103 protein-coding genes and 2 pseudogenes (2 of these 105 running past the window's edge) are annotated in these 115,343 nt (G+C 70.8%); 55 read left to right on the top strand and 50 right to left on the bottom strand.

The genetic code is table 11. The features are described 5' to 3' along the window. From ABT061_RS14220 to ABT061_RS14235, 4 genes are all read left to right on the top strand, one after another. A protein-coding gene (locus ABT061_RS14220; protein ID WP_350916400.1) for a DUF5691 domain-containing protein crosses the window boundary here: on the top strand, positions 1–888 show its 3' portion. It extends 528 nt beyond the left edge of the window; only the last 888 of its 1,416 coding nucleotides appear in the window; its start codon lies off the left edge, out of view; it ends in the stop codon at positions 886–888. Further along, positions 885–1,952 (top strand): ATP-binding protein, encoded by a 1,068-nt coding sequence (locus ABT061_RS14225; protein WP_343980120.1) that lies wholly within the window; start codon positions 885–887, stop codon positions 1,950–1,952. The genes ABT061_RS14220 and ABT061_RS14225 overlap by 4 nt, the downstream gene beginning before the upstream one ends. A gap of 252 nt (positions 1,953–2,204) precedes the next feature. Next, on the top strand, positions 2,205–4,730 hold the full coding sequence (locus ABT061_RS14230; RefSeq protein WP_350916404.1) for a DUF5682 family protein: 2,526 nt from the start codon (positions 2,205–2,207) through the stop codon (positions 4,728–4,730). Beyond that, entirely contained in the window at positions 4,723–5,877 is a 1,155-nt protein-coding gene (locus ABT061_RS14235) for a VWA domain-containing protein (protein ID WP_350916407.1), read from the top strand. Before ABT061_RS14230 ends, ABT061_RS14235 begins: the two co-directional genes overlap by 8 nt. Positions 5,878–6,087: 210 nt before the next feature. On the opposite strand, the gene nhaA is transcribed toward ABT061_RS14235, so the two are convergent. Then, positions 6,088–7,404 (bottom strand): Na+/H+ antiporter NhaA, encoded by a 1,317-nt coding sequence (gene nhaA / locus ABT061_RS14240; RefSeq protein ID WP_350916410.1) that lies wholly within the window; start codon positions 7,402–7,404, stop codon positions 6,088–6,090. A gap of 153 nt (positions 7,405–7,557) precedes the next feature. Further along, positions 7,558–9,015 carry an MFS transporter gene (locus ABT061_RS14245; protein WP_350916413.1) on the bottom strand — a complete coding sequence of 486 codons (1,458 nt, stop codon included), beginning with the start codon at positions 9,013–9,015 and terminating at the stop codon, positions 7,558–7,560. A 169-nt stretch (positions 9,016–9,184) separates the two neighbouring features. On the opposite strand from ABT061_RS14245, the gene ABT061_RS14250 reads away from it, so the two are divergent. From ABT061_RS14250 to ABT061_RS14260, 3 genes are all read left to right on the top strand, one after another. Beyond that, a complete protein-coding gene (locus tag ABT061_RS14250; RefSeq protein WP_350916416.1) occupies positions 9,185–9,922 on the top strand; it encodes a TetR/AcrR family transcriptional regulator in 738 nt (245 codons plus the stop codon). A gap of 48 nt (positions 9,923–9,970) precedes the next feature. Beyond that, positions 9,971–11,341 carry an MFS transporter gene (locus ABT061_RS14255; RefSeq protein ID WP_350916419.1) on the top strand — a complete coding sequence of 457 codons (1,371 nt, stop codon included), beginning with the start codon at positions 9,971–9,973 and terminating at the stop codon, positions 11,339–11,341. A 234-nt stretch (positions 11,342–11,575) separates the two neighbouring features. Further along, positions 11,576–12,589 carry an enolase C-terminal domain-like protein gene (locus ABT061_RS14260; RefSeq protein ID WP_350916422.1) on the top strand — a complete coding sequence of 338 codons (1,014 nt, stop codon included), beginning with the start codon at positions 11,576–11,578 and terminating at the stop codon, positions 12,587–12,589. Positions 12,590–12,613: 24 nt separating this feature from the next. Here ABT061_RS14260 and ABT061_RS14265 read toward each other — a convergent pair whose 3' ends face one another. Both ABT061_RS14265 and ABT061_RS14270 read right to left on the bottom strand, forming a co-directional pair. Beyond that, positions 12,614–14,071, bottom strand: a complete 1,458-nt coding sequence (locus tag ABT061_RS14265; protein WP_350916425.1) for an LCP family protein — start codon at positions 14,069–14,071, stop codon at positions 12,614–12,616. 202 nt (positions 14,072–14,273) lie between these two features. Continuing rightward, positions 14,274–15,791 (bottom strand): alpha/beta hydrolase family protein, encoded by a 1,518-nt coding sequence (locus tag ABT061_RS14270; RefSeq protein WP_350916428.1) that lies wholly within the window; start codon positions 15,789–15,791, stop codon positions 14,274–14,276. Between the two features lie 141 nt (positions 15,792–15,932). On the opposite strand from ABT061_RS14270, the gene ABT061_RS14275 reads away from it, so the two are divergent. From ABT061_RS14275 to ABT061_RS14290, 4 genes are all read left to right on the top strand, one after another. Then, complete coding sequence (locus ABT061_RS14275) at positions 15,933–17,060, top strand: exonuclease SbcCD subunit D (RefSeq protein ID WP_350916431.1); 1,128 nt, start codon at positions 15,933–15,935, stop codon at positions 17,058–17,060. Next, a complete protein-coding gene (locus ABT061_RS14280) occupies positions 17,061–21,074 on the top strand; it encodes an AAA family ATPase (protein ID WP_350916434.1) in 4,014 nt (1,337 codons plus the stop codon). It abuts the gene before it with no gap. 214 nt (positions 21,075–21,288) lie between these two features. Further along, positions 21,289–21,510 (top strand): IclR family transcriptional regulator, encoded by a 222-nt coding sequence (locus ABT061_RS14285; RefSeq protein ID WP_350916437.1) that lies wholly within the window; start codon positions 21,289–21,291, stop codon positions 21,508–21,510. A 13-nt stretch (positions 21,511–21,523) separates the two neighbouring features. Further along, entirely contained in the window at positions 21,524–22,726 is a 1,203-nt protein-coding gene (locus ABT061_RS14290) for a CaiB/BaiF CoA transferase family protein (RefSeq protein WP_350916440.1), read from the top strand. Positions 22,727–23,100: 374 nt separating this feature from the next. Here ABT061_RS14290 and ABT061_RS14295 read toward each other — a convergent pair whose 3' ends face one another. Continuing rightward, a complete protein-coding gene (locus ABT061_RS14295; protein ID WP_350916442.1) occupies positions 23,101–23,691 on the bottom strand; it encodes a TetR/AcrR family transcriptional regulator in 591 nt (196 codons plus the stop codon). 99 nt (positions 23,692–23,790) lie between these two features. Between ABT061_RS14295 and ABT061_RS14300 the strand changes: the two genes are divergently transcribed. Next, positions 23,791–24,675, top strand: coding sequence for an NmrA/HSCARG family protein (locus ABT061_RS14300; RefSeq protein WP_350916444.1), 885 nt, complete (start codon positions 23,791–23,793; stop codon positions 24,673–24,675). Between the two features lie 46 nt (positions 24,676–24,721). Here ABT061_RS14300 and ABT061_RS14305 read toward each other — a convergent pair whose 3' ends face one another. After that, a complete protein-coding gene (locus ABT061_RS14305) occupies positions 24,722–25,177 on the bottom strand; it encodes a GNAT family N-acetyltransferase (protein ID WP_350916447.1) in 456 nt (151 codons plus the stop codon). A gap of 271 nt (positions 25,178–25,448) precedes the next feature. Here ABT061_RS14305 and ABT061_RS14310 point away from each other — a divergent pair, with 271 nt between their 5' ends. The 6 genes from ABT061_RS14310 (at position 25,449) to ABT061_RS14335 (ending at position 31,077) form a co-directional block, all read left to right on the top strand. After that, on the top strand, positions 25,449–26,999 hold the full coding sequence (locus ABT061_RS14310) for an ABC transporter substrate-binding protein (protein WP_350916450.1): 1,551 nt from the start codon (positions 25,449–25,451) through the stop codon (positions 26,997–26,999). Continuing rightward, positions 26,996–27,976: an ABC transporter permease gene (locus ABT061_RS14315; protein ID WP_350916453.1), complete on the top strand. Its 981-nt coding sequence runs from the start codon at positions 26,996–26,998 to the stop codon at positions 27,974–27,976. The genes ABT061_RS14310 and ABT061_RS14315 overlap by 4 nt, the downstream gene beginning before the upstream one ends. Beyond that, on the top strand, positions 27,977–28,789 hold the full coding sequence (locus ABT061_RS14320; protein ID WP_350916456.1) for an ABC transporter permease: 813 nt from the start codon (positions 27,977–27,979) through the stop codon (positions 28,787–28,789). Next, positions 28,786–29,733 carry an ABC transporter ATP-binding protein gene (locus ABT061_RS14325; RefSeq protein WP_350916459.1) on the top strand — a complete coding sequence of 316 codons (948 nt, stop codon included), beginning with the start codon at positions 28,786–28,788 and terminating at the stop codon, positions 29,731–29,733. The genes ABT061_RS14320 and ABT061_RS14325 overlap by 4 nt, the downstream gene beginning before the upstream one ends. After that, positions 29,726–30,385: an ABC transporter ATP-binding protein gene (locus ABT061_RS14330; RefSeq protein WP_350916462.1), complete on the top strand. Its 660-nt coding sequence runs from the start codon at positions 29,726–29,728 to the stop codon at positions 30,383–30,385. Before ABT061_RS14325 ends, ABT061_RS14330 begins: the two co-directional genes overlap by 8 nt. A 218-nt stretch (positions 30,386–30,603) precedes the next feature. Further along, positions 30,604–31,077: a hemerythrin domain-containing protein gene (locus tag ABT061_RS14335; RefSeq protein ID WP_350916465.1), complete on the top strand. Its 474-nt coding sequence runs from the start codon at positions 30,604–30,606 to the stop codon at positions 31,075–31,077. Between the two features lie 133 nt (positions 31,078–31,210). Here ABT061_RS14335 and ABT061_RS14340 read toward each other — a convergent pair. Further along, positions 31,211–31,327: pseudogene (locus tag ABT061_RS14340) on the bottom strand (IS5/IS1182 family transposase); the annotation flags it as partial. 28 nt (positions 31,328–31,355) lie between these two features. After that, on the bottom strand, positions 31,356–32,291 hold the full coding sequence (sigJ, locus tag ABT061_RS14345; protein ID WP_350916468.1) for an RNA polymerase sigma factor SigJ: 936 nt from the start codon (positions 32,289–32,291) through the stop codon (positions 31,356–31,358). 145 nt (positions 32,292–32,436) lie between these two features. On the opposite strand from sigJ, the gene wrbA reads away from it, so the two are divergent. After that, complete coding sequence (gene wrbA / locus ABT061_RS14350) at positions 32,437–33,045, top strand: NAD(P)H:quinone oxidoreductase (RefSeq protein WP_350916471.1); 609 nt, start codon at positions 32,437–32,439, stop codon at positions 33,043–33,045. A 96-nt stretch (positions 33,046–33,141) separates the two neighbouring features. Here the strand turns inward: wrbA and ABT061_RS14355 are convergent, their stop codons facing one another. Further along, on the bottom strand, positions 33,142–33,795 hold the full coding sequence (locus ABT061_RS14355) for a TetR/AcrR family transcriptional regulator (protein WP_350916474.1): 654 nt from the start codon (positions 33,793–33,795) through the stop codon (positions 33,142–33,144). 87 nt (positions 33,796–33,882) lie between these two features. Between ABT061_RS14355 and ABT061_RS14360 the strand changes: the two genes are divergently transcribed. Together ABT061_RS14360 and ABT061_RS14365 are read left to right on the top strand one after the other, a co-directional pair. Continuing rightward, positions 33,883–34,236 (top strand): hypothetical protein, encoded by a 354-nt coding sequence (locus ABT061_RS14360; RefSeq protein ID WP_350916477.1) that lies wholly within the window; start codon positions 33,883–33,885, stop codon positions 34,234–34,236. 57 nt (positions 34,237–34,293) lie between these two features. Next, a complete protein-coding gene (locus ABT061_RS14365) occupies positions 34,294–35,205 on the top strand; it encodes a LysR family transcriptional regulator (protein ID WP_350916480.1) in 912 nt (303 codons plus the stop codon). Between the two features lie 152 nt (positions 35,206–35,357). Here ABT061_RS14365 and ABT061_RS14370 read toward each other — a convergent pair whose 3' ends face one another. Genes ABT061_RS14370 through ABT061_RS14390 form a run of 5 tightly spaced genes read right to left on the bottom strand, consistent with a single transcriptional unit; the run spans position 35,358 to position 40,384 of the window. Next, complete coding sequence (locus ABT061_RS14370; protein WP_350916483.1) at positions 35,358–36,167, bottom strand: serine hydrolase; 810 nt, start codon at positions 36,165–36,167, stop codon at positions 35,358–35,360. 53 nt (positions 36,168–36,220) lie between these two features. After that, positions 36,221–37,828 carry an N-acyl-D-amino-acid deacylase family protein gene (locus ABT061_RS14375; protein WP_350916486.1) on the bottom strand — a complete coding sequence of 536 codons (1,608 nt, stop codon included), beginning with the start codon at positions 37,826–37,828 and terminating at the stop codon, positions 36,221–36,223. After that, positions 37,825–38,589 carry an amino acid ABC transporter ATP-binding protein gene (locus tag ABT061_RS14380; RefSeq protein ID WP_350916489.1) on the bottom strand — a complete coding sequence of 255 codons (765 nt, stop codon included), beginning with the start codon at positions 38,587–38,589 and terminating at the stop codon, positions 37,825–37,827. Before ABT061_RS14380 ends, ABT061_RS14375 begins: the two co-directional genes overlap by 4 nt. Then, on the bottom strand, positions 38,589–39,509 hold the full coding sequence (locus tag ABT061_RS14385; protein ID WP_350916492.1) for an amino acid ABC transporter permease: 921 nt from the start codon (positions 39,507–39,509) through the stop codon (positions 38,589–38,591). Before ABT061_RS14385 ends, ABT061_RS14380 begins: the two co-directional genes overlap by 1 nt. Then, the gene (locus tag ABT061_RS14390) at positions 39,500–40,384 is read right to left on the bottom strand and encodes an ABC transporter substrate-binding protein (protein ID WP_350916496.1); all 885 of its coding nucleotides are present in this window, start codon (positions 40,382–40,384) and stop codon (positions 39,500–39,502) included. Before ABT061_RS14390 ends, ABT061_RS14385 begins: the two co-directional genes overlap by 10 nt. A 144-nt stretch (positions 40,385–40,528) precedes the next feature. Between ABT061_RS14390 and lysA the strand changes: the two genes are divergently transcribed. Then, complete coding sequence (gene lysA / locus ABT061_RS14395; RefSeq protein ID WP_350916499.1) at positions 40,529–41,812, top strand: diaminopimelate decarboxylase; 1,284 nt, start codon at positions 40,529–40,531, stop codon at positions 41,810–41,812. A gap of 115 nt (positions 41,813–41,927) precedes the next feature. Here lysA and ABT061_RS14400 read toward each other — a convergent pair whose 3' ends face one another. Beyond that, entirely contained in the window at positions 41,928–42,443 is a 516-nt protein-coding gene (locus ABT061_RS14400) for a MarR family winged helix-turn-helix transcriptional regulator (protein ID WP_350916502.1), read from the bottom strand. Between the two features lie 39 nt (positions 42,444–42,482). Here ABT061_RS14400 and ABT061_RS14405 point away from each other — a divergent pair, with 39 nt between their 5' ends. Further along, complete coding sequence (locus ABT061_RS14405; RefSeq protein WP_350916505.1) at positions 42,483–43,409, top strand: EamA family transporter; 927 nt, start codon at positions 42,483–42,485, stop codon at positions 43,407–43,409. 71 nt (positions 43,410–43,480) lie between these two features. On the opposite strand, the gene ABT061_RS14410 is transcribed toward ABT061_RS14405, so the two are convergent. After that, positions 43,481–44,482, bottom strand: coding sequence for a phosphotransferase enzyme family protein (locus tag ABT061_RS14410; RefSeq protein WP_350916508.1), 1,002 nt, complete (start codon positions 44,480–44,482; stop codon positions 43,481–43,483). Positions 44,483–44,641: 159 nt separating this feature from the next. After that, positions 44,642–44,899 (bottom strand): hypothetical protein, encoded by a 258-nt coding sequence (locus ABT061_RS14415; RefSeq protein ID WP_350916511.1) that lies wholly within the window; start codon positions 44,897–44,899, stop codon positions 44,642–44,644. Positions 44,900–45,436: 537 nt separating this feature from the next. Here ABT061_RS14415 and ABT061_RS14420 point away from each other — a divergent pair. Continuing rightward, on the top strand, positions 45,437–47,341 hold the full coding sequence (locus tag ABT061_RS14420) for a hypothetical protein (protein WP_350916514.1): 1,905 nt from the start codon (positions 45,437–45,439) through the stop codon (positions 47,339–47,341). A gap of 505 nt (positions 47,342–47,846) precedes the next feature. Here ABT061_RS14420 and ABT061_RS14425 read toward each other — a convergent pair. Then, positions 47,847–48,905, bottom strand: coding sequence for a WD40 repeat domain-containing protein (locus ABT061_RS14425; RefSeq protein WP_350916883.1), 1,059 nt, complete (start codon positions 48,903–48,905; stop codon positions 47,847–47,849). Further along, positions 48,882–49,085, bottom strand: a pseudogene (locus ABT061_RS14430) (DNA-directed RNA polymerase subunit alpha C-terminal domain-containing protein); the annotation flags it as partial. The gene ABT061_RS14425 and the pseudogene ABT061_RS14430, both read right to left, overlap by 24 nt. A gap of 595 nt (positions 49,086–49,680) precedes the next feature. Between ABT061_RS14430 and ABT061_RS14435 the strand changes: the two are divergent. From ABT061_RS14435 to ABT061_RS14480, 10 genes are all read left to right on the top strand, one after another. Next, positions 49,681–50,253: an NAD(P)H-dependent oxidoreductase gene (locus ABT061_RS14435; RefSeq protein ID WP_350916517.1), complete on the top strand. Its 573-nt coding sequence runs from the start codon at positions 49,681–49,683 to the stop codon at positions 50,251–50,253. Between the two features lie 72 nt (positions 50,254–50,325). Then, a complete protein-coding gene (locus tag ABT061_RS14440) occupies positions 50,326–51,969 on the top strand; it encodes an ABC transporter substrate-binding protein (RefSeq protein WP_350916520.1) in 1,644 nt (547 codons plus the stop codon). Positions 51,970–51,971: 2 nt separating this feature from the next. Beyond that, the gene (locus ABT061_RS14445) at positions 51,972–52,919 is read left to right on the top strand and encodes an ABC transporter permease (RefSeq protein ID WP_350916523.1); all 948 of its coding nucleotides are present in this window, start codon (positions 51,972–51,974) and stop codon (positions 52,917–52,919) included. 11 nt (positions 52,920–52,930) lie between these two features. Continuing rightward, a complete protein-coding gene (locus tag ABT061_RS14450) occupies positions 52,931–53,899 on the top strand; it encodes an ABC transporter permease (protein ID WP_350916526.1) in 969 nt (322 codons plus the stop codon). Next, a complete protein-coding gene (locus ABT061_RS14455) occupies positions 53,896–55,788 on the top strand; it encodes a dipeptide ABC transporter ATP-binding protein (RefSeq protein WP_350916529.1) in 1,893 nt (630 codons plus the stop codon). The genes ABT061_RS14450 and ABT061_RS14455 overlap by 4 nt, the downstream gene beginning before the upstream one ends. Next, positions 55,782–56,969: an acyl-CoA dehydrogenase family protein gene (locus ABT061_RS14460; RefSeq protein ID WP_350916532.1), complete on the top strand. Its 1,188-nt coding sequence runs from the start codon at positions 55,782–55,784 to the stop codon at positions 56,967–56,969. Before ABT061_RS14455 ends, ABT061_RS14460 begins: the two co-directional genes overlap by 7 nt. Next, on the top strand, positions 56,966–58,309 hold the full coding sequence (locus ABT061_RS14465) for an LLM class flavin-dependent oxidoreductase (RefSeq protein WP_350916535.1): 1,344 nt from the start codon (positions 56,966–56,968) through the stop codon (positions 58,307–58,309). The genes ABT061_RS14460 and ABT061_RS14465 overlap by 4 nt, the downstream gene beginning before the upstream one ends. Positions 58,310–58,319: 10 nt before the next feature. Beyond that, on the top strand, positions 58,320–58,697 hold the full coding sequence (locus tag ABT061_RS14470) for a rhodanese-like domain-containing protein (protein WP_350916538.1): 378 nt from the start codon (positions 58,320–58,322) through the stop codon (positions 58,695–58,697). 50 nt (positions 58,698–58,747) lie between these two features. Continuing rightward, positions 58,748–59,248 carry an RrF2 family transcriptional regulator gene (locus tag ABT061_RS14475; protein WP_350916541.1) on the top strand — a complete coding sequence of 167 codons (501 nt, stop codon included), beginning with the start codon at positions 58,748–58,750 and terminating at the stop codon, positions 59,246–59,248. 86 nt (positions 59,249–59,334) lie between these two features. Continuing rightward, positions 59,335–60,174, top strand: coding sequence for a sulfurtransferase (locus ABT061_RS14480; protein ID WP_350916544.1), 840 nt, complete (start codon positions 59,335–59,337; stop codon positions 60,172–60,174). An 81-nt stretch (positions 60,175–60,255) separates the two neighbouring features. Here the strand turns inward: ABT061_RS14480 and ABT061_RS14485 are convergent, their stop codons facing one another. After that, on the bottom strand, positions 60,256–60,894 hold the full coding sequence (locus tag ABT061_RS14485; protein WP_350916547.1) for a TetR family transcriptional regulator: 639 nt from the start codon (positions 60,892–60,894) through the stop codon (positions 60,256–60,258). A 201-nt stretch (positions 60,895–61,095) separates the two neighbouring features. Then, positions 61,096–61,506, bottom strand: a complete 411-nt coding sequence (locus tag ABT061_RS14490) for a YybH family protein (RefSeq protein WP_350916550.1) — start codon at positions 61,504–61,506, stop codon at positions 61,096–61,098. Between the two features lie 313 nt (positions 61,507–61,819). On the opposite strand from ABT061_RS14490, the gene ABT061_RS14495 reads away from it, so the two are divergent. The 3 genes from ABT061_RS14495 (at position 61,820) to ABT061_RS14505 (ending at position 65,166) form a co-directional block, all read left to right on the top strand. Continuing rightward, positions 61,820–62,536 carry an alpha/beta hydrolase gene (locus ABT061_RS14495; RefSeq protein WP_350916553.1) on the top strand — a complete coding sequence of 239 codons (717 nt, stop codon included), beginning with the start codon at positions 61,820–61,822 and terminating at the stop codon, positions 62,534–62,536. Positions 62,537–62,638: 102 nt separating this feature from the next. After that, a complete protein-coding gene (locus tag ABT061_RS14500) occupies positions 62,639–64,291 on the top strand; it encodes an AMP-binding protein (protein ID WP_350916556.1) in 1,653 nt (550 codons plus the stop codon). Positions 64,292–64,437: 146 nt separating this feature from the next. Continuing rightward, the gene (locus ABT061_RS14505; protein ID WP_350916558.1) at positions 64,438–65,166 is read left to right on the top strand and encodes an EthD domain-containing protein; all 729 of its coding nucleotides are present in this window, start codon (positions 64,438–64,440) and stop codon (positions 65,164–65,166) included. 186 nt (positions 65,167–65,352) lie between these two features. On the opposite strand, the gene ABT061_RS14510 is transcribed toward ABT061_RS14505, so the two are convergent. Both ABT061_RS14510 and ABT061_RS14515 read right to left on the bottom strand, forming a co-directional pair. Further along, positions 65,353–66,309, bottom strand: coding sequence for a hypothetical protein (locus ABT061_RS14510; RefSeq protein WP_350916561.1), 957 nt, complete (start codon positions 66,307–66,309; stop codon positions 65,353–65,355). Continuing rightward, the gene (locus ABT061_RS14515; protein ID WP_350916564.1) at positions 66,309–68,039 is read right to left on the bottom strand and encodes a thiamine pyrophosphate-binding protein; all 1,731 of its coding nucleotides are present in this window, start codon (positions 68,037–68,039) and stop codon (positions 66,309–66,311) included. The genes ABT061_RS14510 and ABT061_RS14515 overlap by 1 nt, the downstream gene beginning before the upstream one ends. Before the next feature lie 708 nt (positions 68,040–68,747). Between ABT061_RS14515 and ABT061_RS14520 the strand changes: the two genes are divergently transcribed. Continuing rightward, positions 68,748–70,340 carry an MDR family MFS transporter gene (locus ABT061_RS14520; protein WP_350916567.1) on the top strand — a complete coding sequence of 531 codons (1,593 nt, stop codon included), beginning with the start codon at positions 68,748–68,750 and terminating at the stop codon, positions 70,338–70,340. A gap of 46 nt (positions 70,341–70,386) precedes the next feature. On the opposite strand, the gene fumC is transcribed toward ABT061_RS14520, so the two are convergent. Then, a complete protein-coding gene (gene fumC / locus ABT061_RS14525) occupies positions 70,387–71,871 on the bottom strand; it encodes a class II fumarate hydratase (RefSeq protein WP_350916570.1) in 1,485 nt (494 codons plus the stop codon). Positions 71,872–71,873: 2 nt separating this feature from the next. Beyond that, positions 71,874–73,613, bottom strand: coding sequence for an NAD-dependent malic enzyme (locus ABT061_RS14530; protein WP_350916573.1), 1,740 nt, complete (start codon positions 73,611–73,613; stop codon positions 71,874–71,876). 459 nt (positions 73,614–74,072) lie between these two features. On the opposite strand from ABT061_RS14530, the gene ABT061_RS14535 reads away from it, so the two are divergent. After that, positions 74,073–74,210 (top strand): hypothetical protein, encoded by a 138-nt coding sequence (locus ABT061_RS14535; protein ID WP_350916577.1) that lies wholly within the window; start codon positions 74,073–74,075, stop codon positions 74,208–74,210. Positions 74,211–74,451: 241 nt separating this feature from the next. Here ABT061_RS14535 and ABT061_RS14545 read toward each other — a convergent pair whose 3' ends face one another. Further along, complete coding sequence (locus ABT061_RS14545; RefSeq protein WP_350916580.1) at positions 74,452–75,414, bottom strand: GntR family transcriptional regulator; 963 nt, start codon at positions 75,412–75,414, stop codon at positions 74,452–74,454. Between the two features lie 136 nt (positions 75,415–75,550). Between ABT061_RS14545 and ABT061_RS14550 the strand changes: the two genes are divergently transcribed. From ABT061_RS14550 to ABT061_RS14570, 5 genes are all read left to right on the top strand, one after another. Then, a complete protein-coding gene (locus ABT061_RS14550) occupies positions 75,551–76,162 on the top strand; it encodes a GNAT family N-acetyltransferase (protein ID WP_350916583.1) in 612 nt (203 codons plus the stop codon). Further along, positions 76,132–77,085 (top strand): alpha/beta fold hydrolase, encoded by a 954-nt coding sequence (locus tag ABT061_RS14555; protein ID WP_350916586.1) that lies wholly within the window; start codon positions 76,132–76,134, stop codon positions 77,083–77,085. The genes ABT061_RS14550 and ABT061_RS14555 overlap by 31 nt, the downstream gene beginning before the upstream one ends. Before the next feature lie 450 nt (positions 77,086–77,535). Continuing rightward, positions 77,536–78,657, top strand: a complete 1,122-nt coding sequence (locus ABT061_RS14560) for a hypothetical protein (protein WP_350916589.1) — start codon at positions 77,536–77,538, stop codon at positions 78,655–78,657. Between the two features lie 194 nt (positions 78,658–78,851). Beyond that, entirely contained in the window at positions 78,852–80,105 is a 1,254-nt protein-coding gene (locus tag ABT061_RS14565) for an MFS transporter (protein WP_350916593.1), read from the top strand. Then, the gene (locus tag ABT061_RS14570) at positions 80,089–80,964 is read left to right on the top strand and encodes a MerR family transcriptional regulator (RefSeq protein WP_350916596.1); all 876 of its coding nucleotides are present in this window, start codon (positions 80,089–80,091) and stop codon (positions 80,962–80,964) included. Before ABT061_RS14565 ends, ABT061_RS14570 begins: the two co-directional genes overlap by 17 nt. Positions 80,965–80,979: 15 nt before the next feature. Here the strand turns inward: ABT061_RS14570 and ABT061_RS14575 are convergent, their stop codons facing one another. Further along, positions 80,980–81,168: a hypothetical protein gene (locus ABT061_RS14575; protein WP_350916599.1), complete on the bottom strand. Its 189-nt coding sequence runs from the start codon at positions 81,166–81,168 to the stop codon at positions 80,980–80,982. A gap of 266 nt (positions 81,169–81,434) precedes the next feature. Continuing rightward, a complete protein-coding gene (locus tag ABT061_RS14580) occupies positions 81,435–83,144 on the bottom strand; it encodes an AMP-binding protein (protein WP_350916602.1) in 1,710 nt (569 codons plus the stop codon). A gap of 277 nt (positions 83,145–83,421) precedes the next feature. On the opposite strand from ABT061_RS14580, the gene ABT061_RS14585 reads away from it, so the two are divergent. Next, positions 83,422–84,237 (top strand): helix-turn-helix transcriptional regulator, encoded by an 816-nt coding sequence (locus tag ABT061_RS14585; RefSeq protein ID WP_350916605.1) that lies wholly within the window; start codon positions 83,422–83,424, stop codon positions 84,235–84,237. 23 nt (positions 84,238–84,260) lie between these two features. Here ABT061_RS14585 and ABT061_RS14590 read toward each other — a convergent pair whose 3' ends face one another. Continuing rightward, a complete protein-coding gene (locus ABT061_RS14590) occupies positions 84,261–85,148 on the bottom strand; it encodes a LysR family transcriptional regulator (RefSeq protein ID WP_350916608.1) in 888 nt (295 codons plus the stop codon). Positions 85,149–85,158: 10 nt separating this feature from the next. Here ABT061_RS14590 and ABT061_RS14595 point away from each other — a divergent pair, with 10 nt between their 5' ends. Continuing rightward, positions 85,159–85,761 carry an SDR family NAD(P)-dependent oxidoreductase gene (locus ABT061_RS14595; RefSeq protein WP_350916611.1) on the top strand — a complete coding sequence of 201 codons (603 nt, stop codon included), beginning with the start codon at positions 85,159–85,161 and terminating at the stop codon, positions 85,759–85,761. A 261-nt stretch (positions 85,762–86,022) separates the two neighbouring features. Here the strand turns inward: ABT061_RS14595 and ABT061_RS14600 are convergent, their stop codons facing one another. The 11 genes from ABT061_RS14600 to ABT061_RS14650 form a co-directional block, all read right to left on the bottom strand. Continuing rightward, positions 86,023–86,421: a LuxR C-terminal-related transcriptional regulator gene (locus ABT061_RS14600; RefSeq protein ID WP_350916614.1), complete on the bottom strand. Its 399-nt coding sequence runs from the start codon at positions 86,419–86,421 to the stop codon at positions 86,023–86,025. Positions 86,422–86,435: 14 nt separating this feature from the next. Further along, on the bottom strand, positions 86,436–86,558 hold the full coding sequence (locus tag ABT061_RS14605; RefSeq protein WP_350916617.1) for a hypothetical protein: 123 nt from the start codon (positions 86,556–86,558) through the stop codon (positions 86,436–86,438). A gap of 65 nt (positions 86,559–86,623) precedes the next feature. Next, positions 86,624–87,964 (bottom strand): alkaline phosphatase family protein, encoded by a 1,341-nt coding sequence (locus tag ABT061_RS14610; RefSeq protein WP_350916619.1) that lies wholly within the window; start codon positions 87,962–87,964, stop codon positions 86,624–86,626. After that, positions 87,964–89,076, bottom strand: coding sequence for a metabolite traffic protein EboE (gene eboE / locus ABT061_RS14615; protein WP_350916622.1), 1,113 nt, complete (start codon positions 89,074–89,076; stop codon positions 87,964–87,966). The genes ABT061_RS14610 and eboE overlap by 1 nt, the downstream gene beginning before the upstream one ends. A gap of 5 nt (positions 89,077–89,081) precedes the next feature. Then, positions 89,082–89,951 carry a TatD family hydrolase gene (locus ABT061_RS14620; protein ID WP_350916625.1) on the bottom strand — a complete coding sequence of 290 codons (870 nt, stop codon included), beginning with the start codon at positions 89,949–89,951 and terminating at the stop codon, positions 89,082–89,084. Beyond that, positions 89,951–90,451: an EboA domain-containing protein gene (locus ABT061_RS14625; RefSeq protein WP_350916628.1), complete on the bottom strand. Its 501-nt coding sequence runs from the start codon at positions 90,449–90,451 to the stop codon at positions 89,951–89,953. Before ABT061_RS14625 ends, ABT061_RS14620 begins: the two co-directional genes overlap by 1 nt. Then, on the bottom strand, positions 90,396–91,268 hold the full coding sequence (locus tag ABT061_RS14630) for a sugar phosphate isomerase/epimerase family protein (RefSeq protein ID WP_350916631.1): 873 nt from the start codon (positions 91,266–91,268) through the stop codon (positions 90,396–90,398). Before ABT061_RS14630 ends, ABT061_RS14625 begins: the two co-directional genes overlap by 56 nt. Further along, positions 91,265–92,194, bottom strand: a complete 930-nt coding sequence (locus ABT061_RS14635) for an SCO3242 family prenyltransferase (protein ID WP_350916633.1) — start codon at positions 92,192–92,194, stop codon at positions 91,265–91,267. Before ABT061_RS14635 ends, ABT061_RS14630 begins: the two co-directional genes overlap by 4 nt. Next, positions 92,191–93,330, bottom strand: a complete 1,140-nt coding sequence (locus ABT061_RS14640; RefSeq protein ID WP_350916636.1) for an inositol-3-phosphate synthase — start codon at positions 93,328–93,330, stop codon at positions 92,191–92,193. The genes ABT061_RS14635 and ABT061_RS14640 overlap by 4 nt, the downstream gene beginning before the upstream one ends. Positions 93,331–93,439: 109 nt before the next feature. Further along, positions 93,440–93,724: an ROK family protein gene (locus ABT061_RS14645; RefSeq protein ID WP_502991442.1), complete on the bottom strand. Its 285-nt coding sequence runs from the start codon at positions 93,722–93,724 to the stop codon at positions 93,440–93,442. Between the two features lie 12 nt (positions 93,725–93,736). Next, complete coding sequence (locus ABT061_RS14650; protein ID WP_350916641.1) at positions 93,737–94,528, bottom strand: carboxypeptidase-like regulatory domain-containing protein; 792 nt, start codon at positions 94,526–94,528, stop codon at positions 93,737–93,739. A 207-nt stretch (positions 94,529–94,735) separates the two neighbouring features. Here ABT061_RS14650 and ABT061_RS14655 point away from each other — a divergent pair, with 207 nt between their 5' ends. Both ABT061_RS14655 and ABT061_RS14660 read left to right on the top strand, forming a co-directional pair. After that, the gene (locus ABT061_RS14655; protein WP_350916644.1) at positions 94,736–95,545 is read left to right on the top strand and encodes a DUF3050 domain-containing protein; all 810 of its coding nucleotides are present in this window, start codon (positions 94,736–94,738) and stop codon (positions 95,543–95,545) included. 105 nt (positions 95,546–95,650) lie between these two features. Continuing rightward, positions 95,651–96,469, top strand: a complete 819-nt coding sequence (locus ABT061_RS14660; protein WP_350916647.1) for an alanyl-tRNA editing protein — start codon at positions 95,651–95,653, stop codon at positions 96,467–96,469. 127 nt (positions 96,470–96,596) lie between these two features. Here ABT061_RS14660 and ABT061_RS14665 read toward each other — a convergent pair whose 3' ends face one another. The 3 genes from ABT061_RS14665 to ABT061_RS14675 form a co-directional block, all read right to left on the bottom strand. Then, on the bottom strand, positions 96,597–99,893 hold the full coding sequence (locus ABT061_RS14665) for a coiled-coil domain-containing protein (RefSeq protein ID WP_350916650.1): 3,297 nt from the start codon (positions 99,891–99,893) through the stop codon (positions 96,597–96,599). A 107-nt stretch (positions 99,894–100,000) separates the two neighbouring features. After that, positions 100,001–101,446 carry a hypothetical protein gene (locus tag ABT061_RS14670; protein ID WP_350916653.1) on the bottom strand — a complete coding sequence of 482 codons (1,446 nt, stop codon included), beginning with the start codon at positions 101,444–101,446 and terminating at the stop codon, positions 100,001–100,003. Beyond that, positions 101,436–102,653 carry a hypothetical protein gene (locus ABT061_RS14675; RefSeq protein ID WP_350916656.1) on the bottom strand — a complete coding sequence of 406 codons (1,218 nt, stop codon included), beginning with the start codon at positions 102,651–102,653 and terminating at the stop codon, positions 101,436–101,438. The genes ABT061_RS14670 and ABT061_RS14675 overlap by 11 nt, the downstream gene beginning before the upstream one ends. A gap of 236 nt (positions 102,654–102,889) precedes the next feature. On the opposite strand from ABT061_RS14675, the gene ABT061_RS14680 reads away from it, so the two are divergent. Next, positions 102,890–103,744, top strand: coding sequence for a helix-turn-helix domain-containing protein (locus ABT061_RS14680; RefSeq protein ID WP_350916659.1), 855 nt, complete (start codon positions 102,890–102,892; stop codon positions 103,742–103,744). Between the two features lie 60 nt (positions 103,745–103,804). Next, entirely contained in the window at positions 103,805–104,185 is a 381-nt protein-coding gene (locus ABT061_RS14685; RefSeq protein ID WP_350916662.1) for a hypothetical protein, read from the top strand. Positions 104,186–104,203: 18 nt separating this feature from the next. Here ABT061_RS14685 and ABT061_RS14690 read toward each other — a convergent pair whose 3' ends face one another. Next, on the bottom strand, positions 104,204–104,362 hold the full coding sequence (locus tag ABT061_RS14690) for a hypothetical protein (protein WP_350916665.1): 159 nt from the start codon (positions 104,360–104,362) through the stop codon (positions 104,204–104,206). A 387-nt stretch (positions 104,363–104,749) separates the two neighbouring features. On the opposite strand from ABT061_RS14690, the gene ABT061_RS14695 reads away from it, so the two are divergent. Further along, positions 104,750–105,406, top strand: a complete 657-nt coding sequence (locus ABT061_RS14695; RefSeq protein WP_350916668.1) for a response regulator transcription factor — start codon at positions 104,750–104,752, stop codon at positions 105,404–105,406. Here the strand turns inward: ABT061_RS14695 and ABT061_RS14700 are convergent. Together ABT061_RS14700 and ABT061_RS14705 are read right to left on the bottom strand one after the other, a co-directional pair. After that, positions 105,403–106,353: a hypothetical protein gene (locus ABT061_RS14700; RefSeq protein ID WP_350916671.1), complete on the bottom strand. Its 951-nt coding sequence runs from the start codon at positions 106,351–106,353 to the stop codon at positions 105,403–105,405. The genes ABT061_RS14695 and ABT061_RS14700 overlap by 4 nt on opposite strands. 49 nt (positions 106,354–106,402) lie before the next feature. After that, complete coding sequence (locus ABT061_RS14705; protein WP_350916674.1) at positions 106,403–107,185, bottom strand: MerR family transcriptional regulator; 783 nt, start codon at positions 107,183–107,185, stop codon at positions 106,403–106,405. A gap of 195 nt (positions 107,186–107,380) precedes the next feature. Between ABT061_RS14705 and ABT061_RS14710 the strand changes: the two genes are divergently transcribed. Beyond that, on the top strand, positions 107,381–107,791 hold the full coding sequence (locus ABT061_RS14710) for an SgcJ/EcaC family oxidoreductase (protein ID WP_350916676.1): 411 nt from the start codon (positions 107,381–107,383) through the stop codon (positions 107,789–107,791). A 115-nt stretch (positions 107,792–107,906) separates the two neighbouring features. On the opposite strand, the gene ABT061_RS14715 is transcribed toward ABT061_RS14710, so the two are convergent. Together ABT061_RS14715 and ABT061_RS14720 are read right to left on the bottom strand one after the other, a co-directional pair. Beyond that, on the bottom strand, positions 107,907–110,210 hold the full coding sequence (locus tag ABT061_RS14715; protein WP_350916679.1) for an ABC transporter permease: 2,304 nt from the start codon (positions 110,208–110,210) through the stop codon (positions 107,907–107,909). Positions 110,211–110,319: 109 nt separating this feature from the next. Further along, positions 110,320–111,018, bottom strand: coding sequence for an ABC transporter ATP-binding protein (locus tag ABT061_RS14720; RefSeq protein WP_350916682.1), 699 nt, complete (start codon positions 111,016–111,018; stop codon positions 110,320–110,322). A gap of 146 nt (positions 111,019–111,164) precedes the next feature. Between ABT061_RS14720 and ABT061_RS14725 the strand changes: the two genes are divergently transcribed. Both ABT061_RS14725 and ABT061_RS14730 read left to right on the top strand, forming a co-directional pair. Continuing rightward, positions 111,165–112,091, top strand: a complete 927-nt coding sequence (locus ABT061_RS14725; protein ID WP_350916685.1) for a sensor histidine kinase — start codon at positions 111,165–111,167, stop codon at positions 112,089–112,091. Continuing rightward, the gene (locus tag ABT061_RS14730; protein WP_350916688.1) at positions 112,088–112,795 is read left to right on the top strand and encodes a response regulator; all 708 of its coding nucleotides are present in this window, start codon (positions 112,088–112,090) and stop codon (positions 112,793–112,795) included. Before ABT061_RS14725 ends, ABT061_RS14730 begins: the two co-directional genes overlap by 4 nt. A gap of 342 nt (positions 112,796–113,137) precedes the next feature. On the opposite strand, the gene ABT061_RS14735 is transcribed toward ABT061_RS14730, so the two are convergent. Next, on the bottom strand, positions 113,138–113,527 hold the full coding sequence (locus ABT061_RS14735; protein ID WP_350916690.1) for a winged helix-turn-helix transcriptional regulator: 390 nt from the start codon (positions 113,525–113,527) through the stop codon (positions 113,138–113,140). Positions 113,528–113,645: 118 nt separating this feature from the next. On the opposite strand from ABT061_RS14735, the gene ABT061_RS14740 reads away from it, so the two are divergent. Then, a complete protein-coding gene (locus tag ABT061_RS14740) occupies positions 113,646–114,023 on the top strand; it encodes a VOC family protein (protein WP_350916693.1) in 378 nt (125 codons plus the stop codon). Between the two features lie 231 nt (positions 114,024–114,254). On the opposite strand, the gene ABT061_RS14745 is transcribed toward ABT061_RS14740, so the two are convergent. Then, positions 114,255–115,343, bottom strand: partial view of a macrolide family glycosyltransferase gene (locus ABT061_RS14745; RefSeq protein ID WP_350916695.1) — the 3' portion only. It continues 87 nt past the right edge of the window; only the last 1,089 of its 1,176 coding nucleotides appear in the window; its start codon lies beyond the right edge, outside the window; its stop codon occupies positions 114,255–114,257.

Below are 115,343 nucleotides of genomic sequence, written 5' to 3' on the forward strand. Positions count from 1 at the left end.
GGCGAGTTGCGGGCGGCCGATCCGGCGAGGGCCAGGGAACTGCTCGCCGCCACCTGGGAGAAGGAGAGTCCCGATGACAGGGCGGCGTTCCTGGAGGCTCTCACCACGGGGTTGTCGCTTGAGGACGAGCCGTTCCTGGAGTCCGCGCTCGACGACCGCCGCCGCGAGGTCCGCCACCAGGCGGCCGACCTGCTCACCCGGCTCCCCGGATCGCGCCTGGCCCTGCGCATGGCGGAGCGCGTCGCCCGGTATGTCACCGTCGCCGGCGGTGAGATCCACGTCGACCCGCCGGTGGCCTGCGACAGCGCCATGGAGCGCGACGGCATCCGGGCGAAGGCGCCCCGGGGGACGGGCGAGCGGGGCTGGTGGCTGCAGCAGGCCGTGGCCCGCACCCCGCTGGGCGTCTGGCCCCGGCTGCTCGGCCGGTCGCCCGGGGAGCTGGTCCGCATGAAGATCGTCGACTGGAACCGCGAGGTCATGGCCGGTTGGGTCAGGGCCGCCGTTCTCCAGGGTGACCCGGAGTGGGCGCTGGAGCTCTTCGCCTGGGACCCGATCGCCGACCTGCTGGCCGCGCTGCCCCGCGACAGGCAGGAGATCGTCGCGGCCGACTTCGTACGGCGGCACGGCCTGGACGGCCAACTGATCATGGTTCTCGGCGGGGCCGCGGCCCCGTGGGGTCCGGCCCTGGCCACGGCGGTCCTCCAGAAGATCATCGATGTGTCCGGCACCCAGCCGTGGAACCTCGGCGAGCTGACCAAGCTCGCCGGTGAGCGCATCGATCCGGCACTGCACGACATGGCCGGTCGGCTCTCAGCGGAGCCGTCCATCCAGGAGGTAGCCGCCCTCCTGCGTTTCCGTGACGACATGTTGAAGGAGCTCACACAGTGACAACGGTTCTGCGGGCCCACGCCGAAGACCAGTACGCCGAGGAACTGGCGGTCCTGGCCAAGGGCGACGACCGGGTCCGCCCGCCGGGCTGGAAACTGTCGCCCTGGGCGGTGACCACCTACATCCTCGGTGACGGCGACCAGATCACCCCCAAGTACATCGGGCCGCGGCGCATCGTCGAGGTGGCCGTGGCGACACTCGCCACCGACCGCGCGCTGCTGCTGCTCGGCGTGCCCGGCACCGCCAAGACCTGGCTCTCGGAGCACCTGGCCGCCGCGATCAGCGGTGACTCCACACTCCTCGTGCAGGGCACGGCGGGCACCGCGGAGGAGGCCATCCGCTACGGCTGGAACTACGCCAGGCTGCTGGCCGAGGGGCCGTCCATGGAGGCGCTCACGCCGAGCCCGGTGATGCGGGCGATGGCCGAGGGGCGGCTGGCCCGGGTGGAGGAGCTGACCCGGATGCCCTCCGACGTCCAGGACGCGCTGATCACCGTGCTGTCGGAGAAGACGCTGCCGATTCCCGAGCTCAACCGGGAGGTGCAGGCCGAGCGCGGTTTCAACATCATCGCCACCGCCAACGACCGTGACCGCGGCGTCAACGACCTGTCGAGCGCACTGCGCCGCCGGTTCAACACGGTCGTGCTGCCGGTGCCCGCCACCGCCGAGGAGGAGGTGGACATCGTCTCCCGCAGGGTCGGCCAGCTCGGCCGCTCCCTGGAGCTGCCCGAGACCCTCACCGGGCTGGAGGAGATCCGCCGCGTCGTCACGGTCTTCCGGGAGCTGCGCACCGGCGTCACCGAGGACGGCCGCACCAAGGTCAAGTCCCCCAGCGGCACGCTCAGCACCGCCGAGGCCATCTCCGTCCTCACCAACGGCATCGCGCTGGCCGCGCACTTCGGCGACGGGGTGCTCCGCCCCTCCGACGTGGCCGCAGGCATCGCCGGCGCGGTGATCCAGGACCCGGTCTCCGACCGCGTCGTCTGGCGCGAGTACCTGGAGACCGTGGTGCGCGAGCGCCAGGACTGGCGCGACTTCTACCGGGCCTGCCGTGACGCGGGCTGAGGCGGTGATCCCCGGGAGGGGGCCGCTCCCGATCTCCGTCCCAGGCTCCGGTCCCGTATCGGGTGGCACACCGGTGATCAGGCCGCGCGGTCGCCATCGCGCCATGCCGCCGGTCGGTGAGGCGACTTCCTCGCCTGGCCTCGGTCCCGTATCGGGTGGCACGCCCGCGGCCACCCCGCGCGGTCGCCATCGCGTCACGTCGCCGGTGCCACCGGCCGGTGAGACGGCTTCCTCGCCGGTCAGGGGGCAACGATGAGTGTGTCCGTGCTGGGGATCCGGCACCACGGACCCGGGTCGGCGCGGTCCCTGTGCGACGAGCTTGACCGCCTCAAGCCGGACATCGTGCTCATCGAGGGCCCACCCGAGGCGGACGAGCTGGTCGAGCTGGCCCGTGACCCCGACCTCCAGCCGCCGGTGGCGCTCCTCGCCCACGTGCCGGGCGAGCCGTCCACCGCCGCGTTCTGGCCGTTCGCGGTGTTCTCCCCCGAGTGGCAGGCGCTCCGCCACGCCGTCGGGGCGGGCATCCCGGTCCGCTTCTGCGACCTGCCGGCCGCGCACAGCCTCGCCTCCCGCCCCGGCGCGACCGGCGACGCCGAGCCGCGGTCAGGAGAGGAGCCGGACACGGGTGTTCCCGGCTTCCATCGTGAGACGGCGGATGACGCCGTACAGGTCGATCCGATCGGGGCCCTCGCCCGCGCCGCCGGATACGACGACCCGGAGCGGTGGTGGGAGGACGCCGTCGAGCACCGCGGCGACACCCCGTTCCACATGATCGCCCAGGCCGTGGAGGCGGTCCGCGAGGGACACGTCGCCGACGGGTACGAGGCGCGGCGCGAGGCCTTCATGCGGCGCACGATCCGCAGGGCGATCCGGGACGGCTTCGAGCGGATCGCCGTGGTCTGCGGAGCCTGGCACGTCCCCGCGCTGGCGGGCACGGCGGGTGCGGGAGCGCCCTGGGGAGCCGGGCTGCCCACCGTGAAGGCCGACGACGCGCTGCTCAGAGGGCTGCCCAAGGTCAGGGCCGAGATCACCTGGGTGCCGTGGACGTACGGGCGGCTGGCCTCCTGGAGCGGGTACGGCGCGGGTGTGACCTCCCCCGGCTGGTACCACCATCTGTTCGCCTCCCCGGACCGCCCCGTCGAACGGTGGCTGACCGGGGCGGCCGGGGTGCTCCGGGAGGAGGACCTGCCGGTCTCCTCCGCCCACGTCATCGAGGCGGTCCGGCTCGCCGAAGGCCTGGCCGTGCTCAGGGGACGGCCCCTGGCCGGGCTGGCGGAGGTCACCGAGGCGGTCAGGGCGGTGCTGTGCGAGGGCGACGACCTGCCGGTGGAGCTGATCCAGCGGCGCATGGTCGTGGGGGAGCGGCTCGGCCAGGTGCCGGACAGCACCCCGATGGTCCCCCTCCAGCGCCACCTGCGCGAGGAGCAGCGGCGGGTGAGGCTCAAGCCCGAGGCGCTCGACCGTGAGTACGACCTCGACCTGCGCAAACCTCTCGACCTGGAGCGCAGCAGGCTGCTGCACAGGCTCCGCCTGCTCGGCGTCGGCTGGGGCACTCCCCAGGAGAGCCGGAGCAAGGGCACCTTCCGCGAGTCGTGGTCGCTCACCTGGCGGCCCGAGTTCGACATCGACCTGATCGAGGCGAGTTCCTGGGGCACGACCGTCCCGGCCGCGGCCGCCGCCCGCGTCCGCGACCTCGCCGACGGGGGCGGGACCCCCGGCTCGGGGATGCCGGGCCGGGGAGGCGGTGCGTCCGGGACCGGGGGGCCGTCCGGCGGCGGGGCGCCCGGAGGCGTCACGCTGGCCGGGCTCACCGGCCTGGTGGAGCACTGCCTGCTCGCCGACCTGCCGGAGGCGCTGCCGCACGTGCTCGACGCCCTGTCGGCGCGGGCCGCGCTCGACGGCGACGTCACGCACCTGATGGCGGCGCTCCCGGCGATGGTCCGCGCCCAGCGATACGGCGACGTGCGCGGCACCCCCGCCACCGGCCTGACCGCCATCGCCTGGGCGATGCTCACCAGGATCTGCGTCGGCCTCGGTGGCGCCGTCACCGGCCTCGACGACGACGCCGCCCGTGACCTGATCCGTCACATCGACGCCGTTCACACCGCCGTCTCCCTGCTCGAAGCCGTGCCCGCCGGTCCTGGCGTCTTCGGTGATTCACGGGAGACGGGGGCTCAGGGTGATCCGGGCGCATCCGCCGGTTCCGCGGGCCTGGACGGTCCGGAGGGCGCGAAGGAGGCGAGGAGCACCGGAGCCTCGGGAGGCGCTGCCCGCCCCGAGGAGGAGTCTCCGCAGGGACGGTGGCTGGTGGCGTTGCGCGGGGCTTCCGGCCGCAGTGACCTGCACGGGCTCATCGAGGGCCGGCTCACCAGGATCCTGCTGGACGCGGCCGACCTCGACACGGCCGAGGCGGGCCGTCGGATGTCGCTGGCGATGTCGGCGGGGCACCCGCCGGCCAGGGCGGCGTCCTGGATCGAGGGGTTCCTTTCCGGGGGCGGGCTGCTGCTCGTCCACGACTCCCGGCTGCTCGGGCTGGTCGACGAGTGGCTCACCGGACTCGCCCCGGAGACCTTCGTCGACGTGCTGCCCCTGCTCCGCAGGACGTTCGGTGCCTTCGCCGCGCCTGAGCGGCGTTCGATCGGCTCGCGCGTCCGCTCTCTCGGCTCCGGCGGTGCGGATCGGGCACCGGACGCGGAGGAGTTCGACGAGGAACGCGCGGCGGCGGCCGTGCGGACCGTGCTGGCGATTCTGGGAAGGACGGGGAGCAGCGATGGATGAGCGGTTGCGCCGCTGGCGGATGGTCCTGGGCGGTGACGCCGATGGCACCGGGTGCTCGCTCGCCGGAACCGACGCCCAGATGGACGGGGCACTGGCCGCGCTGTACGACGGCGCCGGTGCGGGGGCGGCCGAGCGGAGCGGTGGCCTGGGCGCCTCCGCGCCCAGGGTGGCGCGCTGGCTGGGCGACATCCGGTCCTACTTCCCCTCGACCGTCGTCCAGGTCATGCAGAAGGACGCCGTCGAGCGGCTGAACCTGACCCGGCTGCTGATGGAGCCGGAGATGCTGGAGGCCGTCGAGCCGGACGTGCACATGGTCGGCACCCTGCTGTCGCTCAACCGGGTGATGCCGGAGAAGGCGCGGGAGTCGGCCAGGGCGCTGGTCGGCAAGGTCGTCTCCGAGTTGGAGCGGCGGCTGGTTCAGAAGACGAAGGCCGCCGTGACCGGCGCCCTGGACCGCTCGGCCAGGACCCACCGGCCCAGGCGGGTCGCCGACATCGACTGGGATCGCACGATCCGCGCCAACCTGAGGAACTACCTGCCGGAGCGCAACACCGTGATCCCGTCCAGGCTGGTCGGATACGGCAGGAGGCAGCGGGCGGTCCAGCGAGAGGTGGTGCTCTGCATCGACCAGAGCGGATCGATGGCCGCCTCCGTCGTCTACTCCAGTGTGTTCGGCGCGGTGCTCGCCTCGATGCGCTCGCTGAAGACCTCGCTGGTCGTCTTCGACACGGCGGTCGTCGACCTCACCGACCAGCTCCACGACCCGGTCGAGCTGCTGTTCGGCACCCAGCTCGGCGGCGGCACCGACATCAACCGGGCCATCGCCTACTGCCAGGGCCTCATCACCCGCCCCAACGATTCGATCTTCATCCTGATCAGCGACCTCTACGAGGGCGGCGTGCGGCAGGAGATGCTCCGCAGGGTCGCCCAGATGACCGCGGCGGGCGTCCAGGTGATCGTGCTGCTCGCGCTCTCCGACGAGGGCGCGCCCTTCTACGACCACGACAACGCCGCGGCGCTCGCGGCCATGGGGGTGCCCGCCTTCGCCTGCACCCCCGACGCCTTTCCCGACCTGATGGCCGCGGCGATCGAGCGCCGCGACATCGGCCAGTGGGCCGAGCGCCGGCTGGAGCGCACCGCCACCTGATCCCGTCCTGGTGAAGGAGGCAAGGCCACGGGGGCCCACCTTCTCCAGGACGTCAGGGGCCGAACTCGGACCGAAGGCGGCACCTCGACCCGGTGACGGATCAGCCGCCGTCGTGGGCGGGGCCGGTCACGCGGCCCTCTCGGAGGGTTCTCCTCCCGGCGGCACGTCGAGTCACGGTTCTCCGCCGTGCTCAGCAGGCTTCCCGGCCTCTCAGGAACGTCTCTGGTAGACGTCGGGGATGCCGTCGTGGTCGCGGTCGACGGTTTCGGCCTCGTGGATGCGCCGGTAGACGCGGTTGCGCAGGCGAAGGATCACCGTCGCGGCCAGCGCCGCGACCAGGGAGCCGGTCAGGACCGCCACCTTGACGTGGGCGTCACGCTCGCTGCCGGCGCCGAAGGCCAACTCCCCGATGAGCAGGGAGACGGTGAATCCGATACCGGCCAGGATGGCCAGCCCGGCCACGTCCACCCAGGCCAGCCCCTCGTCCAGGTGGGCGTGGGTGAAGCGGGCCACCAGCCAGGTCGCGAGCATGATCCCAATGGGCTTGCCCGCCACGAGGCCCACGACCACGCCCACCGCGACCGGGTCGCTCAGGGCGCCGGCCAGACCGCTCAGGCCGCCGAGGCTCACCCCGGCCGACATGAACGCGAACACCGGCACGGCCACCCCGGCCGAGATCGGCCGCAGGCGGTGTTCGAAGTGCTCGGCCAGGCCGGGCCCGGCCTCCGGGCCACCGGCGCGCTCGCCGCGCAGGACCGGCACGGTGAAGGCCAGCAGCACGCCGGCGACGGTGGCGTGTACGCCCGAGGCGTGCATCAGCGCCCAGGTGGCGGCGGCCAGTGGCAGCAGCAGCCACCAGGCGCGTACCCGGCGCTGTACCAGCATGGCGAAGACCGCCAGTGGCAGCAGCGCGCCCAGCAGCGGCAGCACCGACAGGTGCTCGGTGTAGAAGAGGGCGATGATGATGATGGCCACCAGGTCGTCGACCACGGCCAGGGTGAGCAGGAAGGTGCGCAGCGCGGTGGGGAGATACCGGCCGATGACCGCGAGCACGGCCAGGGCGAACGCGATGTCGGTGGCCGTCGGGATCGCCCAGCCCCGCGCCGCGCCGGAACCGGCACCGGAGCCGAGGGTGAGCAGCAGGTACAGCACGGCCGGGACGATCACCCCGCCGAGTGCGGCCGCGACCGGCACCGCGGCCCGCCGCACCTGGCGCAGGTCACCGGCGACGAACTCGCGCTTCAGCTCCAGGCCGGCCACGAAGAAGAAGATCGCCAGCAGCCCGTCGGCGGCCCAGGTCGCCAGGCTCAGGTCCAGGTGCAGCGCCGCCGGGCCGATCCTGAAGGCACGCAGCGCCTCGTAGGCGCCCGACCACGGGGAGTTCGCCCAGATCATGGCGGCCACCGCACCGGCCAGCAGCAGCGCTCCGCCGACGGTCTCCTCGCGGAGGATGCCGGCGATGCGACGGGCCTCGGGCCACGAGCCCAGGCCGAGCAGGCGGGACGTGCCAGGCGGGGTCTTGGTCATCAGCGCTCCGTTTTCGGGGTCGGGTCAGCCACTGCCGACCAGACTTCCCGGCGCACCACCGGCCACTGTACCCGCGGGGAGATCGGTTCTCCCCGCGGGGGTGCCGCCGCCCGTTCCCATGGCATACCGGCAGGCCACGGGAATGGGCGCGGGTCAGTGCGCGCTGTCCTGCTCGTCCCGGGCTCGCAGGGGGAGCAGGAAGGCGGCGACGAAGGTGGCGACGAGCAGGCCCACCGAGACCCAGATCGTCAGGAGCATCGAGTCCTCGAAGCTCCAGTCCCGCTTGAGCAGGCCGAAGAAGAGCGTCCCGATCGCGGCCGCGCCCAGCGTGCCGCCGAGTTGCTGGACGGCGGTGAGGGTTCCGGAGGCCGAGCCGGTCTCGTGGGGCTCCACCCCGGCCAGCACGATGTCGAAGAACGGTGCCATGATCAGGCTCATCCCGATACCGGTGACCAGCAGGGCGGGGGCGAGCTGCCAGGGGGTGACGCCCATGCCCGCGACGTTCAGGGTGAGGGCGACCCCCGTGACGCCCCCGGCCATCACGACCGTGCCGATGTGGATCAGTCTGCGGCCCACCTTCCGGGCCAGCCCCGAGGCGTTGACGAGGATGAATCCGACCAGCGTGCCGATGGCGTTCGGCAGGCCGGCGAGGCCCGCCTTCAGCGGGCCGTAGCCCAGGGCGATCTGGGTGTAGAGCCCGAACACCAGGGAGAAGCCGACCATCCCGGTGAAGAAGACGAGGCCGGTGACCAGGCCGCCGGCGAAGGCGCGCTTGCGGAACAGGCTCATCACGACCAGCGGGGCGCCGCCGGCGAGCTCCTTGCGGGACTGGTGGAGGCAGAAGAGGGCGAAGACCGGGATCGAGACGGCCATCATCACGAAGGTCCACCCGGGCCAGTCGAGGTCGCGTCCCTGGACCAGGGGGAAGACCAGTAGGAATGAGGCGGCCGAGACGAGCCCCATCCCGGTCAGATCCAGACGTGAGGCACCTGAGGGCTGTGACGCGGGCAGATAGCGTAGCCCGCCGAGCAGGGCGAACAGGCCGACCGGCAGGTTGATCAGAAAGATCATGCGCCATCCGGTGCCGAAGAAGTCGCCGTCGACGAGCCAGCCCGACAGGACCGGTCCGGCGACCGTGGACAGCGCTATGACCGGGCCGAACGCGCCGAACGCGGCGGCCAGTTCCTTGGGCGGGAAGACCTCCCTGATCACGCCGAGGCCCTGCGGCACCATCACCGCGCCGGACAGGCCCTGCAGCACCCGCGCGACGATCAGCATCTCCGGTGAGACGGCCAGCCCGCAGAGCAGCGAGCACAGGGTGAAGCCGAGTGCGCCGACGGTGAACATGCGCCTGCGCCCGTAGAGGTCGCCGAGGCGGCCCCCGGTGATGAGACCCACGGCCATCGCCATGGTGTATCCGGCGCTGAGCCACTGGATCATGCTCGACGAACCGTCCAGGTCCTTCTGGATGGACGGCGCCGCGATGGTTGTGATCATCGCGTCCATCAGGTCCATCACCTCGGCGGTGAGGACCACGCAGAGGGCGACCCAGCGCCACCGGTACGGCTCCGCGCCGGTGGGTGAGGGTCCGGTCTCGACCGTATGGGTCATGGGGGGCTCCGATCGGAGGTCGAATGACTGACGAACATCGTTCGTCTTGTACGAACATGGTTTTATAAGCGAACAGTGTTTGCGTCAAGTACATTGTTCGTTGAACGAATGATGTTCGTGGTAAGTACGGTGTTCGCGAACGCGATTCGTCGCGGTATAGGATCGGCGGGTGACCGAGATCCCCGCCCCGCCGTGGCGCAAGACCCGCAAGGCGAGTGCCCCGCGAACCGTCCTGAGCAGGGATCTCATCGTCGCCACCGGGCTGCGCCTCGTCGACGCCGAGGGGCTGGACGCGCTGAGCATGCGCCGCGTCGCCCAGGAGCTCGACACCGGTCCCGCCTCGCTCTACGCCCATGTGGCGAACAAGGAGGAACTGCTTGAGCTGATCTACGACGAGGTCATGAGTGAGATCCGGGTGCCCGAGCCCGATCCCGAGCGCTGGCTTGAGCAGATCAGGGAACTGGTCATGCAGGCCTTCCTGGTGTTCAGGGCCCACGCCGACATCGCCAAGGTCGGCCTGGCCACCATCCCGACCGGCCCCAACGGGCTGCGGGTGGCCGAGGGACAGCTGGCCATCATGCTCGCGGGCGGGGTGCCGCCCAAGGCCGCCGCCATGATGATCGACCGTCTCGGCCTGTACGTCTGCTCGGACGCCTACGAGGGCTCTCTCTATGTCAACCGGCAGCGCGGCAGCGGCAAGGAACTGGGGGAGTTCATGAGCGAGTTCTTCGGCCAGATCGCCACGTTCTACCGGGGCCTGCCCGCCGACCGGTTCCCCAACCTCGTCGCCCGGATCGACGACCTGATGGACGCCAACGGCACGGAGCGGTTCGAGTTCGGGCTCGACCTGCTGCTGGGAGGTCTGGTCTCGCACATCCGAGACGCCGGTCCTACGACCAAGGACTGACACGGAAGCCCGATGCCAGGGGCGGGGCGCCGGGCGTACCGTCGGCCCATGATTACCATGACGGGCGAAAAGCGTGCTGCCGGGATATTCGCCCCGCGGCACCGTGCCCTGACCGTCGGGATGGTGGCGCTCATCTCCCTGGTCGCCTTCGAGTACCTGGCGGTGGCCACCGCCATGCCGGTCGTGGCCGACGAGTTGGACGGTCACGCGCTGTACGGGCTGGCGTTCAGCGGGGCGATGGCGGCCGGGGTGATCGCGACGGTGCTGGGTGGGCGATGGGGCGACGTCAGGGGGCCGATGGCGCCGCTCTGGGCCGGCGTGGCGCTCTTCGCCGCGGGGCTGGTCGTGGCCGGGGCGGCGCCGACGATGGACGTGTTCGTCGTGGGCCGTTTCGTGCAGGGCTTCGGCGGAGGCGTCTTCCAGGTCGCGATGTACGTGCTGGTCTCGCGGGTCTACCCGGCAGAGACGCACCCCCGGGTGTTCTCGATCTTCGCGACGGCCTGGGTGGTGCCCTCCATGGTCGGGCCGGTGATCACCGGCCTCGTGGTGGAGTACGCGGGCTGGCGCTGGGTCTTCATCGGCGTGACGGTGCTCCTCCTTCCCGCGATGTTGCTGCTCTGGCGCGGGCTGGCCGCCGCGCCCATGTCGGACCGGCCGCAGACCGGTCCGCGCTCCTCGATCGCGCGACGGCTGGGCTGGGCGGTGCTCGTCGCGGTCGGCGCGGCACTGATGCAGTACGGGGGCGCGGCGCGCGGCGCCGGGTTCGTCCTGCTCGTCGTCGGTCTGGCCACGCTGGTCGCGGCGCTGCCCCGGCTGCTCCCCGAGGGAACCCTGCGCGCGGCCAGGGGCCTGCCCTCGGTGATCTCACTGCGGGGCATCGCGGCGGGCGCGGCCATCGGCGGGGAGGCGTTCCTGCCGCTGATGCTCAACCAGGAGCGCGGCCTGTCGCTGACCATGGCCGGGCTCACCCTGACCGGTGGCGCGCTGAGCTGGTCGTTCGGCTCGTGGGTCGTGGGCCGCCGGAGTTTCGACCGGGCACTGGTGCTGCGCTGCGGCTCGGCGCTGATCGCCGCGGGACTCGTGCTGATGGGCCTGACGGTCTTCGCCGTCGTCCCGGTCGCCACCGCCTTCCTCGGGGAGATCGTCCTGGGGCTCGGCATGGGCATCGTGTACCCGACGCTGTCGGTACTCGTCCTGGAGTTGTCACCCCCGGGGGAGGAGGGGGAGAACAGCGCGTCGCTGGGAGTCGCGGAGTCGGTGTACACGGTCGTCTCCGTCGCGGTCGCCGGCGCGCTCCTGGCGGCACTGGGCGCCTCGGCCGTCGCCTACCTGCTCTGTTTCGGGCTGGCGGCGTTGATGGCGACCACCGGAATCCTGGTCGGCGCCCGGGTCAGAGCCGACGCCTCTGTCCGGGGCTGAGCTCTTCCTGGGGCGCCCCCTTACCCGACCTGAGTTCTCTCCACGCCGAAAGCGCCGGAAATATCGGAAAAACTGGACCAAAACCCACCCTCACAAGCGGGAGGCATTCGCGGGCCGCCGTGGCACCATGGAAGAACGCCGTTCCCGGTGGTGTTGAGGGGAGTCCCGCCTTCGGGCGGGATTCGTGTTTTAGGAGCTTGAATTTCCCGGGTTCGGAGAGGTCAAGGAGGGGTCATGCCGCGTGTCCGTGAGCTTGAGGTGTTCCGGCTGGTCCTGCCGTACGGCAGGCGGCCGGAGAGCATCCTCGTCCGGCTCACCGACTACGGGGGCATGACCGGGTGGGGCGAGGTCGTCGACGCCGACCCCAAGACCTGGGTCGCGCTGGAGGAGGGGCTCGCGCAGGCGCTGATCGGCGTCGACTGGGAGCACCCCGACGAACTCGGCGCCGTCCCCGGCGGATCCGCCGCCGACATGGCCTGCTGGGACCTGTGGGCGAGGATGCGCGGAGTGCCGCTGGCCCACGCGCTGGGCGGTACCCGTACCTCCCTCATGGCCACCGTCAGGATCGGCGCCGACCGCAACCTGGAGAGCCTGGTCGCCCGGGTGAACCGGCATGTCTGCGCCGGGTACGCCCACGTCACCCTGGACGTCCATCCCGGCTGGGACATCGAGCCGCTGCGCGCCGTCCGCCAGGCGTACCCCGCGCTGGGCATCAGCGTGGACGCTCGTGGCGCCTACCGCGACGTCGCCGCCCTTGAGGCGCTGGACGCCTACACGCTCTCCGCCATCGAACGCCCCTTCGCCGGTCCCGCCGGCCTGGCCGACCACGCCGACCTGCAGCAGCGCGTCGCCGCCCCGGTCCTGCTCGAGGTCGCCTCGGCCGCGGAACTGGGCGAGGCGATCGCCGCGAGGGCGGGCAGGGCGCTGCTGCTCCGCCCATCGGCCCTGGGCTCCCTGCGCGAGGTGCGGCGGGTGCACGATCGTGCGGTGCGCGCCGGATGGGAGATCGCCTGCGCCGGAGGCCGGGGCACCGGGCTGGCCCGCGCGGCCACCGTCGCCGCCGCCAGCCTGCCCGGCTGCACCCTGCCCTGCGACGTGGCCGAACCGCCGCGCAGCGCGCAGATCGTCGACCCGCCGGTCGGCGCCTCCGGCGGCGTGGTGGCCGTGCCACTCACCCAGCCGGGCCTGGGCCACCGCATCGACGAGGCCCGCGTCCGCCGCCTGGCCAAGGAGTCGTACTCGGCCTAGCGCGACGTTCCCGGCCGGCCCTGCTCAGCCGCAGCCTTCGGTGATGCCCTTGGGAGCGGTCGGGTCCGGCTTCGCCGTGGTGCTCGCCCTGGGGAGGGGCGTGCGGGAGGTCGTGGCCTGGGGGGTGGCCGTGGGGGCCGCGGTGGCGGTGAGGGGACGCCTGGTGACGGCCGAGGAGTGCAGGGCCTTCGCGGTGACCGTGCGGATCTTGCTCCAGTCGGGGTAGCCGGTGTTGATCAGCGGCGGGACGAACTGGACGCTGGTCACCTTCGCGTTCTTGACCTTCAGCGCCAGCGGGACCAGGTGCTCCAGCATCGGGCGAGGGATATCGGTCCGCAGCAGTTCCTTGGTGGCCAGCGCGACCTGATTGAACCGCGACAGCACGGTCGCCGGGTCCGCCTGGGAGAGCAGGGCGCCCAGCACGCACCGCTGGCGCCCCATCCGGGTGTAGTCGTCGCTGTTGGTGCGCGAGCGGGCGAACCACATCGCGTCGGCGCCGCGCAGCTTGCGGGTACCCGCCTTGACCAGGCCCTCGTCGTACTTGCCGAAGACCACGTCCTGGGGCACGGTCACCGTCACCCCGCCGATCGCGTCGATCAGCCGGGCGAAGCCCCACATGTTGGCCAGGGCATACCAGTCGATCTTCAGGCCCAGCGTGTAGCCGACCGTGTCGATGAGCGTCTTCGCTCCCTGCTTCTTGCGGCCCCCGAAGATCTCCGGGTGCGCGTCGGCGTACTCCCAGACGGCGAAGAGCAGGTCCTCGCGCGAGCCGTCCGGGTTGGCCGGGAGCCTGAATCCGTCGGGGAAGCGCCTCGCCATGGGGGAGCCGGGGACGAAGCGGACGTTCTCCAGGTTGCGCGGCAGGCTCAGCAGCACGGTGTTGCCGGTTTTGACGTCCACGCTGGCCACGTTGATGCTGTCGGTCCGCACGCCCACCCGGTGGGTGTCGGAGTCCCCGCCGAGCAGCAGGATGTTCACCCGGTCGCGGCTCGCCCACGGGTCGTCCTCGCCACCCCCGCCGCCGGTGGGGCGTGAAGTGGACGGGGCACTGAAGACGTCGTCCAGTGCCGACTGCGAGACCGCCGCGTACTGCCCGAGGAGGCCGAACGGCAGCAGTACGGCCACCGCGAGCGTTCCCGCCAGGACCCCGGCGACCGCCTGCCCGGCACCGGGCAGCGTGCCGGGGTTCATCACCACGAACGAGTGCACGACCAGGACGAACCAGGCGACGCCGAGCGCCAGGGAGACCACCGTGACGCCGGTCAGCCAGGAGGAGGAGACCAACTGCCCGGCGAGGTCACCGAGGTCGGAGGTGAGCGCGACCCAGAGCAGGGCCAGCAGCAGCGCCGCGTACGCGCACAGCAGCGCCAGCCCGGTCCTTCGCCATCCGGCGCGCAGATGCGCGGCGCCCGGGGCGATGGCGGCCAGCGCCGTCCAGCCGATGACCGCACCGACGCCGGGCGGCTTTGATCTGTCCCGCAATTGCTCCCCGTTTCCTTGCGCTCGACTCGGACTTGACCGCCGCAGGGAGATGGTAGGGGGGCGAAACCAGGTCGCGGGCGACAAGTCGGTGAACAACTCGGGAAGCTGACGAGGCTTTATCCTGTGATTTCGACCGTCCCTGACCTTCCGGGTCTCGCCGGCGGGTCAGGATGCGAGAGATGCCGCGCCGGCGATCAGGACATCACCAGGGGAAGGCGAACAGGCCGTAGTAGGCCGCGGCCACCAGGAGCAGGGCGGTGCCGCCGAGCACCCCGGCGATCGCGAAACTCTGCGGACGGGAGGGCTCCCAGCCCTCCCGCAACCCCGCGACGACGGCCGCCACGCCCGTGACCTCCTGCAGCAGCATCAGCAGCGCCAGGATCCTGATGACCAGCCACCCGGTGAGCACCGCGGGCCACGCCCCGGCCTGGTTGACCGAGAACAGCACGAGCAGCGTGATGAACGCCACCACCGAGACGAGCAGCCCGGCCCCGGTCCACGCCATCCGGCGGAACCGCCGCCGGACCGGCGGCCAGATCCGGGCGTTGGCCTCCGCGGCGGGTGACCGGCCGCGGAGCCGCACCACCATCTCGGCCACCGGGCCGACCACGTAGCCGACCGCGGCCAGGCAGAGCGTCAGCCCGATGACGGTCCCCCCGGCGTACCAGGGAGCCGCGGGAACGTCGCTGGCCTCCAGGCGCTGGATCGGCGTGGCGCCGGCGATGCGCACCGCGGGTCTGGCCGTGCCGGGCAGGCCCAGGACCCAGTTGGCCAGCGTCTGCAGGTAGCCGGGCGCGAACGGGCCGCCGTGCACGCGCATGCCGTGGTCGGCGCGGTCGAGGTAGCGGATGGTGTAGTCGCTGTTGCCGCCCTCGGCGAGCGCGCCGGTCAACGCCATGCTGCTCTCCACGAACGGGATCGAGGGATCGCGCGTGCCGTACAGGGCCAGGACCGGTTGCCGCATCCCGCGCAGCGCGGGCAGGCCGTCGTAGCGCAGGAAGTTCATGTCGACGGCGCCCATGGCGCGGGTGAGCAGCTCGCGTACCCCGCTGGGCGCGTACAGCCGTTCGAGCTGCTCGCCCAGTGCCCAGGTCACCTGCCGCATGGGGGAGACGTTGGGTGCCGACACCAGCACGGTGAACCCGACGGCGCTGCTCCTGGTGGCGGCGATGGGCACCACCCAGCTGCCCTCGCTCACCCCCCAGAGCCCCGCTCTGGCCGGGTCGACGTCGTCGCGGACGAGCAGCTCCTCCAGAACGAGCAGGGCGTCGCGGGCGAGCAGGCCGAAGTCACGGTTGCGAAAGTCGTAGCCCACGGTCCGCTTGTCGTAGACGAGGGTGACGATCCCGGCCCTGGCCAGCCACTCGGCCTGGGTCGTGAACTCTCCCCTGACCCCGGGCCCGGCCCCCTGCACGAAGACCAGCGCCGGGTGGCGTCCGGGGGCGACCGGCGCGCGGATCGTCGCCTCGAGCGGTGTACCGTCCTCGGCCGTGACGGTGACGTCCTGCGTGGTGATCTGCCTGGTCGCGGCGACCGGCCTGACCTCGTCCGGCGGCTGGGGAGGAAGGGTCTGGAAGACCGGATCGGCGCGCAGCGGGGTCGGGTCGAACGGCGGCGGCAGGGTGTAGCCAACCGTCGCGAGAACCACGAGGATCAGGCCGGAGGCGACGCTCAGAACGCCACGGCCGGCCTGGTTACCGATCCGATCCCCGATCGTCACTCGCCTCCGTGATCGTCGTTTCCCGGTATCGTTCCCTCCGATCTTCAAGCGTACTCATGGACGAAAACCCTGAGCGGGACGGGCGATCCGAGTGATGTGAGTGGCCACATTTGTCGCTGAGTCCTGTTAGCTTCGTGCGACATGCGGGTGCTGCACACATCGGACTGGCACCTGGGCCGCTCGTTCCACCGGGAGAGTCTCCTGGCCGCCCAGGGTGCCTTCGTCGACCACCTGATCGAGACCGTCAGATCGGAGCGGATCGACGTGGTCGCGGTCTCCGGTGACGTCTACGACCGGGCGCTGCCCTCGGTCGACGCGGTCGAGTTGTGCAACCAGGCGCTGCGGCGACTGGTCGACACCGGGGCGCGCACCGTGCTGATCAGCGGTAACCACGACTCGGCACGCCGTCTCGGCTTCGGCGCGCACCTCATCGACGCGGCAGGCGTCCACCTGCGCACCGACCCCGAGCGGGTCGGCGAGCCGGTCGTCGTCGACGGCGTCGCCTTCTACGGCATCCCCTATCTGGAGCCCGAACTGGTGCGCGCCCCCTGGGAGCTGCCCGAGCGCACCCACACCGCCGCGATCGGGCACGCCATGTCCCTGATCCGCGCCGACCTCACCCGGCGCGGACCTCGGGCGGTGGTCCTCGCCCACGCGTTCGTGACCGGGGGACGGGGCAGTGACAGCGAGCGCGACATCAGCGTGGGAGGCGTCGCGCACGTCCCGGTGTCCGCCTTCGACGGTGTCGACTACGTGGCGCTCGGCCATCTGCACGGTCGCCAGCGGATGAGCGAGACCGTCCGCTACTCCGGCTCCCCGATCGCCTACTCCTTCTCCGAGGCCGGCCAGGTGAAGGGGTCCTGGCTGGTCGACATCGGCCCCGGCGGGTACGAGCGCGCGGAGTTCGCCGAGGCTCCGGTGCCCAGGCCGGTCAGCCGGCTCACCGGCCGCATCGACGACCTGCTGGCCGCACCCGAGCACGCCCGCCACGAGGACCACTGGCTCCAGGTGACGCTCGTCGACCGGATCCGGCCCAAGGGCGCGATGGAGCGGCTCAGGTCCCGCTTCCCGCACACGCTCGCGCTGTCCTTCGAACCCGAGGGCGGGGTCGGTGAGACCGTCACCCGGCCCAGGGTGGCCGGGCGCCCCGAGATCGAGGTCGCCCTCGACTTCGTCCGCGAGGTGCGCGGCGAGGCCGCCGACCCCGCCGAGACCGAACTGCTGCACAGGGCCGTCGAGGCCTCCCGCGCGAAGGAGGCGATGGCGTAGATGCGCCCGCACCGTCTGTGGATCACCGCCTTCGGCTCCTTCCCCGGTGAGGAGCAGGTCGACTTCGACGCCCTCGCCGAGGCGGGGCTCTTCCTGATCCACGGCCCCACGGGGGCGGGCAAGACCACGGTGCTCGACGCGCTCTGCTACGCCCTGTACGGCAGGGTTCCGGGCAGGCGCGACAGCGCCAAGAGCCTGCGCTGCGACCACGCGCCCCCGGGACGTGGGCCCAGCGTGGCACTGGAGGTCACGATCAGGGGGCGCCGGCTGAAGATCACCCGGTCGCCCGGCTGGCAGCGCCCCAAGCTCAGGGGCACCGGCACGACCAGGGAGAACGAGAAGGCACTGCTCCAGGAGTTCGCCCCCTCGGGGGAGTGGGTGGGGCTGACCAACCGGGTCGACGAGGCGGGGGAGTTCATCGGCACCCTGCTCGGCATGAACGCCGAGCAGTTCCTCCAGGTCGCGATGTTGCCCCAGGGGGATTTCGCGAAGTTCCTCCGTGCGGACGGAGAGGACCGGCGCAAGGTCCTGGAGCGCCTCTTCTCGGTGAAGGTCTACGCCACCGCCGAGTCCTGGCTCGTCGACCGGCGCACCGAGGCGTTCCGCGAGCAGCAGGCCCTCCGCAAGGAGGTCGACTTCGCGGTGAAACGCCTTGAGGAAGCCGCGGGGTCCGCGCTCTCGGCCGCGCTGGCCGAGACCTCGGCGGAGGCCACGGCGGAGGTCTCGGCGGAGGTCTCGGTGGAGGATGACCCACTGGGATGGGCCCACGCGGTCGAGGAACTCGCGGCACGGGAGGTCACGCGGCTGAGCGGTGTGGGCCTTGGTAGCGAGGCCGCCGTACGGCAGGCGCGCGAGAGCCTGGAACGTGGCACCGCGCTGGCCGACCGGCGCCGCCGCCACGCCGAGGCGCTGACCAGGAGCCGGGCGCTGGAGGAGACCGCCGAGGAACGGGCGGACCTGGAGACCCTCCTGGAGGAGGCGGCGACCGCCGACCGGGTGCTGCCGCTGATCCAGGGCGCCGAGCAGCGCGCCGAGGCTGCGACCAAGGCTCGAAGCCTGGCCGCCGACGCCGTCGCCCGCGCACTCCCGCTCCTCGATGCCACCTCCGACGTCGTCCACGACCGTACGGGTACCGACGCGCTCTGCGACGACGCCCGGGACCGGGCGGACGCCGACGCGGACCGCCGTCACGCCCTGCTCGGCCACCTGGTCGAGCTGGAACGCGATCGCCGGAGCGAGATCACCCGCTTGGGCGAGCTGCGCGCGGAGGAGTCACGCCTGGCGGAGATCGTCCAGGAGCGGGAGCGGACCGCTCGCGAGATCGTCGAGCTGGCCGCCGCGCAGGCCGTGGCCGACTCCCGCCTGAAGGCCATCCCCGAGCTCCGGCGGGAGGTGGACGAGCGTCTCACCGCCGCCCGTCTGGACGCCGCCCGCATCCCCGCCGCCGAGTCGGCGGTCGAGGGCGCCGCCACCCGCCTTCGGGCGGCCGAGCAGCGCGACCGCCTCGCCGCCGGCCTGGCCGCGGCCCGCGCCGACCTCGCCGCCGGGCTTGCCGCTCTCCCGCCAGGGATCCGCGACGCCTTCGCCACTCCCGAAGCCCACGACCCGCTCGGAGCTGGGCTTCCCGCCGGGAGCGGTGACACGCTTCCGGGCGAGGCCCATGACGTGCTCGGGACCCGTCGCGAGGGCGCCGGCCCGTCCGTCGAACCCGGTGAGATCCGTGAGGTCCTCGCCGCCCGGGAGAGGGAGTGCGGGCGACAGCTGGCCGGGCTGGAGGGGTTGCGGGTCGAGGAGGCCCGGCTGGCCGAACTCGACGGGCTGATCGCCGCACTTGACGGTGAGCTCGCGGAGGCGGCCCGGCAGGAGGCCGAGGTCCGCGAGCGCCGGGAGGGGCTGCCCGCCGAGGCGGCGGAGGCGGCCGTACGGCTGAACGAGGCCAGGGCCGCCGGGGCGGGAATTCCGGCTGCGCGGGCGCGTGCCGAGGCCGCCACCGCGGTGCTCACCGCGGTACGGCGCCGCGAGGCGTTCAGCGCCGAGCTGGAGGTCGCGCGCGCCGCTCAGGTCGAGACCACCGACCTCGCGCAGACGCTCCGCGACCGCTACCAGGACATCCAGCGGTCCAGGATCGAGGGCATGGCCGCCGAGCTCGCCGCCAAGCTCACCCCTGGCGACCCCTGCGCGGTGTGCGGTTCGCCCGACCACCCCGCTCCCGCCGCCCCGGCCGACGAGGCGCACACCGCCGAGGACGAGCGCGCGGCCCAGGGCGCCTACGAGGCGGCCCAGGAACGGCGCCGGGGCGCGGAGACCACGGTCACGGTGCTGCTCTCCCGCCTCGACGAGGTCCTCGCCGTCGCGGGGGAGGAGACCGGGGAACGGGCGGGGGAGACCCTCGCCGAGGCCGAACGGGAACTGGAGGCGCTGACCTCTACGGCAGGTGCCGAGGACGTCCTCGCCGCCGAGGTGGAGCGGATCGCCGCCGAGCTGGACGGCGCGAGAACCCGGATCGAGGAGATCACCCGGCGGCTCGCCGAAGGCCATGCCCGCCTGGCGGGATGGCAGGCCGAGCGTGAGCGCCTGACCGCCCGCCTGGACGGGGCCCGGGGCGACGACCTCACGGTCCAGGCCCGCCGCGACCGCCTGGCGGTGGAGGCCGAGCGTCTCTCCGCGGCCCTGGCCGCCGCCGTCCACGCCGTCGAGGTCACCGCGGCCCACCGGGAGGCGAGCGCCCGGACCGACCTGGCCGTATCCGACGCCACGGGCGAGCTCGCCGAGGCGGAGGGGGTGCTGGCCGCGCTCCGGGAGTCGGCCGAGGCCGAGTCGGCGCTGGCGGCGGAGGCGGCCGGGATCGCCGCCGAGTCCGAGCGGCTCCGGGAACGCTCGCGCGAACTCGCCGTCGACCTGGCGGCCCGCCGTACGGACGTCGAAAGGCTCGGCGCCGACGCCGAGCGGCTGGCCGGGCGCATCGACGAGGCACGCGGCCAGGACCCGACGCTGACCGTCAGGCTGGACCGGCTGGCCGACGAGGCGGAACTGCTCAGGGAGGCCGTCGAGGCGGTCAGGGACGAGCGGGTCAGCGCCGCCGAGCTGGTGACCGCCCGCGACCGGGCGCTGAGCGCCGTCGTCGAGGCGGGCTTCCTCGGGCTGGACGACGCCCGCGCGGCCGTACGCTCTCCCGCCGACCGGGAGGAGAAGGCCGCCCGTCTCCACGAGCTCGCCACGGAGAGCGCCGCGGTCGCCGCGATGCTCGCCGACCCCGAGCTGGTCGCCGCCGCCGCCGAGCCGGAACCCGACCTCTTGGGCCTGCGCGAGGCGCGGGACGCGGCCGACGCCGCCCATGCCCGCCTGCTCTCCGAGCGGAGCCAGGCCGAGGGCCGGCTGGCCCGGCTGGCCGCCCTCCGCACCGAGCTGGCCGCCTGCCTGGAACGCTGGCGGCCCGCCGACGAGCAGCACCGCCTGGCCGACCGGCTCGCCGCCCTGACCGGTGGGAACTCCGCCGACAACCGGTGGAGGATGCGGCTCTCCTCGTACGTGCTCGGCGAGCGCCTCAGCCAGGTGGTCGCCTCGGCCAACGAGCGGCTCGACCACATGTCGGGCGGGCGCTACCTGCTGGAGCACAACCGCGACCGCTCCGCCGGCGACCGGAGCAGGTCCGGCGGCGGGCTCGGCCTGCACATCCTGGACAGCTGGACCGGCGTCGGCCGCGACCCGGCGACCCTGTCGGGCGGCGAGAGCTTCATCACCTCCCTGGCCCTGGCCCTCGGCCTGGCCGACGTGGTCACCGCCGAGGCCGGGGGAGTCGACATCGGCACGCTCTTCGTCGACGAGGGCTTCGGCACCCTGGACGAGGACACCCTCGACGGGGTGCTCGACATCCTCGACGGCCTGCGCGACAACGGCCGCGCGGTCGGCATCGTCAGCCACGTCGCCGAGCTGCGCACCCGGGTCCCCGCCCAACTGCACATCCGCAAGGAGCGCCGCGGCTCGACGGTCCGCCAGTCAACGCCCCCCTCCTGAGGGACTCCGTTGGGAAATCCGCAAACCGCTGATGACGGACAGTCGAGGCTGCCACGATCGCTCTGTTCGCCGATCGAGCGAGGAGTCCGGATATCGCTGGAGCCGCGGGCTGATCAGGGTGTACCTGAGCTGACCGCTCGGATGGTGCGGGCTTCGTTTCCGCACCCTCGGCTACGCGGTCGGCTTCGGCGAGCGGCAGTCGGGGGCGACGAGTGTGGCGGCGGCCTTCCGCGGCGCGACCGGGCAGGTCGTCGGATCGGTGTCACTGTGCGGGGCGCAGGACATGTTCATTCGCAGCCGCAGAGAACTGCTGGGGGAGTGGGTGGCCACCGCGGCCGCCGACATCTCGGCCGACCTCGGCTTTCGCACAACAGGCCGGAACAGGGGGACATCGGGTGACGCCCGTCCGGAAGAACATCGACGAAACCTTTTCTGACCTGGGAGTGAGCATGCGCGACGGACCACTGGAGGGCCTGCGGGTCGTCGACGCCTCGACGATTCTGGCCGGGCCGCTGTGCGCCCAGATCCTCGGCGACTTCGGCGCCGAGGTGGTGAAGATCGAGCATCCGACGGCGGGCGACGGCATGCGCGGCCACGGCGAGTCCAAGGACGGTGTCCCGCTGTGGTGGAAGGAGATCTCCCGAAACAAGCAGACGATCGGGCTCAGCCTGTCCGCGCCCGAGGGGGCCTCGCTCTTCCTGCGGCTGATGGAACGCACCGACGTGCTCATCGAGAACTTCCGGCCGGGCACCCTGGAGCGCTGGGGGCTGGGCCCCGACAGGCTGCACGAGGTCAACCCCGGGCTGGTCATCGTCAGGATCACCGGCTTCGGGCAGACGGGGCCGTACGCGGGGCGGGCCGGATTCGGCACGCTCGCCGAGGCGATGAGCGGCTTCGCCCACCTGACCGGCGAGGCCGAGGGACCGCCCACGCTGCCCGCCTTCGGGCTGGCCGACAGCATCTGCGGCATCGCGGCCTCGTCGGCGACGATGATGGCGCTGTGGGACCGCGAGCGTGACCCGGAAAAGCGCGGTCAGGTCGTCGACATGAGCCTGCTGGAGCCCATCATGACGGCCGTCGGCCCCTCGCCGACCGTCTACCAGCAGCTCGGGACCATCGCGCACCGGCACGGCAACCGTTCCACCAACAACGCGCCGCGCAACACCTATCTCACCTCCGACGGCCACTGGGTGGCGGTCTCGACCAGTGCCCAGACGATCGCCGAGCGGGTGATGCGCCTGGTCGGGCACCCCGAGGTGATCGACGAGCCCTGGTTCGCCACCGGCGCGGGCCGGGTCCGGCACGTGGAACTGCTGGACCGGCTGCTCGGCGACTGGGTCGCCGAGCGCACCCGGGAGGAGGTCGTCGCGGAGTTCACCGCGGCGGGCGCCGCGGTCGCCCCGGTCTACGACGCCCGGGACCTCGTGGAGGATCCCCACGTCCGCGAGACCGGGATGCTCACCTCCGTCGACGACGCCGACCTCGGCTCCGTGCTGATGCACAACGTGATGTGGCGGATGTCGCGGACACCGGGCCGGATCCGGTTCACCGGCCGTGACCTGGGAGCCGACACGGACCGTGTGCTCGTCGAGGAGCTGGGCTGTGACCCCGCGACCCTGGGCGACCTACGAGAACGAAAGATCATCGCCTGATCCGCGACGGCGCGGTGACGCGTCGATCGCAGGGACAGACGGACATCGGGAGAGACGAGACGACGTGAGCACATCCACCACCCTGGCCACCTCGCCGGGAGGGACGGTACGCGACCCCTGTTGGAGGCGGTACGCGGCGGCGTGACCGTGTACGACCTGGGCCGCCCGTTCTACGCGGGCATGCCACAGTCGCCCAACCACCCCGCGTACACCCACACGCTCCCGCGCCGCCACGGCGACAAGGTGCGTCCCGACGGTGGGTCGGCGGCCAACGACATGCTCGTCATGGGCACCCCTGGCCGGTGCCCGGATTCACAGAACGGCGCCGGTCGGCCATTCGTTCCACAACGCTGCGCCAGGCCCTCCGATCGGCCTCAGCCGCGGCTACTGCTCGGTGAGCGCAGTCCGTCCAGAGCGAAGGTGAGCAGGCGCTCGCCCTGGGCGGCGGAGGTCTGCTCTCCGGCCCAGGCCACCGCGTTGATCAGGGCGTACAGGTCCGATGCCGTGACGTCGGCGCGTATCGCGCCCGAGGCCCGCGCGCGATCCAGGAGCTGCTCGCCCGCGCTGAGCACCGACCGGCATGCGGCGTGCAGCTCGGACGTCTCATCCTCGATGGCGTGCATCAGCGACGCGGCGAGGCCCCGATAGGTGGCGGTGTGCGCGATCGCCGTCCTTGTCCAGGCGACCAGGGCCTGGTCGGGGGACGTCTGCTCGAGCAGGTCACGGCCGGTGCCGGACAGCGCCTCCATGCGGTCGCGCATCAGCGTCTCCAGCAGGGCCTGCCGGGTGGGGAAGTGGGCATACAGGGTGCCGTTCGCGACGCCGGCGCGCCGGGCGACGTCCTCCAGTGAGGCGTCCACGCCATGCTCGGCGAATGCGTTCGCCGCCTCGGCGAGCAGCCGTTCGTAGTTGCGGCGCGCATCGGCGCGCATGGGGCGCCGGCCTGGCCTGTCGGTGCTTGCCATACGGTGTCTTCCTCGGTTGCTAAATCGAGACTGTCTCAATATATTTCTTGAGGCAGTCTCAGCTTATCGGCCCTCATCCGGGCCCAGGAAAGGATCCCGATGAACACCATGGACAGGCCCGTCCTCGTGATCGGCGCCACGGGCCGCCAGGGCGGCGCGGCCGTCACCCACCTGCTGGCGGCCGGCCGGCCGGTACGAGCCCTGGTCCGCGACCCCGCCGCCCCCGCCGCCCAGGCGCTCGCGGCGGCGGGGGCCCAGCTGCACATCGGGAACCTTGACGACCCCGGCTCGCTGGCCAGGGCCGCAACCGGTGCGTACGGGGTCTTCGGTGTCACGCCCGACGACGAGGACTCCGACCGCGAGGTCCGGCGCGGCATCGCCCTGGCCGACGCCGTCGTCGCGGCCGGCGTCTCGCACCTGGTGTTCGCCTCGGTCGGCGGTGCGGAACGCGGGACCGGCATCCCGTACTGGGAGAGCAAATGGCGCATCGAGCAGCACATCCAGAAGCTCGGCCTGCCCGCCACGATCCTGCGGCCCGTCCGGTTCATGGAGAACCACGCCATTCCCGGCCTGCCCCTCGGCGGGATCGACGGACACGAGCTCGTCCACCTCTTCGCCCCCGACACGCCGGTGCAACTCATCGCGGTCACCGACATCGGCGCCTTCGCCGCCCTCGCCTTCGCCCACCCGGACGACTACCTCGGGCAGGCCGTCGAGCTCGCCGGCGACGAACTGACATCTCTCCAGGCCGTGGAGCTCATCAGCCGGAGCATCGGCCGCGAGATCACCTATCGGCAGGTCGCCATCGAGAGCGCCGGATTGGGCGAGGACACCGCACGCGCCTTCGCCGACGGGCGAGGCCTGTGGCGGGCCGACATCGCGGCGCTGCGCCAACGCCACCCCGGCCTGCTGGACTTCTCCTCCTGGCTCCAGCAAGGCGGCAGCGCCGGGATCCAGGAGCTGTTCACCACCCGAGAAGGCTGAACGTTCTCACGGCGGCGTTGAGGTGGTTGACGGGCCGTACAGGTCCTCAGAGCACTCTTGTCATGAACGCGCTGTTCGGGTCGGGTTTGTAGTCCGCGAACGGGTCGCAGTACTCGAACCCGAACTTCTCGTACAGCTTCCGGGCCGGCAGGAAGAACTCGGCCGCCCCGGTCTCGAGGCTCAGCCTGGTGAATCCCATGCGCTTGGCCTCGGTGACGATGTGCTCCAGAAGGAGGGACGCGATTCCGCTCCGCTTGCGCGTCGGCCTGGTGCGCATCGACTTGACCTCCGCGTGGTCCGCGTCCAGCCTCTTGATCGCGCCGCAGCCGACCAGGCTGTCACCGTCCATGACCGACCAGAACGTGATCTCGGGCCTGCGCAGGCTCTCCAGGTCGAGGGCGTGCTTGCTCTCCAGCGGAGTGATGGACCGCATCTCCTGGACGTGCTCGTCAAGGAATCCGGCGATCTCCGGACCGGAGAGGTCATCGACTGCGATCTTCAATTCCGCGCCCATCCTTTCTTGGAGACACTTGATGTCACGGTGGTCGGGTGCCTGGTGGGTGCCCTTCCGTTCGTTGATCGTATAGGCGCCGTCCCTGTCGTCCCATCGCGGCCAGGATGCGACGCTGAGGCTCTCGTCGGCGCGGATCACCGGGGCCGATCTCCGCCATCCTCGCCGCCACGGCGCGTCGTGGGGACAGATGCAACGTGATCTCCATGGGGGGTTCATCCCAAGTTATTGCAAGTAATATGCAACTGATAGAACTTCTCTTGTGACAAAACTTCTCCAGAAGTCCGCCACGCTGTGCGTCGTCCTCGCTCTGGCCGGTGCGGCCTGTTCCGCCCCGCAGGGGCCGGCCGACCCGCCGGATGACACGTTCGTCATCGGGCTGAGCTCGGAATTCGACAATTTGAGCCCGGTGCTCGGGTTCTCTCCCGACGGGGGATCGTTGATCTTCGACGGGTTGATGAGCCGGGCACCCGACCTGACGATCAAGCCCGCGCTCGCCGCTGAGCCGCCCACCGTCTCCAAGGACGGGACGACCGTCACCTTCACTCTGAAGGAAGGGCTGAAGTTCCACGACGGCAAGCCGCTGACCAGCAAGGACGTGGAGTACACCTACGAGGCGCTGCTCGATCCCGCCAACAACTCCACGATCAGGAGCGACTATTCGGCGATCAAGGATGTGGCGGCTCCCGACGCGCGGACCGTGGTGTTCAGTCTTCGGTATCCCTATGCGCCGTTCGTGCAGCGCAGCACGCTCGGCATCGTGCCCATGGGCACGATGGAGAAGACCAAGCCGGTCGGCAGCGGCCCCTACCGGTTCGTCTCCTGGACGCCCGGAGACAAGATCGTGCTGGAGGCGAACAAGGAGTACTGGGGCGGCGCTCCGGCGATCTCCAGGTTGGTGCTCGCCTTCGCCCCCGACGACAATGTGCGCGCGACCCGGGTTCGGGCAGGCGAGTTCGACGCCACCGTGCTGCCGCCGAAGGCCGCCGTCGGCCTACGCGGCCGGCAGGACGTGACCGTGTATGACGTACCGAGCGCCGACTATCGCGCGATCATGTTCCCGATGACCCAGCCGGTGACCGGCGACCGGGCCGTACGCAAGGCGTTCAGCCTGGCCCTCGACCGGCAGGCGATGGTCGACACGATCCTGGCCGGCGCGGGTGTTCCCGCCTACGGGCCGGTCTCGCCCGATACCAGATGGCACAACCCCGAAGTGACCGGTGACACCGATCCCGAAGCCGCCGGCAAGCTGCTTGACGAGGCGGGCTGGATCATGGGGAAGGACGGTATCAGGGAGAAGGACGGCAGGAGTGCCGAGTTCACCCTGATGTATCCGGCGGGCGACTCGCTGCGCAAGGAACTCGCGCTGGCCGCCGCCTCCGACGCCAAGAGGATCGGTCTGCGGGTCGAGCCGATCGGCCTGGACTGGGACGCGATCGAAGCGCGACTGGACAGGGATGCGGCGGTCATGGGGTTCGGCAGCCCGTATGACCCCGACTACGTCAACTACGAGCTGTTTCACTCCGACTTCAAGGGCCAGGGCTTCTTCAACCCGGGCCGCTACGACAACCCCGAGGCCGACAGGCTGCTGGAGCAGGGCAGGGCCTCGGGAGAGCAGGCGGAGCGCGAGCGGATCTACGCCGACTTCCAGAAGGTCATCAGGGACGACGAGGTCTATTCGTACCTGGTCTTCCTCAAGCACGTGTACGTGATCCGCGGCAGGTACGAAGGGATCGTGCCGGGCGTGGACGGCCACGAGCACGCCACCGGAGGCCTGTTCGCCGGCATCCACACCTGGAAGCCGGCCGCGTGAGAGCGGTACTCAAGATGATCGCCTGGCGGGTGGTCTTCGCGGTGCCACTGCTGGTGGCCGTTACGATCGGCATGTTCGCGCTGGCCCAGGCCTCCCCCTTCGACCCGGTCAGGCAGTACCTCGGCGAACGCGCGCTGGTCACCTCTCCTGAGGTGGTCGAGTCGATCAGGCAGAACTGGGGCCTGGACCGGCCGGTCCTCGAGCAGTACGCCACCTGGTTCGGCAACCTGGTCAGCGGTGAGCTGGGCGAGTCGCGCTCCTTGCATCGGCCGGTCGGCGAGATCATCGGCGAGCGGCTGGGCTGGACCCTGCTGGCCACCGGCTCGGCGCTGGTGCTGATGTTCGTCGGCAGCCTGGTGGTGGGTACCCTCGCCGCCTGGCGGCGCGGCTCCTGGGTGGACCGGGCGATCACCGGCGGCGCGTTCGCCAACGAGGCCGCCCCGGTGTTCTGGCTGGGGCTGCTGGCCATCTGGGTCTTCGCGGTCCAGTTGGGCTGGCTGCCGGCGGGGGGCCTGACCGACGCGGCGTCGACCACGATCAGCCCCGCTGATGTGGCCGCGCACATGGTCCTGCCGGTCGCGGTGCTGGCGATCTCCCAGTCGTCGTGGCTGGTGCTCTACGTGCGGGAGTCGGTCATCGGGGTGCTGCGGGAGGACTTCGTGATCGGCGCGCGCGCCCGCGGCCTGCGCGAGCGAACCGTGATCGTGCGGCACGCGCTGAGGTCGGCGCTGCTGCCCTTTCTCACCCTGCTCGGCGCTCGGATGCCGGAACTGGTCACCGGCGCGATCCTGGTCGAGACGATCTTCTCCTGGCCCGGCGTCGCCGCGGCCTCGGTACAGGCGGCGCTGGCCGTGGACTTCCCGCTGCTGGCGGCGCTCACGCTGCTGGGCACGGCGGCGGTGCTGGTCGGCAACCTGCTTGCCGACATCGCCTACACCGTGGCCGATCCGCGGGTGCGCACTTTGGGGGTGGGCTGAATGCCGGTGAGGTTCGCGGCCGGCACCCTGGTGCTGCTGGCGCTCGCCGTACTCCTGGTGCCGCCTGTCGTGCAACTCGACCAGAGCCTGGTGGACCTGCGCGCGGCCGGGCAGCCCCCCTCTTTCGCACACCCCCTCGGCACCGACGAGGTCGGGCGGGACGTGCTGATCCGGTCGATCTACGGCCTGCGCGTCTCCTTCCTGGTGGGCCTGGTGGCCGCGCTGGTCAGCATGGTGATCGGCGGACTCATGGGCCTGGCGGCCGGCAGTCTGGGAGGACTGCCCGACCGCCTTCTCATGCGGGTGGTGGACGGCTTCAACGCCCTGCCGCACCTGCTGTTCGGCATCTTCATCGTCGCGCTGTTCGCGCCGAGCGCCGCCGCCGTGGTGGTCTCCGTAGGTGTGACGCACTGGACCACGGCGGCGCGGATCGTACGCTCCGAGGTGCTCTCGCTGCGCTCGCGCCCGTTCGTGGAGGCGGCGATCTCCGGAGGCTCGACCAGGATGCGGGTGGTCCGCCGCCATCTACTGCCGCACCTTTTCCCCCACCTGATGCTGGCGACGGTGCTGATGATGCCCCACGCGATCTGGCACGAGACCGCGCTGAGCTTCCTCGGCCTGGGACTCCCGCCGCACCTGGCCTCACTCGGCAACATGATCAACGATGGGCAGCGCTCGTTGCTCACCGGCGACTGGTGGTCGAGCCTGATGCCCGGCCTGTTCATCCTGGTGCCCACGCTGGCGGTGTCGGTGCTGGCCCAGCACTGGCGTGACCGCCGCAACCCTCGCTGGAGATCGGAGCTGGAACTGTGACCGGAACTGTGACCGGCCGCGGACGGCTACGGGTTCAGGGGCTGAGCGTCAGCTTCCGCATCCCCGGTGCGCTGGTGCAGGCGGTCAGCGAGGCGACCTTCGAGGTACGGCCGGGTAGCTGCCTGGCCCTGGTGGGTGAGTCCGGGTGCGGCAAGTCGGTGCTCGCGCACGCGCTGCTCGGCCTGCTGCCGGACAACGCGACCGTCTCCGGCCAGGCATGGCTGGAGCACGGCGAGGAGCCGGTGGAACTCCTCGGCGCCTCGCAGGCCGTACTGGCCAGGCGGGTGCGCGGGCGGGCGATCGGGCTCATCCCGCAGAGCCCGGCCACCCACCTCACGCCGGTGCGTACGGCACGGGCGCAACTCCAGGAGGCCATGCGCGAGCTCGGCTCGCACGCCACGGCCGATGACCTGGCGGCGCGGTACGGCCTGCGCCCGCAGGAGCTGGACCGCTACCCGCACGAGCTGTCGGGCGGCATGGCCCAGCGCGTGGCGAACGCGATCGCGCTGGCAGGCGACCCGTGGCTGGTGCTGGCCGACGAGCCGACCAGCGGGCTGGACCGGCCGCTGGTGGACCGGGCGATGGCGACGCTGCGCGAGTTGTGCGACGAGGGACGTGCGGTACTCCTGATCACGCACGACCTGCGCGCCGCCGAGCGGGTCGCCGACGACCTCGCGGTGATGTACGCCAGCCGCCTGGTCGAGGTGGGGCCGGTGGCCGAGGTACTCGGGCGCCCCCGCCATCCGTACACGGCGGGGCTGGTGGCGGCCCAGCCGGATCGGGCGTTCGTCCCCATCCCCGGCCTGCCGCCCGAGCTGACCCGGCTGCCCGAAGGGTGTGCGTTCCGGTCGCGCTGCGGCCACGAAACCGAGCGGTGCGCCGTGCCGCCACCGATGGACGGCGGCGTGGCCTGCCACCACGCCCTGGAGGACAGGCATGCTTGAAGCGTCCGGAATCACCGTCAGGTACGGCAGGCACACCGCGCTGGACGAGACGTCCCTGACGATCATGCCCGGTAAGGTGACCGGCCTGGCCGGGCCGAGCGGCTGCGGGAAGTCGACGCTGGCCAGGGTCATGGCGCTGATGCTGCGTCCGGCGTCGGGCACGCTCACCGTGGACGGCACGATCGTGACGCGCTGGCGGCAGCGCGCGGCCCGCGACCTGCGCACCCGAGTGGCCCTGATCTACCAGCAGCCCAGGCTCTCGGTGGACCCGCGCCTCAAACTCGCCGAAGTGATCGGCGAGCCGCTGACCGCGAACGGCCGGCCGGATGAGGGGCGCGTCACCGAACTGGCCAGGGAGACAGGTCTGACCGGCGACCTGCTCACCCGATGGCCGCACGAGGTCTCCGACGGGCAGTTGCAGCGGGCCTGCGTGGCCAGGGCACTGACCTTGGAACCCCGCTACCTGATCTGCGATGAGATGACCACCATGCTGGACGCCTCCACGCAGGCACACCTGGTCGGGGTGGTGAACGCCTACCGGGAGCGTACCGGGGCGGGAGTGCTGGCGATCAGTCACGACCCGATCCTGCTGGATCGCTGGGCCGACGAGATCGTTGGTCTCGCCGGACACGGAGATCCGTCTCCGTCATGAACGCGATCTTGTGCGTGGATCGCACCGGCATCCCCTCACCGTGGGAGCGTAACGGGGTGGGTCGCCCTTTCTCCGGCCGGTGCGAGTGCGGGTTGACCGATCGTCGCGATGATGATGAGGTTCTGTGCCAGCGTCGCGGTGCACCCGGCAAAGAGATCGCCGAGGGCATGGAGGCGCCGGAACACTGGACGACCTTGGAAACACCCGATGGACGCCTGATGGCGTTCGGCAACCAACTGATCGAAGTACATCTCTGGCTCCGTGAGGAGCTCGCCGCACTCCGCGAGAACGTCGAGGCCTACCTCGACGGCGGCGCGCGCCCCCGCGAACTGCGGGCCCACTGCCTGACCTTCTGTTCCGCCCTGAACCGGCACCACACCGGTGAGGACGACGGCGCGTTCCCCGAGCTCGCCGAGCGGTTTCCCGAACTGCGCCCGGTGCTGGACGAACTGCGTCGCGACCACCGGCTGGTGGAGGACTCCCTCAGGAGGCTGGAGGCGCTCGTCGGCGGCCTGGACCAGGAGACGGATCCGGCCGTGGTGCGCAGCGAGCTGGACGGTCTCGCCGCGCTGATGGAGACGCACTTCGTCTACGAGGAGAAACGCATCGTCTCGGCGCTCAACGCGCTGAACGTGCCGGGCTGGGATCGTTCCCGGCCCGGCTTCCTGCTCAGCGACGACAAGGAACACTGATCGGCCCGTCCTGACCGGGTCACCGGAACCCGGTCAGGACGGCCGATCAGCACTGCGATCGTGCGGGCCGTCCTCGTCCTGGAAGCGATCTCAGCTGGTAGGGCCTGTTTTGAGAGCGGCCGCCGGTAGACGGTCACCGGAGTCGGCGTGATGTGGGTCGGGTGTCCCGGCGGCAGCGGGGTCCTGCTCGGCGGATGAGTGCGCGGACGGTGACGAACGCGGCGGCCAGGCCGCCGCGTTCGAAACAGCGGGCGGGCCTGATGGTGCGAAGGCGCGTGTCAGCCCGTCGTCCAAGGCCGGAGCTTGTCGGGGTTGAGTACTGCCCAGATGTGCTTGATCCGGTCGCCTGCGACGTCGAACGCCAGCACCGACACGGTGACGCCGTCCAGCCGGGCCACCAGACCGGGCTGACCGTTGACCGTACACTCCAGGATCGTCGCCTTGGGGACCGCACTGCTCCGATCGGCGAAGAAGCGCGCGATCTGCTCGGCGCCTTCGATCGGGCGGAGTTCGGCGCTGACGAGTCCGCCACTGTCGCCGGTCGCCGTGGCGTCGGGGTCGAGAAGGCCGATGAGGGCGTCGATGTCCTTGGCCGCCCATGCCTGCTTGAAGGCTCTGACGATGCCGGCCTGCTGGGCCGCCGGAGCCGCGGGAGCCCGCGACGCGCGAATGCGACGGCGGGCCGAGGAGGCCAGCTGGCGGCAGGCCGCCGGGGTACGGCTGACGATCTCGGCCACTTCGGCGAAGGAGTAGCGGAAGACATCGTGCAGGATGAACGCGACCCGCTCGGCCGGGGTCATCGATTCGAGCACGACGAGGAAGGCCATGTTGACCGACTCATCCAGGGTGACCCGGTCGGCCGGGTCGGTCGTGGTGCCGCCGCACCGCCCGCTGATCCACTCCGTACGCTCGGGCAGCGGCTCCGGAATCCATTCGCCCACGTAGCTCTCGCGCCGGGCCCGTGCCGAGCCGAGCAGGTCGAGGCAGATGCGACCGGCGACCCTGGTCAGCCAGGCGCCGGGGGATTCGATGCCTTCCTGCTGCTGCCGGGACATGGCGTACCAGCGGGCGTAGGTCTCCTGGACGACATCCTCGGCATCGGCCAGGGAGCCGAGGAGCCGGTAGGCGAGATTGGTCAGCTGACGCCGCTCGCTCATGATCGCGCTCAGGCCCGGATCGAGCCGGCCGTCTCCTGGCTCGGATGGGGTGGTCACGGTGTCCCCGACTTTCCTTGGTCGCATCTTCCCTCACCGGTTCGACGAGACAGCGCACCGAACTGTGAGGCCGGCGAATCGCCTCACATTCCGAAGGGTTGTGTCGTCGTACCGATGAACCGAACGCGAAGGAAGGAAACCGATCATGGAACCCGTGAACGTCGCGATCATTTACTACAGTGCCACAGGCACCGTGCACGCCTTGGCGCAGGCCGCCGCCGAGGGCGCGGAAAAGGCGGGCGCACACGTGCGACTGCGCAAGGTCGCCGAACTGGCCCCACCGGAGGCGATCAGCGCCAGGCCGGACTGGGCCCAGCACCTCCAGGACACCGCCGATATCGCCGAGGCCGGCCTCGACGACCTGGACTGGGCCGACGCGGTGCTGTTCGGTACCCCCACCCGCTTCGGCAACCCGGCCGGCCAGCTCAGGGCGTTCATCGACACCACCGGTGGCCTGTGGTACCAAGGCAGGCTCGCGGACAAGGTGTACTCGGCTTTCACCGCCTCCAACACCGCCCACGGCGGACAGGAATCCACCCTCCTGGCGCTGGGGAACACGTTCTACCACTGGGGCGGCATCATCGTGCCCCCCGGCTACACCGACCCGATCCAGTTCCAGTCGGGCAATCCCTACGGCACCTCCCACGTGGCCGGCGATGGCCCACCCAGCGAGGTGGCCTTGCAGGCGGCCCGTTACCAGGCCCGCCGCGTAGTCGACACCGCGGCCTCACTCAAGGCCGGCCGCGCCGCCTGATCCGGCACGGAACACAGCGGGGCCGGTACGGCACAGAGCGATTCTCAACGCCGACTCCGGTGACCATCCACTGGCGGCCGCTCCAGGTTCGGATTCTCAGTTCAGGACGTCACGCAGGTTGAGCGGGGCGGGTGGCGGGAGGGGCTCGGCCTGTTCGGCGCGGAAGGCGCTGAGCAGGTAGGCGACGAGCCGCCGGGACGCGGCCAGGGCCGCTTCGGGGGATTCGGTGATGACGCCGCCGTTGGCCATGAGTAGTAGGGCGAGGTCGTCCTGCGCGAAGTCGGCGCGTAGCCGCCCGATCGCCTTGGCGCGTCGCGTTAGCTCGGCGAAGCCCTGTATGGCGCGGTCGCGTACCTGCTCGATGTCGACCGCGTCGGGGAACGCCGCGACGAAGGCCGCGCTGAAGCCACGGTCGACGGCCTGCATGGTGCAAACCTTCTCGATGGCCGCGCAGAATCCGCGCCACGAGTCCGGATCGGCCAGCGCGTCGTCGACGACCGACACGCATGCCTCGAACTGATCGGCGAATACCTCGGTGACCAGGGATTCCTTGGTGGGGAAACGGCGGTAGAGCGTCGCGATCCCCACCTGGGCATGCCGGGCGATCGCGGCCATCGGCACGTCGAGTCCGCGGTCGGCGAACAGTTCGCGGGCGACCTCGACGATGCGGTCGCGGTTCTGCCGCGCGTCGGCGCGTAACCCCACGGCCGCGTCGGGGACGGCCGGCATATGAGATGCCTCAGCGCTCATGTTTCCCACTTTAGGCCAAACGGATGGGGCTCTCCACTTATCCGGTTACGCTGGCCGACAAGAGATATCCGTGGTGATGGAGGTTCTGTGCGATATCAGGGACCGCTTCCGAAGCGAGCGATCGGCCGTTTCAACACCTGTGTCCTGACGTTGCGCTCCTCTCCTCGATGGGGCCGGCTGATCAGCGGACGCCTCACGGTCGTCACCTATACGGGACGCCGCTCGGGACGCACCTTCAGCACACCCGTCGCCTTCCGGCGCACGGCCGACACCGTCACGATCGGTGTTCAGTTCCCCGACGCCAAGATGTGGTGGCGCAACTTCTTGGCCGAGGGTGGTCCGATATCGCTGCAGCTGGATGGGATCGATCGCACCGGGCATGCGGTCGCCAGACGTGACGAAGCGGGTCGCGTCACCGTCACCGTCCGTCTGGACGGCTGACAAGCCATCCGAGGACCCCGGCCGTCCGGCCGCTTCGCCGGTGCCGATACTGGAACGGTGCTGAGCAGCCAACGCCTGCGGGTGCTTCTGGAGATCTTCAGGACGGGGAGCATCGCGGGAGCCGCCCGTACCCTGCGGCTCTCGCCCTCCGCGGTGTCCCACCAGCTCTCCAAACTGGAGGAGGAGGCCGGTGTGGGCCTGGTCGAGCGGGGCGCGCAGAGCCTGCGGCTGACCGCGGCCGGGCGGCGGCTCGCGACCCGGGCGCAGGAAGTGCTCGACATCATCGAGGCGGCGGAGAAGGATCTGCTGGCGCAGGCCAGGGCCGACGCCGGGCAACTGCGGATCGGTTTCTTCGCCTCCGCGGGATACCGGCTGCTGCCGCTGGCGCTGTCGACCTTCACCGCCCGCCACCCCGCCGTGGAGCTCGACCTGGTGCTCGGCCAGCCGCACGAGCTCCTGCCCGACCTGGAGCGTGGCGCGCTGGACGTCCTGGTCGTCTTCGAGCACGCGCTCGATCCCTGGAAGCCGCCGGAGGGGGTCGAGGTCACCCACCTGTTCGACGAGCCGCAGCTTCTGGTCGTGCCGCCGGGCCATCCGGCGGGGCAGCGGCAGCGGGTACGGCTCGCCGACCTGGCCGGCGAGCCGTGGATCACCACGTACGGCACCGACACCCCGGTCTCGGTGCTGGAGCGTGCCAGCGCGCTGGAGGGGTTCAGCCCGATGATCCGTTGCCGTAGCGACCACTACGAGGTCACGCTCGGACTGGTCAGGGCCGGACTGGGGGTGGCGCTGGTGCCCAGCCTCGGCGCGCAGGGGGCCTCGGGCATCCAGGTGTGCAGGTTGGACGGGCCCCGCCTCTATCGCAGGATCGGCGCCGCCACCCGTCCGACCAATCCCAACCCGGCGCTGCGCTCCTTCATCGACTACCTGCGCGACGCCTCGGCCCAGATCCGCAACGCCCTGCGCTGACTCCTCGGCGGGCCGATACTCCGGCCCGCCGATCGGGGCGGGAACATCGACGACGTTCTCGCCACAACGGCGCCGGATACGACGTGCGGATGGAGCAGGCCCTGCCGAGGTGCCGGGGGACACGCCGGCATGGCCGACCGGCGTGTCCCGGGTCAGCGGTCGGGAGGCAGGCCGGCCAGGCGGCCGATGGCCAGGCCGGCCTGGCGGGCACGCCCCACCAGGGCGTGCTCGCCGCCGGCGGGACCGTTGGCCAGCACGGCGTAGCCGATCCGGCGCCCGGAGCCGATCATCACACCCACATCGGCCCGCACCCCGACGTCGGTGCCGGTCTTGTTCGCCACCCACACCGTCCCGGCGGGAACGGAGCCGGGGATCTCCCGCTCCTCCGGCTCGCTCGGCAGCAGGGCGGGAACCAGGCTCCGGTCGGTGTTGCAGGCCATCCAGCCCAGCAGGAGCCGGGTCCACTCCCGGCGGCCGTCGAGCCCGGCCGCGAACCGGGCGAGCTCGCCCGCCGTACCGACGGCGAAGGTCGGCGGGTGCGAGGGCAGGCGCGGCTCGCGGATCCGGTCGAGGATCCGCGTCCGCGCGAAGCCGAGCGCGGCGGCGCCCTCGGCGACCCGGTCCAGGCCGAGCCGGCGCAGCAGCGCGTTGGTCGCGGTGTTGTCGCTCACCGACGCGGTGAGCACGGCGAGGTCCCCGATCGCCCAGCGGCGGCCGGACAGGACGCCGAGGAGACCGGAACCCCCGCAGCGGTCATCCTCCCGCAGCTCCACGATCTCGGCGGGATCGAGCTCCCCCTCGGTGATCCCCCGTGCCACCACGGCGAGCAGCAGCAGCTTGCCGACGCTGGCGAGGGGCAGCTCGGCGTCCTCGTGGACGGAGATCAGCCCCGGCACCGACACGGCCACCCTGGAGATCACCGCGGCGGCGCCGCTCTCACCCGGCAGGTCGAACTCTGTCATCGCCTCATCCTCCCGGAACCCGTCGTCCTTCCCGAGGTCACCGTCACCGTCGATCACGTGGCCAGCACCGTCCCCGGCCGGGCGCCGGTCTCGGCACCGTCGCGGACCACGCGCTCACCGGCGACGATCACCGAGTGGACTCCCGTCGGCGGGACCAGCGGCGCGGCGAAGGTGGCGCCGTCGGCGATCGAGCCGGGGTCGAAGACGACCAGGTCGGCATGGGCGCCGTCACTGATCACGCCGCGCCCTGCCAGCCCGAACCTGGCCGCGGCCATGCCGGTCATCTTGTGCACCGCCGTCTCCAGGTCGAGCAGTCCCAGCTCCCGGGTGTAGTGCCCGAGCACGCGGGGGAACGTCCCCGCCCAGCGCGGGTGGGGACGGCCGCCGGGCTTGGGCACGCCGTCGGAGCCGATCATCGAGTACGGCGCGGCCAGCACCCGCCGCACATCGTCCTCGATCATGGAGTGGCTGATGATCGTGACCTCGCCCCGCTCGGCGACGAGCAGGGCGGCGGCCACGTCGAGGGGGTCCTGGCCGCGGGTGGCGGCCAGTTCGGCGATCGTGTGCCCCTCCGTCTCGGGGTGGCGTGGCGCACAGGCGATCGAGATGCGGTCCCAGCCGCCGTTGCCGACGGTGTTCTCCCAGCCGGGGACGCCCTCGGCGATGGCTCGGCGCATCCGATCGCGCTGGCCGGGGTCGGCCAGCCGCGCCATCAGCGCGGACACCCCACCGTCCGAGGCCCAGGGCGGGAGCATCGCGCCCAGCGCCGTGCTTCCCGCGGTGTAGGGATAGACGTCGCAGGTCACGTCCATGCCCTCGGCCCGCAGCCCGGCGATTCTGGGCAGGGTGCGCTCGGTGCGTCCCCAGGCGTACTTGCCCGCCGTCTTGTGGTGGGAGACGTGCAGCGGGGCGCCGCTCCTGCGCGCGATCTCGACGGCCTCCTCCAGAGCCTCCTCCACGCGTGACATCTCATCGCGCAGGTGGGTGACGTACGGCTTGCCGTGCCCGGCCGCGACGGCGGCCAGCGCGACGACCTCGTCGGTGCTCGCGTAGGTGCCGGGGGTGTAGATGAGCCCGCTGGAGAGCCCGGCCGCGCCCGCCGAGAGCGCCCGGTCGAGCAGCGCGCACATGGTCTCCAGCTCGCCGGGGGTGGCGGCCCGATCGACGGGGCCGATCACTCCGGCGCGGAGCGTGCCGTGCCCGACGAGGGAGGCGAGGTGGTTGGCGCGGGGCACGGCCGCATGCGCGGCGGCGAACTCGGCGAAGCCCTCGTACATCCCGACATCGCCACCGAAGTAGACCCGGCTCTCCGCGCGCATCGCGGCCAGCCGTTCCGGCAGGGCGGGGAAGAGACTGGAGCCGCAGTTGCCGCAGATCTCCGTGGTGACACCCTGCAGGACGGCGGCCTGGACCATGTCGCCGCCCACTTCCCCGTCGATCAGGGTGACGCCGTCGGAGTGGGTGTGCACGTCGATGAAGCCGGGGGCGACGACGAGGCCGGTCACGTCCTCGGTGTGGCGGGAGCCGGCCGGGGCTCCCGGAGGCAGCAGCGTGAGGCGACCGGCGAGGACACCGACGTCGGCGGAGCGGGCGGCATCGGGCGCCGCCGTACCGTCGACCACCAGGCCGCCTCGGAGCAGCAGATCGAAGTGGGGGATCACAGGACCTGCCCGAGGAAGGTGCGGAAGCGTTCGTGGCGTGGGTTGGCGAGCACGTCGCGGGGATGGCCCTGCTCGACGATCACCCCGCCGTCGATGAAGACCAGGTTGTCGCCGACCTCGCGGGCGAAGCTCATCTCGTGGGTCACGACCATCATCGTCATCCCGCTGACGGCCAGGTCCCGCATGACCGCGAGCACCTCCTGGACCAGTTCGGGGTCGAGCGCGCTGGTCGGCTCGTCGAAGAGCATGAGCTTGGGGTCCATGGCCAGACTGCGGGCGATCGCCACGCGCTGCTGCTGGCCGCCGGAGAGCTGGGCGGGGTAGTGGTCCGCGCGGTCCGCCAGGCCCACTCGTTCCAGCAGTTCCAGCGCCCTTCTTCTGGCGTCCCCCTTGGAGACGCCCTTGACGACCACCGGGCCCTCCATGACGTTCTCCAGTGCCGTGCGGTGCGGGAAGAGGTGGAAGCGCTGGAACACCATGCCGATGTCCTGCCGCTGGCGGCAGAGCCGGGCGGGGCTCAGATGGTGGAGCCGGTCGCCCTGTTCGGCGTAGCCGATCAGGTCGCCGTCCACCCGGATGCGGCCGGAGTCGATGGTCTCCAGCCGGTTGACGCAGCGCAGCAGTGTCGACTTGCCGGACCCGGACGGGCCGACGACGCAGACCACGCCGCCTACGGGCACGTCCAGGCTGATGCCCTTGAGCACCTCGACGGAGCCGAAGCACTTGCGCACCGAGCGGATGCTCACCATGGGCTCGGTCATCAGACGTTCCCCCTGCTGAACGGCCGCAGGTTGCGGCGGACCCTGACCTGCAGCGTGTGGTGGCCGCGCTCGAACCGCTTCTCGATGAAGTGCTGGCCGACGCTGGCGATGGTGGTGAGCACGATGTACCAGATGGAGGCCACGACGAGCAGCGCGATCACCTCGAAGTTGCCGAGGTAGATGCGCTGGGAGACGGTCAGCAGCTCGGCCCCGGCGATGACCGAGACCATCGAGGTGGTCTTGAGCATCGAGATGAACTGGTTGCCGGTGGGCGGGATGATCACCCGCATCGCCTGGGGAAGCACCACCCGGCGAAGCACCTGCCGGTGTGACATGCCGAGCGCCTCGGCCGCCTCGCGCTGGCCGGGGTCCACCGAGCGGATGCCCGCCCGGACGATCTCGGCCATGTAGGCGCCCTCGTTGATCGCCAGACCGAGCAGGGCCGCGGTGAAGGGCGTGATCAGCTCGTTGGCCTGCCACTCGATCAGCTTGGGGCCGTCGAACGGCACGCCGATGCCGAAGGAGGGGAAGACCAGCCCGATGTTGAACCAGAAGATGAGCTGGACCAGCAGCGGGGTGCCGCGGAAGAACCAGGTGTAGAGCGCGGAGGCGCCCCGCAGCACGGGGCTGCCGGACAGCTGCATCACCGCGGCGAGGATGCCCAGCGCCAGGCCGATCACCATCGACAGCACGGTGAGCTGGATCGTGACCCACAGGCCGCCGAGGACCCTGCCGTCCATCAGGTACGCGGCGATGACGTCCCAGTGCAGGTTCTCGTTGACGATGATCGTGTAGGCCAGCCAGACCAGGACGAATCCGGCGACCGTCGCCATGATCCACCGGCCGGGCCGCGGCGGGCGGAGCGCGTCGATCGGCAGGTGCGGATTCTCGGTGCCCGCGGCGGTTCCGGTCACTTCCATGGCTTGGTGTTGACCGTCACCTCGGGCACGGCGTTGCTCGCGACGCCGTACTTCTCCAGGACCGCCTGGTAACCGCCGTCGGCGGTCAGTTCCTGCATCGCCTTGGCCACGGCGTCGCGCAGCGCGGTGTTGCGCCGGTCGATCGCGATGCCCCAGGGACCGGCGTCGTACTGCTCGGGCAGCACGTCGTACTTGCCGGTCTCCTTGGCGTACATCGCCGCGACGGGCGAGTCGACGATGGTGGCGACCGCGCGGCCGGAGTCGATGCTCAGCAGGCCGGTCGGCGCGTCCTCACTCTGCATGATCTGCATCTTCTTGGCGCACTTCTCGTCCTGCCGCTGCCCGATCGCGAGGTTCGAGCTGCCCTTGGCCAGCACGACGGTACGGCCGCACAGGTCCTCAAGGGTCTTGATGCCCTCGGGGTTGCCCTTCTTGACCATGATGGCCCCGCCGGCGTTGAAGTAGTCGACGAAGTCGACGGCCGCGCGGCGCTCCTCGGTGTCGCTCATCGAGGACATCACCACGTCCCAGCGGCCCGCCTGCAGACCCGGGATCAGGCCGTCGAAGGCTGCGTTGGTCACCTTGACCTTCAGGCCGAGCTTGGCCGCGATCGCCTCGGCGAGGTCCGGGTCGACGCCGGTGAGCTCTTGGGTGCCCGGCTTGTACATCTCCATCGGCGGATAGCCCTCCGAGGTCGCCATCCGGAGCTCGCCCGTCTTGCGGACGGCCTCGGGCACCAGGTCCTTGGCGGTCTTGCCGGCCGCCGAGGCGGCGCCCGCGCCGGCGTCGGTTCCCGACGACGAGCGCCCGCAGCCGCCGGCGAATGCCGACACCGCCAGCGCGACAGCGATGACCGAATACAGGCGCTTTGTCACGAAATCTCCTAGTTTGCGAATAGTTGAGCTTATGGTGTCGACGGGAGGTAACGGCCCCAACACACGTGAATGCTTGCGAGCCTTGGCATCGAAAACTTCGCCGCTAAGACCGGACAAAAGCCATCACTCTCTACCTTCGACACCATGACCTTGGTGATGGAGAACGGCTGGCCGCGCACTGCGGCATGGACCGGCGGGGAACTCCGCATCGGCGGGATCGGCGTGCGGGAGCTCGCCGCCGAGTTCGGCACGCCCGCCTACATCCTCGACGAGGAGGAGTTCCAGGGCCGCTGCGCGGAGTGGCGGGAGGCGCTCCCCGACGGGGAGGTGCACTACGGCGGCAAGGCCTTCCTCTGCCCCGAGGTGGTGCGCTGGCTGGAGGCGGCCGGACTCTGCCTCGACGTGTGCACCGGGGGCGAGCTGGCCGTGGCCCTGGCCGGGGGCATGGACCCCGCGCGGGTGGTCTTCCACGGCAACAACAAGTCGGTCGCCGAGCTGCGCCGCGCCGTCACCTGGGGCGTCGGCTGCGTGGTCGTGGACTCCTTCACCGAGATCGAGCGCCTGGCCGCCCTCGCGGACGAGGCGGGGGTACGGCAGCGCGTGATGATCCGGGTCACCCCCGGGGTGGAGGCGCACACCCACGAGTTCATCGCCACCGGGGGCGACGACTCGAAGTTCGGGTTCTCGCTCAGTGCCGGACTGGCGGCCGAGGCGGTCCGCCGGGTCCTGGCCACCACCTCACTGGAGCTGACCGGGCTGCACTCGCACATCGGCTCGCAGATCACCGATCTGGGCGGCTTCACCCTGGCCGCCCGCCGGATGGCCGGCTTCCTGCTGGCCTGCGAGCTTGAGCACGGCGTGACGATCCCCAAGCTCGACCTCGGCGGCGGCCTGGGCATCGTCTACCGGCCCGGCGACCCGGTCCCGCCACGCCCGGCCGAGGTGGTCGCGGCGCTGCGTGAGGCCGTACCCGCCCGGGTGCGGCTCGCCGTCGAGCCGGGCCGCTCGATCGCCGGACCCACCGCCGTCGCCCTCTACGAGGTGGGTACGGTCAAGGAGATCCCCGGCGTCAACACCTATGTCAGCGTGGACGGCGGGATGAGCGACAATCCGCGCCCCGCCATGTACGGCGCCGCCTACACCGCGCTCCTGGCCTCCCGCTCCTCGGACGCCCCGCTGCGTGAGGTCACCGTGGTCGGCAAGCACTGCGAGAGCGGCGACGTGCTCGTCCGAGACCTGCCGCTGCCCGCCGACGTACGGCCCGGCGATCTGCTGGCGATCCCCGCCTCGGGGGCCTACCAGCGGTCGATGGCGAGCAACTACAACCATGTGACGCGGCCCCCGGTGGTCGCCGTCCGCGATGGGGCCGCCAGGGCGATCGTGCGCCGGGAGACCGAGGAGGACCTGCTCCGTCTCTACCTGCGCTGACGAGTACGGAGCCGGGCGCCACCCGTCACGTCCACCTCCCCGTCTGACCGGCTCAGACCACGACCGGGCCCTCGCTCTTCGAGCGGGGGCCTGCTCTCGTCCGTCCGCGAGCGGCTCAGGTATCCGTCCGGAGCGGCGTTTCGAAGCGGGCCAGCCAGGCGGCGAGGAGTGATTCGAGCTGCGCGGCCTCTTCGGGGGTCAGCTCGTCGAGGAGGCGGCGTTCGTTGCGCATGTGCTCGGTGAACGCCCGGTCGATCAGCTCCTTGCCCGCGGCGGTGAGCGCGACCACCCGGCCGCGGCCGTCGCTCTCGCTCGGGCGACGGGTGACCAGCCCGTCACGTTCGAGCCGGTCGATGCGTTTGGTCATCGCGCCGGTGGTGACCATGGTGAAGGCGGCCAGCTCTCCGGGGGCGCGCTCGAACGGTGCGCCACCGCGTCGCAGGGTGGCGAGGACGTCGAACTCTCCCTCCCCGAGCCCGTACCGCCGGTAGACGACACAGAGCTGTTCGGTGAGGTGTCCGGCCAGGCGATGCAGGCGCCCGATCACACCCTGCGGGCTCACGTCCAGGTCCGGCCGCTCGCGAGCCCATTCCTGCTGGATGCGGGCTACATGATCCAGAGGTTCGCTCATGTCTGGAGTATAGCTTCCAAGGAAGCTATATTGTCTTCCATGGAAGTTAATTTTCGCTGGGCATTGGTCACGGCGATGGCGCCGATCGCGTGGGGGACGACCTACTTCGTCACCCACCAGTTCCTCCCGCCCGGCTACCCCCTGTACGGGGCGGTCATCAGGGCGCTGCCCGCGGGACTGCTGCTTCTCCTCATCGGCAGGAAGCTTCCTCGGGGGGCGTGGTGGTGGAAATCCCTGCTCCTCGGCACCATCAACATGAGCGCGTTCTTCGCGCTCGTCTACCTGGCGGCCCAGCTGCTTCCGACGAGCGTCGCCTCGACGATCATGGCGACGTCGCCCGTCGTGATGATGCTGCTGGCCTGGTCACTGCTCTCGGAGCGCCCGAAGGTCCTGCACCTGACCGGAGCCGGCGTCGGCATCGCGGGTGTCTGCCTCATGCTGTTCACCGGCGCGGCCGCCGTCGACCCCCTGGGCGTGCTCGCGTCCGTCGCGGCCATGGTGATGTCGTCGTTCGGCTTCGTGCTGGCCAAGAGGTGGAGCCACGAGGTCGACGTGCTGTCGTCGACCTCGTGGCAGCTCATCGCCGGGGGCGTCGTCCTGCTGCCCTTCGCCGTCGCGGTGGAGGGCCCGCCGCCGAGCCTGGACGGACCCGAGATCCTCGGGTTCGGTTATCTCAGCGTCATCGCGACGGCTCTCGCCTTCGTCGCCTGGTTCGCGGGACTGCGGCATCTGTCGGCGGGAACGGTGGGACTCGTCGGGTTGCTGAACCCGGTGACCGGGGTGCTGCTCGGCACGACGATCGCCGGAGAGGTGCTCACCGCGCAACAGCTCTGCGGGCTGATGCTGACCCTCCTCGGCATCCTCCTCGGGCAGCCCGTCGCGGCCCGCCTCGTCGCGATCAGGCGGCAACGAGGCCGGGCAAGGCCGGCGGGACCTGCCCGGCGTCGAGAACGAGCCGGCCGCTGACGGTGCCGTGTGGCCACTGGCTCCGGCTCCGACGGCGCTCGGTCGGCGCCTTCCTGAGCGCCGATCGGCGGCTACCGCAGCGTCTGGCGTTTTTCCGGTGCCTTGTCAGTGAGGCGTTCCACGGCACCCACCAGCCCGTCCCATGCCTGTTCCATGTCGAGGGAACGGTCATGTGGTGCGCGGAACCAGTCAACGTATATGGACACCTCTTCAAGATCCCAGCGGAGCCGGTAGAGCGTGAGGGCCGAGGCGTCGGGCATCCGACCGCCGGCCTTCGCGTACCGTGCCAGGTCTTCTGGCTCCCGCACGACCGACCACAGGTCGCGTTCGGGCGATGCGAGACCCACCGTGTCCCAGTCGACCATCAGGTAACGGTCTTCCAGCCGCAGGAGGTTGCCCGGGTGCGGCTCACCGTGGGTGACGACGGGTGCTCTGTGGCTTTCCTTGAGCTCCTTGACCAGCCGGTCGAACTCCTCCAGCCGCTGCCGCAGACCGGGGGCGCGGCCGGAGAGCAGGGTCCTGGCAGGCTCGGCGAACGGCCCGCCCGCCCAAGAGATGACTCCTTCGAGGGCCTTCTCCAGGAGGCCGCGCATCGAAAGCTCCGCGTGAAGCACCGGCGTTGAGGCAGGAGGCGTCTGCCGATGCAGCTCGGCGAGCAGGTCCAGGACGGCGCCGCGCTCCTGCGGTGTCAACGGTTGGTCGAAGTCTCCGGCAACCCCCTCCACGAACGGGAAGACGCTGAGGGCGTACCGGGGCCCGAGCCGGTGGACGGTCTCGCCGTCGGCGGCCCGCAGCGGCGCCACCACGAAGTCCAGCTTCTCCTGGTCACGCAGGGCCGCCGCGGTGTCCATGGCCTTGCGCAGGCCTCGCAGGGCGGCCTGCGAACCCTGTCCGTTCTTGAGCTCCAGATCGGCGACGGTGACGAACCACTTTCGTCCCCTGTCATCGGCCGCGATCCAGTGATGGTCGCCGAAGCCGACCGGTGCATACGCCAGCGAGGCGGCGCCGATTCCCCACTTGTCCAGGACCCGCGACAACTCGCCCTCATCGACGTCTTCCGGTCGGTCTCTCATCCCGGTCACGCTAGGCGATCAGGATCGACCCCGCACTCCGATATCGGGCCCGGCCGATGGTGTTCTTGAGTCGGCCTGCCAACACGGGCGGCCTGCACGGTCGGCTCGGAACGGACTCACGGAGAGATCCGTCCCGAGCCGACGTTTACTCAGACTATTTTAGTAGTAGAGGTAAAGGGCGAAGAGAGAGCCCTCGAGATCGCACCTGTAAGCCTGGACGATGCCGCCATTGGTAATGGCTTTGAAACCGGTTTTGGTGCAGTCGTTTCTGTACTGGTAGTGGCCCGCGAGGTGCCAGGATGGGGCGGCCTGCGCGGAGGCCGCCGCCGTGGTGGCGGCTGCGGCGGGGCCGACCATGGTGCCACCGGCGAGTCCACCGGCTATCAGCACCGCTGCGGCCAGACGACGAGTTCTCATTTTCTTTCTGCCCTTCGTGAAGAAGCACGTGCTAGACGAAAGACGACTCCGGTGAGAATCGCGTCCCGAACACGTGATGTCCTGTCGGCAGAGTGCGTGATCATGCTTGGAAAACGCTTGTGAGCCGCGAGGAAGGCTGGTAGGGCCTGTTGCCCGCCTGGTGCGGCCACTACCTGACCGGTCTGGCCGAGCTGTCCCGCGCCATCGATTGGGCGCCGAACACCCCGGCCGGCCGCGACAACCCGGGGGCCGGGGGCGAATGAGCGAGCGGTCAGCAGTTGGTCGGCATACCGGACACGTTGGGGCTCTCGACCACGACCGTGCCATAGGTGGCCGCCAGACGGGCGGTGAGTTTGTGCAGGCACGACCGCTCTCCATCGGACCTGCATCATCGAGCTCGTCACCGGCTCGTGGCCTCCCAGTGATCGACAAGCCGCTCGCCAGTCGTGGCCTCTAGCTTCTCTCTGGTCCCGCGCGCTCGAAGCGGCACGGCGGGAGCAGATCCAGACCCACGCGTGACACCGGAAGGAAGAGCGGATGGCTGCGGCAATCACCGCGATGGCGTTCGGGCAGACCGGATTCCTGGTCGTGGCCCGCGAGGACGGGCGGATCGAGTCCTGGGACATCGGATCCCCCAGCACGGTGCGCGTGGTGCGCGACGGCTCGGAGGACCCGGTGCTGGACCTGGTGACCGACGGCCCGCGGATCCTGGGCGTGTCGGCGCGGCGTGTCATCGCCTGGAACGCGGCCATGGAGGTCGAAGCCGATCATGCGCTCGACCATCCCGCGCACTTCGTCACGGTGACGCCGCGCGACGTGTGGCTGGCTGGTGACTCGCACGTCGCCCGGCTCGACCGCGAGCTGGGAGAGTCGACATGGACGCCGATCGCCGACGGAGAGACCACCGACTTCGACGTCCATCCCTCGGGGCGGCGCCTCGTGGTGGTCAAGGACCGCGTCCGCGTCCGTGTCCACGACGCCCGCACCGGCGTCGAACTCCACGCGTGGGACCGCAGGGGCAGGAACGGCGTCCGGCAGGTGTCGGTGCGCTTCGCCGAGAAGCCCGATCACCTGTGGGAGGCCGACAACCGGAATTGGTGGCTGCGGCGCGTCTCCGCGAAGAGCGGGCGACAGACCAGAGACCGGGACCGGGAGCTGGCCAGCGCATGGGCGGGCCCGCTGGCGTTCAGCCCGGACCGCGGGCATCTGGCGGTCCTGCAGACCGGCTGTGACGTTCAGGTCTGGGACCTGGAGGCCGACGCCGCCGTCTTCTACGTGGAACCGGTAGCCGACCGTTCCCAGGAGAAGGTGCTGGCCTCGCTCAGCCGCGTCCCGACATTCGCGTCCGCGAGCCCGGGAGTCCTCAGGCGGACGGGCAGCCGCCGCCAGCCCGACCGCGACGCGGCGGTGACCGCCCTCGCGGTCGCCGAACGGGGCGCCATGGTGGCCCTCGGCGGACGCGACGGCGTCGTCCACCGCTGCGACACCGCGACCGGAGCGATCGAGCGGCTCGGCGAGCCCCGACTCCTGGCACCTCCACGAGGCGCGACGGTCACCCGGTGGACCAGAGGCGTCGCGCACGGCGTCCGCGACGGCGAGCACTGGATCGTCCGCGAGGGCACGCTCGCCAGGCTCGACTTCGAGCGGCCGGACCGGATGCGGGGGGTGGCCCTGGAGGACTTCCCTGCTCTCGACAGGTTCGTCGGCCGCCAGGCCACGCTGTTCTTCCGCGGCGACCTCGTCTGGCACGCGACCTGGGACACGCTGCGGGCCTGGGAGGTGGCGACAGGACGGCTCGTGTGGCACGCCCAGACCCCGGGGCCGCCACGGATCGCGGGCGACACCGCCTACATGATCGACGGCCACTACCACCCCCGGCCCGGTTTCCCCCTGCTGCGAATCGATCTGAACACCCGTGAGACGACGGACCCCCAGCACTTTGCGATCGACGAGGCGTTCATCGACCTGAGCATCGCTCCGGTCAACTGGCCGAGGATCTCCGCGATCGGGCCGCACATCGTGCTGGAGACCTACTCCCGCCCGGAACGGGCGTTCCTGATCGATCCCGAGCGGTGCCTCCTGCTCCACGAACTGCCCCGGGACATCGGCCGGGACCCGCACGACGGCCGCCGCGTGCTGCACCGGATCCCCGGCGGCTATGCGGTGATCGACCTGGAGAACCCGTCCGCCCAGCCGGGGACCCGTCAGTTCCCCGACCCGATCGGCAACGTCCGCTGGTACCAGGAGATCGGTGCCGACCGCGTCATCGGGTGGGACCGCGGCGCGCGGCGCGTCGTCGTCGCCCGCACGAGCGGCGAACTCCTCGACCACTTCGTCGGCCACGGTGAGGAGGTGTCGGCCTTCTTCGTCTCGCCCGACGAGTGCACCCTCCTGTCGGTCGACTACGCGGGCTTCGTTCGCGCATGGCACCTGGACCGGTAGTGCTTTGTCAGGTCGGCGTGTCGTGGGGTTGCTGGGTTTTGTTCATCCCGCGAATGCGGAAGACGGACGAGGGCTTTTCATCGTCAACCAGCTTTCATCAGGAAACTGGGGCATTCGCGACTTCGGGGCCGGCGGTCGGACGGTATGGTGTGCGATCCCGGCGAATCCCTCAGGCTCCGATGAAACTCCCATGGATACGTATGCCATTCCCGCCGTCCAGCCGGAGTCGTAGCATTCGGTGATCTTCCTCAAGCGAGGAATACGCTCAAAACCTGGTCCTCGACAGGCGTGGTGTGTACGTCTTCCCTCGGCAGAGCCGCCCCGAACCTGAATCGGCGGGGCCGCCGCCTCCACGCCGGGCGAGGCGTGGCTGTGGGGTTCTCTTCAGGCCCTGTCCCCACCGCGGTTCTCTCCTCCGCCTTGCGAGGCACCACCTGACCGATCCTCGCCACGGCAGGATCCGCCAGGCAGGGCCTGGTGTGTTTCGACGCTCCGCTCTGACAGGTCACGGATGTAGCGCTGAGATGTCCCACAGTCGTGTCGCGCTGTCGTGGCCGGCGGTGGCCAGCAGGCGGCCGTCGGGGTGGAAGGCCACCGAGGTGACGACTCCGAGGTGGCCGCTGAACAGGGCGAGGGGCCGGCCGGTGGCGGTGTCCCACAGCCGCGCCGTGCGATCGGCGCCCCCGGTGGCCAGCAGGTGGCCCTCGGGGTGGAAGGCCACCGACCAGATGTAGTCGCCATGGCCGGCCGGCGGGGTGCCGACGGGCTTTCCGGTGGTGGTGTCCCAGAGCAGTACGGTGCCGTCCTCGCCCGCTGTGGCCAGCAGGTGGCCGTCGGGGTGGAAGGCCAGTGTGTGGACCGGCTTGGTGTGATTGAACAGGGCGACGGTCTGGCCGGTGGCGTCCCACAACCGTACGGTGCCGTCCTCGCTCGCGGTGGCCAGGTAGTGGCCGGCGGGGTGGAAGGCCGCCGACCAGATGGTGTCGGTGTGGCCGGTGAACAGGGCGATGAGCCTGCAGGTGGAGACCTCCCACAGCCGTACCCCGTAATCCCAGCCCGCGGTGGCCAGCAGGTGGCCGTCGGGATGGAAGGCCACTGTGTGAACAGATCTGATGTGGCCGGACAGGGGAGTGCCGACGGGTTGGCCGGTGGTGGTGTCCCACAGCCGTGCCGCGTCGTCCGCACCGGCGGTGGCCAGTAGGTGGCCGTCGGGATGGAAGGCCACCGACCGGACGATGTCGGTGTGGCCGGTGAGCGGGATACCGACGGGCCGGCCGGTGGTGGTGTCCCACAACCGTGCTGTGCTCTTGGCTTCGGTGTCCCACAGCCGCGTGTGGTTGCTGTCAGGCGGGAGGGGCGTGGTGTCGGCGTGGCCGGTGAGCGGGATACCGACGGGCCGGTCGGTGCTGGTGTCCCACAGCTGTGTCGTGTCGTCCCAACCGGCGGTGGCCAGCAGGTGGCCGTCGGGGTGGAAGGCCACCGCGTGGACGGACGCCCAAGAGCTGTGCCGGATGAAGACGGAGTGCTCCCGGACACCGTCGGGTGGGGCGGCTCGCAGGGACAGGCCGACGTCGGCAAGCCTCTGCTTGACCTCTTCGGCCAGCTCGGAATCGAAGCCCTCGATGGCCAGCAGATCCCGTTCGCCGAGGGCGACCAGTTCGCCGTAGGTGTGGAGGCCAACGCGCTTGAGGCGGTTGTACGCACGGACCGTGAGGTTGAGTTCCTCGATGGGCAGAGCCAGGTCGCCGCCCGACGAGTACCCCAGGCACAGTGGTTCATGGTCCGCTGTCCATGACTGGCGCAGTGACACCGTGGACCTTCCTTAAGATCACACTCTCCCCGACGGGAGTCTTTCCAGCGCCTGCCGAGGTGTCAACCCGCGCCGTTCTCCGGGGCTGCTCGTGCCACGGTTGACCGGCCGCTGCTTGGCGGCCCGGGTGAGTCCGGCTTCGACGGGGGAGGGTGGTCGCTCCCGGGGGTGATCGGCGAGGGCCGTTCGGCGGCGAGGGTCTCGTGGACACGTTCCGTCACGGGCGTCCGGGGATCCGGATCGGGCCACGACTTGAAACCTACTAAACCGGTATGGAAGTATGGTTTTTATGTTCGCGGCACTGACCACGTACAACAGGCGTCGCGTGCCGGAGATCGATCTGGTGCGCTGCCTGTTCGTCGACTTCGTACGGACCGACGGCGCCATCTGTCGCTGAGGCCATCCATCACCGAGCGTCAACGACGGCCCCGCCGGTCAGCCGTCCTCACTCGCCCTGACCGCGACGTCGCGGGGGCACCTCGTCTCTTTCTCCATCCGTCTGGCGAGCACGCCGTAGGAGATCTTTCGCATGGCCCTTGTCGTAGCAGTGATCGGCGGCCCGGCCCCGGGTTCCGCCACCGCGGCCCTCGTCGAGAACGTCGCCGAGCGGCTGGAGTTGGAGGGCCACACCACGGTGCTGATCAGCCCGGCGGACCTGCCACCCGCGGCGCTGATCGCCGGGGACTCCGCCGATCCGCAGATCCGTTCCGCGATCGAGTTGATCGAGCAGGCGGACGGGGTCGTGGTGGCCACCCCGATCTTCCAGGCGTCCTACTCGGGGCTGCTCAAGACCTTCCTGGACGTGCTGCCGCCGGGCGCGCTGGCGGGCAAGGTCGCGCTGCCGCTGGCCAACGGCGGCAGCCGGGCGCACCTGCTGGCCGTCGACTACACGTTGCGGCCGGTGCTGAGCGCGCTGGGCTGTCCGCAGGTGGGGCCGGGGGCGTTCGTGCTCGACACCGACATCGTCCGGCACTCCTGCGGGGTCGGCCTCACCGGCGCGAGCGAGTCCCGCGTCGCGGCGGTCTGCCGCCAGTTCGCCCACGCCCTCGCCCTGATCCCCGACCAGACCTCTGTCCGGTCCTCCGACCGGTCACTGTTCTGACCTCGGCCTCTCTCCCGCACCGACCTTCCCAGGTCGTCCTTTTGACAAGGGTTTCTCATGTTCGGATATCCGTTGTTCTCGACTTTCCCCGTCCGGGCGGCAGCCGCAGGGGCCGCGCTCGCGCTGCTGGCCGTCGGCTGCTCCTCGGGCGGTGAGGCCACCGCGGGCGCGAGCGGCGCCGACACCGGCGCGCCGGTGCAGGGCGGCAAGCTGACCATCGCGGTCTCCAGCTTCCAGCCGTGCCTGGACGTCTCGCTCACCGGCGGCCGCAACAGCACGGTCACCCACCAGATCCTGGACACCCTCACCGACCAGGACCCGAAGACGGGCGAGATCATCCCTCGGCTGGCCACGAAGTGGGAGGTGAACGACGACTACACCGCCTTCACCTTCCACCTGCGCGAGGGCGTGACCTTCAGCGACGGCACCCCCCTGGACGCCAAGGTGGTCGCCGACAACTTCAGCACGCTCGCCGAGCTGGTCGGCGAGGGCAAGACCGACACCCTGACGCTGAACGCGCTCAACAGCTTCTCCGGCGCCGAGGTGGTCGACCCCCTGACCGTCAAACTGAACTTCAAGCTGCCGGAACTGGGCTTCCTGCGCAACGCCAGCGACCCCTACCTGGCGATCCTGTCGGCGTCCACGCTGGCCACGACCACCGAGGAGCGCTGCGCGGGCAAGCTGGTCGGCACCGGCCCCTTCGTCTTCGACCAGATCGTCAAAGACAAGTCCATCACCCTCAAGCGCCGCGCGGACTACAACTGGGGCGCCGAGGGCGTGGTGGCGCACCAGGGGCCGTCGTACCTGGAGGGCATCGTCTTCGAGGCGGTGCCCGAGTCGGGGGTGCGGGTCGGCGGCCTGGTCAGCGGCCAGTTCGACATCAGCGACGACATCCCGATCACCGACCTGCCACAGCTCCGCTCGGCCGGGCAGACGATCGTCTCGAAGGTGGTGCCCAACCTGGTCCCGGGCATGCGCCCCAACCCGTACAGCCCGCTGGGCTCCGACGACGCGGTCAGGCGGGCCATCCTCAAGGGCACCGACCGCAAGGAGATCACCGAGACCCTCTACCCGGAGATCTACAAGGCCCCGACCAGCATCGTCTCCTCCGGCACCGCCGGGTGGAAGGACTTCGGCGCCGACCTCGCCTACGACCCCGAGGGCGCCAAGAAGATCCTTGACGAGGCGGGCTGGAAGCCGGGCGCCGACGGGGTCAGGGAGAAGGACGGCGTACGCCTGGAGCCGAAGATCACCTACATCATCGGCAACTTCTTCGGCGCCACCCAGCAGGAACTGGAGCTCGCCCAGCAGCAGCTCGCCAGGATCGGGGTGAAGGTCGAGATCAAGGCCAACACCCCCGCCGACAACGCCGCGATGCTCAAGGACATCTCCAAGGCCGACTACGACTTCCTCACCGGCTCGGGCGCCAGCAAGGACATCGACTTCCTCGCCGGACTGTTCAAGAAGAGCAACTCCGCGCTGCTCAACGCCGAGCAGCCCGAACTGGAGGCCGTCGCCGACGCGCTGAACGAGGCGGCCACCCCCGAGGCCCGCACGAAGGCCGCGGACGACCTGCAGAAGTACGTCATCGACCACGGCCACTGGATCCCGCTGCGCGAGCAGACCAAGGTCGTCGCGGTCTCCCCGAAGGTCAAGGGCTACGTCCTCGACACCTACGCCGCGCACTTCTTCCACGACACCTGGCTGGCCGGCTGACCATGGCCCGCTACCTGCTGCGCCGCGCGGCCCAGGGTGCCTTCGTGCTCTGGGCGGCCTTCACCGCCGGCTTCGTGATCCTCTACCTGCTGCCCAGCGACCCGGTGGAGATCATGCTCGCCTCCACCGGGTCCATGGGCGAGCTCGATCCCGGGGCGGTGGCCGCGCTGCGCGCCGAGTACCACGTCGACGAGCCGTTCTACGTCCAGTACGGCATCGCGCTGTGGCGGTTCGTCCAGGGCGACTTCGGAACCTCCATTCCCCAGCGGCTGCCGGTCACCGAGCTGATCGGCCAGGCGCTGCCGGAGACCCTGGGCCTGGCCGCGCTGGCCTTCGCCATCGCCGTGCTGCTCGGCGGGAGCCTGGCCCTGCTCACCGGCTACCTGCGCGGGGGACGGCTGCGACGGCTGCTGCTGTCGCTGCCCCCGCTGCTGGTGTCGATCCCGTCGTTCTGGGCGGGGCTGATCCTGCTGCAGGTCTTCTCGTTCCGGCTCGGCTGGTTTCCCGCGATCGGCAACCGGGGTTTCGCCTCGGTGGTGCTGCCCGCGGTGACGCTGGCCCTGCCCACCGCGGCGATCATCGCCCAGGTCCTGATCAAGAGCCTCCGCCAGACCTGGGACGAGGCGTTCGTGGTCACCGCCACCGCCAAGGGCGCCTCCAGGCTGCGCATCCTCTTCGTCGACGTGCTGCGTCACGCGAGCCTGCCGAGCCTCACCCTGGTCGGCATGACGGTCGGCAACATGCTGGCCGGGGCGATCGTGGTCGAGACGGTCTTCTCCCGGCTGGGGGTGGGCCGCCTGGTCGAGCAGGCCGTCGCCGCGCAGGACATCCCGATGATCCAGGGCCTGGTCGTGCTGTCGGCCCTCGTCTTCGTGGTGGTGAACCTGGTGGTCGACGCCGTCTACCCGCTGCTCGATCCGCGCATCCGGCCGTCGCGAGCGGCCACGTGAAGGAGTTGAGCGTGTCCGATCCCGCCACGGCCCTCCCCGGCGGTCCCGCGCCGCAGGGGCCATCCGGACCCGAGGCGCCGAGCCTCCCGCCTGACCCCGGCTCCGGTCTCGGACCCGGCCCTGTCTCCGCTCCCGGACCCGACCGGCCGCGCCGTGGCGCCGGCGGGGTCCGCGCGGTCGTGCGGCGCCCCGGGCTGGTGCTCTCCGTGCTGTTCCTGGCGCTGGTGCTGGCCTGGGCGCTGGTACCCGGGATCTTCGCCCCCTTCGACCCGCTGGTCGGCTCGCCGAAGGACAAGCTGCTGCCCCCGAACGGCACCTACTGGTTCGGCACCGACCACCTCGGGCGCGACCTGTTCTCCCGGGTCGTGCACGGGTCCTCGCTCTCGCTGACCGCGACCGCCCTGGCGGTGCTGGTCGGATTCCTGGTCGGGTCGTCCCTGGGACTGCTCTCGGGGTACGTGGGCGGCCGGTTCGACGACGCCGTCATGCGCTGCGTCGACGTACTGCTGTCGATTCCGGGGCTGCTGCTCTCGCTGGCCGTGGTCACCGTGCTGGGTTTCGGCACGCTGAACGTGGCGGTCGCGGTCGGTGTGGCGGCGGTGGCCGGTTTCGCCCGGGTGATGCGGGCCGACGTGCTGCGTGCCCGCACCCAGGTGTTCGTCGAGGCGGCCGAGGCACTGGGCGTCGGCCGGTGGAGATCCCTCATCCGCCATGTGCTGCCGCACGCCGTGGGCTCGGTGCTGGTGATGGCCGCCCTGGAGTTCGGTACGGCCATCCTGGCGGTCTCCTCGCTGAGTTTCCTCGGCTTCGGCGCGCCGCCGCCCGCTCCCGAGTGGGGGTCGCTGGTCTCCGAGGGGCGCAACTACCTGGTGAGCGCCTGGTGGCTGACCACCCTGCCCGGCGCGGTGATCGTGGCGACCATGCTGGCGACCAACCGGGTAGCCCGCGCCCTGGACACCGGCAGGGGAGACGACCGATGAGTACACAGCCCCTGCTGCGCCTGACCGGCCTGCGGGTCGGGTACGGGCCGGCCCGGCGCGGTGGTGACCGGTACGAGACGGACGCGGTACGCGGCGTCAGCCTGCGGGTGGACCGGGGAGAGGTGGTGGCACTGGTGGGCGAGTCCGGCTCGGGCAAGTCCTCCACCGCGCACGCCGTCAACGGGCTGCTACCCGCCACCGGGCGGATCAGCGCGGGACAGGTCCACTTCGGCGGACAGGACATCACCGGCTGGCCGGACCGCGCGATGCGCCACCTGCGCGGCGCCGAGATCGGGTTCATCCCCCAGGACCCGGCGGTCGCGCTCAACCCGGTACGGCGCATCGGGCACCAGGTGGCCGATGTGCTGCTGCTGCACGGCCGGGCCACCCGGAGGAACGTCCGGGGGCTGGTCGAGACGATCCTGGAGGAGGCCGGGCTGCCGCACCCCGCCGACTACGCCCGCCGCTACCCGCACGAGCTGTCGGGCGGCATGCGCCAGCGGGTGCTGATCGGCATCGCGCTGGCCTGCGCGCCCCGGCTGGTCATCGCCGACGAGCCGACCAGCGCGCTCGACGTCACCGTCCAGCGCCGCATCCTGGACCACATCCAGCGTCTGACCTCGGCGAACGGCACCGCCGTGCTGCTGATCACCCACGACCTCGGGGTGGCCGCCGACCGGGCGGACCGGATCGTGGTCATGCGGGAGGGACAGGTCGTGGAGGAGGGGCCGACCGAGCGGATTCTCGGCGACCCCCGGCACGCCTACACCCGCCGCCTGCTCGGCGCGGTCCCCACCCTGGCCGGGCCGACACTGATCGCCGCCTCGTCACCGGGTCGGACGGTTCACGGACCGCGTCCCGAGGCGGAGGCGGCCCCGGAGTCGCCTCTGGAGGCGCGCTCGCATCCGGAGGCCGGGCCGGACCCGGAGGCGCGCTCGAAGCCGCGCCCGGGGCCGCGTCTGGAGTCGCGATCACGCCCCGAGGCCGGGCCGGACCCGGAGGCATACCCGGAATCGCGTCCGCGCCCGGAGAGCGACATGGAGACCGACACGGAGACCGACACGGAGAAGACGCCGGAAAGCGGGACCGTACCGGCGCCGCTGCTGGAGCTCAGGGGTGTCACCAAGGAGTTCAAACACGCCGCCTCGGTGACCGTCGCGGTCAGCGACGTGGACCTCGTCGTCGGCCGGGGCCGCACGGTCGGCCTGGTCGGAGAGTCGGGCTCCGGCAAGTCCACCACCGCGCGGATGGCGCTGCGGCTGGAGACCCCCACCCGGGGACGGGTCCTGTTCGACGGGGTGGACATCACCACGGCCACCCGCAGGACGCTGCGTCCGCTGCGGCGGCGCTTCCAGCCCGTCTACCAGAACCCGTTCGCCTCCCTGGACCCGAGGCTCTCGGTCGCGGCGCTCATCGACGAGCCGCTGGACGCGTTCGGCGAGGGGGACCGCGCCGCCCGGCGCCGCCGGGCCGCCGAGCTCGTCGACCAGGTCGCGCTGCCCTCGTCGGTTCTCGACCGGCACGCCACCGAGCTGTCCGGCGGACAGCGGCAGCGAGTGGCCATCGCCAGGGCGCTGGCGCTCCGCCCCGAGCTGATGGTCCTCGACGAGCCCGTCTCGGCGCTGGACGTCTCCGTGCAGGACCAGATCCTGCGGCTGCTGGTCGAGCTGCAGGTGCGGCTGGGGCTGAGCTACCTGTTCATCTCCCACGATCTGGCGGTCGTCCGCCAGATCTCGCACGAGGTCACGATCCTGCGCGCCGGCTCCGTGGTCGAGAGCGGTCCGGCCGAGCACGTCTTCGACAACCCGCACCACTCCTACACGAAGGAACTCCTCATGGCGGTACCCGGACAGCTGAAGCCCGGCGCGGACGCGAGCCCCCGATGGTGAGCCCGCTGACCGGCGCGCGTACCGAACGGCAGGTCCTCGCCGCGCTGCAGGAACTGGTTCCGGCGATCTCCGCCCGGGTCGCGGGGGAGGACCGGCCGCACGCGGAGACCTTCGCCGACCTCAGGGCGGCGGGCCTGCCCTCCTTCGTCATCCCGGCCGCGTACGGAGGCGGGGGCGCCACCCTGCCCCAGGCCGGCCGGGTGATCCGGACCCTCGCCGCCGCCGACGCCTCGGCCGCGCTGGTCCTGACCATGCACTACATCCACGGCACGCGTCTGCTCTCGCCGCACGTCCCCGGCCGGGGAGCCGCCGAGCTGGGCCGGACCCTCGCCGCCACCGACGGCCTGGTCAACTTCGCCAGCAGCGAGCGGCTGAGCGGCGCCCCCAGCCGGGGCGGCGCGGTCCAGACCCGCGCCTCTCGCGGGGACGACGGGTCGTGGCTGCTGAGCGGCCACAAGCGCTACGTCACCGGCAGCATCGCGCTGGATCACCTGCTGGTGTCGGCCACGGTCGACGACGACACCGCCGCCGAGCCCGTGGCGCGCACCTTCGTCGTCCCGGCCGACGCGGACGGTGTGCGGATCGAGCCGACCTGGGACACCTTCGGCATGCGCGGATCGGCCTCGCACGACGTCATCCTCGACGGCGTCACCGTCCCCGCGGACGCCGTCGCAGAGGCGTACGACCCCGAGGTGGCCCCGGAGATCACCCGTACCTTCGGCGCCTGGTGGGCGCTGCTGCTGGCCTCGATCCACCTGGGCATCGCCGAGGCGGCCCGCGAGGTGGCCCTCGCGTTCGCCACCGGTCCCCGAGGCGACGGCCGTCCGGGCAGCCGCGCCGAGCAGCCCCGCACCCAGGAGCACGCCGCGCGTATCGAGCTGGCCCTGCTCCAGGCGCGCCTGCTGCTGGAGGACGCCCTGCACCGGTGCGAGGGTGTCCCGGAACCCGCCGACGTCGTTCAGGCCACCGCCACCAAGCTCCTGGTCCACCGGCACGCCTCGGACGCCGTCGACCACGCCTGCCGCCTGGTCGGCGGAGCCTCCGTCTGGAACACCTCCCCGCTGGGACGCCACTTCCGTGACCTGCGCGTCGCCCTGTTCAACCCGCCCAACGAGGACGTCGTGATCGACGCCGTCGGCCGCGCCGCCCTCGGACTGAACGAGAAAGGCACCTGGACGTGACCCCGCCCCGCCGTACGATGTCGCTGAACTTCAACCTCAGCGGCGTCGGCCACCACACCTCCGCCTGGCGTCACCCCGACAGCCGGACCGACCAGGCCCTGGACGTCGAGTACTACGTGCGGCTCTGCCAGACCGCCGAGCGCGGCGGGTTCGACTCGATTTTCATCGCCGACACCCCGGCGCTGCGCGGCGACCCGAACGACGCCCTGGCCAACACCCCCTTCGAACCGCTGACCCTGCTGTCGGCCATCGCCACCCGTACCACCCACATCGGCCTGATCCCCACCGTCTCCACCAGCTACAGCGACCCGTACACCGTCGCCCGCCAGGTCGCCTCCCTCGATCTGATCAGCAAGGGCAGGGCCGGGGTCAACCTCGTCACCTCCGCGGGTGACCACGTCGCCCGCAACCACGGCAGGGAGCGGCACATCCCGCACGCCGACCGCTACGCCCGCGCCCGGGAGTTCGTCCAGGTGCTGGAGCGGCTGTGGGGCAGCTGGGCGCCGGACGCGATCCTGGCCGACCGCGAGGCCGGCACCATGATCCGTCCCGGCGGCATCACCCCGATCGACCACGTCGGCGAGCACTTCTCGGTGGCCGGGCCGCTGACCGTGCCGCCCTCGCCGCAGGGACGTCCCCCGATCGTGCAGGCCGGGGCCTCGCCCGCCGGGATCGAGCTGGCCGCCGCGCACGCCGACGCCGTCTACGCCCGCTCCATGTCGATCGACGAGACGCGAGGTGTCTACCGCTCCATCAAGACGCGGGCCGCCGAGCTGGGCAGGGACCCGCACTCGATCAGGGTCCTGCCCGGCGTGGTGCCCTACGTCGCGGCCACCGAGGCCGAGGCCAGGCGGCTGGTGCGGGAGATCGAGTCCCGGTTGGTGACCAACCCCGGCGCCCTCACCGCCCTCGGCGCCATGCTCGGCATCGACCTGTCCGGCTACTCACCCGACGACGCCGTCCCACTCCACCTGCTCCCCGCCCCGGAGGACTTCAACGGCTCGGTCACCGGCTTCGTCGAGCTGCGTACCATGGCCGTCGACGAGGGCCTCACCCTCGGCCGGCTCGCCGGTCGCCTCGGTGGCCTCGCCCCGCTGGGCATGTGGGCGCTCATCGGCAGCGGCGAGCAGGTGGCCGACCAGCTCCAGTACTGGTTCGAGAACGAGGCGGCCGACGGCTTCAACCTGATGATGCCGATCGCCCCCGGTGGCATCGAGTCCTTCGTCGAGCACGTCGTGCCGATCCTGCGGGAACGCGGCCTGGTGCGCGCCGGCTATGAGGGCACCACCCTGCGTTCCCACTTCGACCTGTCCCTCGACACCCCGTCGCCACTTCACTGAGAGGAAGACCATGACCGTCTCGCCCGAGGACCTTTTCATCGACCCCGAACAGGCCGCCGGGAAGCTCGCCGCCGGCGCGCTCTTCGTCGACGTACGCCGCCCCGAGGCGCGCGCCGAACACGGCCTGCTGCCCACGGCCGTCGCCGTGGAGAAGGTCGACGTCCTGAGGAGTTTCGACCGGGAATCCCCGGAACTGCTGGCCGACGCCGCCGATCCCGGCCGGGAGATCGTCGTCTTCTGCTCGTCGGAGCGCGGTTCGGGGCCGGTCGTTCAGAAGCTCGCGGAGTTGGGGTACACCAACGTCACCCATATTCTTGGCGGGTTCAGCGCATGGAAGGAACAGGGCTTTGCGACACACCCCCATGACGGCGCGGCCACGGATGCCTGAACACCCGCAGGCGCAGCCGCCCGCGTGCGACCTGGCCCACTGAGGCCCAGGTGCGAATCTCGGCCAAGACCGACTACGCCCTGCGCGCCCTCACACAGCTCGCGGCGCACGCGGACCGCCCGGTCAGCTCCGAGGAACTCGCGCAGGGGCAGGAGATCCCGCACAAGTTCCTCGAAGCGATCATGGCGGAGCTTCGGCGCACCGGGTTCATCACCAGCCAGCGCGGCACCGGAGGCGGGCACCGGCTCCGCCTCCCCGCCGACCAGGTCGTCATCGCCGACGTCATCCGCGCCCTCAACGGGCCGCTCACCGTCATTCGCGGAGAATGTCCTCAGGACATCGAGTACGGCCCGCCCTCGGAGGGGTTGCAGATCGTGTGGATCGCCATGCGGGCCACCCTCAGATCCATTCTCGAATCGGTGACACTGGCCGACATCGCCGGGGGGACGCTGCCCGGCCATATTCGCGAACTCGCCGGTGACCCCGACGCCTGGGTGACCCACTGGTTCCAAAATCCCGGCCAAATTCAGGAGACCGGCCGCAAGGTCTGAGCCACGCCGTATTCGAATGTCAGAAGGACGAAACGTTGACATCCTCCCCGCCCTGCAGGACGGGGTCTGCACGCTGGAGGTATTTGATGAGTGAGAGCCCGACCGGACTGATCGGTGCGGACGAGCTGGCCGAACGGCTCGGGTCAGGAGCGCGCGTCCGGCTTCTCGACGTTCGCTGGCAGCTCGGTGACCCGCACGGCCACCGCGCCTATCTCGAAGGCCACCTGCCAGGGGCCGTCTTCGTCGACCTGGACACCGAACTGGCGGCCCCGCCCTCTCCCGCGGAGGGGCGGCACCCGCTGCCGGACCTGGACACGCTCCAGCGCGCCGCCCGCCGCTGGGGGCTGGACGACGGTGACGAGGTCGTCGCGTACGACGCCGGTGGCGGCCTGTCCGCGGCGCGCGCGTGGTGGCTGCTGCGCTGGGCGGGGGTGTCCTCGGTGCGGCTGCTCGACGGCGGCCTGCGGGGCTGGACGGAGGCGGGCCATCCGGTGGAGACCGGCGAGGTCCGGCCCGAACCGGGAAACGTGACGCTGACCTCCGGTGCCCTGCCCGTCCTCGACGCCGACGCCGCGGCCGAACTCGCCGGCACCGGCGTGCTGCTCGACGCGCGGGCGGCCGAGCGCTACCTCGGCCACACCGAGCCGGTCGATCCGCGCGCCGGCCACATCCCCGGCGCGGTCAACGCCCCCACCGGGGAGAACCTGACGCCGGATGCGACCTTCCTCGACGAGGAGGCACTCGCCGCCCGCTTCGGCGCCCTCGGGGTGAAGGAGGGCACGGCGGTCGGTGTCTACTGCGGTTCGGGGGTGACCGCCGCCCACACCGTCTTCGCGCTGGAGCGGATCGGGGTCCACGCGGCCCTGTACGCCGGGTCGTGGTCGCAGTGGTCCAACGACCCCGACCGGCCCGCGGCCACCGGCTGACGGGGACCCGGCGCGAGGCCGACGGGCCGCGTTGTCGCCGGCGCAGCCCGTCGGCCCGGCCCGATCGAGTGCCCGGTCTCGTCACGAGCTCCGAGGGGCGCCGGTCGCCTGCTCGTGCTCGGCCACGCGGAGCTTGATTCCCGCGATGAATCGCTCGACGGCGTAGCGGAACTGGCGCGTCATCGTCTCCACACCCGTACCCGGTGCGTATCGCATCAGGTTGGGGTACGGCGGCCCGGAACCCGCGGTCTCCCCCTCCGCCCGGGTCTCGCTGTAGCGGGGATTTCCCGGCGAGGTGCGCTCGCCCGCCACGAACCCGAACAGCAAGGTGATGAGCGCCATGTAGGAGTCGCCCACCTCGTCATCCGGCAGGCCGCTCTCCGCGACGAGTCCGATGAGGGCGTCCGCCACCCTCAAGGTCTCGGGCCCGAGTTCCCAGGCCGCACGCCAGAGCACGTCGACGAGCGCGGGGCGCGGCAGCAGCGCCTCGTGACAACGGGCGAGGGTCTCGAGCAGCCGGACATCCCAGGTGCCGAAGGCGGGAACGGTGACTCCATGGAGGGTCTCGTCGAGGATGAGCAGCAGCAGCTCGTCCTTGTCCCTGACATGCCAGTAGAGCGTCGACGAGCCGGTGCCCAGGGTGTTGGCGAGCTTGCGCATGGACAGCTTCTCGACACCCTCCGTGTCGAGAAGCCGGGTGCCGGCCCTGATCACGTCCATGCGTGTGAACGTCAGCCGGCCTTTGGCACGGGCCGAATCCGACCGGCGCCGCTCTGGTTCGAACTCTGCTCGTGACACACGAGCAGTGTACTATCACTCGATCCGGTCTTCGGCGATCATGTCGTGGCGGCATCTGCCGGGGGCGACTCGGGTCCCGTCTCCGTACCGGGGCGGCCAGGAGAGCACGGAGACGGGACGAGGTCAGGCCCCGGCCTTGATCTCCGTCCCTTGGGCGGAGACGAGGCGCCATCCGGTGCCGGAGTCGGCGACGAAGACATGGGTGTACCTGCTGCCGCCGGTGAACGTGCTGCCGTCGGGGTTGGTGAAGTTCATCCCGGTCCGCCCGACGACGATGCCGACATCGCCGATCCGGCGCACGACGGCCTCGTCGGGAAAGGACTGGACGGCCGGGAACCGGACGGCTCCCGACGACACCGCGTCCAGCAGGACGGAGCCGGGCACCGCCGCGCCGTCATTGACGCTGACCAGGATGAAGTCGTCCGCCAGCAGTTCGCTCAGGCGGGCCGCGTCGCCGGCGACCAGGGTGTCGAAGAAACGCCGATCGTGGTCGAGAAGGGATGCGCGGTCGTCAGGGGTGGCCAGGGTGTTCATCGGACTCCTTTTCTGCGATGGGGGAGCGTCGCCGCTCCTTGCTGATCGAACAAGCGGAGGCTCCCGCCGTTTCGAGATCACCGAGCAGACCGGTGCCTCCGTGGAAGCGGCGTCGCCGGGTAGCCCAGGTCGAGGGATCGAGCCGTTGGGGTCACCCGGTCGTCGGTCGGGAATGGTGATCGTGCTTCTAGAACAGTGATATTGACACACGAGCACTGTTCGAGTGATAGTGGGCCCACCTTACCCGCCGCGCCCCCGGGCGGCCGGCCCTCGCTGGTCGAAGCCACGGCCGCGGCCATCTCAGGAGGTTCACATGACCCTTCGCACCTGCGTGCTCGTACACGGCGGCTGGCACGGCGGCTGGCACTGGGACGACGTCGCGGCGAGGCTGCGGAAAGCGGGCGCCGCCGTCCACGCGCCGACGCTGACCGGCCTGGCCGAGCGGGCGGGCGAGGCCACAGCCCAGACCGACATGTCGACGCACGTCGCCGATGTCGTTCGCGTCATCGACGAGCACGGGCTGGACGATGTCGTACTGGTCGGCCACTCCTACGGAGGAATGGTCATCACCGGCGTCGCGGCCGAGCGGGGCGATCGGCTGGCCGAACTGGTGTATCTGGATGCCTTCGTACCCCAGGACGGCCAGTCCGTGGGTGACCTGCTGGGCCCGGACTTCACCACGGCCGCCCGGGCGTTGGCCGGGGCCGCGGGCACCCCCTCACTCATCCCGCCCATGTTCCCCGTCGAGGACACCACCGGCTGGTCCGGCGAGCGCGCCGCCGCGATCGCGCGGCGGCTGACCTCGCACCCCATCGGCACGATGGAGGAACCGGTACGAGCACCGGCCGAGCCGACCGCCCGCCGTACCTTCGTCTACTGCAACGCCCGCCCTCTGGGGATCGTGGAGCCGTACGCGATCGCGGCGCGCGACTCGCCGGACTGGGACTACTACGAACTGGCCGGCCCGCACGACGCGGTACGCGTCATGCCGGCCACGGTCGCCGGGTTGATCGAGTCGCTCGCCTCCTGACGCGCGAGACCCCACACCACCACGGCCGTGGCGATGGCGGCCACGAACCCCCACCACCCCGGCCTCCGAACAGGCCCGCCAGACTCAGATGGAGATTCCGCGATGACTCCCACACCGTACGCGCACCCGGCCGGCGAGGCGGGAGAGCCGAGGCCGCTGACCCGATCCTGGTGGTCCGCCGAGGTGACGTCGCCGCTCGCCGACCTCACCGTCGGCGCCGCGCTTCGCGCCGCGGCGCAGGACAGCCCCGGCTCCGTCGCCCTCGTCGAGGGCGTACCCGACGCGGCACGACGCCGCCGGTGGACGTTCGCACAACTGCTTGAGCAGGCGGAGGCCGTCGCTCACGGGCTGCTCACCCGTTTCGAGCCCGGCGAGCGAGTCGCCGTCTGGGCCGACAACCGGCCCGAGTGGGTGCTCCTTGAGTACGGTGCCGCGCTCGCCGGCGTCACCATCGTCACCGTCAACCCGGCGCTGCGCGCGGAGGAACTGCGTCACGTCCTCAGGCAGTCCCGGGCGGCCGGGGTGTTCCTGATTCCCGGCTACCGTGGCTCCGACCTCGCCGGGACCCTGGCGAGGGTACGTCCGGACCTGCCCGTCCTGCGGGAGGTCGTCAGCTTCGCGGACTGGGACCGGTTCCTGCCGGTGGGGCGGCCGGACACCCCGCTTCCCCAGGTCGACCCGGGCAGCGCCGCGCAGGTGCAGTACACCTCGGGAACCACCGGGACCCCGAAGGGCGCGGTCCTGCACCATCGCGGGATCGTCAACAACGCCCGCCTCTACGCCGAGCGATGCCGGCTCACCCCCGGCGGGGTGCAGGTGAGCCCGATGCCGCTGTTCCACACCGCGGGCTGCGTGGTGAGCGTGCTCGGCGCACTCGCCGTTCGCGGGACGCTCGTGCTCCCGTCCGCCTTCGACCCGGCGCTCATGCTGCATCTCGTCGAGTCCGAGACCGCGGACACGCTCATCGGCGTGCCCACCATGCTCATCGGGATGCTGGACCACCCGGAGTTCGCCCGTACGGACCTGTCCAGGCTGGCCCGGGTGATCTCCGGGGGGGCCGTGGTACCGCCCGAACTCGTCCGGCGTATCGAGACCCGGACCCCCGCGGTCGTCAGCGTCCTCTTCGCCCAGACGGAGGCGTCGCCGGTCATCACCGCGACCTCGTCCGAGGACGGCCGGCAGGACCGGATGGAGACCCTCGGCCGGCCCCTGCCCCACACCGAGGTGCGCATCGTCGATCCCTCCGACGGCACGACCCTCCCCGTCAACACCGTCGGAGAGCTGTGCACCCGCGGGTATCACGTCATGACGGGTTACTTCGACGACGCCGTAGCCACCATGTCGGCCATCGACGCCGACGGCTGGCTGCACACCGGCGACCTGGCCAGTATGGACGAGCGCGGCTACTGCCGCATCGAGGGACGCCTCAAGGAAATGATCATCCGGGGTGGCGAGAACATCTACCCCCGCGAGATCGAGAACGTCATCTTCCAGCATCCCGACGTGGCCGACGTCGCCGTCGTCGGGGTGCCGGACGACACGTGGGGCGAGCAGGTCGCCGCCTTCGTCCGCCCGGCGCCCGGTCGTACGCCGGACGTGGCGGGGTTGCGCGAGTACTGCCTGGCCAGGCTCGCTCGCCACAAGGTCCCGAAGCAGTGGTCCGTCGTCGAGGCGTTGCCGCTCACGGCGTCGGGCAAGGTGCAGAAGTTCCGGCTGCGCGAACGGCTCACGGGGGAGCGGACGCACCGGTCGTGAGCACGTGCCGGCGGCGACCGGTCGAGCCGGTCGCCGCCCGCGTGTCTCGGTTCTCACCCGCCCGGCGCCTCGCGACCTTCCCGGTACCGGGAAGTACCCAGACCACCCATGCCGTCCCCGCCGGCGAACACCGACAGGAGTGCGATGTGATCAAGCTGTTCACGCTGTGGAACCGACGTCTCGACCAGACCCACGAGGAAGCCGTCGACTACTGGACGCGGGTGCACGCCCCGAAGGTGGTGCAGGCGTATGGCAAACGGTTATTGCGCTACGCGTGCAATGTCGGGATGCCTGCCGACTACTCCGGCTGGGCCCCGGATGAGGCTCCCGCCTGGGACGGCGTCGCCGAAGGCTGGTACGACGTCGACGACCCGGCCGAGCTCGCCGCTCTGGTCGCCGAGGCGTCCGGCCGACTGCGCGACGGCGAGCGAGACTTCATGGGTACCTTTCAGCACATGGCCACCGACCAGCAGGTCCACGTCGACAGGGCGCGTGCCCACCGCGGCGTCAAGGTGCTGTTCATGCTGGCACGCCGGCCCGACATGACCCCGGCGCAGACGGCGGCCCACTGGCGCGAGCGGCACATGCCCCTCGTCCGGGACGTTCTCGGCGACACGCTCGTCCGCTACACGACCAACGTCGGCCTGGCCGCCGACTTCCGCGGCTGGTCACCCTATGAGGCCCCCGCCTACGACGGCATCGCCGAACTGGCCGTCGACAACCCGGTGTCCGACCATATGGCGCTGCTCCAGGCCAAAAAGGGCATCCTGCTGCCCGACGAGCACGTCTTCATCGGCACGTACCGGATGGCGTTCACCCGTGAGGTCCTCATACTCGGGCAGCCGGACGAGCTTCTGCCGACCACGGCGTGTTGACGTCGGAGCTTGCGGCGTGGCCGGGATCGTTTCCTCCCGGCCGGCGCCTCCTCGGACGTCGACCCCCGGGGGCTCTCGCGCCTTGCCGGTCGGATCACCCCGTCCTGTGACCGGGGCGACGACTCGGGCGCCGGCGAAGACCGGCCGGGGTGGCCTTCGAGGCGCCACGCGGCGCCCTGCCGTCTCTCATCTCCTGATCAACAGCGCGATCTGGTAGGAGCCGATCCCCACGCCGAACAAGACCAGGTACGGCGTGTCGATGACGTCGGCGGCGGCGACGAGCGTCACCGCCGCGGAGGCGACGGTGAGGTTGCCGTAGTCGCTCAGCGTGTCGTGGTAGCGGGCCGGACGCAGGCGATCCCGCCAGTGCTCCAGTAGAACGTCGGAGGCCTGGTGGCCGATCACGGTCACCTCCCCGGCGTCGATCCCGTGACGCCCGAGCAGCTTCCGGATCAGGTCCGGCGGCCCGTCCATCCCCGTGGACCGGAACGCCCCCACCCCCGCGTCGGGCTCGATGCGGTAGACGGGCCGGACAGCGTCATCGGCGTCCCGGCGGACGGCCATCGTCATCGCGCCGTACTCGGCGCTGCGCGTCTCGTGGATCCAGTCGACGATCACCATCCGTTCCGACCGGCGGAGCACGGCCGCGCCCGCGCCGTCCCCAATCATCCCCGCGTGCGGGTTGCGGGCGTCCACGTGACGGCTCCAGCTCGCCCCGACGCTCACCAGCGCGTGGGTGAAACGCCCGGCCCGCATGGACTCCCAGGAGAGCGCGAGCGCCATGACGAAGGTGCCGAACTCGCAGTTGATCGGCACCACGAGCGCGTGGCTCCCCAGTCCCAGGTCACGGTGCACGCGGAACAGCCCGTTCGGGCTCAGGAACTCGGACACCGTTATGTATCCGTACAGGCTGTCGATCTCGTCCGCGCGGACACCGGCCTCCTCCAGGGCCCCGCGGCACGCCGACACCGCGAGATCCTCGATCGCCTCGCCGCCCGCCAGGACCCGGCGGCTGCGGGCCCCGCTGAACAGCCCGCTCTCGGCCGAGGGCCCGCTCCCGGTGGAGACCGCCTCCGCGACCGTCGGCGGCAGGGCCGATCCCAGTCCCGCGATGCCGATGCCGGCACGCGCCTCCCCGGCCATCACGCGTCCCCCGCCACCGCGGTGAACCGCTCACCGTAGGGGGGACTCACCCGGTAGTCGGTCTTGACCACGACCACCTGGGGCCGCGACCACCTGGCCGCCGCCGACCTGGCCTCGCCCATCGCCTCCCGCAGGGCTTCGGCCTCCTCGACGACGTAGGCGTCGGCGCCGAGCGCGCGGGAGAACTGGGCGAGATCCACCACCCCCAGGCCGTAGAAGTCGTCCTTCAGGGAGAAACGTCCACCGTTCTGCGCGTGCTCCCCGTGGTTGACCATTCCCAGGTAGCCGTCGTCGAGGACGACGAAGATCGCGCCCACCCGGTTCTTGGCGGCGGTCCTGACCTCGTTGCCGTTCATCAGGAACGCGCCGTCGCCCACGAGCGCGGTCGCGACACGGCCGCCGTCACCGATCTTCCCGCCGACGGTCGCGCCGCACGACCAGCCCATCGACGACAGGCCGCACGGGTAGAAGATGCGGGTCGGCGGGTCGATCACCAGATGGTGCGTGGCCCATGCCGTGCAGTTGCCCATGTCGATGTACAGGTCGTCCTGACCGGTGAGCAGGTCGTTGAGGGCGAGCATCACCGCCACCGGCGACACGCCCGTTCCGCTGTCGCGGGGGAGCGGCACCGGCGCCGGCCGCGAGGAGGGGGGCGAGAGCGTGGGTGCCCGCTTCACCTCGCCCAGCCCGGGCAGCTCACGGCGCAGACCACGCAGGAAGACCTCCGCGTCGGCCTGAATGTGCTCGCCGCCCTTGAGGAACTGACCGAAGACCGTGGGATCCAGGTCGACGTGGAAGTACGACGAGACGGCCGCGAGTTTGCGGTCGAAGCTCCTGGTCGCCCATTCCCCCAGGCCGCTGCCGATCACCAGGAGGGCGTCGACCCCCGCCGCGGCGTAGCCCGCCGCCCGCTCGGTGCCCGCCGTCCCCAGCACGCCGAGGCAGTGGTCGTCGCTCTCGGGGAAGATGCCCTTGGCGCGCACGCTGGTCACGACGTGAACCCCCAGCGTGTGGACGATTTCCCGGAATGCCGACTGGTTCGAGCGCAGCGCCTGCCGCGCTCCGTTCCCCAGGAAGATCAGGGGGCGTCGTGCCTGCGAGAGCGCCCCGAGGACGCGCCGCGCCTCGGCGGGGTCGAGTTCCATGCCGGGCCGCCGGACCATCGTGGCGGCCTTCTCGTCCCCGACCGGCATCCGGGCGATGTCCGCGGGAACCGACAGGTACACGGCGCAGGGACGGGGGCCGGTCGCGACGTTGATCGCCTGGGAGAGGATGCGGGGAAAGGAGCCCGGGTCGCTCAGGCCGGTGGAGAACCCGGAGACGTGGGAGTACATCGCGGTCATGTTGGTGCCGAGGTCGCTGCTGTCCTGGAGCGCCCTGAGGCCGAAGAGATCCGTCCGGACCTGACCGCCCACCACCAGCAGCGGAACCTGGTCGCGGTGAGCGGAGGCGACCCCGGTCAGTGCGTTGAGGGCGCCAGGGCCCGCGGTGACCAGGCACACGCCCAGCTTTCCCGTCGATCGCGCGTACCCGTCCGCCATAAAGGCGGCTCCGCCCTCGTGAGAGGCGATGATGAATTTGATTTTCGGATGTTCTCGCAGAGCCTGAATGAACGCGGAGATGTTTCCGCCGGGAATGCCGAAAACCGCGTCCACCCCTAGGGTGTCGAGCTGCTCAAGGAGAAACTCGGCCACGGTCAGCTCGTTTACCGAGCCTGTCCTGGTGTTCAACACAACTGTTCCCCTGGAAACGAAGAAGTGGGACATCTAACGGGACAACGTGACATCTAACGACATGGTCATCATCCGTTCGCCCGCTGGGCGTCACTCTCCAGGTGGATGCCGGGTCACCCGCGCGGGGGAGGCGGACGCTGTCGCCAGAGGGCGGAAGTCTGTTTTTCCAGGTCAAATTCATGGTGCGGGAATGGTGGCGCGGAGGGGGGCGCCCGCCGTCGGGGTGACGAACGCCCGGCACACTCGAAGTTTTCAGAAACATAGAATTAACAAACAAAGTGTTTCTCAGTTGACTGGCTCTGTTTTGTGAAATCCGGGGACACGAATCGTGGAAACGACCGAGACCGGTGACCTGACGCGCGAGGCCCGTTCCCGTCGCGGCGGCCACAGCGGCCACCACCTCGCGGGAGGGGCCTTCCCCGGCGCGGAAGGTCTTCCCGTACGGGCCGCCGAATCGGGGTCGCGACGCGGGACGGTTCCGGTGTGGTTCCGGCTCCGGCACGGAACCGCGCCCGTCCGCGGCACGGCGGCGGAAGGCGCACCCGGGGCGGATGTTGCGGAAGGGGGCATGGGACACTTGTCAGGACGACGGGGCGCGGTGTTGACATCGCCGCCCGTCGGCCCGGGACGATCATGTCCCGTGCCGCGCCTCCTGCCGCCGTCACCGCCGCACAGCGCGAGCGGAGACCCGCGGAGAAGTCTCTCGTGGATCATCCCCCTGTCATGCCCGGCACCTCCGTGCGGTCCGAGGCCCTTCCCTCTTCCCCGTCCCTGTCCGAGTCCCCTGTCTCGGCCTCGCCTCCAGCCCCCGCTCCCCGGCTCGGGAGGGTCTTCGTCGCCCTGCTGCTGGTCACCTTCCTGTCCGCGCTGGACCAGACGATCGTCGCCACGGCCCTGCCCGCCATCGTCGGAGAGCTCGGCGGCCTGGAACACATGTCGTGGGTCGTGGCGGCCTACGCGCTCGCCACGGCGGTCGCGATGCCGGTCTTCGGGAAGCTCGGCGACGCCCTGGGGCGCAAGTCGCTGCTGCTCGGGTCGATCGTCGTCTTCCTGGTGGCGTCGGCACTGTGCGGCGCGGCCCAGGACATCGTCCAGCTCGTCCTGGCCCGCGCCCTGCAGGGGCTCGGCGCCGCGGGACTGATGATCCTGTCGCAGGCCGTGGTCGCCGACCTGGTCCCGCCGCGCGACCGGGGCAGGTTCCTCGGCCCGCTGGGCTCGGTCTTCGGCGTCGCCACGGTGGTCAGCCCGCTCATCGGCGGGACGCTCACCGACGGCGCCGGATGGCGCTGGATCTTCTGGATCAACCTGCCGCTGGGCATCGTGGCGCTCGTCCTCGCCGCCACCTCGCTGCGGCTGCCGAAGCGGCGGCTGTCGGCCCCCCTCGACGTGACGGGCACCGCGCTGATGGCCGTCACGACGACCGCGCTCGTCCTGATCGGCACCTGGGGCGGCACGCTCCACGGCTGGACGTCCCCGACGATCCTGGGCCTGGGCGCGTTCACACTGGTGGGAACGTTCCTGTTCGTGCTCGCCGAGCGCCGTGCGGCCGACCCGCTCATCCCGCTCGGCCTCCTCGCCGACCGCACGGTCTTGGTCGCCGGCGGACTGAGCCTCGTGGTCGGCGCCGGACTGTTCAGCGTGGTCAGCTACGTGCCGTCGTATGTCCAGATGGTGTACTCGATGGGTGCCACCGCGGCGGGCCTGTTCCTGGTGCCGCTGACGCTCGGCCTGCTCGCGGCGAACATCGGCACCGGTCTCCTGATCAGCAGGTTCGGGCGCTACAAGATCTACCCGATCGTCGGCACCGCCCTCGCGGCCGCCTCGATGCTGCTGCTCGGGTCGATGACCACGCAGACGCCCTCGTGGCTGCTGGCCGCCTACCTCGTGCTGCTCGGCCTCGGGGTCGGCTGCTTCATGCAGGTCTCGATCACCGCGGTGCAGATCGCGGTTCCCCAGTCCTCGGTCGGCACCGCCACCTCGACGGTCGTCTTCGTAAGGGAGATCGGCGTGACCGTCGGGGCGGCGGTGATCGGCTCGGTGTTCGCCAACCGGGTCGCCGCGGGGCTCGGCCCCGTGCTCGGCGGGGCCGGTGACCCGCACCGCCTGACGCCCGAGGCCGCCGCCGCGCTGCCTCCAGCCTCCCGCGCGCTCGTCGCCGGGGCCTACGCCGACGGGCTGGTGCCGATGTTCCTGTGGCTGGCGGTGGTGTTCGGGGCGGGCCTGGTGCTGGCGCTGCTGCTCAGGGAACGCCCGCTCACCGCATCATCCGGCACGGCCGCCGGGGGGAGTCCTCCGTGACAGCCTGGGCGGCGACCGCGTTTCGAACGACCGAGGACCCGCCGCCTCAGGGAGGCGTGCCGTCACCTGAGGCGGCCACACCGGGCCGGGTGAGGCGTTCGGGATCGACGACCTTGTCGTAGAGGGCCTGGCTGACGCCGGACTTGAGAGCGGCCTCCTTGAGCGTGAGGTCCTCGTCGAGCGCTCGGTGGGCGATCCGCGCGGCCTCGTCATAGCCGATGATCGGGCTGAGCGCGGTCACCATCATCACGGACCGGTCGACGTCGTCCTTCAGCCTGTCGGTGTCGAGTTGAACGCCCTCGATGAGGTAGACGCGGAAGTGGTCCATCATGTCGGACAGGATCCGTACCGAGTGCAGGACGTTGTCGATGATGACAGGGCGGAAGGCGTTGAGCTCGAAGTTGCCCTCCGCGCCCGCCATCGAGACCGCGCTGTCGTTGCCGACCACCTGGATGGCGACCATCAGCATCGCCTCCGCCTGGGTCGGATTGACCTTGCCCGGCATGATCGAGGACCCCGGTTCGTTGGACGGCAGGATCAGCTCGTGCAGGCCGGCCCGGGGCCCCGATCCCAGCCAGCGCATGTCGTTGGCGAACTTGAACAGCGACACCGCCAGGGCGCGCAACGCCGCCGAGACCCGGACCAGCGCGTCGCACGAGGCCTGGGCGGCGAACTTGTTGGGGGCGCTGACGAAGGGGTAGCCGGTGAGATCGGCGATCTGGGCGGCGACCTCGTCCCCGAACCCCGGTGGCGCGTTCAGCCCGGTGCCGACCGCCGTGCCGCCGATCGCCAGCCGGTACAGCCCGGTGAGGGTGTGTTCGAGGTGGTCGGCGGCGTCCTGGATCTGGGCGAGGTAGCCCGACCACTCCTGGCCGACCGTCAGCGGGGTGGCATCCTCCAGATGGGTGCGGCCGATCTTGACCACGTGCTCCCACTGGAGGCTCTTGGCCGCGGTGGCGTCGCGCAGCCGCGTCAGCGCCGGCAGCAACCGGCCGTCGATCGCCCGCACCGCGGCGATGTGCATGGCGGTGACGAACGTGTCGTTGGACGACTGTCCCATGTTCACGTGGTCGTTCGGATGCACGGGATCCTTGCCGCCGAGCGGACGGCCGATGAGCTGGAGAGCCCGGTTGGAGATCACCTCGTTGACGTTCATGTTCGACTGCGTGCCGGAGCCGGTCTGCCAGACGTACAGCGGGAACTCGCTGTCCAGGTCACCGTGGACGATCTCGTCGGAGACCCGGCTGATCAGGTCGGCCTTCCAGCGGGGCAGCCGGCCGGCGCGGCCGTTGACGATCGCCGCGGCCTTCTTGACGAAACCGTAGGCGTGGTAGACGGCCTTGGGCATCAGGTCGTCGCCGATGGCGAAGTGGATCAGCGACCGCTGGGTCTGCGCGCCCCAGTAGTGGTCGGCCGGCACCTGGATCTCGCCGGTCGAGTCGCTCTCGGTACGGGTGCCGGAGGCCTCCAGGCCGATCGGCAGGTCCAGGATCCGCGGCGCGGCCTCCTCCTCCCGGTGCTGACCGGCCATCGTCATGTCCCCCGAACCGGTCGGTACCGCGGCTGCCACATCGCGTTCTGGACCTGCTGGATGGTGTCCCGCAGGTCGGCGCGGGCCAGGTCCTCCTTGGCCGCCTGCTCCGCGACCGCGACCGCGACCGTGGCCGAGACCTCTCTCAGGTTGTCCACCTGGGGCAGCAGGGAGGCGCCCGGGGTCGAGACGTCCACCATGCCGCCGACCGCCTCGGCGGCTGCCTGGAGCATGCCGTCGCTGACCCGCCGCGCTCGCGACACGACCACGCCCAGTCCCAGCCCCGGGTAGAGCAGGGCGTTGTTGGCCTGGGCGATGACGTAGGTGACACCGTGGTGGGTGATGGGGGCGATCGGGATGCCGGTGGCGATCAGGGCGTGGCCGTCGGTCCACCGGATCAGGTCGGCCGGCATCGCCTCGATCCGCTCGGTCGGGTTGGAGATCGGGAAGATGATCGGCCTGTCGACACCGGCGGCCATGGCTCGAACGATCTTTTCGGTGAAGGCGCCGTGCTTGGTGGAGGTGCCGAGCAGCATGGTCGGCTTGACGCGGCCGACGACCTCGTCGAGGTCGATCTCGTCCCTCTCCCCGCTCCAGTCGGCGACCTCGGAGGCCGGCCGGGCGTAGGGGGTCTGGAAGTCGCGCAGGTCTGACATGTCGTCGATCAGCAGGCCCTGCTTGTCGACCGCCCAGATCCGGCGGGTGGCCGTCTGGCGGTCCAGGCCGTCGCGGACCATCGCGTCACGCAACTGATCGGCGATCCCGATGCCGGCCGTGCCGGCGCCGAAGACGACGATCCGCTGCTCGCGCATCGGTGTACCGGAGACGCGGACGGCGCCCAGCATGGCCGCGAGCACGATCGCGCCGGTGCCCTGCATGTCGTCGTTGAAGGTGGGGATCCGGCCGATGTACCTCTCCAGGATGCGCCGGGCGTTGGACGGCCCGAAATCCTCCCAGTGCAGCATCGCGCCGGGGAACAGGCGGGTGGCCGCCGAGACGTAGGCGTCGATGAAGTTGTCGTAGCGTTCCCCCCGCACCCGCGAGTGCCGGTTGCCCACGTAGAACGGGTCGTTGAGCAACCCCTCGTTGTCGGTGCCGACGTCGAGCGCGACGGGGATGACCCGGGCGGGGTCGATCCCGGCGGCGGCGGTGTAGACGGCCAGCTTGCCGACGGCGATGCCGGCCCCGCCGCCCACCCCCCAGTCCCCGATGCCCAGGATCTCCTCCGCGTCGGAGGCGACGATCAGGTCGACGTCGTCGGCTCCCATGCCGAGGTTCTGGAAAGCCCGCTCGATGCCGTCCACGTCGTCGACGGACAGGTAGACGCCCCGCGGCCGACGGTACTCGTGGCTGTAGGTCCTGATCGCCTGCGCGATCGTCGGGTCGTACACGATCGGCAGCATCTCCCGCAGGTGATCGGCCAGGAGCCGGTAGAAGAGCACCTCGTCACGGTCCTGCAGTGCCGACAGGTAGACGTTCTTGCGCAGGCCGGTCGGTTGTGCCCGGTACTGCGCGTACGCGCGGCGCGCCTGCTCGTCGAGTGTCTCGACAGCCGAGGGGAGCAGCCCCTCCAGGCCCAGCTCCGCGCGCTCCTGCTCGCTGAACGCCGTTCCCTTGTTCAGCAGCGAGTTGTTCAGTATCTCCAGCCCGCGCAACGTGGTGACGTAGCCCCCGCCGGGGTTCTCCGTGAAGCCGCGGTGCGCGCTCCTCGGCTGTTCGGCCCTGCCGGACTCCTTCGCCATCCCCATCACCCGCACATCTCTGACCCGGGACGCACCCGCCGCCCCTCAGACGATCGGCAGCCGGTCTGTCCATGTGGGGCCTCCCCGCTGCACGATCCGTGCACGCCAAAGGGAAAATAAATTACTTTTACAACGACGGCCTTGCAGGACTCGGCGATCTTGTCGTGGCGGGGCGACACCTCAGGATCGACATTCCGGCAGGGGTGCACAACGCGCGGCCGGCGAGTCGGCCCAAGGCTCGCCGTACCACTTCCTTTGCCGTGGCGTGGGCCCTGCCCTGCCTGTGCCTCCCGCTCGGGTGATGCCTTGACCTCGGGTAAAACATCGTGGGAACCGCATCGACCGGTCCTTACTTCGGGTAGACAGTACGAAAAGCTCCCGGTCCGGCCCATGTCGCCGGCTGGTTTCCGCCCGTCGTCCGGCCGGGGCATCGAATGATCAATCGGAAGTCGATCCGTCATGAGTGCACACGTTCACGTCCGTCTCGACCACGGCCTGACCATGAACGAAAAGAGCGAGCTGGTCGAGCTGACGCGCTGCCAGTGTGGCGCCATATGGAGCACGACCCACTGGGCCGGAGACGGCGACCTGGAGTGATCGCCGGGCGGCGGTGGCCGGGGACCGCGTGCTCTTCTCCCTGCAGCTGCGCGCGATCGGCGTCGGCCGCAGTGATCGCGTGCAGCTTCTGGGCCAGGCCCAGGGCGGCCCATTCCCTGAGGCGACGGCGGATAGTGGCGGCCGAGCAGTGCGCGCTGGCGGCGCGTTCGTCACCGTCCGCGCACCCATCCGCCGAGCAAGACCCCGCTACCGCTGGGATGCCCAACCCACATCACGCCGACTACGGGCGCGTTCGGGCCTGATCCTCCACCAGGGCGGCGAAACCGTCGAGATGGCGTGCAAGGCTGTACTCGAACAATCCGTCCACGTCCGACACCGTTTCCTCGGAAACCGCGGCCAGCAGCGGAAATCGTCCGGAGCGGAGGAGTTCGTCGGCCCGCTTTCGCTGTGTCAGCCACCACCGGTCGAGCGTCATACCGGTCTCCTGCTCGGCTTCGATCTCATCCGCCGTGGACAGCGCAACGGTGTGGACCAGTGCGTGCAGCGTGAGCGCCTCGCGAATCCGTGTCGTCATGGGCAGTCCAAGCCCGTCGAGTGCGCGCAGGGTCCACTCGGTGTGCGCCATCATGTTGGGCACCAGCAACGGTCGCGTGAACGAGATGGCCCTGGGCAGCCAGAGGTGTCGCCGGCACAGCTCCCATTGCCGGCGGGAGATCAGTTCGAGCTTGGCTCGCCACCCCTCCGGCCCCGGGATGGGGAGCTCCAGTTCGCCGAAGACCTTGTCGGCCATCTGCGTCACCAGTTCGTCCTTGTTCGTCACGTGCCGGTACAGCGACATCGGACCGACGCCGAGCTCGGAAGCGAGTCGCCGCATGGATACGGCGTCGAGTCCCTCGGCGTCGGCGATCGCGATGGCGGTGCGGAGAGCCTGCTTCCGGTTCAGTGCCTGCTTGGGGACGTCGGCTCGCCGCGGTCTCAGGGGAGTGGTCAGGCCGGCCGGCTGCTTCTGGCCCAGGGGGCTGACCACCGTGCCGGCGCCGACCTTCGTTTCGACCAGCCCTTCGTCGCGGAGAGTGGCCATCACTCTGGTCGCGGTCGCGACCGCGACCCCGCATCGCTGGGCGATCTCCCGGATGGAAGGCACCCGGTCGCCGGGCCGCAGGTCGCCGGTCAGGATCCGGGCACGGATCTCCGTGACGATCTGCCGGTATGGCGGTTCCGGTCGCGGCGTTGACGACGGCATAGAGTCCCCGATCTCTTGGTGAGGTTGCTATCCGCCAAGAGTGTACTAGTTCAATCTCTCTCAGTACTAGTTCACTTTAACTCGCTAAATTCTCGAGATATATTCACTTCCGGGACCGTTTCAATACGCTGTACCCATGACAGTTGATACGCCGTACGCATCCGTGTGGCGAGCGGATGACGCAGACCAGCAGGCGGTGTTGGACGTCCTGACCGAGGCGTTCATGAACGATCCACTGGTCTGTTGGCTCTTCCCCGAGATGGGCCAACGAGGTCGTCTCCAGGCGCACTTCTACCGCCCCCTGCTCACCCATCCCGCCGCCGAGGCGTACCTGGCCGGCCGTCGCGAGGGCGCCTCGGTATGGCTGACGCTGGCCGCAGGTCAGACGCCCTATGCGGAGCACCCGGACGCGCCCGAGGCGGGCCAGGAGACGGCCTTCGGTGAGAACGGTGCACGATTGCTGGCCCTGGGCCAGGCACTGGCCCCACGGCACCCCGATCGCGAACCGCACCTCTACCTCCCCTGCATGGGGGTGATCAGCGGGCGGCAGGGCACCGGACTCGGCTCGGCGATGCTGCGGCACCGGCTGGAGCGAGCGGACGCCGACGGGCTCGCCGCGTATCTGGAGGCGAGTTCGTCCCGGAGTCGCGCCCTCTACCAGCGGCACGGATTCGAGGATCTCGGCGAGCCGGTTCGCGTGGCGGACAGCCCGCCCCTGTGGCCGATGTGGCGCCCACCGCACCGTTGACCGCCAACTCACACCACCCGTCCAACAGACAAAAGGAGAGAACATCAATGACAACGAACCGCGACGCCGATCGGCGACCGCCGACCCTGGTGTTCATCCACGGCACCAACTCCTCGTCGGCCTGGGCTTCGGGGCTGACCAGCGAGCTCGCCCTGCGCGGGCACCGGTGCGTGGCCGTCGACCTTCCGGGACACGGCCGCGAGGCGTTCTACCCCCGTTCGTACCAGGCCCCGCAGGACCTCGAGGCACTGGCAACCGAACCTTCGCCGCTCGCCAAGATCACCATCGACGACTATGTCGAGCGCGTTGTGGACGTGGTGCGCCGCGCCCGCCGCCACGGGCCCGTGATCCTGGTCGGCATGAGCCAGGGCGGCGTCACCGTGAGCAGAGTCGGCAACGCCATCCCCGAACTGCTCGAACGGGTTGTCTACGTCGCGGCGTACTGCTGCGTGGACCTGCCGAACCTGGCCGCTTATCTCGAAACGCCGGAGAACAGTGACAGCCTGCTCCCCCAAGTGACCGCGGCCATGGTCGCCGATCCAGCGGTCCTGGGGGTGAGCCGGCTCAACTGGCGCTCGGCCGACCCGGCGGTGTTCCAAGGCGTCAAGGGTGCCCTTGCCGGAGATTTCACCGACGAAGGGGTCAGTCGGCTGCTCAACATGCTCGAACCGGACGAGACCGCCGGCATTCCCCTGGCCGAAGCCCGGGGCGAGGCACACACCTGGGGCCGGATTCCCCGGACGTACGTGCGTCTCACCCTCGACCGGCTTATCCCGCCAGCGCTGCAGGACCGATTCATCAAAGAGGCCGACCGCCTCACTCCGAACAACCCGACCGACGTGCGAAGCGTCGCGGCACCCCATGTCGGCCCGTTCGACCGGCCTGAACTGGTGGAGATCTTCTCGGAACTCGCCAGCCGCTGACCCGGCGCGGCATGCTCCAGGAAAAGTTGCGTTATAGCTGGTGAGCAGGAGTTCTGACGAGGCGGAGTGGGTCCGGTGTGCTGGACTCCGCCACCCGGCCGCCTCGTCTTCCGCGTCTTCGCCACCGCGTCGGCCCGCGGGGGCTAGAGCGGATGCCACTCCAACCAGTCGCATCGCCCGGCCGTGGTCTCGCAGGTGTAGAACAGCCTGACCTCGGACCCGGCGAACGTTCTTGGTCAGCGCTGGGCGGGCGGGGTCGCGCGACGTGTCGGCCGCCGAGTATCTTGAGAGGTGGCGACCGTCCGCGCCCAACCTCCGAAGACCCGCCCCAGCCGGGTCACTCGACGGAGGCAAAGGGAGGCCCACCTCTCGGCCGAGGCACCGTTCGTCGATCGTGCGCCCGCCGCAGCGATTGCTGGGGGATCCGCGGACGGGACGCGGGAGACGATCATGACCAAGCAGGCCGGCTTCAAACGGCACGTGCGCGCCCGGATGGCCAAGACCGGCGAGTCGTACGCGACCGCCCGCAGCAGGCTCCTCGCCAAGCACCCGGGGACGACGCCGGACGACTTCCCGGTCGACTGGATGCCCGAGGCGCTCCACATCAGCAACGGCGACGCCACCGACGTGCCAGGGACCGGGCTCGCGCGGCGCGTGGTCTACTGGCGCGATCCCCTACACGAGGGGCCGGTGCCCGAGGTGGCGCCGGCCCAGCTGCGCCGGATCAGGGTCGACCACCTCACCGGCTACCAGAGCGTCGAGCGCGCCGAGGTGATGCGCCAGTTCACCGAGCGGGACCGGGCCCTGGGGGCCAACCGCGACGGGGAGTACGTGCTGTGGTTCGAGGCGGACCTGTACGACCAGTTGCAGATCGCCGAGATCCTCGCCCGCCTGGCTGATCTGGGCGTTCCCTCCGAGCGCATCACTTTGATCTGCATAGGTGAACACGCGGGCATCGCCCGCTTCGGCGGCCTCGGGGAGCTGACCGCCGAGCAGTTGCGTGAGCTGCCGCACACGAACGCGTGTGCGCGGCTGACCCCGGCGGCGCTCGAGCTGGCCGTCCGCGCGTGGGCGGCCTTCCGCGCGCCCACTCCCGAGGGCCTGGGCTCCATCGCCTCCGCGCGGCTGGGCGAGCTGCGCTTCCTGGGCGAGGCATTCGACCGGCTCAGCCGGGAGTATCCGGCGACGCGGGACGGTCTGTCGCTGACCGAGCGGCGGGTGCTGGCCGCCGTCGCCGACGGCGCGTCCGATGCCGGGATGGCCTTCGTGAGGGCCGGGGCGCGGGAGACGCGGCCGTACATGGGGGACATCACGTGCTTCAGCCGGATGGACCGGATGGCAGCGGGGCCACACCCGCTGCTCCGTCTCGACCCGCCTGGCCGCCCCGTGGAGCGGACGACGGGTGTGTGCCTGACCGACACCGGGGCGCGGGTGCTGGCCGGAGAGGCCGACCAGATCGCCCTCAACGGCATCGACCGGTGGATCGGCGGCGTGCATCTGCAGGGCCACCGCGTGCCGTGGCGCTGGGACGACGGCACCGAAACCATCGTCCACCTCCCCGGCGAAGCATAGAAGCCCAAGGTCGGCCGCCGACGTTCACCGGGCTACGCGCCGTTCGGAACTTGTCAAGCTCGATATCTGCAGGTCGGCCGGCAGCGCGGCGACGTCGTCGGCGTGCGTCACGCGCGGGCTGTCGGCACGCAAGGGCAAGGTGCGCGTCCGCGCCGGTTGACCTTGTCCCTGGGACAGGGGTGGACGCTGACCGTGTGAACCGGATCCTCTTCCTCTACCTCACCGCGGAAGCCTTGTCGCTGCTGGGTAACTCGCTGATCGCCATCGCGCTGCCGTTGCTGGCGCTGGAACGCCTGGGCAGCGTGAGCGCCGCGGGCACGGTGTCGCTCGTGGCCGCGTTGCCCATCGTGGCCGGAGGGCTCGTGGGCGGCCTCGTCGTCGACAGGGTCAGCCGGCGGACGTCCGCGATCGTCGGCGATGTGCTGTCGGCTCTCGCGGTGGCCGCGCTTCCGCTCGTCGACCTGCTCTGGGGCCTGAACCTCGGCTGGTTCGGCCTTCTGGGCGTCCTCGGCGCCCTGGCGGACATCCCGGGGATGACGGCCAGAGAGGCGATGGTGTCCGAGGTCGCCCGCTTGAGCGGTACCGGCCTGGAACGGGTGATGGGCCTTCGCGAGGGCATCGGCGCCTCGATGATCATCATCGGGCCCGGTGCCGCCGGGCTCGCGATGTCGGTCGCGCCACCGGTGGCGGTGCTGTGGGGCATCGCGGTGATCTCCCTCGTCTCGGCGATCTGCGGCGCCCTGCTTCCGCGCGAGGTCGGTGCGAGACCGGCCGGGCTGCGCCGGCTCGACGGGCTCCGGGACGTCTTCGGCGAGTTGCGTGCGGGATTCGCCGTCATCGGAGGGAGCCGCCGGCTGGTGACGGTGACCCTGTTCATCACCGCGTGCGCCGTCGTTCTCGCCTCCTTCCAGGGCATCGTCATGCCCGTTTACTTCACCCAGGCGGGCACGCCCGGTCTGCTCGGCACGGTCCTCGTCGCGATCGCCGTCGGCATGATCGCCGGTGCGGGACTGTACGCGGCGACCGGTGGCGACACCCGTCGCAGGCTCTGGGCGACGGGCGCCCTCGTCACCCTCGCCGCCGGCGTCCTGATCCTCGCCACCTTGGCCTCCTACCCGGTCATCCTGCTCGGCTCGGTCGTCACGGGCGCCGGGATGGGCGTCCTCAACTCCGTGCTCGGCGTGATCACCCAGGAGGCGATTCCCGAGCATGCCCGCGGCCGTGTCTTCAGCGTGCAGAACATGTCCTCCTCACTCGCCGGCCCCGTCGCCGTCTTCGTCACGGGAATGATCATCGATCTCTTCACCCTCACCACTGCCTCGCTTACCCTGGGGCTGCTCTGGGTGACCGCGACCGCGCTCATCGCGACGACGGCCACGTTCCGCAAGCTCGACGAGGGAGCATCCGCCCCGCAAGAAAGGACCGCCGGACATGCTGACGATCGGTGACCTCGCCCGGCACTGCGGGACCACTCCCAAGGCGATCCGTCTCTACCACCGCAAAGGGCTCCTGCCCGAGCCCGAACGCGCCGCCAACGGGTACCGCCTCTACGGTGCGGGCGCGCTTATCCGCCTGCAGCGCATCCGCGGCATGCGCGACCTCGGTCTCTCGCTGAGCCGGATCAGGGATCTTCTCGACGGGCAGGCGGCCGGCTTGCGCGAGGCCATCGGCGAACTGCGTTCCGAACTCGACGAGCAGGCGGCGCTCATCGCCCGCAAACGGTCTGTGCTCGATCAGCTGCTGCGGGACAACCGAGACCCCGAACTGCCCGCCAGGCTCGGCGCTGCCCTCGCCACGCTTGAGGCGGCCGGGCTACCCGCTGCGGTCCTGAACCGCGACAAAGAGGACCTCCTTCTCGTGATCGCCCTGGCCGACGACCCCGCCGCGACGACCGCGCAGCTCACGACCATGTACGAGACCTTGACCACCGCCCCGAACCTGTCCCGCTATGTGGAACTGTCACACCGCTTCGCAGCCCTCGCGGACGGCGGGCACGATCCGGCTGAACTCGACCGGCTCGCGCGCGACTACACCGATTTCGTGCTCGCCGCCCTTCCCGGCCTCGACCGAGCGGACGCCCTCTCCGACAGTGGGGCGGACTTCCACGAGATCACCGGCGAGCACGACGAGAGCACCCTCGGCCCGGCGCAGTTCGCCGTGCTCACCGCCGTTCAGGAGAATCTCGCCGCCCACCTGATCCCGGCGTCCCCCGGAGGGGATGGTCGCCACGGCCAGGCAGCCGCGACGCCGCCGGCCGGGTGGCCAACCACCGGACAGGCGGCTTCGGGCTCCGTCACAGCCGGTTGACGTGAAGCACCTCGCTCACCCGACCGCCGTTCCCGCCGGCTGCGCCCCGAACGGCGCGACCGGGATAGTGCCCTGCTCGAACCCGGCTTCGCTCAGCTCTTCCAACGATTCGGACGCCACCTCAACTACCGAGGCACCGCCGGCGTGGACACCGAGATCAAACTCCTGGGAGCCGTCCACAACCTGAACAAGCTCTTTCTCCACGCCAAGAACACCTCTTGACCGCCCGGGGCTGGGAGTTACGCGACAGCCTCCCGGTTGCCGGCCCGTGCACCGAAACCCTCCACGCCCGGTCCCGGGCGTCCTTCTGGCTCGACCAACCGCAGGCCCGCCCGGCATCACGACGTCGGGAAAACCGTCAAACGCGACAAAACCCTCATTGCTCGACAACAACGCGCAGGTTAAACGACAAGCTCAGGGCCCGCCCATCGCCTGCCAGCCGGGTCTCGCGCTCTCGGTGGTATCGATACTCACACTCGGCGCGTTGGGCCGAGTTCGGGAAACTGGTCCTCGCGCCACTCGGCGCCGTTGCCCTGCCCCGCCGACTCGTTCTCCCGTGCGCGCAGCTCGACCCGGCGGATCTTGCCGGAGATGGTCTTGGGCAGCTCGTGGAACTCGATCCGGCGGATTCGCTGGTAGGGGGCCAGGCGCTCGCGGGCGTAGCGCAGGATCGACAGCGCCGTCTCCCTCGTCGGCGCATGGCCCGGGGTCAGGGCGATGTAGGCCTTGGGCACGGCCAGCCGTACCGGGTCGGGGGCGGGGACCACGGCCGCCTCGGCCACCGCCGGGTGCTCGATCAGTACCGACTCCAGCTCGAACGGGCTGATCTTGTAGTCGCTGGCCTTGAAGACGTCGTCGGTACGCCCGATGTAGGTGATGTACCCCTCGTCGTCGACGGCGGCCACGTCCCCGGTGTGGTAGTAGCCCCCGGCCATCGCCTCGGCATCGCGCTCGATGTCGTCCTGGTAGCCGGTCATCAACGGCAGCGGCCTGCGCGAGAGGTCCAGGCAGATCTCCCCCTCCCCGACCCCGCTGACCTGGCGGCCGGTGACCGGGTCGACCAGGACCACCGGGACACCGGGCAGTGGGCGCCCCATCGAGCCGGGACGTACCGGCGAGCCGGGGGTGTTGCCCACCTGCGCGGTCGTCTCGGTCTGCCCGAAACCATCTCGGACTGTCAGCCCCCACGCACGCCGGACCTGCTCGATCACCTCGGGGTTGAGCGGCTCCCCAGCGGCCACGGCCTCCCGCAGCGCGACCGGGCGCTCGCCCAGCTCGGCCTTGATCAGCATCCGCCACACCGTCGGCGGCGCGCAGAACGAGGTGACCTCCAGCTCGCGGAGCCGCCTCAGCAGCGCGGCGGCGTCGAAACGGCGGTAGGTGTAGACGAGGATCGTGGCCTCAGCGATCCACGGGGCGAAGAAAGACGACCAAGCGTGCTTGGCCCACCCCGGCGAGGAGATGTTCAGGTGCACATCCCCGGGCCGCAACCCCAACCAGTACATCGTCGACACGTGCCCCACCGGGTAGGAGACCTGGGTGTGCTCGACCAGCTTGGGCCGTGAGGTGGTTCCCGAGGTGAAGTACAACAGCAGCGGATCGCCCGGCGCCGTGCCCGGATGCCCCACCGGCGCGTGCTCCAGAGCGGCGGCGCCCCGCAGATCGGCCCACCCCTCGGCCGCACCTACGCTGATCCGGGTGTAGTCCCCGGGGACGTGGGCGAACCTGCCCACGTCGGCGGCGTTGCAGATCACGTGCCCCGCCCCGCCCCGGCCGATCCGATCGACCAGGTCCGCCGGGCCGGCCGCGGGGGTGGTCGGCATGATCACCGCCCCCAGCTTCATCACCGCGAGCATGCACTCCCACAGCTCGACCTGGTTGCCGAGCATGAGAACCACCGGGTCGCCCTTGCGTACGCCGTGCGCGGCCAGCCAGGCCGCCAGCCGGTCCGAGGCCCGCGCCAGCTCCGCGAAACTGCGCTGTGTCGCGGTCCCGTCCTCCTCCAGCAGCACCAGCGCCGGACGGTCGTTGTCCCGCGCGATCGCGTTGAACCAGTCCACCGCCCAGTTGAACCGCTCGCCCAGCTCCGGCCAGCGGAACTCGGCCACCGCCCGGGCATGCTCGCCACGCAGCGACAGCAACTGATCCCGGCTCGCACGGTAGGCGTCGGTCACGTTCACCGCGTATCTCCTCTCGTTAGCAGGCTGACGCCGCCTCACGGTGCTCGAGGTGCCGTTGTTGGCGGACCTCATGAGCGTGCGACACACCCGAGCCGCGCAATACCCCCTTGAGGGGGTAGCCGGCTGCCCTCTACCGTGACTCCGCAGGACACGGTCGCGCGCCATTCCCGAGCGGGAGTGTCCATGCCCTGACCTGTGTCGTATCCTGCTTCCCTTACACGGCTCGCCGCCTCGGAGAACGACGTACGGCGGCCGGTCTCGACCGCTGGGAGGGTCCGTGGACGATGACGTCGAGGTGCGCACCGCGATCGACAAACTACTCCCGGAGCGGCTTCGGCGGCTCCAGCGGGTGACCGGCGTGCCTGTCGTCTTCGGCGGATACACCAGGCCCGCAGCCACCAGGCGGCAACTCGTCCTGAGCCGTCTCGTCGGTACCCTTGGCGACTCGCTCAGAGGTCTCGCCGTGGACACCGGCCGCGGCCTTGGCGGCTCCGTGCTGCACGAGGGATCCCCTCGCCGGGTCAACGACTACGCGACAACCACGACCATCACGCACGACTACGACCGCATCGTGGTGGAGGAGGAGCGCATCACCTCGGTCTTCGCCGTGCCGGTGGTCGTGCGCGGCGTCGTCCACAGCGTGATGTACGGCGCGGTGCGCGACCCCCAGCCGATCGGGGATCGGGCGCTGAACAGCGCCGGCGTGGTGGCGGCCCAGATGCAACAGGATGTCGAGGACCTGTTGCGACCTGGCACCGAGGAGCCTCATCCCGGCTCCGCCCACGCCGCGATCGCCGAGCTGGCCGATGTCGTACGGAGCATCACCGACCCCGCTCTGCTCGCGCGACTGGCCCGGATCCACCGGGCCTTGGTCGGCCCCGGCGTGCGGGTGCCCGCCACCATCACGCTGGCCCAGCGCGAACGCGACGTGCTGAGCCTGGCCGCGGTGGGCGCCTCCAACGTGGAGATCGCCGCGCGACTGGGGCTGAGCCCGCAGACCGTCAAGGCCTACATGCGCACGGCCATGAGCAAGCTCGGCGTGCACAACCGCACCGCCGCCGTCCACGCGGCACGCCAGGCCGGCGCCCTCTAGGGGTAGCCGGCTTCGATCCCGGGTCAGGCCCACTCCGGGGTGACGGATTCGGTGCCAATCGCGTGTGCGGCTCGTCGTAGCGCCGTGACCAGGGCGGAATCATCGGACGAACGGGTAAACAGGGACAGCGGGCAGGGTTCGACGTCCATGACCGGCACGAACACGACATCGGGATGCCAGCGGCTGTGACTGACGAAGCCTCCGGTGATCGAGATGGCGAGCCCTGCGGCGACAACCTCCAGCAACTCATCCATCGTGTGCACGGACGGCCCGTAACGGACAGGCACACCGCTCGGTCGCGGATCACACGCCCACCACCGCACCCACTGCTCGTCCGCCTCGTCGTCGGTGACGTGTGGTTCCCCATCCAGCTCGGCGAGCGAGACGGTCGCTCGGCCGGCCAGTCGGTGCGCCACCGGCAGCGCCACCACACGTGGCTCGTGAAGCACGACGTCGAACCGCAGGCCGGTCGTGTCCGCTATCGGCGGACGCACAAGGGCGGCGTCCACATGGCCTGAGCGAACCGCGGATGCCTGTTGTGGCCAGGGCAGTTCGACAAGCCGGATTGATGATGTCGGGATCCGTCTGTGCAACTCGTCGAGCAGCCGGCGGCTGTGCGGGCCGGCGGCGGCGGCGGTCATGAACCCAAGCCGCAGGCAGCCGGTGAGGCCGCGCTGGTAGGCGGCAACGGCGGATACCGCACGGTCGGACGCGGCGAGCGCCTCACGCGCTTCGACGAGGAACCGTCTCCCCGCCTCGGTCGGGCGCAGCGGGTGCGCCGAGCGGTCGATCAACTCCACGCCAAGCGTGCGTTCCAGCTTCCGCACCTGCTGGCTCAGCGAGGGTGCGCTCACGTACAGCCGCTGGGCAGCCCGGCCGAAGTGGCCCTCGTCGACGACCGTCGCCCACACCAGGTGTGACGTGCGCGATCGAGAGTCCGTGCGGGCGGCGTTCACGACCGCCGAGGAGCGGCTCGGTGAGGTCACGGCATTGGCCAACGTTGCCGGGATCGGACTGTTCGTCCCATTTCCTGAGCTGACGGACGAACAGTGGGACCGCACATTCGCGGTGAACACCCGAGGAACGTTCCTCAGCTGTCAGGAATTCCTGCGCCGCCGTGCCGGACGGCCCGGGGCGATAGTCAATGTCGCCTCGATCGCCGCTCGGCTCGGCATGGACATGCTCGCCGACTACGGTCCGTCGAAGGCTGCGGTGATCGAGCTGACCCATGCCGTGGCCAGGGCGGGGGCCGTCACTGGTGTACGGGCCAATGCCGTGATGCCGGGGCTGATCTGGACCGACATGTGGCGGAAGACCAGCGAGTGGCTTCTGGAGAGCGATCCGGCGTATGCCGGTTCGACGCCGGAGAAGATCTTCGCAGGGTTCGTCGATGCGCTGGTCCCGATGAAGCGGCCGCAAACTACGGACGACATCGCCGCGATCGTATCCTTCCTGATGAGCGAGCAGGCCGTGAACATCACCGGCCAGACCATCGCGGTCGACGGCGGCGTCGTGATGACCTGAGGTCTCTCAGCCTCGGGCTTCCGTACGCCCAGCAGGCACGGTCGGCCGATCGAGGGAACGCGTGTTCGGTCGACCGTGTGGTGATCAATCGGGGTTGTCCTCGCCAGGGTGGTGGCCCCGACATGAACCCATGTCCAAGAACCAGGGGAATGTCTCGCCCTGCGTCCTGATAGGTCGCCGTTGACCGGCAACGTAGTTGAACGGCAGGAAGTAGGAGGTTGTAGCGCTCGAAAATAGGATTCTCGTCGGTGACCTGCAGGTTCAGGCCGCCCGGTGGTACTGGTTGATCAGGCCATCGAGGATCGGTTGCCGCTGGATGGAGCGGAAGTCAGCCAGGTCAGTGATCGGCTGCGTGACTGTGCCGCCCAGCTCCATGGCCAGATTCCGGGCCTGTTGGGCCACCCATGTCCCGGCCGGGTTGGCGGTGACACCGGCCAGGTGCAGCCTGCGGGTGCCGTGCTCGTCGTCCTTGGTCAACTGGTGCAACTGCCGTCGAGAGGTGAGGCGGAGCTTCCTGAAATCCTTGGTGAGGTGATACTCGACGGTCGAGGTGGTGATGTAGAGCCTCGTCGCGATCTCCGCGTTCGTCTCCAGCACCCGATCCGCGCCGGTCCGCCCGGACAGGTCGAGTCCGAGTCGGCCCGAGAGCACCTCCGGCACGAACACGTTGGTGTTCAGCCGGTACCGGGGAGGGCGAACCGCTGGGCGAACGTGGACATCTCATCCCGCTGCCGTTCCGGTTCCGCCGCGGTGGGGCTGACCACGATGCGGCGGCGGCGCTCATCCCGAACACGCACACCTCACCCATCCGGTGAAGTGCTGGCGCCGGAAGAGGCCGGCCTTCGCCCGCGCGTCGCCCTTATCAGCGCGGGAGCCCGCCACCCCGGATGACCGCCGTCAGCAAACCCTCGACCTCGGTGGCGTCGTAGGCATCTCGATCAAAGGGGCCGAGTAGTACGGGTCCGTCGCTGGGATCGTCAGGGAGGCGACCGTGGCTTCCGCGCACCGGGGCCGGATCGAGCGGCACCACCGGCATCGTGTAGCGGAAGCCGAGCCGCTTGCGGGCCAGCGCCAGGCCCGCGCGGACTTTCACGAGCGGGTCGGCGGGATCCATGAACAGCTCGGCGGGGTCGTAGCCGGGTTTGCGGTGGATGTCCACGAGCCGGGCGAAGTCGGGCGCCCGGTCGTCGGAGAACCAGTAGTAGTAGGTGAACCACGCGTGCGGCTCGGCGACCGCGACGAGTTCGCCCGCGCGTTCGTGGTCAAGCCCGTACTTGGCCTTCCCCGCCTGGTCGAGGACCTCGTCCACGCCGGCCAGGTCGGCGATCACGTCGCGGGCCCGACGCAGGTCGGCGGGGTCACGCACGTACACGTGGGCGATCTGGTGGTCGGCCACCGCGAAGGCGCGCGACGTCCACGGGTCGAGGTACTCCATTCCAGCCTGGGTGTGGACCTCAAGCAGCCCGGCCGAGCGCAGCGCCCGGTTGATGTCGACGGGCGTCGTGGCGTTGGTGATGCCGTACTCCGACAGCACCACCACGGTGGCGTCCTCGGCCAGGAGAGGAGCCAGGGCGGCGTCCACCGCCTGGGCCGCCCTGACGGCCTCCGGCCCGTCCGGGCCGTACCGCTGCAGGTCGTAGTCGAGGTGCGGGACGTAGACCATGAGCAGGTCGGGCCGCTCCTCGTGCAGGATGTGGCGGGCCGCGGCCACGATCCACCGGGAGGAGGCGATGCCGGCGTTCGGTCCCCAGTAGCTGAACAGGGGGAACGGGCCGAAGCGGCTTTCGAGGTCGTCATGCAGTGAGGGTGGCCGGGTGTAGCAGTCGGGTGACTTGCGGCCGTCGGCGTGATAGATCGGGCGCGGCGTGACGAGCAGGTCGCTGGCGGCTCCCATGGCGTACCACCAGCAGACGTTGGCGGTGCGCAGGCCGGGCACGGCGTCCCAGAGTTGGCCGCCCTGGATGAGCGCGTTGTGCTGGCGCCAGAGAAGCACCTCGCCGAGGTCTCTGAAGTACCAGCCGTTGCCGACGATGCCGTGGTCGCGCGGCATGGCGCCGGTCAGCAGGGTGGCCTGCATGGAGCAGGTGACGGCGGGCAGGACGGGCCGCAGCGCCGCGGCTGCGCCGACCTTCGCGACGCCCGGCATGTGGGCCAGCAGTCGTGGGGTCAGGCCCACCACGTTGATCACGACCAGGGGCGGCATCACAGCTCCTTGAGTCCGAGTATGGCCAGTTCCCGGCGCGTCCAGTCGAGTTCGGCGGCGATGCCCTCGGCGAGGTCCACCGGCGTTGCGGGCAGTACGTTCCAGGTGTAGGTCTCCACCTCGACGTGCCGGGTCAGGGGGGAACCGCCGCCGAGCAGGGCGCGCAGCAGCTCCTTGAGGTAGGGCGCGGTGGTGGTGAGGGGCGGCGGCGGTGTGGTGTGCAGCGGCATGTGGAAGTGCACCCGCCAGGTCTCCTCGGTGGGCAGGGCGCCGGCCAGGGCCGCGTCCAGGTCGTCCACGGCTCCGGACGCCGCGCGGGTCTGGTGGAGGAAGCGATTCTCGTCGAACGCGACCAGCGCCGCCTGGCTGCCCGGTGGCGACTCCAGCGCGCAGGATGCCTGGAATTTCACGATCGGAAGCCTCAGTTCTGCGGCGTTCGCGGCCGGTTCGAAGCCCACTGCCAGGTGGCAGGCGTCCAGGCAGACGCCGAGGTGGTCGCGGTCCACGTCTCGCAGCAGCCGCGCCGCCTGTGCGGTGGTCTCCACGACGCAGCCGGGTTCGGGTTCGAACCCCAGCCGGATCAGCTTGCCGGTACGGTCGGCGAGCACGCGCAGCCCCTCCGCTACGGCGTCCACGTTCGCCATGGCCGTCGCAGCGCTGTCCGCCGTCCACTCGGTGCGCCAGGTGAGGGGGAGGGTCGAGATCGTGCCCTCGCTGACGTCGTCCGGCAGCAGGCGGGCAAGGATCTCTGCCAGATCGAGCGTGTAACGCGCCCGCTCGCGTGATGTCCAGTCCGGGAAGTAGACCCGGTATTTCACGACCTCGTCGTGAAAGCCGCGATAGGGGAAGCCGTTGAGCGTCACCACCTCCAGCCCGAGCCGGCTGAGCAGGGCGCGGAGCCGTACGAGCTCGGCGGCGTCGGTGATCAGCGACCGCGCCGCCCCATGGGGCAGCCACAGCCCGATCCCGAGCCGATCGACGCCGAGCAGGTCCCGCACCCGCGCGGCGAAGCCGGTGAGTTGCGCGTGGATGCCGGGCAGGTCCTCGGCGGGGTGGACGTTGGTGCAGTAGGCGAGGTGGACGGTCGAGCCGTCGGGATGCCGGAAGCGCATGCGTTTCAGCCCCGCCTGATCGTGTTGCCCGCGAAGTCCGGCTCGGCGGACGGGGCGTCGAGAGCGTGGTCGCCGGACGGCGCGCCGATATCGAGCCGTCCGCTCTGCCCGTAGAAGGCGACGGGGTTGCGCCACAGGACCTGGTCCACGTCGTCGGCGGTGAACCCGGCCGCGAGCATGGCGTCGGCGACCTCGCGGGTCTTCAGCGGATCGCTGCGGCCCCAGTCGGCGGCCGAGTTCACCAGCATCCGCGCCGTGCCGTACTCCCTGAGGATCGCCACCATCCGGTGCGGGTCCATCTTGGTGTCGGGATAGATAGAGAATCCCATCCAGCAACCCGACTCCGCGACCAGGCCCACGGTCGGCTCGTTGAGGTGGTCGACGAGCACCCGCTCTGGCGCCGTCCCCGAGGCGCGGACGACGTCGAGCGTGCGCCGGGTGCCCGCTACCTTGTCGCGGTGCGGCGTGTGTACCAGGACGGGCAGGTCGCTGTCGGCCGCCATCGCGAGCTGGGCCTCGAAGGCGTGCTCCTCGGCCGGGGTCATCGAGTCGTAGCCGATCTCGCCGACCGCGACCACGGAGTCCTTGAGCAGATAGTTCGGCAGTTCGGCGAGCACGTCCGTGCACCGCGGGTCGTTCGCCTCCTTGGGGTTGAGCGCAAGCGCGCAGTGGTGCCGGATGCCGTACTGCGCGGCACGGTACGGTTCCCAGCCGAGGAGCCCGTCGAAGTAGTCGAGGAAGCTGCCGACGTTGGTGCGCGGCTGCCCCAGCCAGAAGGCGGGCTCGACCACCGCCCGCACCCCTGCGGCGCGCATCCGCTCGTAGTCGTCGGTGGTCCGGGACGTCATGTGAATGTGGGGGTCGAAGATTCGCATCAGAGCCTCTCCAGCACATCTCGGGGAACCGGTCGGCCCGCGGCCCGCCGCTCGGCGGCGTGATCGGCGAGCATTCTGGCGAGCTCGGTGTCGAAGCGGCGGTCGAGCCCCGCGACGGACGCGAGCGGGATCGACAGGAAGACGCACTTGAGCACGCCGTGACGGAAGGCGTGGTCGTCCAGCCATCGTGAGCCATAGGGGCCGAGCGCGGCGGCGACCAGCCTGGCGTCGTTGGTGCGCAGCGCGTCCTCGACCAGCGGAACGGCGGCCGCGCCGACCGCGAGCTCGGGCAGGGCGTCCAGGATCGCCAGCCGCTCGCCGGTGTCGCCGCGCCGGTAGAGCTCGCCGATCACGGCCGGGTTACCGCGCAGCGCGGTCAGCAGCGCGTGTCGCGCGCCGGGTCCGCCGCGCCGCCCGGCCTGCGGGAACAGCAGCCGCGCCGACTCAGGGGCGGCCTTCACCTGCTGTACGGCCTGCGCCGTCCACTCCTGCTCGCTCATACGCCCTCCTCAGGAAGTCGATGGACCTGCGGGCCACCTCGGGGGCGGCGTGACCGTGCCGGGCGAGTTCGACCGCGACCAGGCCTCGGTAGCCGTCGAGCGCGGCGAGCACCGGCGGGAAGTCGATCTCACCCGCGCCGAACTCCAGGTGCTCGTGGACGCCCCGGCGCATGTCCTCGATCTGCACGTGCGCGAGGTACGGCAGTGCCCGCCGCACGCACTCGGGGACGTCATACGGTTCGAGGCACCGGCAGTGGCCGATGTCCAGGGTGAGCCCGAGACGGTGATGGCCGCCGAGCAGGCGGCGCAGCCGCTCGTACCCGGCGAGGTCCGCCACGAGCATCCCCGGCTCCGGCTCGAACCCCAGCGTGACCCCGACACGGTCGGCCTCGTCGAGAAGCCGTTCGCACCAGCGGACCAGTCGCGCCCATGCCTCTGCTTCGGGGACCTCGGCGGGTCGCACGCCGCTCCACAGATGTACCACGGGAGCGCCCAGGTCGGCGGCGATCCGCAGTGCCCTGCTCAGGAGATCGGCCCGCTGTGCCGCGCCGGCGTCGTCGTCCAGCAACGTCGGGTGGTGTTTGCGCCACGGATCCAGCGTGTAGCGCCCGCCGGTCTCGACGACCGCGCCGAGGCCGAGCGCACCGAGTCGCTTGGCGATCAGCGCCACCTCGTGCGCCGATCCGGCGGCGTAGGGGTCGAGATGGCCGTGGTCAAGGGTGATCGCCGCCCCGTTGTAACCGAGGTCGGCCAGGATCGCGAGTGCCTCGGGAAGCCGGTGGTCGGAGAAGCCGTTCGTGCAGTAGGCCCAGTTCACGACGTCGCCATCCGGGCCGAGAGCCACTGGCCTGCGGGCATCGCCGCCAGCAGCGCGCAGGCCTGCGCGAGCCGGCCCCGTCCCGCGACGCCCGCCGCCTGGAGCGGGATCAGGCCGAGGATGCCGAGCCGTACGGCGTGCCGTACCTGGTCGGGGTCCGGACTGGCCCGCAGCCCGGCCTGCGCACCGGCGGTCACGGCGGCATAGCCCACGAGCAGCGCGACCGCGGCGGCCCGGTCATGCGGTGCCGGAGCGTCGGCGCGGTGCGACGCGGGCACCGGGAAAGTGGCGTTCCCGGGACACGGCCCGTTCGGCGGTGTCGGGTGACGGCCCCCTCCCAGGCAGCTCAGGGCAGCCAGCCCGGCCGCGGTCGCGCTCGCCGCCAGCGCACCGTTGATCGTTCCTCGGTGTGCCCCCTTCACCTCCGCGCGGCCCAACAGGCTGATCCCGTAGGTGTGCGCGCCGATCGCCAGGGCCATCAGCCCACCGGTCCCGGCGCGCTCGCCCGTGCCGAGCAGCACGTCGAGCGCCCGGCAGGCGGCCATGGCCGCGGGTCCCGCGGCCGTCCGCTTGAGCCCGAGGTCGTACGCCCACACGGCGCCCGCGAGCAGCCCGGCGCGGGCCAGCCCGCGACGCCCGTCCGCGAGCGCCGCCGTGAGCAGGCCGGCACCGGTCAGTGTCACGGCGATGCCGAGCGCGCGGCCGGGGGTGATCCGCCCTGAGGGGATGGGGCGTTCCGGTCGCTCGACGGCGTCGATCTTCCGGTCGGCCCAGTCGTTGAGCGCCATGCCCGACAAGTAGAGGAACAAGGAGGCGACGGCCGGTCCGGGGGTGGCGGGTCGTCCTGCCGCCGCCGCACCGGCCATGGTGTCGCCGGGTACGGAAAGCGCGGCGGGTGCTCTGACCAGTTCGAGCAGCGCCCTCACGACAGTTCCTCGGCGAAGGCGCGCAGCCGAGCGTACTGCTCGGCGAGCCCGTGCTCATCCGTCGCCAGGGGATCCTTGAAGAAGTAACCGAGTTCGGGGAGCACACCGTGCCGGCCCTTCTCATGCGCCCGGGCGACCAGCCGGGCGAGATCGAGGACGAGGGGCGCGGCCAGCGCGGAGTCACAGCCCTGCCAGGTGAACTGGAAGGTCATCCGCACGCCGAGGAAACCCTCGAACGTGACGTGGTCCCAGGCGGTCTTCCACTCACCGAGGTCGGGGACGTAGTCGATGTGCGTCTGGCCGTCGATTCCCGCCCCGAGCACGCCGGTGACGGCCCGGTTCTTCGACATCTGCTTGCTCGCCCTGGCGTCCGGATTGGCGAGGGTGGCGCCGTCCCCTCCGCCGAGCAGGTTCAGGCCCGACCAGGAGCGCACCTGCAGCGCCCGGCCCGCGAACATGGGCGCCAGCGCGCTCTTGACCAGGGTCTCCCCGGTCTTGCCGTCCTGCCCCGCGTACGGCACGGCCTTCAAGGCGGACAGCTCCGCCAGCGCGGGCAGGGTCGGCCCGGTGGACGGGGTGAACTCGACATAGGCGCAGCCCGCGTGGAAGGCGGCGTATGCGTAGAGCGAGCTGGGAGGCAGGACCTCCGCCCCGCCCGCCAGCGCCTCCTCCAGGTCGGCCAGCCGCTCGAACTCGGGGCGCCACACGGCGGGGGGCTCGGTCGACGACACGTTGACCACGACGACGCGGTCCGCCCCGTGTCTCTCGCGGAACTCGACGAGATCGCGGATCAGGCGGGCGGCGGCCGCGCTCTGCGGAGCGTCGCCGGACGCGTGCCCCGGCCGGATCTCGGCCTCCGCGGCGGCCAGATCCCCGGCGAGCAAGGCGGGCAGATGCGCCGGGATCACGCCTGCTTCGCTCAGCTGCTCGGCTCGTTTGCGCAGGGAGATCTCCGCCGTGTCGTGGCCGCCGAAGACCAGGTCGGCGAACGGCGGAAGCGTGCCGGGGAAGCCGGGGATGTCGGTGACGCAGCCGCGAGGAGGGGAGATCCCCGCCCTGAAGGCGGCGGCACCGACTATCGCGGTGGTCGCCACCGATCCTCGAGCACCGACCAGCCATACGCCGAACTTGGGCATTGCGACCTCCGAACAGTGGCGACTTTGGTCAGATACCCCCCATGTTTCGCGATGTTAAAGGCTAGTTTCGTCGGTGGTCAATAATCAATATGTCGATTGTCGACATAAGTTAAGCGGGGTTGGACCGGTCGACGGCCTCGGGAGCCAAGACGTGTTTGATGACCCCCGCACGGTCGCCGAGTTCGCTGGCGCGGATGCCGAGTCGTTGGGTGGCCAGGGGCAGCGAGCGAGCGTAAACCACCTCGCGAACGCTCGCCAGGAGATGCTCGCCCGCCTCGGCCAGATCACCGCCGATCATGACGACCGTGGGATTGAAGAAGTTGACGATCGAGGTCGGCACGCCGCCGACCTCTCTGCCGCCCTGCCGGACGAGATGAATCGCCGGCCGCGAGATGGAGGGATCGGCCTAGGGTTTGAGGTCGAGTTGGATGCGGTGGACGGTGGTCAGGAGGCGCTCGAAGTCGGCGACGACTGCCTCGCCGTACTCGCCGGTGTCGCGGATCCGGATCTTCAGGGGTCGCCCGAGGTGCTCGGCGGTGATCCGGTAGCGGCCGATGGGCACGTCCAGCACCCCCGAGCCGTCGCCGCCGCGCTCGGCCCGGTGGGTGATGACCTCACCGGCCGAGCCGTCGATCAGCGGTCCCTGCGGGGTCAGGGTGAGCGTGACGTCCTCGTCCTGCAGGAAGGTCTCCGGGTTCTGTGGATCGTAGGACTCCAGATGGAAGAGGACCATGCTGCCGTAGAAGCCCAGCCCGTCGGACCGCTCACCGGTGAGCCGCCAGGTGAAGTCGCGGATCGCACCGTCCGAACCGGCGAAGGGGGTGTCGTCGTGGGGGGTCAGCTCCATCGTGTAGGCACGGCCCTCGAAGCGGCGGGTCACGGTGCCGGTCACCCGGAACGTGGCCGCGGCGACGTCGGTGCTCACCCGGTAGCGGCCGTCCTTGTCCGTCGTCACGACCAGGTTGCTGTTGTACAGAAGCTGGTTGTCGGCGACGATCTCCGCGCCCGCGACGGGCCTGCCCGCCGCGTCGACGACCCGCCCCTTGAGCACCCCGGCCTCCGACTGCCCCGCTCCGGCCTGCCGCTCCGCGGTGGTCTCCCGCCCGGCATCGACCGTACCCGTCATCCGCTCCCCGCCTTCGATCGCGCAGCCGCTCAGGGCCGCGATGAGAACACCCACGACGATCACTTCTCGCACGCCGGTCACGCTAGGCGAATGATCTTGCAATCGACTTGGAGGGGGCGGCCTGCCGACGGATCCCCGGTGGAGATGCTTCGTCTCGTGTTTTCGCCTGCGCACACGGAGAGAGCTGGCACGATACGAGAAACGGCTCGCCAAGGCGGATCTCCTGGAGCACGACAGGCCGACGTCGTGGGATTACGACGTCTACTAAGGAGTCAGAAGATGTCGGAATCACGCTACCGCTGGAACGTCTCTCACCCCGGTCTCCACGAGCTGCAAAAGACCATCGAACCGATCCGGGAGAAGATCCTCGCCCACGACGTCTACAACTCGCTGAACGAGCTCGACGACGTGGTCGTCTTCATGGAGCACCACGTCTTCGCGGTCTGGGACTTCATGTCGCTGCTGAAGAACCTGCAGGGGCGGCTCACCTGCGTGCGGGTCCCCTGGATCCCGCAGGGCCCCCGGACGAGCCGGCGCCTGATCAACGAGATCGTGCTCGTGGAGGAGAGCGACGAGCTCGGGGAAGGCCACATCAGCCACTTCGAGCTGTACGTCGAGGGGATGCGGCAGGCAGGTGCCGACGTGCGGCCCATCGAGTCGTTCATCAGCCATCTGAGAGAGGGTGGAACGGTCCAAAAAGGACTGGAGCTCCCCGGTGTGCCACCGGCGGCCGCCGACTTCGTCAGGACCACCTGGAAGATCATCGAGTCCGCTCCCCTGCACGCCCAGGCGGCGACCTTCGCGTTCGGCAGGGAGGACCTCATCCCGGAGATGTTCGACCGCGTGTTGCGGACGGACCGGCACGCGGAGGCCCTGGAGAAGTTCCGCGACTACCTCTCTCGCCACATCGAGGTCGACGGCGAGCAGCACACGCCGATGGCCATGCAGATGCTGGTCGATCTCTGCGGGGACGACCGGCGGAAGTGGAACGACTGCGCGGCCACGCTGCGGACGGCGCTGGAGGCGCGCCACGCCCTGTGGGACGGCATAGCGGGACGTTCAGGTGCCGCTGCCGCGAAGACCGCCTGATCGCCGGAGTCCGGGCCGAGGGGGCCGCGAGGTCATATCGTGTTCGGCGCGGTCCTCGCGGTCGCTTGCGGAACGACACGGAACGATGGGAACCAAAGATCAGCTATGGACACACAGGTCACCTATCCACGCGGCGACGTCCACGGGGTCTCGCGGGTGGTCTCGGCCACACCGGTGAGCGGCGGCTACGGCGTGGTGACGGCGCAGACACCGTTCCATCCCCTGGACCACACCTGGCCCGACCAGCCCGCCGACCGGGGGACCGTGAACGGACTGCCGGTCGTCGACTGCGTGACCGGCGCGTCGGACGGCGAGCGGCTCTACCTGGGGGAGGAGATCCCGGTACGCCGCGGCGCCGACGGCTGGCAATGGCTCGTGGTCCACGTGCTGAAGGAGCCGATCGCCGGGGACGCCGAGCTGGTCGTCGACGAGGCGTACCGGTCGGCGCTCTCCGCGGGGCACAGCGCGTGCCACCTCGCCGCGCTGGCCCTCAACGCGGCGCTGGCCGACCGGTGGCGCAAGGAGGTGACGCCCGACTCGCTCGGCCGGCCCGACTTCGACCAGGCGGCGATCACCACGTCGCGGATCGTGGAACACGGCAGTGACGACGTCTACCGCCTGGGCAAGTCGCTGCGGAGAAAGGGGTTCGACGCCGAGGGCCTCGACCTCGCGGAGCTCACCCGGCGGATCGACGACCAGCTCGGCGAGTGGATCGCGGCCGATGCGCCGATCACGGTGGACAGCCCGTCCCCTTCCCTGTCCGCGCGGCGGATGTGGCACTGTTCGCTGCCCGAAGGCGAGGCGCGCATCCCCTGCGGCGGGACGCATGTCTCGCGGACCTCCGAACTGGGTTCCGTACGGGTCTCCCTCTCCCTCCAGGACGCGGAGCTCACGATGCGCAGCGTCGTGAGCCCTCCCGCGTAGCGGCACGAGGAAGAGGTCGGCCCGCGGTCACACCGGACCGGTGAACATCGGCTCACCCCGCTCACCGGTCCTCCCGCTTTCCGGTCTTCCGGCTCAACCCGCTCTTTGGTCTTCCCCGCTCACCCGCTCACCTGCTCACCGCGGAAGCCAGGGCGCGCACCCGCTCGGCGTTCCGGTCGTGGCCGATGACGACCGGTGGCTCGTTGTACGGCATGGCGTCGGAGGAGCGGCGCAGCTTGACGTACTGGCCGCAGGCGTCGACGGCGTAGGGTTCCATGTCGTCCTGGAGCGCGCCGATCACCGTGATCCCGTACGTCTCGCCGATCCGGCGGAACAGCGCCACGGCCTCCCTGCGATGCTCCTTGCCGAGGTTGCGGCCCAGCTCGTCGAGGACCAGGCACAGGTGCCCGCCACCGGAGGACGCGATCGCCGCCGCGCAGACCAGTTTCACCGCCTTCTCGTCCATCAGCGCGGTGTTGGCCCGCCGGTTGTACGGCACGAACCCCTGCCCTTCGCCCCTGCGCCACTTGGGCGTCACCCGCCACGCCCAGCGCTGCTCGGGGTCGGCGGGCGCGGGCGGCACGGGGAACTCCAGCGTCGCGCCGTAGCCTCCGTAGGAGGTGTCGAGCCTGTCGAACTCCTCGGCCACCCGGGTCAGCCGCGCCTTGATCGCGGCGGTCAGCGCGGCCCGGTGCACGGCGGTGGACTGCGCGGCCTCCTCGGCACCCTTGGCGGCGGCCGTCAGGTCACGCTGCCGGGTGGTGATCTGCGTCTCGATCTGGCGGCGCCGGTGCCGTTCGTACTCCTCCTGGCCGCGCAGGTAGGACGCGAGCGCCGAGCACACGCCGGGGAACGTCGCCTGCTCGCGGGCGGTGCGCCCGGCGCCGGGCGCGGTCCGCTCCCTGACCAGGAAGCGCAGTTCCTCGGGCATCTCCTCGTCCTCGCCGGGGAAGGTGTCGCGCAGCGCCTCGTCCAGGCGGCGTTCGGCGGCCCGCCACCACTCCTCGGCCGTCAGCGGGCGCTCCTGCTCGTCCAGGGCCCCCAGCCACTCGCGGGCACCGTCGACGGTGCCGCCCCAGTCGCCGGCCAGCACGTCAAGCCTGAGCGCCTCGCGGTCGGCGGTGATTCTCGCCGCCTGCCCGGCGGCCTGGTCGCGGTCGGACTCGTGCCCGGCCCTGCGGCCCTCCAGACGCTCGACCTCCATGCTCCTGGTACGGGCGCGGAAGTCCAGCGTGCTCGCCCGGCGCTCGGCCTCGCCCACCTTCGGCGCGACCTCGGCCAGTGCCTCGGTCAGCTCACCGAGCGTGTTCCGCCGCTCGGCCAGCCGCCGCTCGATGTCGGCCAGTTGCACCGACGCCTTGGCCCCCTCCAGCCGCCTGCCCGCCTCGGCCACGGCGTCCTCGGCGGCCCGTACGGCCGCCGCGGCGCTCTCCTGCGTGTCGCGCGCCCGGTGCAGCCGCTGCTCGGCGGCCTTGATCCGGGCCTCCCTGCCGGTGACGGCCACCTCGAACGACCCCACGACGGTGACTCCCGCCGCGCTGACCAGCACCGAGCCGGGCAGCGCGTCCAGCGCCCGCGACGCGGCCTCCAGATCGGCCGCGTCGACGATCACCGCGTGCTCGTGCGGCCACCCGCGAGATCCCAGCGCGGCTGCTTTCCGCCCGGCCTCGTCCTCGCGGGCCTGTTCGGCGACGTCGATCGCGTCGAGCAGGCCGGTCGCTCCGACGCCCGCCTCGGCGAGCGCGTTGAGCTGGGCCGCGGCCGGTCCGCCCTCGGCGTCGTCCAGCGCCGCCCTCGCCCCCTCGACCTCGCGGTCGGCCACGCCCAGCGCTTTCAGCGCCTCGTTCAATCGCGTCCTGGCCTCGGCCAGCTCCGCGCCCGCCGCCGTCACGTCGCGCCCGTCGGCCAGCCGGCGCTGCTCCTCAAGCCCGGGAATCCAGCCGCGCAGCTCGTCCACCGAGTTCTCCGCCACCGCCCGGTCGGCGTCCAGCTTCGCGGCACGTGCCTGCAGGGTGGCCAGCTCCCTGCGAGCCTCGGCCAGACCGCGCTCCAGCGTGTCGTCCTTGAGCGTGGCGATCTCCGCCCTGATCTCGCCGATCGCCTCCGTGGCGCGCTCGGCCGCCGCGCCGGCCCGCTCCAGCTCCACCGCCAGCGCCTCGTCCCGTTGCCCCGCGTCGGCGAGCCTGCGCGCCAGCCGTCCCCGCCAGCGGCGCATCGCCTCGGCCAGCCGGACGCGGGCACGGTCGCGCCGGTCGAAGGTCTCCAGGAGCGTACGGGACTCGTCCTCGAACTCCCGCAGCAGCTCCATGGCCCGCGTCGCGCGCACCCGCCTGGCGTGCTCGTCGCGTCGGGCCTCCCGCTCCTGGTCGAGCTCGGCGTCCAGGCCGGTCAGCGCGGCGATCGCCTCGAAGACCCGCTCCGGGGAGATCTCGTTGAGCGGCTGGGAGAGCAGGTTGGTGGCGACCTTGCTCCGTACCGAGGTGGACAGGAACGACACGCACCTGACCCGGTCGCCGTACAGGAACCTGGTCAGGTCGCGCGCCACCACGTCACGTCGTCCCGCCGAGCGGGGCAGCGCCGCCCACAGCGCGTCGGCTCGCGTCACCCGCTCCGCCTCCGAGGCAGCCGACGCCAGGTGCACTCCCGGGGCCCACCTGATCTCCAGGTGCGGGGCCTCCTGGTTGACCCGCAGCCACACGGTCACCGCGTCGCCCAGGGAACCGGTGCGCGCCGGGTCGGCGTCCAGAGAGCCACCGTCCAGAGAGCCACCGTCCGAGGGGGCGGCGTCCGGAAGGCCGGGGTCCATGGAGCCCGTGCCCATGGGGCCGGTGTTCGGAGAGCCCGTGTGCACGGAGCCGGCCGGCGCGAAGACACCGACGATGTAGCCGTGGTCGGCGCTGGCCCAGGTCCGGCCGCCGCCGCCCGCGGCGAGTTCGGCGTTGAACAGCAGCTCCGACACCGACTTGGCGCCCGAGGCGAAACGCCACTGCTCGTCTCCGAGCAGCGCTGTGATCATCGCGATGAACGACGACTTGCCCGCGCCGTTGGAGTCCTTCGGACCGGCGCCCGCGACCACGATCAGCGTGCCCGGCACGGTCGGCACCGGGTGGGTCGAGAGCCGGGAGATGTTGACCGGCTGCACGGCGACCAGCACCCGGTCACCCACCACGTTCTCGGTCGGAGCGGTGGCACGGATCTCCACGGGGACCAGACTCGCCTGTGTCCCGGCAGAGGCCTCGGCTCCCGCGGCCCGGCTCCCTCCGGCCGGCACGTCCCCGGTCCGGGGGTTCGCACCCCGGCCGCCCCTGGCCGAGGTGTTCCCGGCTCCGGCCTGGACGGCTTCGCCCGTGCCCGTTCCGGTGTCGGCGGCCTTCGCGCGGCTCCCCCGTGAACTCTTCGCGGCCTGGTTCCGCTGGTCGGTCAACCCCGTCGTTCCTTTCTTCCGTCCCGTTCCCGATACCGGGAGCGCCGGGTCCTCGGTACTCCCCACCGGGGTCGACTCATCGCGTGCTGTGGTCGCTCCACTCCCGATCACCGCCGGTTGGCCCGTACGGCCGCGGCCAGCGGGGTGTGCGGCCCCGCCGCGAGGATCAGTTCCTCCTGCAGGCGCCGCCTGGCCTGCGGGGTCAGCCGGTGGAACTGCGGTCCCGGCACGTACCCCCCGGCCTCCTCGCCCGCCTTCACCTGGGTCACCAGACCCGCGTGACGCAGGGTGCGCAGTGCGGCCTCCAACTCGCCGATCGGCAGCTTGGTATGCCGCCGCAACTCGTCGATCTGGGCCGGGAACGGCGAGAGCCAGCTGTCGGTGGGCAGCAGGCCGTCGGCCCTGGGAATCGCCACCGAGTGGATCAGCACCAGCACCAGCACCGCCCGCTCGGCCTCGTTCAACGTCGAGCCCGCCTGCGACACCGTGCCCGTTCCCGAAGCCGTGCCCGTTCCTGAGGCCGTGCCCGCGCCGAGTGTCCCGGCCGCGTAGCCGGAGATCCACGACTCACGGTCGTGGATCAGGACCCGGCCGCGGCGCTCCAGCATCTCGGTGAGCGTGCGGCGCAGCACCGGGTCGCGCAGCGCGGAGAAGCGGGCCTCGTGCACCGGCTCGGCCGCGTGCTCCACCGCCATGAACGCCGCCACGATCTCGGCCCTGCGACGCTCGTCGAACGGGCCGAGCAGATCGGTGTCCACCTCGTCGGGAATCGTGACGCTCGCCCCCGCCTCAGCGTCCTCAGCGGCGCCGTCAGGGCCGTCATCGATGACCGGGAGCACCTCCGTGCCGCCCGGGGTCTCCTCCGCGGTGGGCAGGCGGCGCATCAGCTCCCGCAGCTGGGCGTGGGACGCGGGGGGCCAGGACGCGCACCGGGGGCCGAGCCGGACGAACCCGTCTGCGACCTCCAGCCAGGCCGAGTCGTGCAGGCGGCGCAGCGCGCCGATCGCCCAGTTGCGCATCAGGTCGTCGCCGCGCCCGATCAGGGCACGGTATGTCGACAGCACGTCGTCCACCGGGGCGGGGGTGCCGGGCCACGGGTCGGCGGTCAGGTCGCTCCAGCAGCAGCGCAGCGCCGCGGCCAGCACCCGCCGGGTCTCGCCGGATCGTTCCACCGGGACCGGCGCGACCTGGTACTCCTCCAGGAGCGAAGGGGTCGCCCCGTCGGGCCAGACCGGCAGCGCCATGCCCGTCCCGTCACCGCGACCCAGCCGTGCCATCCCCGCCGGAGCCGCCTGCCCGGCATGGAGCGCGAGAGGTCCGCTCGACCTGGCCCGGACATGTGCCGTCGCGGACGGCTCGGCCTCCGAGGTCCGCGCGTACGCCTCGGTGCTACGGACATGTGCCGTCGCGGACGGTTCAAGCCCGGTTTCCGGGGGCCGCGGGTACGTCTCGGCGCCGGCTTCCCCGGTCGTCAGCGGGTGCTCGGGTGTCTCGGGGCCGCTGCTCGCCGGTTCGGTCGCCGGGGCCGGTACGTGCCGAGGATCAGCCGACACCGCCGGTCCTTTCCAGGCGGCCGTGAGAGAGCCAGGCGGGTTCGGCGCCAGGGGTGGCGGTGAGGCCGTCGGACCAGCGCAGGCGATAGGGGGAGTCGGGGCGCAGGTCGGCCGAGACGAGGTCGGCCAGCAGACGGCGGGCGGAGACCCACTCGCCGTCTGCGGTGAGCAACTCCTCCAGCCGGGCGGTGGAGCGCCCGGCGAGGGCGGCCTCGGCCACGGTGGTCAGGTGGTCGAGGCCGTCGGTGGCGGGGTCGCGGGTGTCGGCGGGGCCGGTGTCGGGCAGGGCCGAGCGCGGGGGAGTGGGCTGGGCGGGTGCCGGGCGAGGGCTCTCGTCCACGGCCCTGACGATCGCCGCAGGATCGTGCCAGGGGGCGGGGGCGTCGAAGACGAAGCCGTCGAGCACCGAGGCCAGCCGCTCCTTGCTCGCGGTCTGCGCGAAGGTGCGCCAGAGCTCCGCGGGGAGCAGCGTCAGGTTCCTCGTCGTGCCCGCGGAGTCGGCCAGACGCCCGGCGGCACGGCGCGAGGCGTCGCTGTAGGAGTAGATCGCGGCGCGCAGCTCGGTACAGGTGCGGTCGAGATCGGGCCAACGGGTGAGGATGGTGCCGTGCAGGTTCTGCGCCCGCCGGGCGATCTCCTCGGTGCCCCACAGCTTGGGGGCCTGCTCGCGCAACTCCTCGATGGTGCCGCCGGTCAGCGTGATCAGTTCCAGGGCCCAGAGCCGGAAGGCGCGCGAGAGGTTCTGCGCGCTGGCGCGGGCCTCCTCCATCGTCGTGCGGGGGTCGGCCACGTTGAGGTCTTCGAGCGCGAGCAGCCGGTGCATCTCCGACTGGCCGCCGTCGTCCATCATCCGGCGGATGAACATCAGCCCCACCACGCTGGTGAACGACGCGCGGTAGCGGAGCTGGTTGGGCTTGGGAAACACCTCGCGGATCGCGCCGAGGCCCCGCAGGACCCGGAGCCGGTTCTCGAACCGGTCGAGCGGATAGGCCCGGCAGACGTTGCGCATCTGCTCGTGGGTCAGCCACTCCTCGCCGGCCTCGGCGAACGCCGCGAACAAGGTCTCGGCGATGTCGACCAGCGCGGGGTCGTCCACCACCGCGCCGCTGTCGCGGGCGAGCGCCGCGAACATGCGGCGGTAGGTCGAGAGCACGGCCTCCTCGGTGAGGGCCGAGTCGAGCGTGAGCTCATGGTTCGTCTCTGGCACGCGCCCTACCGTAAGGCTTGCGCCCGACATCCCCGACCCGCATCAGCGGAAAGCGCAGGTGGGACGGCCAATCGTAGGTCTCTCACCGACCTCGCGCGGCCTGTCGCAGGCTTTCCGGATAACGGAGCGGGAGCGCGCCCATCAGCATTACGCAACTATTCGCAACTTTCAGGACAGATCGCAACACCCGACGTACGGTCGGAGGATCAACCCCCCGCGGTGACGAGGTGACGGAGATGGCGACCTCCACAGCACGCATCGACGAGGCCAAAGGCATTCTCGCCGCCAGGCTCAGGGCGCTCCGCGCCGACGCCGGGCTGACCGGGCGAGCGCTGGCGGCCAAGACCGGCCTGGACCACACCAAGATCTCAAAGATCGAGAACGCGGTCCAGATGCCCAACCAGGCCGACATCCGGACGTGGTGCGAGGCCTGCGACGCGGACGAGCAGGTGGTCGACCTGATCGCGGCCGCCCAGAACATCGACGCCATGTACACCGACTGGCGCCGCCTTGAGGAGAGCGGCCTCGGCCACGTGCAGCGCTCCTTCCAGCCGCTGTACGACAGGACCCACCAGTTCCGCGTCTGGCAGCACTCGGCCGTCCCCGGCCTGCTCCAGACCGGCGACTACGCCCGCGGCCACCTGCGCGCCATCATCGACTTCCGCGGCATCCCCGACGACATCGACGCCGCGGTCGCGGCGAGGCTGAGACAACAGGAGATCCTGCGCAACGGGAGCAAGCGGTTCGCCTTCGTCGTCGGCGAGCAGGCACTCCGCACCCCGCTGGTCGGCCCGGCGGAGATGGCCGCCCAGCTCGACCGGCTGGCGGAGCTGACCTCGGGCGTCGCGAACGTGTCCTTCGGCATCGTCCCCGCGACGATCAGGCCGCCGCTCATGCCGCCGGAGAACTTCTGGATATACGACGCCAACCGGGTCCGCGTCGACACCGTGCCGGGCCAGATCCAGCACAAGGCCCCGAGCGACGTGGGCGTGTACGAGAAGGCGTTCCGGGCACTGAGCGGTGCCGCGGCCTACGGGCAGGAGGCCCGCGCCCTGTTGCGGGCCGCGGCCGCCGCGTTGGGCGAGCAGTGAGCTCGCAACATCACGCAACACCGTTGAGGTGGGCATCTCATGATCTCTAGTCTCGCGAGCGTGACCGTTGATCACACGCTCCCCGAAGACCTCGCGCCGCACCCAGCCGAACTCCGGGCCCGTGAACTGGCGGCCCTGCTGGCGCGAGCCCACAACATCCCGGCGGACGTCCACCGCCTGCCGTCCGGCAAGATAGTCGTCTCCGTCTACTACGGGCTGGTCGCCCGCCTCGACGACGCCTGCCGTTTCTGGTGGGTCGTCCCGGCCTCCACCGGCCGGCACAGACCGCTGTGGACGAGCGCCGCCACCCCGGTCGCGGCCGCGTTCCGGATCGCCACCCACTACCGGGAGATACGGGCCCACCCGCTGGCCCACCTGATCTGCGGCGGCTACCTGCTGACCGACATTCTGCTGGAACACCACACCGTCGCCCCGGTCTGACGCCGCCGGGATCTCCGCTCAGCGAGCCGGGCAGGGCGGCGGGTAGCCGATGTCAGGCATGTACAGCCCCCACTCCTCCCGCGTCATGGCCATGCCAGTGGTGTCGCATACGCGCTTGACCACGGTGGGGATGTCGATCACGCGGAGCCGGACGGAGTCGTCGTGCGAACCGGTCACCGGGCCGCGGCCGTGGTCGTCGGCATATCGGCTTGCCGACGAGGATGGGATCCTGATGCTCGCGCACCGCGTCCGTGAACACCCCTAAAGGCGCAAATGGGCGAGGCCGTCATGAGACGTCAGCGGAGGACGACCCGGCGGGGTGCCAAACAGTCGGCACTTATTCGAGTTATATGTTCGCGCCATTACAGAGTTCACGGGGCGTGGTCCAGATGGAGCCGGTGACGGCAATCTTCCCTCGTAAGGACGATAACCCCATGTCAGGCTTTTCGGTGTTTAACGCTGGTACACAGTAATCGGCTGAATTCTGTGGGTAGTCTCCTCGCGTGTGGGTAGTGGCCCCGGGCCAGGCACGAGCGCACCGCGAAACGACGGGGGAGACAACCCATGATCAGCGTCCTGATCGCCGAGGACATGCACCTGGTCCGGGGGGCCATGGTCGCCCTGCTCTCCACCGAGGACGACATCAAGGTCGTGGGGGAGGTCGGTCACGGCGACGAGGTGGTCCGCTCCTGCCTGCACCACCGGCCGGACGTCGCACTCCTCGACATCGGCCTGCCCGGCACCGACGGCCTCACCGCCGCGGCGGAACTGCACAGAAGGCTCCCCGAATGTGCCACGGTGATCCTGACCGGGCTCGCGACCCCGGCCGCGCTGCACCGCGCGCTGGACGCGGGGGCACGCGGTTTCGTCGTCAAGGACGCCCCGGCGAGCCAGCTCGCCGACTGCGTACGCCGGGTGGCCGCCGGCCAGCAGGTCGTCGACCCCGAGCTGGCCGTCGCCACCCTCAACGCGAAGCCGAACCCGCTCACCCCGCGCGAGCTGGAGGTCCTGCAGGCCGCGGCCGAGGGCGCACCGGTCGGCGAGATCGCCGACCGGCTCTGCCTGTCCGGCGGCACGGTACGCAACTACCTGGCGCGGATCCTCACCAAGGTCGACGCCCGCACGCGCGTGGAGGCGGTCAGAATCGCCAAGGAGGCGGGCTGGCTCTGGTCCGACGACCTGACCGAACTCGGCCTGATCCGCTCTCGGAGGACGGGCTAGGTGTTCTGTCTCGTGCGTTCAGCCCGATCGGTGGTGCGGGGCGGGCGCTGAGCCGGTCCCTCCGAGGAGATCAGAGGCAGCCGGTCAGGGCGGGCAGGAAGTTCGGGCACCGATGCGGTCGCCCGTGCTCCGTCACGGGCCCGACCGATCGCGGCGACGGCGGCGGCCGGGTCGTCGGCGTAGCAGCGGAGGCGCCGGGCCGTGACGACGGCTCCCAGCGGGCGCACCGCGGTCACCGGCTCCGCCAGGTCGACGACCAGGTTCGTCTGGGACGACACCGCCAGGGAGAGTTCGTCGCCGGTCACCCGCAGGAGCCCTTCGTGGTCGTAGCGCCGGTCCACCCGTACGGACTCGACCAGTGCCATCGGCACGCGGAGGTCGAACAGGGCACCCCAGCGGAGCCTGAGCTCGCCCGGGGCGGCGACATGGGGCCGGACGATGCCGGCGACCATCATCGCCAGCATCGCGACCACGGCGTACACGTCCAGGACCAGCACGACCGCGTGGACGACGGGCCAGGGCAGCAGGATGGCCAGAACCACCGTCTCGATCACGCACACCACGAGCAGGATGATCATCATGGGGGTCTGCTCGCGGGCGTAGCCGATCGCGACGGCGTCGCCGCGGACCCCCTGCCGCCGCCCGGCGACCAGATATCCGATGCTCGCCACGGCTCTCGCCTCATGCGCCGTCAACCGCAGGACCGGCTCGGGAACCAGCTCCCGCAGCGCCGCCCCGGCCGCCTCGGCGGCCGTCAGGCCCGCCGACCGGTGCCTCCTGAACGCCCCGGTCAGCAGGAACGCCTCCACCCCGACGAGGGTGGCGACGGCCACCTCGGCCACCACGATCACCGGCATCGGGATGGGGACGCCCGCGACCAGGCACACCACCAGGGCCATCTCCGCGGGGAGCACCGCGTAGGCGATCGCGCGGACCAGCCGCTTCATCTGAATACCTCCAGCGTGGAGACCCCGGGCTGCGGCCGCGGGGAGGAAGTCAGCACAGCCGCCCGCTGAGAAGCCGCAGCGTCGTGCGTACGACCTCGGCCTGGGCCGGGGGCAGATCCGCCAGGAAGGCCGCACCGAGTGGATCGGTGGAGGCCCCCGGGAGATCGGAACTGAGGAGGGCCAGCAGGTCGGCCGGGATGTGGTCGGCGAACTCGGCGGCCAGCGAGGGGATCCGCGGATCGTCGGCGGTCGCCTCGGTCAACTCGCCGAGCCTGCGGTAGAGCTCGTAGGAGCGGGCCACGGCGCCGGGGTCGGCGGCCATCGGCCGCATGGCGGCGAACAGCCGCTCCCGATCCTCGGGAGTGGCTGCCGTGTCCATCAGCGCGAGCAGTTCGCGGTCCCAGGCCGCCGGCGTGGGTTCCGGCAGCTCGGCCGCCGAGGTCGACATCGCGCCGAACAACCCGGCCAGCCCAGGGGAGACCACGTCGTCGGGGTCGAGATCGGCGCCGGAGGCCTTTTCCAGCAGCACCGCCAGCCGGGACCGGCGCTCCTGGATCGCCCGCTCCTGGCGGGCGAGGTCGGCGTCCAGTTCGACGAGCACCTCGTGCAGGTCACGGCCCCGGTCGTCGGCCAGGACGTCGCGTACCTCCTCAAGGGCCAGGCCGAGTTCGGTGAGCCGCCGTATCCGTGCCAGCTCGACCGCGTCCCGCAGGCCGTACACGCGGTAGCCGTTGGGCCGCCGCGGCGGTTCTGGCAGCAGTCCCTGGTGGTGGTAGTGGCGTACGGCGCGGGTGGTGATGCCGACCAGCGCCGCGACCTCTCCGATTCGCATACCTGCATTACAGACGTTGACGTCGCGTCAAGGTCAAGCTCCTCCCTGACCGCGACCTACCCGCGCGGGGTGGGCCGGCGGTCCTCCTTGCCCTGCTCTGCCGCAGGCGTCCCGGATGCGGGCCACCGGCGGGTGGGCGGTGACACGCCGAAACGAGTTGACCTCAAGTTATCTTGAGGTAACAGCATGGCTCGTATGAACGCGACAAGGATCAACGAACAGACCCGCGAGACCGAGATCGAGGCGATCAGGCAGGTGGTCGCCACGATCGAGCACTCCCAGAACAACGAACTCCCCGAGGAGTTTCTCGGCCTCTTCCGGCCCGACGCGATCTGGACGACGGGCGCGGGCAGGCGCCTGATCGGCCGCGATGAGATCTCGGTGTTCACCCACCAGGTGCTCCCCGGCGGGATGAAGGACTCGACCGTCACCTTCGAGGTGGTGCACGTGCTGTTCATCCGCCCCGACGTCGCCGCCGTCAAGGTACGCCAGCTGTACCGGACGCCCGACGGTCCCTCCGAGGGCAGCCCGCTGTTCGTCATGTCCAAGGAGGACGGGCAGTGGCGCCTGACCGCCTGCCAGAACACCGGAGTACTCGACTCATAGCCGGATTCGAGGTCGCCGGGCCGACGTCGGGGGCACGGGGTCTGGCCGACCGCGGCGACGAATCCGTCCTGCTTCCAGTCCGGCCCCACTACCTTTTGCCGGATTGAGCGGCCGCTCATTCGGTGTGCAGGGCATGGGCGATGGTCAGCCTGGCCGCCGAGCGGGCCGGGAGAAACGCGCCGAGCATCGCGATCGCCACCCCCGCCAGCACGAGCACGGCCAGCCCAGCGACCCGCCAGACGTCGAGCATCACGGCGGGAAGCGTGAGGCCTACGGCGTCGAGCATAGCCGTGACGATCACCCGGTGCGCGACGACCCCGATCGGGATGCCGAGCAGGCCGCCGAGTGCGCCCAGGGCCGCCATGGACGTCACCATCATCACGGTCACCTGGCGAGGAGTCATTCCGATCGACTTGAGCATGGCCAGATCGCGGCGGCGTTCACGGGTATTGAGCACCACGGTGTTGAAGACGCCCAGCGTCGCGACCGTGCTCAGGAGCAGCGTGAAGATCGACGTTGCGCTGATGACGGCGACACTGGTGTCGTCGACCTGCGGCTGCGTGACCGGATACAGGCCCGGGTCGGCCGCCTTGACCGCGGCGTTGAACTTCTCGATATCGATGCCTGAGGCGAGTTGGACCTCATATTGGGTGGGCTTCTTGTCCGGCGCGAGCGCGGTCAGCGTCGGCCAGCTCACCATGATCAGGTTGTTCGCGGAGTGCATGGCCTCGCCCACGATGGTGGTCAAGGTATGCACGCCGCCGAGCGTGAGGGTGAGGCGGTCGCCGACCCTGAGCCCGTATCTTTTCAGGAATGCCGAAGGGGCGACGACCTCGCCGGGCCCGGACAGGTAACGCCCGGCCACGACCGTGTCGCCCCGAGTCGAGGCGTCGCCGCGCAGGAACTGGGCCATGATCCGGTCAGATCGCCCGGCCAGGTGAATGTCTATCCAGGCGTCCGCGGTCACGTACTTCACACCGGGCAGTGAACGCAGCAGTGCCTCGATACCGGCGTCGTCCAGCTTGGGCCTGGTCTGGTCCGGCCGGCCGACGTGAACCACCGTGTGGACGTGCCCGACCCGCTGCGCCGCGTCTCCGTAGGCGATCATCGTACGGAACAGGCCGGAGGCGAGCGTCACCGTGGTCACACCGAGGATGACGGCGGCCAGCGTCAACGCCGAGCGGCCAGGACGGGCGAACGGCAGGCCCAGTCCCAGGCTGATGGAGCGCGGCAGCCGTGCGCCTGACAACAGGTGCTGCATACGCTGTCCGCGTCCTGGGCGGGGCGCGCTGCCCGCGCTGATCGTCTGAGCGGCGGACAGCCGGTGGGCGCGCGAGGCGGGGATGAGCGCGGCCAGCACGACCACGGCCGGCACGCCGAGCAGCGTCACCACGTACACCCAGATGCTGACACCGACGCCGATGGCCGATCCGATGCCCTGGAAGACCAGTTGCAGCAGGGGCTGTGCGGCCAGGCCGCCGACTGCGGTGCCGACCAGGCAGCCGACGAATCCCGGCAGCAGGACCATGGCGAGATACACCGCGACGACCTGGTTGGGGGTGAATCCCAGGGATTTGAGCACGCCGATATGCCGCTGGCCTGCCACGACCGCGCCGCTGATGACGTTCCCGACGATGAGGACCGCCACCAGCAGGCCCAGGATGCCGAACCCCGTCAGGAAGGGCAGGTAGGCGGAGGCCGTCCGGGCGACATCCTGCTTGACCGTCAGGTACGACTGCCAGTCGAGCAACAAGGAGGCGGCCGGGTCCGGTGTCAGCCCTGTCAAGGCCGCGCGGAGTTCGCCCTCCGTGCCCGCTTCGGTGAAGCGGTAGAGCATCTGGGTGATCTTCGGGTTCAGGGTCTGGATCTGGCTGGGAGTGACCCAGGCTTCGGCTGTCCTGCTGACGCTGGAGGCCAGGCCGACGACGGTGAGCTTCGGGCCCCCTTGGGGCTGGACCGTGGTGCCCAGCAGATCGCGAAAGAAAGGCTCGACTGGGCGGTTTATCACGATCTGCCCCGGCGCGGTGGCCCAGCGGCCCGCCCAGAGGTCGACGCGGTCCACCGGTCCACCGGGATCGGCGCGGCCGACGACCGTGAGTGGGCCGGGCGGCGGGCCATAGCCGGTGTCGGTAACGATGATGACGGCCTGGCCGAACGGCCCGGCCACGGATTCGACCATCGGGTTCTCGGCGGTCTGGGCGAGTTGGTCGTCGGAGACCGCGGTCCGGTCGAACGCGGCTACGACGTGCGCGCCGTGCTGGTTGGCGAAGGTCCGGTCGAAGGGGGCGGACGCGGCTTCGAGCAGACCGAGCGCCACCACGATCGCCACCGTCGAGCACAGGACGACCACGGACAGGACCACGCTCTGGAACCGGCGCCGCCGCACCGCCGCCACCGCGACACGCCACACCGCGCTCATGCCGGCCGTCCCGGCCACGCGCCGCTGCCGTCCGTTCCGGTGCGGTCCACTCCGATGTCGTTCTCTCCGATGCCGTGCCTCCCGCGGGCCATCGCGGCGGTCCGCCCGCTCATGCTGTCCGCTCCATGCTGCGCTCGCCGGTCACCTGTCCGTCGGCGAGCTCGACCACCCGGCTCGCGCACCGCTGGGCCAGCCGTTCGTCATGGGTCACGAGCAGCAGCGTCTGACCGATCTGCTGGAGGTCGAGCAGCAGGTCCATCACCTGCTCGCCGCTATGGCTGTCCAGCGCGCCCGTCGGCTCGTCGGCCAGTAGCACGGCCGGCCGGTTCATCAGCGCCCTGGCGACGGCGACTCGCTGACGTTCCCCGCCACTCAGCACGGCGGGGTAGATGTTCGCGCGGTCGGCGATGCCGAGTTCGTCCAGCAATTCGAGCGCCCGTCTGCGGGCGTGCGCGGCAGGCGTCCCGGTGAGCTGGGCGGCCAGCGCGACGTTGTCGATCGCGGACAGATCGTCGAGCAGATTGAAGAACTGGAAGATCATGCCGATTCTGCGACGTCTGAACAGCGCCAGCCCCGTCTCATTCAGCCGGGACAGGTCCTCGTCGTGGACCGTGATCGTTCCGGACGTGGGGCGATCCAACCCAGCGATCATGTTGAGCAGCGTCGACTTGCCGCAGCCCGACGGCCCCATCACCGCGACCGCCTCACCGGCCCGGATCTCCAGCGAGACACCGCCCAGCGCCACCGTCTCGCCATAGTGCTTTCGTATCTTGTCGAGTCGTACGACGACCTGGCCTTCGGTTGTCATGGGGGGAGGCTACAAGCGGCACCCGGCACCTGACATCCATCCCCGGATGCAGTCTCGCCCTGCTGTCATCCTGTGGATGTAGGCGTTTGGTCCGGGGAGTCGATGCGGATCGCCGTACGGTCTGCGATGGTGGAAGAGTGGGCGCTGTGTGGACGTACAGCCTGATCGTCATCGTTGCGGCACTGTTCGCGATCACGGTCCGGCTGGGTTTCCTCCTCCTACGGTCCCATCGGCAGCACCGCGCCGCCATCGAGGAGCGCGGCAGACTCCTGGAACGCGAGGGCCAGAGAGCTGCCAGGGCGGCGGTCCAGGCGGAGCGGGCCAGGATCGCCAGGGAACTGCACGACATAGTCAGCCACAACGTGAGCCTCATGGTGGTGCAGGCCAGCGCCGCACGCGAGGTGCTGGCCACCATGCCGGACGAGACCGAGGCGGCGCTCAGGGCGGTCGAGGGCGCGGGGCGCGCCGCGATGACGGAACTGCGGCACCTGCTGGGCCTGCTCGCGCCATCCCCGAACGGCGACGACCCGCCGTACCGCGGCGGCTTTCCCCTCGCCGTGGATCTCGTACCTTCGCCTAGCATGAGCACCCTGAACACGCTGGTCGATCGTTTCGCCTTCGCGGGGCTGCCCGTCGAGCTGCGGATCCTGGGCGAGCGGCGGCCGCTGCCGCCGGGCATCGACGCGACGGCGTACCGGATCGTGCAGGAGGCGCTGACCAACGCGCTCAAGCACGCGGCGGGGGCGAAGGCCGAGGTGACGATCCGCTACGCCGAGCACCACGTGCGCGTGGAAGTGCTGAACACCGGCCCGAGCGTGCTCGCCGGTGACCCGCTCGGGCAGGCCGACGGACATGGCGCCGTGAGGAGCAAGGGTGCCGTACACAAGGGCGAGCCTGGTGCCGGGGCGGTGACCGGCTCCGCGGCGGGCAGCCGAAGGTACGACGACGGGGCGGGCCGAGGGCTGCTGGGGCTGCGGGAACGAGTCGCACTCTACGGTGGGGACATGGACACTCGACGCCGTCTTGGCGGCGGCTACCGGGTTCGCGCCCGCCTTCCCCTGGACGGGGCATGACCACCCTCGACTCCGACCCCGTGCCCTCACCCCGCGTGCTGATCGCCGACGACCAGGCTCTCATCCGCTCCGGCTTCCGGCTGATCCTCACCACGCGCGGCATCGAGGTGGTGGGGGAGGCGGCCGACGGGGTGGAAGCGGTGGCGGCGGCGCGGGAGCTGCGTCCGGACGTCGTGCTCATGGACATCCGCATGCCGAACATGGACGGGCTGGAGGCCGCCCGGCAGATCCTGGCGCAGGGGCCGCACTGCCGGGTGCTCATGTTGACCACCTTCGACCTCGACCGCTACGTCTACGCCGCGCTCGCCCTCGGCGCCAGCGGCTTTCTCCTGAAGGACATCACGCCCGAGCACCTGGCGGCCGCCGTGCGCCTGGTCAACACCGGTGACGCCCTGCTCGCTCCATCGATCACCCGGCGGCTGGTGGAGCGCTTCGCCGCCCCCGACCGCGCCGGCGAGTCCATGTCGCCGTCCTCGGCTGTCCCCACCGATCTCGCGAGCCTGACACCGCGCGAGATCGAGGTACTGACCCTGCTGGGGCGAGGCCTGTCCAACGCCGAGCTGGCCGAGGCGATGATCCTGAGCGAAGCCACTGTGAAGACCCATGTCGCCCGCATCTTCGCCAAGCTTGGCCTGCGCGACCGCGCCCAGGCCGTCGTCATCGCGTACGAGACCGGGCTCGTCAGCGCGGGTGACCACTCCTGAGCTGTGCCGCTACCGTGAGTCGCGGAGGCGTTGTAACGAGCAGGAGCAGCCGTCGTCGACGGTTTTGGAAAACGCCGTATGGTCGATCGTCGCGAGCCCCGGGAATTTGATGGGTGAACCATGATTCGCCCGGGACCGGACAGCCGATGGGATCAGGAGTTTATCGAAACCGGCGCGACATGGATGGACCGGATCCCGTCTCCTCCGCTCGTTATCGCCTCATAGAGCCGGACCTGGGACTGGTCCAGGCCGAACTCGAAACTCTCCTCCACCGGCCATCTCAGCCCGGCCGGGCCGTCTGTGGATGACCGGCAGCCAGCGGAGCAGGCTGATGTCTGGAGGTCACCGCTGGGCTGTGGCGTCGTAGCGGCGGCGGGCCTGCTCGATGTGGTCCAGATGCCGGCGGGTCCAGCCGCAGATGCCGTTGACGGTGTCCCGCAGTTCCCGGCCCGCGGCGGTCAGGGTGTACTCCACGCGCGGGGGAACCGTCGGGTGGACCATCCGGTCCACGAGCCCGTCGCGTTCCAGTCCGCGCAACGTCTGGGTCAGCATCTTGTGGCTGATGCCCTCGATCTCGGTGCGCAGCTCGGTGAAGCGCAACGTGCGCTCGCCCATCACGTTGACGATCAGCAGGGCCCACTTGTTGGCGATCCCGATGAAGATCTCGCGTGCCAGCGAGTCGGCACGGGTCAGGTCCGCCCGGTGCGGCACGGGGCTGAGCTGCTCGGTCACCGCGAGGTGCCTCCCTTTCCAAAAAGTGCGTTCTTCCACGTCAACGCACACTCTTCTACGGTTACCGGGTAACTACAAGAGAGTGTGGCCGGAAGGTCCGCCGACCGGGAGAGGTCCCATGACGATCCTGAAGACCTATGGCCGCCTGTGGGCCGACGACCTAGACCGCGCTCTGCCCCTGCTGCGGGAGATGGTCGGGGCCGAACCCGACCTGCGGTTCGCCTTCGACGGCGTCGAGCTGGCCGCCATCGGCGATCTCCTCGTCGTGGCCGGACCGCAGCAGGAGCGAGCGAGGTACGCCCATGCCTCGGCGACCGTCATCGTCTCCGACCTCGATGAGCAGGTCCGCGCCCTGGAGGCGCACGGCGCCGAGATCACCACCGCGATGAGCACGAGCGCCACCGGGCGGTTCCTCTACGCCCGCCACGCCGGCGGGCCGGAAGTGGAGTACGTCGAGTGGATACCCGAGCTGGTCGAGCGGATCATCGGGAGCTGAGCCCGGACGTGCCGCGTACGACGCGCTGAGCGGTCCGAGCGGTGAGCACCTACTGGCGCCGGGGCAGGTCCGGTTGACCGGGAAGGACGAGGCGGGCGCCACGTGGTCACGGAAGCGGAGCCGGGCTGTCGCACCTTGAGGAGGTGTTCGGCTGCTACATGTTCCGGGTCACCGCACCGTTGTGGACACCGGCCTCGCGGGGCAGGGGGCCTGCCCCGCGAGGACGAGGGCTCAGCTCAGGAACGACTCCACCGCTTGCGCGGCGCGGTCGACGCCGCCGTCAGCCCGTACGGTCGCACGGATCTCCGCCAGGCGGGCGGCCACCTCCGCCGACCCCGCGACCTCCTCGACCGAGGAGCGCAGGGTCGCCGACGTGACCTCCTCGGTGGGCAGATGCCTTCCGACACCGAGTTGTTCGAGCATGGCCGCGTTGCCGAACTGGTCCACGGCCTGGGGGATCGCCACGGTCGGCACGCCGAACCACAGCGACTCGACGCATCCGCCCATTCCCGCGTGCGTGATGAACGCCGAGGCCTCGGCCAGTACGGTCAGCTGCGGCACGGTGCGGTGCACCTCGAAGCCGTCCGGGAGCGGACCGAGATCCGCAGGGTCGACGTTCGCGCCCACCGCGAGTACCACGTGCCAGTCCGAACCGGCGAAACCTTCGAGACACGCCCGGTAGATGTCGAGCTTGTCGTTGAAGGTGGTGCCGAACGAGACGAGCAGCACCCGCCTGTCATCGCCGGGCGGCGTCCAACCGGTGTCCGCCAGCCGCTGGGGAGAAAGGCACGGCCCCACGAACCGGACGTTCGACGGCACCCGGTCGGCGTTGGGCTGCATCGCGCGCGGGATCAGGGAGAGGGCGTGGTCAGGGCGTGACTGCCAGTCCCAGGCGTCCCGCTCGATGCCGTTGTCGCGGAGCCAGGCGGTGAGCGCCGTGTAGTAGCGCTCGCCCGACTCCGACGTCCGCATCGCGTCGAGGTGTTCGGCCAGATCCTGCTCGTAGCCGTCCCACGCGACGAGCGTGGGGGAAAGCTGCACGGCGGGGATGCCGTACCGCACGGCCAGCACGGGTGCGGGCAGCCCGCCGATGTCATAGAGCAGGAGGTCGGGTCGGTCGTCGTCGTAGCGGTCGATGAGGTGCGGCAGCACCGCGATCGCCTCGTCGAGGAAGACGTGCATGGCCGAAGCGGGGTCGTCCGGCCAGTCGGCCTCGCTGGTCGGGAGCAGCGAGGGGTGGGCGACGATTTCGGCGCCGGTGGGCTCCACCAGCCCGGTCAGGGCCTCACCGACCGCGTAGCTCACCCGGTATCCACGGGA

It is taken from the genome of Streptosporangium sp. NPDC002544 (assembly GCF_040295965.1).
Classification (GTDB): Bacteria; Actinomycetota; Actinomycetes; order Streptosporangiales; family Streptosporangiaceae; genus Streptosporangium.

Excerpts from the sequence above, each read along its gene's own strand:
- ABT061_RS14385 (WP_350916492.1), bottom strand. The coding sequence starts at position 39,509 with ATGGAAGTGACCGGAACCGCCGCGGGCACCGAGAATCCGCACCTGCCG.
- ABT061_RS14490 (WP_350916550.1), bottom strand. The coding sequence starts at position 61,506 with ATGAACACCCTGGCCACCCCTGACGACCGCGCATCCCTTCTCGACCAC.
- ABT061_RS14610 (WP_350916619.1), bottom strand. The coding sequence starts at position 87,964 with ATGCCGCCCCTGGTCGTGATCAACGTGGTGGGCCTGACCCCACGACTG.
- ABT061_RS14625 (WP_350916628.1), bottom strand. The coding sequence starts at position 90,451 with ATGAGCGAGCAGGAGTGGACGGCGCAGGCCGTACAGCAGGTGAAGGCC.
- ABT061_RS14320 (WP_350916456.1), top strand. The coding sequence starts at position 27,977 with ATGCCGGTGAGGTTCGCGGCCGGCACCCTGGTGCTGCTGGCGCTCGCC.
- ABT061_RS14420 (WP_350916514.1), top strand. The coding sequence starts at position 45,437 with ATGGCTGCGGCAATCACCGCGATGGCGTTCGGGCAGACCGGATTCCTG.
- ABT061_RS14275 (WP_350916431.1), top strand. The coding sequence starts at position 15,933 with ATGCGGGTGCTGCACACATCGGACTGGCACCTGGGCCGCTCGTTCCAC.
- ABT061_RS14230 (WP_350916404.1), top strand. The coding sequence starts at position 2,205 with ATGAGTGTGTCCGTGCTGGGGATCCGGCACCACGGACCCGGGTCGGCG.
- ABT061_RS14730 (WP_350916688.1), top strand. The coding sequence starts at position 112,088 with ATGACCACCCTCGACTCCGACCCCGTGCCCTCACCCCGCGTGCTGATC.
- ABT061_RS14530 (WP_350916573.1), bottom strand. The coding sequence starts at position 73,613 with ATGGCGAAGGAGTCCGGCAGGGCCGAACAGCCGAGGAGCGCGCACCGC.
- ABT061_RS14400 (WP_350916502.1), bottom strand. The coding sequence starts at position 42,443 with ATGAGCGAACCTCTGGATCATGTAGCCCGCATCCAGCAGGAATGGGCT.
- ABT061_RS14335 (WP_350916465.1), top strand. The coding sequence starts at position 30,604 with ATGGCGTTCGGCAACCAACTGATCGAAGTACATCTCTGGCTCCGTGAG.
- ABT061_RS14410 (WP_350916508.1), bottom strand. The coding sequence starts at position 44,482 with ATGAGAGACCGACCGGAAGACGTCGATGAGGGCGAGTTGTCGCGGGTC.
- ABT061_RS14405 (WP_350916505.1), top strand. The coding sequence starts at position 42,483 with ATGGAAGTTAATTTTCGCTGGGCATTGGTCACGGCGATGGCGCCGATC.
- ABT061_RS14655 (WP_350916644.1), top strand. The coding sequence starts at position 94,736 with ATGTCGGAATCACGCTACCGCTGGAACGTCTCTCACCCCGGTCTCCAC.
- ABT061_RS14235 (WP_350916407.1), top strand. The coding sequence starts at position 4,723 with ATGGATGAGCGGTTGCGCCGCTGGCGGATGGTCCTGGGCGGTGACGCC.
- ABT061_RS14535 (WP_350916577.1), top strand. The coding sequence starts at position 74,073 with ATGAGTGCACACGTTCACGTCCGTCTCGACCACGGCCTGACCATGAAC.
- ABT061_RS14715 (WP_350916679.1), bottom strand. The coding sequence starts at position 110,210 with ATGAGCGCGGTGTGGCGTGTCGCGGTGGCGGCGGTGCGGCGGCGCCGG.
- ABT061_RS14470 (WP_350916538.1), top strand. The coding sequence starts at position 58,320 with ATGACCGTCTCGCCCGAGGACCTTTTCATCGACCCCGAACAGGCCGCC.
- ABT061_RS14700 (WP_350916671.1), bottom strand. The coding sequence starts at position 106,353 with ATGAAGCGGCTGGTCCGCGCGATCGCCTACGCGGTGCTCCCCGCGGAG.
- ABT061_RS14380 (WP_350916489.1), bottom strand. The coding sequence starts at position 38,589 with ATGACCGAGCCCATGGTGAGCATCCGCTCGGTGCGCAAGTGCTTCGGC.
- ABT061_RS14455 (WP_350916529.1), top strand. The coding sequence starts at position 53,896 with ATGAGTACACAGCCCCTGCTGCGCCTGACCGGCCTGCGGGTCGGGTAC.
- ABT061_RS14435 (WP_350916517.1), top strand. The coding sequence starts at position 49,681 with ATGGCCCTTGTCGTAGCAGTGATCGGCGGCCCGGCCCCGGGTTCCGCC.
- ABT061_RS14705 (WP_350916674.1), bottom strand. The coding sequence starts at position 107,185 with ATGCGAATCGGAGAGGTCGCGGCGCTGGTCGGCATCACCACCCGCGCC.
- ABT061_RS14480 (WP_350916544.1), top strand. The coding sequence starts at position 59,335 with ATGAGTGAGAGCCCGACCGGACTGATCGGTGCGGACGAGCTGGCCGAA.
- eboE (WP_350916622.1), bottom strand. The coding sequence starts at position 89,076 with ATGCGCTTCCGGCATCCCGACGGCTCGACCGTCCACCTCGCCTACTGC.
- ABT061_RS14570 (WP_350916596.1), top strand. The coding sequence starts at position 80,089 with ATGCTGACGATCGGTGACCTCGCCCGGCACTGCGGGACCACTCCCAAG.
- ABT061_RS14620 (WP_350916625.1), bottom strand. The coding sequence starts at position 89,951 with ATGCGAATCTTCGACCCCCACATTCACATGACGTCCCGGACCACCGAC.
- ABT061_RS14280 (WP_350916434.1), top strand. The coding sequence starts at position 17,061 with ATGCGCCCGCACCGTCTGTGGATCACCGCCTTCGGCTCCTTCCCCGGT.
- ABT061_RS14640 (WP_350916636.1), bottom strand. The coding sequence starts at position 93,330 with ATGCCCAAGTTCGGCGTATGGCTGGTCGGTGCTCGAGGATCGGTGGCG.
- ABT061_RS14500 (WP_350916556.1), top strand. The coding sequence starts at position 62,639 with ATGACTCCCACACCGTACGCGCACCCGGCCGGCGAGGCGGGAGAGCCG.
- ABT061_RS14245 (WP_350916413.1), bottom strand. The coding sequence starts at position 9,015 with ATGACCCATACGGTCGAGACCGGACCCTCACCCACCGGCGCGGAGCCG.
- ABT061_RS14445 (WP_350916523.1), top strand. The coding sequence starts at position 51,972 with ATGGCCCGCTACCTGCTGCGCCGCGCGGCCCAGGGTGCCTTCGTGCTC.
- fumC (WP_350916570.1), bottom strand. The coding sequence starts at position 71,871 with ATGGCCGGTCAGCACCGGGAGGAGGAGGCCGCGCCGCGGATCCTGGAC.
- ABT061_RS14720 (WP_350916682.1), bottom strand. The coding sequence starts at position 111,018 with ATGACAACCGAAGGCCAGGTCGTCGTACGACTCGACAAGATACGAAAG.
- ABT061_RS14330 (WP_350916462.1), top strand. The coding sequence starts at position 29,726 with ATGCTTGAAGCGTCCGGAATCACCGTCAGGTACGGCAGGCACACCGCG.
- ABT061_RS14545 (WP_350916580.1), bottom strand. The coding sequence starts at position 75,414 with ATGCCGTCGTCAACGCCGCGACCGGAACCGCCATACCGGCAGATCGTC.
- ABT061_RS14550 (WP_350916583.1), top strand. The coding sequence starts at position 75,551 with ATGACAGTTGATACGCCGTACGCATCCGTGTGGCGAGCGGATGACGCA.
- ABT061_RS14370 (WP_350916483.1), bottom strand. The coding sequence starts at position 36,167 with ATGACAGAGTTCGACCTGCCGGGTGAGAGCGGCGCCGCCGCGGTGATC.
- ABT061_RS14740 (WP_350916693.1), top strand. The coding sequence starts at position 113,646 with ATGACGATCCTGAAGACCTATGGCCGCCTGTGGGCCGACGACCTAGAC.
- ABT061_RS14680 (WP_350916659.1), top strand. The coding sequence starts at position 102,890 with ATGGCGACCTCCACAGCACGCATCGACGAGGCCAAAGGCATTCTCGCC.
- ABT061_RS14300 (WP_350916444.1), top strand. The coding sequence starts at position 23,791 with ATGAACACCATGGACAGGCCCGTCCTCGTGATCGGCGCCACGGGCCGC.
- ABT061_RS14695 (WP_350916668.1), top strand. The coding sequence starts at position 104,750 with ATGATCAGCGTCCTGATCGCCGAGGACATGCACCTGGTCCGGGGGGCC.
- ABT061_RS14290 (WP_350916440.1), top strand. The coding sequence starts at position 21,524 with ATGCGCGACGGACCACTGGAGGGCCTGCGGGTCGTCGACGCCTCGACG.
- ABT061_RS14660 (WP_350916647.1), top strand. The coding sequence starts at position 95,651 with ATGGACACACAGGTCACCTATCCACGCGGCGACGTCCACGGGGTCTCG.
- ABT061_RS14255 (WP_350916419.1), top strand. The coding sequence starts at position 9,971 with ATGATTACCATGACGGGCGAAAAGCGTGCTGCCGGGATATTCGCCCCG.
- ABT061_RS14560 (WP_350916589.1), top strand. The coding sequence starts at position 77,536 with ATGACCAAGCAGGCCGGCTTCAAACGGCACGTGCGCGCCCGGATGGCC.
- wrbA (WP_350916471.1), top strand. The coding sequence starts at position 32,437 with ATGGAACCCGTGAACGTCGCGATCATTTACTACAGTGCCACAGGCACC.
- ABT061_RS14295 (WP_350916442.1), bottom strand. The coding sequence starts at position 23,691 with ATGGCAAGCACCGACAGGCCAGGCCGGCGCCCCATGCGCGCCGATGCG.
- ABT061_RS14460 (WP_350916532.1), top strand. The coding sequence starts at position 55,782 with ATGGTGAGCCCGCTGACCGGCGCGCGTACCGAACGGCAGGTCCTCGCC.
- ABT061_RS14260 (WP_350916422.1), top strand. The coding sequence starts at position 11,576 with ATGCCGCGTGTCCGTGAGCTTGAGGTGTTCCGGCTGGTCCTGCCGTAC.
- ABT061_RS14710 (WP_350916676.1), top strand. The coding sequence starts at position 107,381 with ATGAACGCGACAAGGATCAACGAACAGACCCGCGAGACCGAGATCGAG.
- ABT061_RS14495 (WP_350916553.1), top strand. The coding sequence starts at position 61,820 with ATGACCCTTCGCACCTGCGTGCTCGTACACGGCGGCTGGCACGGCGGC.
- nhaA (WP_350916410.1), bottom strand. The coding sequence starts at position 7,404 with ATGACCAAGACCCCGCCTGGCACGTCCCGCCTGCTCGGCCTGGGCTCG.
- ABT061_RS14485 (WP_350916547.1), bottom strand. The coding sequence starts at position 60,894 with ATGGACGTGATCAGGGCCGGCACCCGGCTTCTCGACACGGAGGGTGTC.
- lysA (WP_350916499.1), top strand. The coding sequence starts at position 40,529 with ATGACCTTGGTGATGGAGAACGGCTGGCCGCGCACTGCGGCATGGACC.
- ABT061_RS14415 (WP_350916511.1), bottom strand. The coding sequence starts at position 44,899 with ATGAGAACTCGTCGTCTGGCCGCAGCGGTGCTGATAGCCGGTGGACTC.
- ABT061_RS14510 (WP_350916561.1), bottom strand. The coding sequence starts at position 66,309 with ATGGCCGGGGAGGCGCGTGCCGGCATCGGCATCGCGGGACTGGGATCG.
- ABT061_RS14355 (WP_350916474.1), bottom strand. The coding sequence starts at position 33,795 with ATGAGCGCTGAGGCATCTCATATGCCGGCCGTCCCCGACGCGGCCGTG.